The 112,880-nt window shown below is 58.7% G+C and carries 118 protein-coding genes (2 of these 118 running past the window's edge); 58 read left to right on the plus strand and 60 right to left on the minus strand.

Annotated elements, in window-relative coordinates:
* From miaB to sppA, 20 genes are all read right to left on the minus strand, one after another.
* Positions 1–406, minus strand: the 5' end (the start) of a protein-coding gene (gene miaB / locus FHW77_RS10215) for a tRNA (N6-isopentenyl adenosine(37)-C2)-methylthiotransferase MiaB (protein ID WP_004439608.1). It extends 1,034 nt beyond the left edge of the window; 406 of the gene's 1,440 nt are visible here — the first part of the coding sequence; its start codon is at positions 404–406; the stop codon falls past the left edge of the window.
* A 62-nt stretch (positions 407–468) separates the two neighbouring features.
* Positions 469–1,266: a lyso-ornithine lipid O-acyltransferase gene (olsA, locus tag FHW77_RS10220; protein ID WP_004439605.1), complete on the minus strand. Its 798-nt coding sequence runs from the start codon at positions 1,264–1,266 to the stop codon at positions 469–471.
* A gap of 30 nt (positions 1,267–1,296) precedes the next feature.
* The gene (locus FHW77_RS10225; protein ID WP_004439602.1) at positions 1,297–1,725 is read right to left on the minus strand and encodes a Fur family transcriptional regulator; all 429 of its coding nucleotides are present in this window, start codon (positions 1,723–1,725) and stop codon (positions 1,297–1,299) included.
* A gap of 64 nt (positions 1,726–1,789) precedes the next feature.
* On the minus strand, positions 1,790–2,284 hold the full coding sequence (locus FHW77_RS10230) for a GNAT family N-acetyltransferase (RefSeq protein ID WP_004439599.1): 495 nt from the start codon (positions 2,282–2,284) through the stop codon (positions 1,790–1,792).
* A gap of 43 nt (positions 2,285–2,327) precedes the next feature.
* Positions 2,328–2,996, minus strand: coding sequence for a tRNA (adenosine(37)-N6)-threonylcarbamoyltransferase complex dimerization subunit type 1 TsaB (gene tsaB / locus FHW77_RS10235; RefSeq protein ID WP_006698904.1), 669 nt, complete (start codon positions 2,994–2,996; stop codon positions 2,328–2,330).
* 17 nt (positions 2,997–3,013) lie between these two features.
* On the minus strand, positions 3,014–3,577 hold the full coding sequence (locus FHW77_RS10240; RefSeq protein WP_004439594.1) for a NifU family protein: 564 nt from the start codon (positions 3,575–3,577) through the stop codon (positions 3,014–3,016).
* A 144-nt stretch (positions 3,578–3,721) separates the two neighbouring features.
* On the minus strand, positions 3,722–4,213 hold the full coding sequence (locus FHW77_RS10245; protein WP_003503758.1) for a universal stress protein: 492 nt from the start codon (positions 4,211–4,213) through the stop codon (positions 3,722–3,724).
* A 113-nt stretch (positions 4,214–4,326) separates the two neighbouring features.
* A complete protein-coding gene (gene trpS / locus FHW77_RS10250) occupies positions 4,327–5,391 on the minus strand; it encodes a tryptophan--tRNA ligase (protein ID WP_004439588.1) in 1,065 nt (354 codons plus the stop codon).
* Between the two features lie 103 nt (positions 5,392–5,494).
* Positions 5,495–5,899 carry a VOC family protein gene (locus FHW77_RS10255; protein WP_004439584.1) on the minus strand — a complete coding sequence of 135 codons (405 nt, stop codon included), beginning with the start codon at positions 5,897–5,899 and terminating at the stop codon, positions 5,495–5,497.
* On the minus strand, positions 5,899–7,488 hold the full coding sequence (gene murJ / locus FHW77_RS10260) for a murein biosynthesis integral membrane protein MurJ (RefSeq protein WP_004439581.1): 1,590 nt from the start codon (positions 7,486–7,488) through the stop codon (positions 5,899–5,901). The genes FHW77_RS10255 and murJ overlap by 1 nt, the downstream gene beginning before the upstream one ends.
* A gap of 7 nt (positions 7,489–7,495) precedes the next feature.
* Positions 7,496–10,324 carry a [protein-PII] uridylyltransferase gene (locus FHW77_RS10265; RefSeq protein ID WP_004439578.1) on the minus strand — a complete coding sequence of 943 codons (2,829 nt, stop codon included), beginning with the start codon at positions 10,322–10,324 and terminating at the stop codon, positions 7,496–7,498.
* Between the two features lie 96 nt (positions 10,325–10,420).
* Entirely contained in the window at positions 10,421–13,072 is a 2,652-nt protein-coding gene (gene mutS, locus FHW77_RS10270) for a DNA mismatch repair protein MutS (protein ID WP_081859365.1), read from the minus strand.
* Positions 13,073–13,261: 189 nt separating this feature from the next.
* On the minus strand, positions 13,262–14,143 hold the full coding sequence (olsB, locus tag FHW77_RS10275; protein ID WP_004439575.1) for a l-ornithine N(alpha)-acyltransferase: 882 nt from the start codon (positions 14,141–14,143) through the stop codon (positions 13,262–13,264).
* A gap of 94 nt (positions 14,144–14,237) precedes the next feature.
* Positions 14,238–16,484 carry a hybrid sensor histidine kinase/response regulator gene (locus FHW77_RS10280; RefSeq protein WP_182590485.1) on the minus strand — a complete coding sequence of 749 codons (2,247 nt, stop codon included), beginning with the start codon at positions 16,482–16,484 and terminating at the stop codon, positions 14,238–14,240.
* Positions 16,485–16,539: 55 nt separating this feature from the next.
* Entirely contained in the window at positions 16,540–17,028 is a 489-nt protein-coding gene (lspA, locus tag FHW77_RS10285) for a signal peptidase II (RefSeq protein WP_004439571.1), read from the minus strand.
* Positions 17,028–17,885 (minus strand): TrmH family RNA methyltransferase, encoded by an 858-nt coding sequence (locus FHW77_RS10290; RefSeq protein ID WP_004439569.1) that lies wholly within the window; start codon positions 17,883–17,885, stop codon positions 17,028–17,030. Before FHW77_RS10290 ends, lspA begins: the two co-directional genes overlap by 1 nt.
* Positions 17,882–19,015, minus strand: coding sequence for an RsmD family RNA methyltransferase (locus tag FHW77_RS10295; RefSeq protein ID WP_044459969.1), 1,134 nt, complete (start codon positions 19,013–19,015; stop codon positions 17,882–17,884). The genes FHW77_RS10290 and FHW77_RS10295 overlap by 4 nt, the downstream gene beginning before the upstream one ends.
* A 93-nt stretch (positions 19,016–19,108) precedes the next feature.
* Positions 19,109–19,450: a LapA family protein gene (locus FHW77_RS10300; RefSeq protein WP_004439562.1), complete on the minus strand. Its 342-nt coding sequence runs from the start codon at positions 19,448–19,450 to the stop codon at positions 19,109–19,111.
* Positions 19,451–19,513: 63 nt separating this feature from the next.
* Positions 19,514–19,840 (minus strand): integration host factor subunit beta, encoded by a 327-nt coding sequence (locus FHW77_RS10305; protein ID WP_219256707.1) that lies wholly within the window; start codon positions 19,838–19,840, stop codon positions 19,514–19,516.
* 2 nt (positions 19,841–19,842) lie between these two features.
* Positions 19,843–20,796, minus strand: coding sequence for a signal peptide peptidase SppA (gene sppA, locus FHW77_RS10310; protein WP_044459981.1), 954 nt, complete (start codon positions 20,794–20,796; stop codon positions 19,843–19,845).
* Positions 20,797–21,029: 233 nt separating this feature from the next.
* Between sppA and lptC the strand changes: the two genes are divergently transcribed.
* The 6 genes from lptC to ptsN all read left to right on the plus strand — a co-directional run bounded on the left by lptC (position 21,030) and on the right by ptsN (position 26,146).
* Positions 21,030–21,695, plus strand: coding sequence for an LPS export ABC transporter periplasmic protein LptC (lptC, locus tag FHW77_RS10315; RefSeq protein ID WP_006698894.1), 666 nt, complete (start codon positions 21,030–21,032; stop codon positions 21,693–21,695).
* Positions 21,696–21,708: 13 nt separating this feature from the next.
* Positions 21,709–22,272, plus strand: a complete 564-nt coding sequence (locus FHW77_RS10320; RefSeq protein WP_004439544.1) for an LptA/OstA family protein — start codon at positions 21,709–21,711, stop codon at positions 22,270–22,272.
* Between the two features lie 9 nt (positions 22,273–22,281).
* The gene (lptB, locus tag FHW77_RS10325) at positions 22,282–23,091 is read left to right on the plus strand and encodes an LPS export ABC transporter ATP-binding protein (protein ID WP_004439542.1); all 810 of its coding nucleotides are present in this window, start codon (positions 22,282–22,284) and stop codon (positions 23,089–23,091) included.
* Positions 23,092–23,244: 153 nt separating this feature from the next.
* Positions 23,245–24,795 carry an RNA polymerase factor sigma-54 gene (gene rpoN / locus FHW77_RS10330; RefSeq protein ID WP_004439539.1) on the plus strand — a complete coding sequence of 517 codons (1,551 nt, stop codon included), beginning with the start codon at positions 23,245–23,247 and terminating at the stop codon, positions 24,793–24,795.
* Between the two features lie 234 nt (positions 24,796–25,029).
* Complete coding sequence (gene hpf / locus FHW77_RS10335) at positions 25,030–25,602, plus strand: ribosome hibernation-promoting factor, HPF/YfiA family (protein WP_003520085.1); 573 nt, start codon at positions 25,030–25,032, stop codon at positions 25,600–25,602.
* An 82-nt stretch (positions 25,603–25,684) separates the two neighbouring features.
* Positions 25,685–26,146: a PTS IIA-like nitrogen regulatory protein PtsN gene (ptsN, locus tag FHW77_RS10340; RefSeq protein ID WP_004439537.1), complete on the plus strand. Its 462-nt coding sequence runs from the start codon at positions 25,685–25,687 to the stop codon at positions 26,144–26,146.
* Between the two features lie 82 nt (positions 26,147–26,228).
* Here ptsN and grpE read toward each other — a convergent pair whose 3' ends face one another.
* Both grpE and hrcA read right to left on the minus strand, forming a co-directional pair.
* Entirely contained in the window at positions 26,229–26,864 is a 636-nt protein-coding gene (grpE, locus tag FHW77_RS10345; RefSeq protein WP_004439535.1) for a nucleotide exchange factor GrpE, read from the minus strand.
* Between the two features lie 112 nt (positions 26,865–26,976).
* Complete coding sequence (gene hrcA, locus FHW77_RS10350) at positions 26,977–28,068, minus strand: heat-inducible transcriptional repressor HrcA (protein WP_004439533.1); 1,092 nt, start codon at positions 28,066–28,068, stop codon at positions 26,977–26,979.
* Between the two features lie 136 nt (positions 28,069–28,204).
* Here hrcA and rph point away from each other — a divergent pair, with 136 nt between their 5' ends.
* From rph to hemW, 3 genes are read left to right on the plus strand one after another with little or no spacing between them, the layout of a single operon-like run.
* Positions 28,205–28,921: a ribonuclease PH gene (gene rph, locus FHW77_RS10355; RefSeq protein ID WP_003503798.1), complete on the plus strand. Its 717-nt coding sequence runs from the start codon at positions 28,205–28,207 to the stop codon at positions 28,919–28,921.
* 17 nt (positions 28,922–28,938) lie between these two features.
* Positions 28,939–29,583, plus strand: coding sequence for an RdgB/HAM1 family non-canonical purine NTP pyrophosphatase (gene rdgB, locus FHW77_RS10360; protein WP_004439530.1), 645 nt, complete (start codon positions 28,939–28,941; stop codon positions 29,581–29,583).
* A gap of 5 nt (positions 29,584–29,588) precedes the next feature.
* Positions 29,589–30,788 (plus strand): radical SAM family heme chaperone HemW, encoded by a 1,200-nt coding sequence (gene hemW / locus FHW77_RS10365; RefSeq protein WP_004439528.1) that lies wholly within the window; start codon positions 29,589–29,591, stop codon positions 30,786–30,788.
* A gap of 68 nt (positions 30,789–30,856) precedes the next feature.
* Here the strand turns inward: hemW and dnaA are convergent, their stop codons facing one another.
* The 4 genes from dnaA to mutM form a co-directional block, all read right to left on the minus strand.
* On the minus strand, positions 30,857–32,320 hold the full coding sequence (dnaA, locus tag FHW77_RS10370; RefSeq protein WP_234899146.1) for a chromosomal replication initiator protein DnaA: 1,464 nt from the start codon (positions 32,318–32,320) through the stop codon (positions 30,857–30,859).
* 865 nt (positions 32,321–33,185) lie between these two features.
* A complete protein-coding gene (gene rpsT, locus FHW77_RS10375; RefSeq protein ID WP_004439523.1) occupies positions 33,186–33,452 on the minus strand; it encodes a 30S ribosomal protein S20 in 267 nt (88 codons plus the stop codon).
* Positions 33,453–33,647: 195 nt separating this feature from the next.
* On the minus strand, positions 33,648–34,421 hold the full coding sequence (locus FHW77_RS10380) for an enoyl-CoA hydratase (RefSeq protein ID WP_004439522.1): 774 nt from the start codon (positions 34,419–34,421) through the stop codon (positions 33,648–33,650).
* A gap of 27 nt (positions 34,422–34,448) precedes the next feature.
* Positions 34,449–35,345: a bifunctional DNA-formamidopyrimidine glycosylase/DNA-(apurinic or apyrimidinic site) lyase gene (mutM, locus tag FHW77_RS10385; RefSeq protein ID WP_004439521.1), complete on the minus strand. Its 897-nt coding sequence runs from the start codon at positions 35,343–35,345 to the stop codon at positions 34,449–34,451.
* A 143-nt stretch (positions 35,346–35,488) separates the two neighbouring features.
* Between mutM and ubiE the strand changes: the two genes are divergently transcribed.
* The 3 genes from ubiE to olsE all read left to right on the plus strand — a co-directional run bounded on the left by ubiE (position 35,489) and on the right by olsE (position 38,952).
* Positions 35,489–36,265, plus strand: a complete 777-nt coding sequence (gene ubiE, locus FHW77_RS10390; protein WP_004439519.1) for a bifunctional demethylmenaquinone methyltransferase/2-methoxy-6-polyprenyl-1,4-benzoquinol methylase UbiE — start codon at positions 35,489–35,491, stop codon at positions 36,263–36,265.
* Positions 36,266–36,301: 36 nt separating this feature from the next.
* Positions 36,302–37,876 (plus strand): 2-polyprenylphenol 6-hydroxylase, encoded by a 1,575-nt coding sequence (gene ubiB / locus FHW77_RS10395; RefSeq protein ID WP_004439518.1) that lies wholly within the window; start codon positions 36,302–36,304, stop codon positions 37,874–37,876.
* A gap of 161 nt (positions 37,877–38,037) precedes the next feature.
* Entirely contained in the window at positions 38,038–38,952 is a 915-nt protein-coding gene (gene olsE / locus FHW77_RS10400; protein WP_111813247.1) for an ornithine lipid hydroxylase OlsE, read from the plus strand.
* An 8-nt stretch (positions 38,953–38,960) separates the two neighbouring features.
* Here olsE and FHW77_RS10405 read toward each other — a convergent pair whose 3' ends face one another.
* The 3 genes from FHW77_RS10405 to FHW77_RS10415 all read right to left on the minus strand — a co-directional run bounded on the left by FHW77_RS10405 (position 38,961) and on the right by FHW77_RS10415 (position 42,292).
* Positions 38,961–39,335, minus strand: coding sequence for an MmcQ/YjbR family DNA-binding protein (locus FHW77_RS10405; protein WP_004439515.1), 375 nt, complete (start codon positions 39,333–39,335; stop codon positions 38,961–38,963).
* Positions 39,332–40,537 (minus strand): bifunctional phosphopantothenoylcysteine decarboxylase/phosphopantothenate--cysteine ligase CoaBC, encoded by a 1,206-nt coding sequence (gene coaBC / locus FHW77_RS10410; RefSeq protein ID WP_004439513.1) that lies wholly within the window; start codon positions 40,535–40,537, stop codon positions 39,332–39,334. Before coaBC ends, FHW77_RS10405 begins: the two co-directional genes overlap by 4 nt.
* Positions 40,538–40,708: 171 nt before the next feature.
* Positions 40,709–42,292, minus strand: a complete 1,584-nt coding sequence (locus FHW77_RS10415; RefSeq protein ID WP_004439511.1) for a peptide chain release factor 3 — start codon at positions 42,290–42,292, stop codon at positions 40,709–40,711.
* 90 nt (positions 42,293–42,382) lie between these two features.
* Between FHW77_RS10415 and dut the strand changes: the two genes are divergently transcribed.
* The 3 genes from dut (at position 42,383) to cysK (ending at position 44,668) form a co-directional block, all read left to right on the plus strand.
* Complete coding sequence (gene dut, locus FHW77_RS10420; protein WP_004439510.1) at positions 42,383–42,853, plus strand: dUTP diphosphatase; 471 nt, start codon at positions 42,383–42,385, stop codon at positions 42,851–42,853.
* Positions 42,854–42,940: 87 nt separating this feature from the next.
* Positions 42,941–43,558 (plus strand): LysE family translocator, encoded by a 618-nt coding sequence (locus tag FHW77_RS10425; protein ID WP_006699689.1) that lies wholly within the window; start codon positions 42,941–42,943, stop codon positions 43,556–43,558.
* A 141-nt stretch (positions 43,559–43,699) separates the two neighbouring features.
* Positions 43,700–44,668, plus strand: a complete 969-nt coding sequence (cysK, locus tag FHW77_RS10430; RefSeq protein ID WP_004439505.1) for a cysteine synthase A — start codon at positions 43,700–43,702, stop codon at positions 44,666–44,668.
* A gap of 202 nt (positions 44,669–44,870) precedes the next feature.
* On the opposite strand, the gene FHW77_RS10435 is transcribed toward cysK, so the two are convergent.
* The 10 genes from FHW77_RS10435 to rsmI form a co-directional block, all read right to left on the minus strand.
* Positions 44,871–46,403 carry a YifB family Mg chelatase-like AAA ATPase gene (locus FHW77_RS10435; protein ID WP_004439504.1) on the minus strand — a complete coding sequence of 511 codons (1,533 nt, stop codon included), beginning with the start codon at positions 46,401–46,403 and terminating at the stop codon, positions 44,871–44,873.
* A 183-nt stretch (positions 46,404–46,586) separates the two neighbouring features.
* Positions 46,587–47,546 (minus strand): glutathione synthase, encoded by a 960-nt coding sequence (gene gshB / locus FHW77_RS10440; RefSeq protein ID WP_004439503.1) that lies wholly within the window; start codon positions 47,544–47,546, stop codon positions 46,587–46,589.
* A 237-nt stretch (positions 47,547–47,783) separates the two neighbouring features.
* The gene (locus FHW77_RS10445; protein WP_004439501.1) at positions 47,784–48,296 is read right to left on the minus strand and encodes a cupin domain-containing protein; all 513 of its coding nucleotides are present in this window, start codon (positions 48,294–48,296) and stop codon (positions 47,784–47,786) included.
* Between the two features lie 110 nt (positions 48,297–48,406).
* Complete coding sequence (locus FHW77_RS10450; protein WP_004439498.1) at positions 48,407–49,507, minus strand: sn-glycerol-3-phosphate import ATP-binding protein UgpC; 1,101 nt, start codon at positions 49,505–49,507, stop codon at positions 48,407–48,409.
* Between the two features lie 10 nt (positions 49,508–49,517).
* Entirely contained in the window at positions 49,518–50,360 is an 843-nt protein-coding gene (gene ugpE / locus FHW77_RS10455; protein WP_004439496.1) for a sn-glycerol-3-phosphate ABC transporter permease UgpE, read from the minus strand.
* A gap of 11 nt (positions 50,361–50,371) precedes the next feature.
* A complete protein-coding gene (locus FHW77_RS10460; protein WP_020011090.1) occupies positions 50,372–51,340 on the minus strand; it encodes an ABC transporter permease subunit in 969 nt (322 codons plus the stop codon).
* 82 nt (positions 51,341–51,422) lie between these two features.
* Positions 51,423–52,721, minus strand: coding sequence for an extracellular solute-binding protein (locus tag FHW77_RS10465; RefSeq protein ID WP_004439491.1), 1,299 nt, complete (start codon positions 52,719–52,721; stop codon positions 51,423–51,425).
* A 107-nt stretch (positions 52,722–52,828) separates the two neighbouring features.
* The gene (locus tag FHW77_RS10470) at positions 52,829–53,389 is read right to left on the minus strand and encodes a sugar O-acetyltransferase (RefSeq protein ID WP_004439487.1); all 561 of its coding nucleotides are present in this window, start codon (positions 53,387–53,389) and stop codon (positions 52,829–52,831) included.
* A gap of 10 nt (positions 53,390–53,399) precedes the next feature.
* On the minus strand, positions 53,400–53,768 hold the full coding sequence (locus tag FHW77_RS10475) for a YraN family protein (RefSeq protein WP_004439484.1): 369 nt from the start codon (positions 53,766–53,768) through the stop codon (positions 53,400–53,402).
* Positions 53,758–54,699 (minus strand): 16S rRNA (cytidine(1402)-2'-O)-methyltransferase, encoded by a 942-nt coding sequence (gene rsmI, locus FHW77_RS10480; RefSeq protein ID WP_004439482.1) that lies wholly within the window; start codon positions 54,697–54,699, stop codon positions 53,758–53,760. The genes FHW77_RS10475 and rsmI overlap by 11 nt, the downstream gene beginning before the upstream one ends.
* Before the next feature lie 265 nt (positions 54,700–54,964).
* Here rsmI and dnaN point away from each other — a divergent pair, with 265 nt between their 5' ends.
* The 6 genes from dnaN to FHW77_RS10510 all read left to right on the plus strand — a co-directional run bounded on the left by dnaN (position 54,965) and on the right by FHW77_RS10510 (position 59,682).
* Positions 54,965–56,083: a DNA polymerase III subunit beta gene (gene dnaN / locus FHW77_RS10485; RefSeq protein WP_006699698.1), complete on the plus strand. Its 1,119-nt coding sequence runs from the start codon at positions 54,965–54,967 to the stop codon at positions 56,081–56,083.
* A gap of 193 nt (positions 56,084–56,276) precedes the next feature.
* Positions 56,277–56,870: a phospholipid N-methyltransferase PmtA gene (gene pmtA, locus FHW77_RS10490; RefSeq protein ID WP_004439477.1), complete on the plus strand. Its 594-nt coding sequence runs from the start codon at positions 56,277–56,279 to the stop codon at positions 56,868–56,870.
* A gap of 94 nt (positions 56,871–56,964) precedes the next feature.
* A complete protein-coding gene (locus FHW77_RS10495) occupies positions 56,965–57,561 on the plus strand; it encodes a histidine phosphatase family protein (RefSeq protein WP_044459980.1) in 597 nt (198 codons plus the stop codon).
* A gap of 4 nt (positions 57,562–57,565) precedes the next feature.
* Entirely contained in the window at positions 57,566–58,273 is a 708-nt protein-coding gene (gene pyrF / locus FHW77_RS10500; protein ID WP_004439469.1) for an orotidine-5'-phosphate decarboxylase, read from the plus strand.
* 20 nt (positions 58,274–58,293) lie between these two features.
* The gene (locus FHW77_RS10505; RefSeq protein WP_004439466.1) at positions 58,294–58,581 is read left to right on the plus strand and encodes a DUF1330 domain-containing protein; all 288 of its coding nucleotides are present in this window, start codon (positions 58,294–58,296) and stop codon (positions 58,579–58,581) included.
* 120 nt (positions 58,582–58,701) lie between these two features.
* Complete coding sequence (locus FHW77_RS10510) at positions 58,702–59,682, plus strand: complex I NDUFA9 subunit family protein (RefSeq protein WP_004439463.1); 981 nt, start codon at positions 58,702–58,704, stop codon at positions 59,680–59,682.
* 578 nt (positions 59,683–60,260) lie between these two features.
* Here FHW77_RS10510 and FHW77_RS10515 read toward each other — a convergent pair.
* Positions 60,261–61,067 carry an undecaprenyl-diphosphate phosphatase gene (locus tag FHW77_RS10515; protein ID WP_004439460.1) on the minus strand — a complete coding sequence of 269 codons (807 nt, stop codon included), beginning with the start codon at positions 61,065–61,067 and terminating at the stop codon, positions 60,261–60,263.
* Between the two features lie 158 nt (positions 61,068–61,225).
* Between FHW77_RS10515 and FHW77_RS10520 the strand changes: the two genes are divergently transcribed.
* From FHW77_RS10520 to guaA, 13 genes are all read left to right on the plus strand, one after another.
* Positions 61,226–61,918, plus strand: coding sequence for a glutathione S-transferase family protein (locus FHW77_RS10520; protein WP_006699702.1), 693 nt, complete (start codon positions 61,226–61,228; stop codon positions 61,916–61,918).
* 78 nt (positions 61,919–61,996) lie between these two features.
* Positions 61,997–63,148, plus strand: a complete 1,152-nt coding sequence (gene queG / locus FHW77_RS10525) for a tRNA epoxyqueuosine(34) reductase QueG (protein WP_034496335.1) — start codon at positions 61,997–61,999, stop codon at positions 63,146–63,148.
* 3 nt (positions 63,149–63,151) lie between these two features.
* Complete coding sequence (locus FHW77_RS10530) at positions 63,152–64,024, plus strand: SDR family oxidoreductase (protein ID WP_004439456.1); 873 nt, start codon at positions 63,152–63,154, stop codon at positions 64,022–64,024.
* 428 nt (positions 64,025–64,452) lie between these two features.
* Positions 64,453–64,818 carry a septal ring lytic transglycosylase RlpA family protein gene (locus FHW77_RS10535; RefSeq protein WP_004439454.1) on the plus strand — a complete coding sequence of 122 codons (366 nt, stop codon included), beginning with the start codon at positions 64,453–64,455 and terminating at the stop codon, positions 64,816–64,818.
* A gap of 61 nt (positions 64,819–64,879) precedes the next feature.
* Positions 64,880–66,169 carry an RsmB/NOP family class I SAM-dependent RNA methyltransferase gene (locus tag FHW77_RS10540; protein WP_004439451.1) on the plus strand — a complete coding sequence of 430 codons (1,290 nt, stop codon included), beginning with the start codon at positions 64,880–64,882 and terminating at the stop codon, positions 66,167–66,169.
* 154 nt (positions 66,170–66,323) lie between these two features.
* Positions 66,324–67,601, plus strand: coding sequence for an imelysin family protein (locus tag FHW77_RS10545; protein ID WP_004439448.1), 1,278 nt, complete (start codon positions 66,324–66,326; stop codon positions 67,599–67,601).
* Between the two features lie 61 nt (positions 67,602–67,662).
* A complete protein-coding gene (locus tag FHW77_RS10550; RefSeq protein ID WP_044459979.1) occupies positions 67,663–69,186 on the plus strand; it encodes a di-heme oxidoreductase family protein in 1,524 nt (507 codons plus the stop codon).
* Entirely contained in the window at positions 69,186–70,307 is a 1,122-nt protein-coding gene (locus FHW77_RS10555) for an imelysin family protein (RefSeq protein WP_004439443.1), read from the plus strand. The genes FHW77_RS10550 and FHW77_RS10555 overlap by 1 nt, the downstream gene beginning before the upstream one ends.
* A 4-nt stretch (positions 70,308–70,311) precedes the next feature.
* On the plus strand, positions 70,312–71,406 hold the full coding sequence (locus FHW77_RS10560) for a DUF1513 domain-containing protein (RefSeq protein ID WP_004439440.1): 1,095 nt from the start codon (positions 70,312–70,314) through the stop codon (positions 71,404–71,406).
* A gap of 51 nt (positions 71,407–71,457) precedes the next feature.
* Entirely contained in the window at positions 71,458–71,910 is a 453-nt protein-coding gene (locus FHW77_RS10565) for a TspO/MBR family protein (protein WP_004439437.1), read from the plus strand.
* 133 nt (positions 71,911–72,043) lie between these two features.
* Positions 72,044–72,493: a PaaI family thioesterase gene (locus FHW77_RS10570; protein WP_003520131.1), complete on the plus strand. Its 450-nt coding sequence runs from the start codon at positions 72,044–72,046 to the stop codon at positions 72,491–72,493.
* A complete protein-coding gene (locus FHW77_RS10575; protein ID WP_004439434.1) occupies positions 72,490–73,128 on the plus strand; it encodes a 5'-methylthioadenosine/S-adenosylhomocysteine nucleosidase in 639 nt (212 codons plus the stop codon). The genes FHW77_RS10570 and FHW77_RS10575 overlap by 4 nt, the downstream gene beginning before the upstream one ends.
* An 82-nt stretch (positions 73,129–73,210) precedes the next feature.
* The gene (gene guaA, locus FHW77_RS10580; RefSeq protein WP_004439432.1) at positions 73,211–74,788 is read left to right on the plus strand and encodes a glutamine-hydrolyzing GMP synthase; all 1,578 of its coding nucleotides are present in this window, start codon (positions 73,211–73,213) and stop codon (positions 74,786–74,788) included.
* A 70-nt stretch (positions 74,789–74,858) separates the two neighbouring features.
* Here the strand turns inward: guaA and FHW77_RS10585 are convergent, their stop codons facing one another.
* A complete protein-coding gene (locus tag FHW77_RS10585) occupies positions 74,859–75,347 on the minus strand; it encodes a hypothetical protein (protein ID WP_004439429.1) in 489 nt (162 codons plus the stop codon).
* A gap of 139 nt (positions 75,348–75,486) precedes the next feature.
* Complete coding sequence (locus FHW77_RS10590; protein ID WP_004439427.1) at positions 75,487–76,065, minus strand: TetR/AcrR family transcriptional regulator; 579 nt, start codon at positions 76,063–76,065, stop codon at positions 75,487–75,489.
* A 417-nt stretch (positions 76,066–76,482) separates the two neighbouring features.
* Here FHW77_RS10590 and FHW77_RS10595 point away from each other — a divergent pair, with 417 nt between their 5' ends.
* On the plus strand, positions 76,483–77,199 hold the full coding sequence (locus tag FHW77_RS10595; protein ID WP_004439423.1) for a 2'-5' RNA ligase family protein: 717 nt from the start codon (positions 76,483–76,485) through the stop codon (positions 77,197–77,199).
* Between the two features lie 169 nt (positions 77,200–77,368).
* On the opposite strand, the gene FHW77_RS10600 is transcribed toward FHW77_RS10595, so the two are convergent.
* On the minus strand, positions 77,369–77,536 hold the full coding sequence (locus tag FHW77_RS10600) for a hypothetical protein (protein WP_003503889.1): 168 nt from the start codon (positions 77,534–77,536) through the stop codon (positions 77,369–77,371).
* Between the two features lie 234 nt (positions 77,537–77,770).
* On the opposite strand from FHW77_RS10600, the gene FHW77_RS10605 reads away from it, so the two are divergent.
* The 3 genes from FHW77_RS10605 (at position 77,771) to FHW77_RS10615 (ending at position 79,933) form a co-directional block, all read left to right on the plus strand.
* A complete protein-coding gene (locus FHW77_RS10605) occupies positions 77,771–78,118 on the plus strand; it encodes an ArsC family reductase (protein WP_004439419.1) in 348 nt (115 codons plus the stop codon).
* Positions 78,119–78,130: 12 nt separating this feature from the next.
* Positions 78,131–78,607: a Cys-tRNA(Pro) deacylase gene (gene ybaK / locus FHW77_RS10610; RefSeq protein ID WP_004439416.1), complete on the plus strand. Its 477-nt coding sequence runs from the start codon at positions 78,131–78,133 to the stop codon at positions 78,605–78,607.
* Between the two features lie 87 nt (positions 78,608–78,694).
* A complete protein-coding gene (locus FHW77_RS10615; protein ID WP_004439414.1) occupies positions 78,695–79,933 on the plus strand; it encodes an aminopeptidase in 1,239 nt (412 codons plus the stop codon).
* A gap of 6 nt (positions 79,934–79,939) precedes the next feature.
* On the opposite strand, the gene pecM is transcribed toward FHW77_RS10615, so the two are convergent.
* Positions 79,940–80,803 carry a 4-hydroxybenzaldehyde efflux transporter PecM gene (gene pecM / locus FHW77_RS10620; RefSeq protein ID WP_004439411.1) on the minus strand — a complete coding sequence of 288 codons (864 nt, stop codon included), beginning with the start codon at positions 80,801–80,803 and terminating at the stop codon, positions 79,940–79,942.
* An 81-nt stretch (positions 80,804–80,884) separates the two neighbouring features.
* Here pecM and FHW77_RS10625 point away from each other — a divergent pair, with 81 nt between their 5' ends.
* The 3 genes from FHW77_RS10625 to FHW77_RS10635 all read left to right on the plus strand — a co-directional run bounded on the left by FHW77_RS10625 (position 80,885) and on the right by FHW77_RS10635 (position 83,454).
* Complete coding sequence (locus FHW77_RS10625; protein WP_006699719.1) at positions 80,885–81,385, plus strand: MarR family winged helix-turn-helix transcriptional regulator; 501 nt, start codon at positions 80,885–80,887, stop codon at positions 81,383–81,385.
* A 104-nt stretch (positions 81,386–81,489) separates the two neighbouring features.
* The gene (locus FHW77_RS10630) at positions 81,490–82,197 is read left to right on the plus strand and encodes a FadR/GntR family transcriptional regulator (RefSeq protein ID WP_004439405.1); all 708 of its coding nucleotides are present in this window, start codon (positions 81,490–81,492) and stop codon (positions 82,195–82,197) included.
* A 54-nt stretch (positions 82,198–82,251) separates the two neighbouring features.
* A complete protein-coding gene (locus FHW77_RS10635; RefSeq protein ID WP_004439403.1) occupies positions 82,252–83,454 on the plus strand; it encodes a mandelate racemase/muconate lactonizing enzyme family protein in 1,203 nt (400 codons plus the stop codon).
* Here the strand turns inward: FHW77_RS10635 and xseA are convergent, their stop codons facing one another.
* The gene (gene xseA, locus FHW77_RS10640; protein WP_004439401.1) at positions 83,455–85,053 is read right to left on the minus strand and encodes an exodeoxyribonuclease VII large subunit; all 1,599 of its coding nucleotides are present in this window, start codon (positions 85,051–85,053) and stop codon (positions 83,455–83,457) included.
* Positions 85,054–85,241: 188 nt separating this feature from the next.
* On the opposite strand from xseA, the gene FHW77_RS10645 reads away from it, so the two are divergent.
* Both FHW77_RS10645 and FHW77_RS10650 read left to right on the plus strand, forming a co-directional pair.
* Positions 85,242–85,484 (plus strand): hypothetical protein, encoded by a 243-nt coding sequence (locus tag FHW77_RS10645; RefSeq protein WP_004439396.1) that lies wholly within the window; start codon positions 85,242–85,244, stop codon positions 85,482–85,484.
* A gap of 13 nt (positions 85,485–85,497) precedes the next feature.
* Positions 85,498–85,869 (plus strand): hypothetical protein, encoded by a 372-nt coding sequence (locus FHW77_RS10650; RefSeq protein ID WP_004439392.1) that lies wholly within the window; start codon positions 85,498–85,500, stop codon positions 85,867–85,869.
* On the opposite strand, the gene FHW77_RS10655 is transcribed toward FHW77_RS10650, so the two are convergent.
* Positions 85,866–86,849 carry a Gfo/Idh/MocA family protein gene (locus FHW77_RS10655; RefSeq protein WP_004439390.1) on the minus strand — a complete coding sequence of 328 codons (984 nt, stop codon included), beginning with the start codon at positions 86,847–86,849 and terminating at the stop codon, positions 85,866–85,868. The two genes, FHW77_RS10650 and FHW77_RS10655, sit on opposite strands and share 4 nt — an antisense overlap.
* Before the next feature lie 178 nt (positions 86,850–87,027).
* On the opposite strand from FHW77_RS10655, the gene FHW77_RS10660 reads away from it, so the two are divergent.
* The 4 genes from FHW77_RS10660 to FHW77_RS10675 all read left to right on the plus strand — a co-directional run bounded on the left by FHW77_RS10660 (position 87,028) and on the right by FHW77_RS10675 (position 90,073).
* Complete coding sequence (locus FHW77_RS10660; RefSeq protein ID WP_004439387.1) at positions 87,028–87,588, plus strand: isochorismatase family protein; 561 nt, start codon at positions 87,028–87,030, stop codon at positions 87,586–87,588.
* Positions 87,588–88,571 carry a GlxA family transcriptional regulator gene (locus FHW77_RS10665; protein ID WP_004439384.1) on the plus strand — a complete coding sequence of 328 codons (984 nt, stop codon included), beginning with the start codon at positions 87,588–87,590 and terminating at the stop codon, positions 88,569–88,571. The genes FHW77_RS10660 and FHW77_RS10665 overlap by 1 nt, the downstream gene beginning before the upstream one ends.
* 107 nt (positions 88,572–88,678) lie before the next feature.
* Positions 88,679–89,629 (plus strand): aldo/keto reductase, encoded by a 951-nt coding sequence (locus FHW77_RS10670; protein ID WP_004439382.1) that lies wholly within the window; start codon positions 88,679–88,681, stop codon positions 89,627–89,629.
* Positions 89,630–90,073: a GNAT family N-acetyltransferase gene (locus tag FHW77_RS10675; RefSeq protein WP_004439379.1), complete on the plus strand. Its 444-nt coding sequence runs from the start codon at positions 89,630–89,632 to the stop codon at positions 90,071–90,073.
* Here FHW77_RS10675 and FHW77_RS10680 read toward each other — a convergent pair whose 3' ends face one another.
* Positions 90,074–90,964: a LysR family transcriptional regulator gene (locus tag FHW77_RS10680; protein WP_004439376.1), complete on the minus strand. Its 891-nt coding sequence runs from the start codon at positions 90,962–90,964 to the stop codon at positions 90,074–90,076. It lies immediately after the preceding gene.
* A 116-nt stretch (positions 90,965–91,080) separates the two neighbouring features.
* Between FHW77_RS10680 and FHW77_RS10685 the strand changes: the two genes are divergently transcribed.
* The gene (locus FHW77_RS10685; protein ID WP_044459966.1) at positions 91,081–92,082 is read left to right on the plus strand and encodes an aldo/keto reductase; all 1,002 of its coding nucleotides are present in this window, start codon (positions 91,081–91,083) and stop codon (positions 92,080–92,082) included.
* Between the two features lie 53 nt (positions 92,083–92,135).
* Here the strand turns inward: FHW77_RS10685 and pheT are convergent, their stop codons facing one another.
* The 6 genes from pheT to infC all read right to left on the minus strand — a co-directional run bounded on the left by pheT (position 92,136) and on the right by infC (position 98,069).
* A complete protein-coding gene (pheT, locus tag FHW77_RS10690; RefSeq protein ID WP_004439370.1) occupies positions 92,136–94,559 on the minus strand; it encodes a phenylalanine--tRNA ligase subunit beta in 2,424 nt (807 codons plus the stop codon).
* Between the two features lie 24 nt (positions 94,560–94,583).
* Complete coding sequence (gene pheS / locus FHW77_RS10695) at positions 94,584–95,666, minus strand: phenylalanine--tRNA ligase subunit alpha (protein WP_004439367.1); 1,083 nt, start codon at positions 95,664–95,666, stop codon at positions 94,584–94,586.
* Positions 95,659–96,537, minus strand: coding sequence for a lipopolysaccharide kinase InaA family protein (locus FHW77_RS10700; RefSeq protein ID WP_004439364.1), 879 nt, complete (start codon positions 96,535–96,537; stop codon positions 95,659–95,661). The genes pheS and FHW77_RS10700 overlap by 8 nt, the downstream gene beginning before the upstream one ends.
* A 162-nt stretch (positions 96,538–96,699) precedes the next feature.
* The gene (rplT, locus tag FHW77_RS10705; protein ID WP_003493358.1) at positions 96,700–97,104 is read right to left on the minus strand and encodes a 50S ribosomal protein L20; all 405 of its coding nucleotides are present in this window, start codon (positions 97,102–97,104) and stop codon (positions 96,700–96,702) included.
* A 40-nt stretch (positions 97,105–97,144) separates the two neighbouring features.
* On the minus strand, positions 97,145–97,348 hold the full coding sequence (rpmI, locus tag FHW77_RS10710; protein WP_003493355.1) for a 50S ribosomal protein L35: 204 nt from the start codon (positions 97,346–97,348) through the stop codon (positions 97,145–97,147).
* A 184-nt stretch (positions 97,349–97,532) separates the two neighbouring features.
* A complete protein-coding gene (gene infC / locus FHW77_RS10715) occupies positions 97,533–98,069 on the minus strand; it encodes a translation initiation factor IF-3 (protein ID WP_004439353.1) in 537 nt (178 codons plus the stop codon).
* A 187-nt stretch (positions 98,070–98,256) separates the two neighbouring features.
* Between infC and FHW77_RS10720 the strand changes: the two genes are divergently transcribed.
* Entirely contained in the window at positions 98,257–99,045 is a 789-nt protein-coding gene (locus FHW77_RS10720; protein ID WP_004439351.1) for an alpha/beta hydrolase, read from the plus strand.
* Positions 99,046–99,163: 118 nt separating this feature from the next.
* The gene (locus FHW77_RS10725) at positions 99,164–99,778 is read left to right on the plus strand and encodes a transglutaminase-like cysteine peptidase (RefSeq protein ID WP_004439350.1); all 615 of its coding nucleotides are present in this window, start codon (positions 99,164–99,166) and stop codon (positions 99,776–99,778) included.
* Positions 99,779–99,836: 58 nt separating this feature from the next.
* Here FHW77_RS10725 and mbfA read toward each other — a convergent pair whose 3' ends face one another.
* Entirely contained in the window at positions 99,837–100,820 is a 984-nt protein-coding gene (mbfA, locus tag FHW77_RS10730) for an iron exporter MbfA (RefSeq protein WP_006699734.1), read from the minus strand.
* Between the two features lie 140 nt (positions 100,821–100,960).
* Here mbfA and FHW77_RS10735 point away from each other — a divergent pair, with 140 nt between their 5' ends.
* Positions 100,961–101,434, plus strand: coding sequence for a group III truncated hemoglobin (locus tag FHW77_RS10735; protein ID WP_044459978.1), 474 nt, complete (start codon positions 100,961–100,963; stop codon positions 101,432–101,434).
* A 184-nt stretch (positions 101,435–101,618) separates the two neighbouring features.
* Positions 101,619–102,722: a TRAP transporter substrate-binding protein gene (locus FHW77_RS10740; RefSeq protein WP_004439343.1), complete on the plus strand. Its 1,104-nt coding sequence runs from the start codon at positions 101,619–101,621 to the stop codon at positions 102,720–102,722.
* A 7-nt stretch (positions 102,723–102,729) separates the two neighbouring features.
* On the opposite strand, the gene FHW77_RS10745 is transcribed toward FHW77_RS10740, so the two are convergent.
* The gene (locus FHW77_RS10745; protein WP_044459977.1) at positions 102,730–103,824 is read right to left on the minus strand and encodes a helix-turn-helix domain-containing protein; all 1,095 of its coding nucleotides are present in this window, start codon (positions 103,822–103,824) and stop codon (positions 102,730–102,732) included.
* Positions 103,825–103,964: 140 nt separating this feature from the next.
* Between FHW77_RS10745 and FHW77_RS10750 the strand changes: the two genes are divergently transcribed.
* Complete coding sequence (locus tag FHW77_RS10750) at positions 103,965–105,038, plus strand: alpha/beta hydrolase family protein (protein WP_044459976.1); 1,074 nt, start codon at positions 103,965–103,967, stop codon at positions 105,036–105,038.
* A gap of 18 nt (positions 105,039–105,056) precedes the next feature.
* Here the strand turns inward: FHW77_RS10750 and FHW77_RS10755 are convergent, their stop codons facing one another.
* The 3 genes from FHW77_RS10755 to FHW77_RS10765 form a co-directional block, all read right to left on the minus strand.
* Positions 105,057–105,575: a GNAT family N-acetyltransferase gene (locus FHW77_RS10755; RefSeq protein ID WP_022555450.1), complete on the minus strand. Its 519-nt coding sequence runs from the start codon at positions 105,573–105,575 to the stop codon at positions 105,057–105,059.
* A 19-nt stretch (positions 105,576–105,594) separates the two neighbouring features.
* Positions 105,595–106,176 (minus strand): helix-turn-helix domain-containing protein, encoded by a 582-nt coding sequence (locus tag FHW77_RS10760; protein ID WP_004439336.1) that lies wholly within the window; start codon positions 106,174–106,176, stop codon positions 105,595–105,597.
* Between the two features lie 88 nt (positions 106,177–106,264).
* Complete coding sequence (locus tag FHW77_RS10765; protein ID WP_022555449.1) at positions 106,265–106,666, minus strand: ketosteroid isomerase-related protein; 402 nt, start codon at positions 106,664–106,666, stop codon at positions 106,265–106,267.
* Between the two features lie 72 nt (positions 106,667–106,738).
* Between FHW77_RS10765 and FHW77_RS10770 the strand changes: the two genes are divergently transcribed.
* The 3 genes from FHW77_RS10770 to lepA all read left to right on the plus strand — a co-directional run bounded on the left by FHW77_RS10770 (position 106,739) and on the right by lepA (position 110,112).
* Positions 106,739–107,347 (plus strand): GNAT family N-acetyltransferase, encoded by a 609-nt coding sequence (locus tag FHW77_RS10770; RefSeq protein ID WP_048902643.1) that lies wholly within the window; start codon positions 106,739–106,741, stop codon positions 107,345–107,347.
* Positions 107,344–108,213, plus strand: a complete 870-nt coding sequence (locus FHW77_RS10775) for a carbon-nitrogen hydrolase family protein (RefSeq protein WP_044459964.1) — start codon at positions 107,344–107,346, stop codon at positions 108,211–108,213. Before FHW77_RS10770 ends, FHW77_RS10775 begins: the two co-directional genes overlap by 4 nt.
* A 72-nt stretch (positions 108,214–108,285) precedes the next feature.
* Positions 108,286–110,112 (plus strand): translation elongation factor 4, encoded by a 1,827-nt coding sequence (lepA, locus tag FHW77_RS10780; protein WP_004439328.1) that lies wholly within the window; start codon positions 108,286–108,288, stop codon positions 110,110–110,112.
* A gap of 71 nt (positions 110,113–110,183) precedes the next feature.
* On the opposite strand, the gene FHW77_RS10785 is transcribed toward lepA, so the two are convergent.
* Entirely contained in the window at positions 110,184–110,591 is a 408-nt protein-coding gene (locus tag FHW77_RS10785; RefSeq protein ID WP_004439326.1) for a DUF2000 family protein, read from the minus strand.
* A 94-nt stretch (positions 110,592–110,685) separates the two neighbouring features.
* On the opposite strand from FHW77_RS10785, the gene FHW77_RS10790 reads away from it, so the two are divergent.
* A complete protein-coding gene (locus FHW77_RS10790) occupies positions 110,686–111,462 on the plus strand; it encodes an AraC family transcriptional regulator (RefSeq protein WP_034496341.1) in 777 nt (258 codons plus the stop codon).
* Here FHW77_RS10790 and FHW77_RS10795 read toward each other — a convergent pair whose 3' ends face one another.
* A complete protein-coding gene (locus FHW77_RS10795) occupies positions 111,463–112,350 on the minus strand; it encodes an NAD(P)/FAD-dependent oxidoreductase (protein ID WP_004439323.1) in 888 nt (295 codons plus the stop codon).
* 152 nt (positions 112,351–112,502) lie between these two features.
* Between FHW77_RS10795 and FHW77_RS10800 the strand changes: the two genes are divergently transcribed.
* Positions 112,503–112,880: the 5' portion of an Rrf2 family transcriptional regulator gene (locus FHW77_RS10800; protein ID WP_004439321.1), read on the plus strand. Its footprint extends 81 nt past the window's final position; 378 of the gene's 459 nt are visible here — the first part of the coding sequence; the start codon lies at positions 112,503–112,505; its stop codon lies beyond the right edge, outside the window.

Genomic DNA, 112,880 nt, shown 5'->3' on the forward strand with positions numbered 1-112,880 from the left:
CGACATCCACGGCGGGCGCCCGGCGAAGGATTTCCTCGCCTTCCGCCTGCGCCACGCAGCCGGCAACGCCGATCATGAATTCCCGACCCTGCTCTTCGCGCGACTTTTTCATGTCCCGCAGGCGGCCAAGCGCGGAGTAGACCTTTTCCGCCGCCTTTTCGCGAATGTGACAGGTATTCAGCAGAACCAGGTCCGCCTCGCCCATATCCTCCGTCTGAACATAACCGTCCTTCGCCAGCGCATCGCTCATGCGGACGGAATCGTAGACGTTCATCTGACAGCCATAAGTCTTGATGAAGACCTTTCTGCTGTTTGCCCCATCGCGCGCGATGGGTGCGGGCTGGCTGTTCGAACCCTCGCGGGCGATCATGGGTGGGGCGTCAAGGCCAAGCGTTTCCTGGGTCATGGCGGCTATCTAGTGTTTTTCACGGCCAGATTAAACAGAAAAATGCCGGAAAAGCTACGATCTCACGAATTCCGCCAGCCGCCGCGCAGGCTGAAGGCCAGCATTGAGCGGATGGAGGCGGCGATATCGGTCGCCAGTCGCTTGCGGTTGTCGGTGCTGTGGAACGGGACGCTGTCCCCAAATGTCACGTCGACATCGATGGCGCCCGCTTTGATGATGCCGAGCAGATGCGGCACGAGCGTGATGCTGCCCGGCCAGGCGGCGATGACGCGATGGTAGCGCCCCATCGCCATGCCATGCAGCCGCGTATAGGCGATGGCGACCGGCTGGACATAAACAAGCTTGCCCTGTACCTGTTCTGCGGCGGTGGACGCCGCACCGAAGAGGGAGGATTTGACGGCCAGCATGCGGTTTCCGTCCGAGGTGGTTCCTTCGGGAAAGAGGACAACGATCTCGCCATCGGCCATGCGGCTGGCGATCTCGCTCACCTGCATGCCGGTGCTGCGTTTCTGCTCGCGTTGAACGAAGATGCTTTTCTGCAGCCGCGCGAGCCAGCCGAAAACCGGCCAGTCGCGCACCTCGGTCTTGGCGATGAACACCACGTCGGCAATGCTGCCCAAAACGAGGATGTCTTTCCATGAGGCGTGATTGACCGCGAGCATTAACGGCTTTGCCCGCTCCACTTCCCCGTGGACATGCACGCGTATACCGAGAACATGGCAGGCGATACGATGCCAGACGCGTGGAATGCGGCGGCGGAGCCGCCAGTCGAAGGCAAGGCCCAGCAGTTGAAGCGGCAGCAAAACAAGCGTGACGATCAGGAGTACGACCGCAATATAGGCTGTCCGCAGCCACATCATGATGGGAACGCCCGCTTGTTCACCGGCGTCTCAGTGTTCGCCAGGCTTCAATGGCACGCCGTAAAGTTCCAGCCGGTGATCCACGAGCCTGAAGCCGTGTTCGCGGGCGATCTTCTCCTGCAGAGCTTCGATCTCAGCCGAGTGAAATTCAATGACGACGCCATTCTTCAGGTCGATCAGGTGATCGTGATGCTCTTCGGGCACGGTCTCGTAGCGTGAACGGCCGTCGCGAAAATCGTGACGCTCGATGATGCCGGCATCCTCGAACAGCTTCACCGTTCTATAGACGGTGGAAATCGAGATGCGCGGGTCCACGGCGGAGGAACGGCGGTAAAGCTCCTCGACATCTGGATGGTCGGCCGATTCCTGAAGGACGCGGGCGATGACACGGCGTTGGTCGGTCATCCGCATACCGCGTTCGGCACAAAGCTCCTCCAGCGTTTTCGAAAGGTCTGTCACGTCTTATGGCCTTTTGAGAATTCCGGTTTGCGGCTTTCGCCGAAAAAATGCCTGTCGCAGGGAACTAGCGAAGATCGCGGCGCATGACAAGCGCCGTCGACTTCGTTCCATCCTTGGCGGTGTAATAGGCCTTGCGTTCCGCGACGGTTTTGAACCCGAGCTTCCTGTAAAGACCCAGAGCGGACGCGTTGTTATTATCAACTTCAAGGAACATGGTTTCTGCGCCGCGCATCATCGCCTCGCGGATGGCCGACTGCATCAAACGCCAGCCGAGCCCCGCACGTGCGAACTTTTCGGCAACGGCCACGGTCAGGATTTCAGCTTCGCCCGCCACTTCCCTCGCCAGCACGAATCCACCGAGCGGCTTGCTGAAAAAGGCGTTTGTCTGTCGGGCAACGGCACCGAAAACCGATCCCTGCGTCAGCAGTCCCGAAAACTCCCCGTCGTTCCACGGGCGCGGAAAGCGCAGCGCATGCAGTTCCGCAACCGCGGCGCAATCCTCATGCTGCATCGGCACGATCTCGAAATAGGGCTTCCAGCTTAGATATTCGTCAAACATAACAGGAATCGGGAATCAGAAACATGCACTCATGCATGCCGTATCAGGCAACGTCCTGACGTGCCAGCGCAAAACCGGTTTGTGGCCGGGCATCCGGCCCACGCAGATAAAGCGGTGCCGGTTTCGGCTGCCCTTCCGGCTTGCACGCGCCAGCACGGGCAACGGAGGCAATCGGAAAGTGGTCCGGCCCGGACCCGCTTTCCTCTCCTGCAAACAGCGGCGCGGCGGAGCCGATGACGGAACCATTAAAACCGGAAAGAACACTCTTGGCGTCATCCAGAGACAGAAGCGCCGCCTCGTTGAGTGGTAATCCGTCCATGCCGAATGTCTGGAGATAGGTTTCGCCACGTTTGGCATCCAGACCGACCGCCACTGGCCGGTCGGGGTTTTGCAGCAGATGATGCAGGGCAAGCGTTTCTAGCGTGGTGACGCCGACGGCCTCGACGCCGAGCGACAGGGCAAAACCGCGCGCCGCGGCAACACCGACCCGGATGCCCGTGAAGGACCCGGGGCCGATGGTCACAGCAATACGCCCGACATTCCGCAGCGACAGTTGCGCCTGCTCCAGAGCCCCATCGATCACGGCCATCAGCCTTTCGGCATGGCCCTTGCCAATTGTTTCGCAGACTTCTCCAAGCACCCTGTCCGAGGTGCTGTCATAGATACAGGCGGAACAATCCACACCTGCGGTGTCGAGTGCGAGAACAATCATGATCTGGCTTTACAGCATTATACCGCTTCGACTTCGCGCACTTCCGGCACGAAATGGCGAAGCAGATTCTGAACACCATGCTTCAGCGTGGCGGTGGAGGATGGGCAGCCCGAGCACGCGCCCTTCATGTTCAGGAACACCGTGCCGTCGCGGAAGCCGCGGAAGGTGATGTCGCCGCCGTCCTGCGCCACGGCGGGACGGACGCGGGTTTCCAGCAGTTCCTTGATGGTGGCGACGATGGTTTCATCACCCTCTTCGAAGAACTCGCCTTCCTCATCCGATACTTCGGCCGCAATGGCAGTGCCCATGATCGGGCGGCCGGACATGAAGTGTTCCATGATCGCGCCCAGAATGGCGGGCTTCAGGTGCTGCCATTCCGCGCCGTCCTTGGTGACGGTGATGAAATCGAAACCGAAATAAACGCCGGTCACACCCGGTATCAAGAAGAGGCGCTCTGCCAGCGGCGAAGCCTGGGCCTGCGACGGGTTGAGGAACTCCACCGTTCCGCTTTCGAGCACGACCTTGCCCGGCAAGAACTTCAGCGTTGTCGGGTTCGGCGTGGCTTCCGTCTGAATGAACATCGTCTGTCTCCTTCGAGGTCGCCGTTCACGCCCCGCAATTTAGAATTCTTCCAAAAAATACGCCCGGCGAAGCTACACTTCAAGCCCTGACATGATAATTACATTCAAGAAATCGTCAGGCCCTGAATCTCGCCCGAAACCGGATCAGCAGAGAGCGTCGATTTCCTCATCGGACAAAGTATCCGGCAACACGGTGACGGGGATCGGGAAGGCTGCCCCTCGCCCGGCGATGGAGGAAACGAGCGGTCCCGGACCTTCCTTCGTCGATCCCGCCGCCAGAACGAGAATGGCGATATCGCGGTCTTCCTCGATCAGCCCGTGGATCTGCTCGGTGGCGCTGCCTTCGCGGATCACCGCTTCCGGCTCGATGCCGATCGTCTCGCGCACCTTCTGGGCGATCTTGGCAAGCGTGGCTTCCGCCTCCTCGCGCGCCTCGGCCCGCATGATCTGCTCGACGCCAAGCCATTGCTGGAAATCGCCTTCCGGGATCATGTAAAGCAGCACCAGTCCGCCATTGGAGTTCTTGGCGCGACGACCGGCATAGTGCACGGCCCTCTCGCATTCCGGCGTGTCATCGATAACTGCAAGAAACTTGCGACGATGCCCTTCCAGACGCGACAGCCGTTTTGAAACCATTCTGCACTCCCTAGGTCCGCCGTGATCCGTAAACCGCCCGACGGTTCGGGCGGAGATTATATCAAATCACGACAGGCGCAAACCGCCCGACGCATTCGAGCAGAAGCGACCTGTCAGCGCAGGAAGCCGATGATGTCGCGCACCTCGTTCATGGTCTTTTCGGCAATGGCGCCCGCCCGTTCGCCGCCCTGCTTGAGGATGGCGTCGATATGGGTCGGATCATCGAGAAGGCGGCGCATCTCATTGTTGACGGGAGCCAGCACATTCACCGCGAGCTCGACCAGGGCCGGCTTGAAAGCCGAGAACTGTTGTCCGCCAAACTCGGAAAGAACGTCGGCCTTCGTCTTGTCGGAAAGCGCGGCATAGATGCCAACGAGGTTGTCGGCCTCGGGGCGACCTTTGAGGCCTTCCACTTCGCTCGGCAGCGCATCAGGATCGGTCTTTGCCTTCTTGATCTTCTTCGAGATGGCATCGACATCATCCATCAGGTTGATGCGCGACAGATCGGACGGGTCGGACTTCGACATCTTCTTGGTGCCGTCCTTCAACGACATCACGCGCGGGGCCGGACCGCCGATCAACGGCTCCACCATCGGGAAATAGGCGTGTACCGGCTCATCGCCGACCGTTATATCGAGCCCGAGGCCCGCCTTGCGGATATGGTCGCTGAAATCGATGTTGAATTTCTGGGCGATGTCGCGGGCGAGTTCCAGATGCTGTTTCTGGTCGTCACCAACAGGAACATGGGTGGCACGATAAACGAGAATGTCGGCAGCCATCAGGCTCGGATACGCAAGGAGGCCGAGCGACACCTGTTCGGCATTCTTGCCGGACTTGTCCTTGAACTGCGTCATCCGCTCCATCCAGCCAATGCGCGCCACGCAGTTGAACACCCAGGCCAGTTCCGCATGCTGCGGCACGGCCGACTGGTTGAAGACGATATGCTTCACCGGATCGATGCCCGAGGCGATGAAGGCGGCCGCGATAGAGCGGGTCTGCGCCTTCAGGTCCGAGTGAACGAGCTGGGCGGTGATGGCGTGCATGTCGACGACGCAATAGATGCAATCATTATCTTCCTGCAGCGCCACGAATTTGCGGATCGCGCCGAGATAATTGCCGAGATGCAGATTGCCGGTCGGCTGGACGCCCGAGAAAACCAGCGGCTTGAATGCGTTCATTGTCGTCCTCGAAAAGGCTTGTGGAGGGCCCCGCCCCGTGATTGGAATTGCACGCGCGCTTATGCACCCGCAGCCCCTCGCAATCAAGCGCTTTCAGGGCCTGTCAGCCGCGCGGCTCCAGAAGATCCCAACGATTTCCATAGGGATCGACAAAGACCGCAACGGAACCGTAAACCTCATGGCGAGGCTGTTCCAGAAAGCGCACGCCGCGGGCAAGCATCGTCTCATAATCGCGTTGGAAATTGTCGGTATGCAGGAAAAATCCGACACGGCCGCCGGTCTGGTTGCCGATGGCAAGGCGCTGCTCTTCACCATCGGCCTCGGCGAGCAGAAGGGCGCCACCGTCAGCGCCCCGCGGCTTGACCACCAGCCACCTCTTGCCGTCGTCCAGTGGCTGATCGGAGAGGCACTCGAAGCCTAGAACATCACAATAAAACGCCTTCGCCCGATCGTAATCATCAACCACGAGGGTAACGAGGGCGATGCGGCGGTTTTCAGCAAAGGACATCAGCCAGCCTCCGTCTCGACGTTCTTTTTTCCGCGCTTACGGACGGCCCGCTTCACCATGCCGATGTCGGCACCTCCAGACACGAAAGCCAGGACGAAATAAACCAGCATGGCGGCAAAGACGAGGCCCATGATCGTGCCGGCCCGCACGAAAATGGACGAGGCGGAAGACAGCTCGAAGGTCAGCCACGTCAGCGCATAATGCACAAATACGGCCATCAGTGCCGCGGCCAGGAGCAGGCGCGGGATACGGGTGAGTAGCGGAATATCCAGGTGCCAGTGACCGCGCCACAAAAGCATGCCGAACAGCAGGGCGGCATTCACCCAGCCGGCGGTGATTTCGGCAATGGCAATGCCCGGGCCGCCAAGACGCGGGAAAAGCGTCAGTGCCAGCGAGACGTTCACGACAACCGAAATCGCCGCGAAAATCATTGGCGTACGAGTATCCTCGCGCGCGAAGAAGCCCGGAATAAAGGCCTTGATGAGCACGAAAGCCGGCAGGCCCAGACCGTAGATGCCAAGAATTTGCGCAACGGTGAAGGTGGCCGAGGGCGAGAAATTGCCGCGCTCGTACAGGAAACGAACGATGGGTTCGGCCATGACGAGAAGAGCGGCCGCGGCGGGCAGGGTCAGGAACAGCACGAACTCGACCGAGCGGTTCTGCAGGCTTCCGGCCTCCACCATATGGCCGCCGCGCAGCGCCCGCGCCAGTTCCGGCAGGAGCACCGTGGCAACGGCAATGCCAACGACGCCGAGCGGCAGTTGATAGATTCGGTCCGCATAGGCAAGCGAGGATATGACGCCTTCGCCGCCGGAAGCGATGTTGGTGTTGATGAGCAGATTGATCTGGGTAATGCCGCCGGTGATGGCTGCCGGCAGGGCAAGGACCAGAAGACGCTGCACGTTCTTGGTCAGCCGGGGCCTGCGGAAACCAATGCGCATGCCGGCATTGCGCACCGCAATCCAGACGATGGCGAGCTGCACAAGACCTGCCACCATAACGCCCCATGAGAGCGCGTAACCGACCTGAAGCGGATCGTAATTTTTCCACCATGCCAGCGCGAGCACGCCGATGAGAATGATGTTGAGGAAAACGGGAGCAATCGCAGCCGCAAAATAACGGTGCAGAGAGTTCAGCATGCCGCCCATCATCGCCGCCAGCGACATGCAGGCAAGATAGGGGAACATGATGGTGGCAAGGTGGATGGTGTTTTCGAACTTCACCGGGTCATCGACGAAGCCGGGAGCAATCACCGTGCGCACGATGAAAGGCATCGACAGTTCCATCAGGATCGTCAAGGCCAGCAGCACCGTGAACAGGACGCCGAAGACCTCTTCCGAAAAGCGCCTTGCACCTTCCATGCCATTCGCTTCGATTTCCTTGGCAAAAAGCGGCACGAAGGCAGAGTTGAATGCACCCTCGGCGAAAAGCCGCCGGAAGGTATTGGGAAAGCGGAAAGCGGCGTTGAAAGCATCCGCCACCGGCCCGGTGCCGACGGCGGCTGCCATCAGCGTTTCGCGCAGGAAGCCGAAGATGCGGCTGCCGAGCGTGGCTGTGCCGACTGTGGCGAACTTGCCGATGAGACTCATGGGACTTTCAAGCCTTTGCCGTGCGCGCGGCCGGCAGCGCCGCCACGTCTGGATGGGCGATGATGCCGTTTGGCATGCGGTCGCGCAATTCGTCTTCCTGCTCGCTCATGACCGCCTTCAAACGTTGCGCGATGCTGGCCTGCCGGTTGTCGTTCGTCACCTTCTGACCGAAGAGATCAGTGACGTAGAAGGTATCGATGACTTTTTCACCAAATGTCGTGATGCGGGCGGAGTGAATGTCGAGTGACAGGTCGGCGATGACAGCCGTCATGTCGGCCAGAAGCCCCGGCCGGTCGAGGCACTCGACCTCGATCACGGTGAACTTGTTGGACAAGCCATTCGAGATCGTCACCGAAGGCGGAATGGTGAAGGCGCTCTTTTTCTTCCGGCTCTTGGTGCGGGTGGCGATCATTTCCGGCAGGCGCTGCTTGCCGGAGAGTACTTCCTCGATCAGTTTGCCGACATTGTTGCCGCGCCGCGTCTCGTCCTCGTCTATCGGAAATTCGCGGTTGATGAGGATCGTATCGAGCGCCCGCCCATCGGAGGTGGTGAAAATCTGCGCATCGGCAATGTTGGCGCCGGCCGCGGCGCAGGCGCCGGTTATGATCGAAAGCAGGCGCGGATGGTCGGGCGCCAGAACGGTGATTTCCGTGATGGCGTGGAAGGAATGGGTGCGCACCATGGTCGAGAGCGCCTTTTCCTGCTTGTCCGCCTCGCGGATGAAGCGGGTGTGTCGCACCTGATCTTCCAGCGCCACCGTCAGGAGATAAGGCTCGTAATGCAGCTTGGTGTATTTGCGCCGCGCCTTCTGGCCCCAGTCATCAAGGGCGTCGTAGAGCGCCTGCCGGGCAATCTGCGCGCGCTCCTTGCGCGAAACTTCCGAGAAACCGCCGGAGAGAAGCAGTTCCGTCTCATAATAGAGCGAGCGCAGCAGCTGTCCCTTCCAGCCGTTCCACACACCCGGACCGACAGCCCTGATATCGCAGACGGTCAGGATGAGCAGCATCTTCAGCCGCTCCATGGATTGCACCTTGTCGGCAAAATCGGTGATGGTCTTGCGGTCGTGCAGGTCGCGCGTCTGGGCAACCATGGACATCAGAAGATGCTGCTCGATAAGCCAAACGACGGTTTCGGTCTGCTTGCCGGTGAGACGGAAGCGCTGGCAGAGCTTGCGGGCGACGCGGGCACCGGCGATCGAATGATCTTCCTGCCGGCCCTTGGCGACATCGTGCAGCAGTACCGCCACATAAAGCGCCTCGCGTTCCTCGACGCCGGGCATCAACTGATTGGCGAGCGGATGGGCATCGACAGCCGTTCCCTTATCCACTTCCGACAGCACGCCGACAGAACGAATGAGATGCTCGTCTACCGTGTAATGATGATACATGTTGAACTGCATCATCGCGACGATCTTGCCGAATTCGGGAATGAATTTGCCGAGCACGCCGGCCTCATTCATGCGCCGTAACGTCAGCGCCGGATCGCGCCGCGAGGTCAGGATCGACAGGAAAAGCCGGTTTGCTTCCTCGTTTTCCCGAAGCTCGTCATTGATGAGCGAAAGCGAACGGGTGACCACGCGCAAGGCATCGGGGTGCAGTTCGAGATTGTTGATATCGGCGATATGGAAGAGCCGGATGAGATTGACCGGATCGTTCTTGAACACATCGGGTTTTGCGAGCGCGATGCGGCCCCGGTCCTCGACGAATTCCACGGAACCCGGAATCTTGCGAACGCGATGGGCGAAGCGGCTGAGCACGCCGGAAAGGCCCGGCACGTCCTTCGCCTGCCTGTCTTCCAGCCCGGCACAGACAATGCGGGTCAGATCACCGACATCCTTCGCCACGAGGAAATAATGCTTCATGAAGCGCTCGACGGCGGAAAGGCCGGGGCGCGGCTGATAGTTCAGCGCATCGGCAATCTCACGCTGAATATCGAAGGAAAGGCGCTCTTCCGCTTTATTGGTAATGAAATGCATCTGGCAGCGCACCGCCCAGAGAAAATCATCGGCCTTTTCGAACAGCTTCAGTTCGGATCTCGACAGGACACCGAGCTTCACCAGATCGGCCGTGTCGCGAACGTGATAATAATATTTGGCAATCCAGAACAGCGTGTGCAGGTCACGCAAGCCGCCCTTGCCTTCCTTGACGTTCGGCTCCACCAGATAACGCGTATCGCCGGCCTTGCGGTGGCGCTGGTCACGCTCAGCGAGCTTGGCGGCGATGAATTCCGGGCCTGTGCCGGTCACGACCTCAGACTCGAAACGTTTTTCGAGATCGTCGGTCAGGGATTTCTTGCCGCAGATCGCCCGCACTTCCAAAATAGCGGTGCGGATCGTCATGTCGGATTTGGAAAGCCGAATGCATTCATCCACGGTGCGGGTGGCGTGGCCGACCTTGAAGCCGAGATCCCAGAGGAGATAGAGCACGAACTCCACGGCCTTGTGCATGTCAGGCGTGTTCTTGGTGGGAAGCAGGAACAGGAGGTCGATATCCGATCCCGGCGCCAGCGTGCCGCGTCCATAACCGCCAACCGCGGCGACAGCGATCTGCGGCGCATCTTTCGGATAGACGTATTGGCAGGAGAGATCATAGAGCGTTTCGATCAGTCGATCCTGGAGCCAGGAGATGCGGCGGGCGCAATCAATACCGCTGCCATCGGCCTTGAGCAGTTCCCTGGCCTTTTCCCGGCCTTCCGTACTGGCCTTGCGGAAGATCGGCAGTAGATCGGACTTGATATCGGCGATGCGTTTGCCGTCTTCCCTGAAGATGACGTCGCAGTCTCGCTTCAGCGCCGATACATCGAGAATGTCGGAAAAATCCAGGTCCTTGATGGCCATCTCTGCCGTTATCCATGTCCTGTGGGAAACCCCACCGCTTGCGATGGGAGTGTCCTATAAAGAGTTTCAGAGGCTATGGACAGGCACTCTATGCCTTCAAGCCTTGCCAAGTTCTTTCTTCAACGCATAGAGCGCGTCCAATGCCTCACGCGGTGTCATTTCGTCCGGATTGAAGCTTTTCAGGGCTTCCTCCACCTTTGATGATCCTGCCTTGCGCGTTTCCTCGCGGCGAACCGCGATCTGAAACAGCGGCAGATCATCGATCAGCTGGCTTGCCGGGTTCTTGCGGTCGGCATCTTCGAGCTTCGTCAGCACCTCGCGGGCGCGTTCCACCACCGAAGCCGGCAAGCCCGCAAGCCGTGCGACCTGAATGCCGTAGGAACGATCCGCAGCGCCCGGTCCGACTTCGTGCAGGAAGATGACGTGACCTTCCCACTCCTTCACCCGCATCGTGGCATTGGAAAGGCGGCCAAGTTTTTCCGACAACACCGTCAGCTCATGAAAATGCGTCGCGAAGAGGCCACGGCAGCGATTGACCTCATGCAGGTGCTCCACCGACGCCCAGGCGATGGAAAGTCCGTCGAAGGTCGCCGTGCCTCTGCCGATCTCGTCCAGAATGACCAGCGAGCGATCCGTCGCCTGATTGAGGATGGCAGCGGTTTCCACCATCTCCACCATGAAGGTCGAGCGGCCACGCGCCAGATCGTCAGACGCGCCGACACGCGAAAACAACCGGTCCACAACGCCGATATGGGCAGCTTCCGCCGGCACGAAGGAACCTATCTGCGCAAGGATGGCGATCAGCGCATTCTGGCGCAGGAAGGTCGATTTACCGCCCATGTTGGGACCGGTGAGCAGCCAGATCGCGCCGTTCTTGCCGCCATTGACCGCCGACAGATCGCAATTGTTGGCGATGAAGGGCCCAGCTGACTGCCGCCTGAGCGCCTGCTCCACAACCGGGTGCCGCCCACCCTTGATCGAGAACGTCATGGAGGCATCGACGATCGGACGGCAATAGGCCTGTTCGGTGGCGAGATAGGCGAGGCTCGAGGCGACATCAATGACCGCTAGCGCCAGCGCGCCGGCCTTGATCGCGTCGGCCTGCTGCACCACCGCCTTGACCATCCGTTCGAAGGCTTCCAGCTCCATGGTCAGGGCTTCGGCAGCAGCATTGGCGATGCGGCTTTCGAGATCGGCAAGCTCGGTGGTGGTGAAACGCATGGCACCGGCCATCGTCTGGCGGTGGATGAAGCGGGTCTTCGCCTCGTCGGTCGCCGTCATCACATCGGCATTGCCCGCCGTCACCTCGATGAAATAGCCAAGCACATTGTTATGCTTGATCTTGAGCGACTTGATGCCGGTCTCCTCGGCATATTGCAGCTGCAGCCCGGCGATCACCCGACGCGACTGATCGCGCAGCGCCCGCACCTCATCGAGTTCGGGATTGGCGCCCTCACGCAGGAAGCCGCCATCGCGCTTCAGAAGCGGCAGATCGTCGGCCAGCATCGAGCCGAGCATCGCTTCCAGCCCGCTCGGCAAGGCTTTCAGATCCGCAAGGGCTGAGGCAAGCTCCTCCGGCAACAGCCCCTGATCGAGAATGGCGGCAATTCTCTCGGCCGACGCCAAGCCCTGCCGGATCGCGCCGAGATCGCGCGGGCCGCCGCGCTCCAGCGCAAGGCGGGAAAGCGCGCGCGGCATATCGGCCACCTGCTTCAGCGCATCGCGCAGACCGTCGCAGAGGGAGACATCGTCAATCAAATAAGCAACCGCGTCGAGACGGGCGTTGATCCTCTCCGGATCGGTCAAGGGTGACATCAGCCGCTCGGCGAGAAGCCGCGCACCGCCGCCAGTGACCGTGCGGTTCAGCGCATGCAGCAACGAGCCGTCCCTCTCACCCGAGAGCGTCTTCACCAGCTCCAGATTGGCACGGGTCGCGGGATCGATGAAGAGCGTGGAGGCAGCACTTTCGCGTTCCGGCGCGCCGAGCGGCGGGCGCTCGGCGATCTGCGTTTTTTCGACATAGGCAACGGCGGCAGCGGCAGCGGCCATTTCCACGCGCGAAAACGTGCCGAAACCATCGAGCGTCGAGACGTTGAAGTAACGCGCGATCCGCCCTTCAGCCGTAGCGCTGTCGAACAGAATGGCCGGCTGCGGCACCGCCACGCGGCCCAGCATATCGAACACCGGCCGCAATTCCTCGTCGTGGAACAGGCTGTCGGCAACGATCAGCTCGCGCGGGTCGATACGCCAGATATCGGCAAGAAGCCGCGTCAGCGTCGTTTCCGCCAGACGGAAGACGCCGGTGGAAATATCAATCCAGGCAAGCGCGAACTGTGCCTCCGCACTGCCGCGAATACGAGCAAGCGCCATCAGATAGTTGGATTCCGTTGGCGAAAGCAGCTTTTCTTCGGTGAGCGTGCCAGGCGTGACAAGCCGCACCACATCGCGTTTTACCACGGATTTCGATCCGCGCTTCTTCGCCTCGGCCGGGTCTTCGACCTGCTCGCAGACGGCAACGCGATAGCCGCGCAGGATGAGCTTCTGGAGATAATCATCCGCAGCATGGACGGGAACGCCGCACATGGGAATATCATGACCCATGTGTTGGCCACGTTTCGTCAGCGTGATACCGAGAGCGCGGGAAGCTTCCACCGCATCGTCAAAGAACAATTCGTAAAAATCGCCCATGCGGTAGAACAGCAGCGAACCGGTATTGTTCGCCTTGATTTCGATATATTGCTCCATCATCGGAGTGGCCGTCGCACGGCTCTCTTCCGAGATCAGGGAAGCGGTTGTCAGAACGTCCGTCAATGGCCTGCCGATGTCATATCGTGTTGCGGAAAAGGAGCGCTGACACTAACGGGAATGGCTACCCCAAGACAACACGCACGGCACCGCTGCCCACAGGAACATCCCCTCCGGCTACGCAGAACCCGCTCAGCCGTTGATACGTTCGGTCTCGCCGCCATAATAGCTGATGTATCGGCCGGCGATCGACGAAACCGGCAGGACCACCAGCACGTCGGTCGTGTTGAAGGCGTGGTCTACCACCGCGCCGGAGCCGAACATGGCGCCGAGGCGCATATAACCCTTGATGAGCGGCGGCATGGCGTTCAGCGCCTTGCGGGCGTTCAGGGCTTCTGCCGGAACGAGGTCCATTTCATGGTAGAGCTCAGGAAGAGCAACCGCCTCCCACTCCCCCTTAGCAAGGCAGTTATGGTGCAGGAAAGACAAGGCGAGCGCATGTGCTTCCGGCTGCACACCCGGGAAGGAGGCGCAGCCGATCATGGCGTCCATCCGGTGTTTAACGGCGTAGGACCAGTTGCCCTGCCACAGAAGCTCGACGGTGCGCTTGGTACGATATTCCGGCAGCACGCAGGAGCGGCCAAGCTCCATGAAGCGCTTGCCTGGGTGGCGCGCAACGAGACCGGCGATGTCGAATTCGCTGGCGGAATAAAAGCCATTATTGGCGAGCGCGACTTCCTGACGCAGCAGGCGATAGGTGCCGACGATCTGATCTTCGCTGTCACCCTCGATCGACTTATCGAGCACGAGCAGATGGTCACACACACTGTCCCAGGCGTCGAAGTCGCGCTGGCGCCGCATCGCTTCTGCCGGAAGCCTTGCCTTCATCTCCTCGACGAACACCCGGTACCGTACGGACTGCGCAGCATCAATCTCGCGTTCATTTCTGGCAAGCCGGGTTTCCAGCGTGCCGATGCGACCGAAAAGGCCCTCATTGTCCTGAGCTGTCTCCGGACGAGGAGTAATGACAACATTGTTTTCACAAATGTCGTGATTGAGGATTTCGGCAACCATGGGGAATCGCTCCGCCACCAAAGAATTTTCCTGTCATAAATCACTATTTAACGACAGAATAGTGACAAAATGCAGCCAGAGCGAGTCTGTCAATTTACGATAGCGACAGGCGTTTCGCCTCCAGCAGACGACGGATTTCCTCAACCAGCCGTCGCGGGTCGGCAGGTTTCGTCAAAATCGCGCCAACACCAGCCTTCAGCAGGATTTCGGCGGTCGCGTCACTGGTATCGCCGCTGAGCACGATGACAGGAATATTTCTTTCGCCCTGCAGCATATGGAGGAGGTCAGGGAGCGCTTGGAGCCCGTCGCCGCCCGGCATGTTGAGGTCGGAGACTATGAGATCAGGCAAACGGGATACGCCATGCTCCAGAGATTGCCGCAACGCCGCAAAATCCCCGACGGCGCGGACGATATAGCCGCTTTTTTCCAGAACGGCGCGGATGATGCGCTGATTAACAGCATCGTCTTCCGCCACGAGTATCTCGATACCGCTCGCCCCCTCCACCACCCGCGAGGAAAATCCCACATCCGGGTGGTTGTCGTTGATGGCGTCCCGTCGCTCTATGCCGCGCAGACGACCGCACAACACGTCGATCAGGGATTTTTCCCGCAGCGGCCGGATCAACCACGCGTCGAAGGCCACATGCATTGTCGACGGCCGCTCTTCGGGGCTGACGAGCAGCGTGCGGCGGACATTGCCGTCCGGCCAATCCTTCAGTGCATCTTTGAACAACGGCGAAATGCGCCGGTCGACGATGACATCGGTAAGGGGGGCGGTCGCGATGGTGGAACTCTTCCTCAGCTTTTCCAGATCTTCAGGCTGATGGATAAGTGTGCATTGCCCGCCGAAGGCCTCGATCGCCTCCATCGTGACCGCTGCCGCCACACCCCTTGGTGCGACGAGCAGGACATTTGTATGTCGCAGGCAATGGCGCCGCGCCGGATCCGCCATTTCGGCAGGCGCGCCTCCCGGGCGAAACGCCAGCTTGAAAGTGCTACCCTTGCCCTTGCGGCTGGAAACCGTGAGACGGCCGCCGAATTCCCGCACGATACGGGCGGAGATCGCAAGTCCAAGGCCCGTGCCTGCGCTTCGCTGCGACAACGGGCCAGCCTGTTCGAATTCCCCAAAAATACGGGCCTGTTCCGCCCGTCTCATGCCCGGGCCGGTGTCTTCGACGGCGATGTGCAATTCGTCACCGATCATGCGCGCCCGGATGACGACGCCGCCTTCCCGCGTGAATTTGACGGCATTGCCGAGGAGATTGAAGAGGACCTGACGAAGCCTCGCCGGATCGAAATCGAGATGATCGGGTACTTCAGGCGCAACGAAGGATGTAATCTCTATACCTTTTTCATGGGCGCGATGGGCGAGCATCTCAACGATGCTCTCAATCAGCCGCCGCAGGTTCTCCGCGCGCGGATTGAGCCTGAAGCGGCCAGCCTCCATGGTCGAATAATCCAGCAGATCCTCGACCAGCTGTACCAGCGACTGGCCGGATTGCCGCATGCCGTCGAGATAGTTGCGCTGCTCGTCGCTGAGTTTCGTCTGCGACAGAAGATGGTTCATGCCGAGCATGCCGGAAAGCGGCAGGCGGATTTCATGGCTTACTGTGGCAAGCAGCCTCGCCTTTTCCGCCTCGGCCTTTTCGGCGCGCAGGCGGGCATCTTCCCTTTCGGCAAGTGCAAGCCGCTCCTCAGTCACATCTCGGGCGATGCTGCTGATGTGAAGACGGCTGCTTGCCAGATCGCGGGTCACGACATCATGCCAGGAGAAGATGCGCTGGCCGAACGGGGTCGCGATCTCCACATCATAAGCGTGGACCTTTTCGCCCGGGCGGAAAGCGATGCCGATTTCCTCGCAGCTCAACCCTTCCGGGGCCGTGCAGCCGGTCATTTCGCGAAACACTCTATTCGCCTCGACAATACGCCGGTTCATGTCGCGGATCACGACTATATCGCCCATGAACTCCTGCATTTCGGCAATCAGAGACCGGTTTTGCGTCTGGCGCAGCCGGAAATCTGCTTCTGCAGCCAGGGCATCGGGCCGATGCAAAGACTCATCAAAGAGCGCATAGAAAAGGACACCGACGAGCACTGCGCCGAAGAAGATCGCCATCGCAACAGTGACAGCATAAGGCACTGCAAGCGCGATAAGGGCAGCGGAAAAAGCCCCGACCGATAACGACACGGCGACATAGAGCGCAATCGACCCGGTACCGGTCGCATGTTCTTCATCTGCAGGGCGTGCCGTCGTATCGAGACGATCCGCAGGCTGCACCGCCGTGGCAGCCGGGCCAAGGCCATCCGAGACTTTTTGCCGAAGTTTTGCCAGTTCGCTCATAGGCAACCGCTACCACGGCAGCGGTTTTGATATGTTTGGCCGAAACGGTAAAATTTTACTTTTTAGCCGCCCGGGCGTGCAAAAACTCGTCGAGAATGACGCAGCCTGCACCGATGGTTATGAAACTGTCAGCAAGGTTGAAAACAGCGAAGGACCATGTCTGTGTGTGGAACAGGATATAGTCGATGACGTGCCCGTAAAAGAAGCGGTCTAGAAGATTACCCGCTGCTCCGGCGATGATGAAGGCAAAACCGAGATGGGCGAAGGTGCGATCGGCAGCCGTCTTGCGCCATAGCCACAGAACGAAGACAACGATGACGAGCCGCATGCTGACGATGAACCACCCGTGCATGTCTTCGAGCATGGAAAAGGCGACACCAAGATTGTAGGTGCGGTAAAGCGCCAGAAACGGCGCGACAGGCACCATCTCCTGCAGCGGCAGATAGGCTTCGACCAGCTGCTTGACGATTTGATCCAGCACCAGCGCGGCGACGATCAGGGCAAAGGCCGGGCCGAATTTCGAGAACAATGCCGCCTTGGCCATTACGTCACCGGTGCGAGTTCGAGGAGATGTCGCCGTGCTTCGAACAGCATGACGGCGGTTGCGATGGCGAGATTAAGGCTGTCTGCGCGACCCTGCTGGGGAATGCGCGCCAGCTGGTCGGCCTTGCCGGCAAGCTCCGGCGGAAGGCCGGATTGTTCATTGCCCATCAGGATCACGACCGGCTTGCCGGCATAATCGATCTTTCGATAATCCACAGAACCGGCAAGATGGGTGGCGACGACGCTGACATGTGCCGATTTTTTCCAGGACAGGAATTCCTCGACCGAGGCGCGCGCAACGGGCGTGGCGAAGACCGAACCCATGGTGGCGCGTACCGTTTCCAGCGAAAATGGGTCCGTGCAATCCCCGACCAGAATGACCCCCGAGGCACCAGCCGCGTCCGCTGTGCGGATGATGGTGCCGAGATTGCCGGGATCACGAACCCGGTCGAGTGCGATATAGGTCTCGCCCTTTTCCGGCCGGATATCCTTCAACGGCTTCCATTTCTGCTCGAAAATGCCGACGACCATTTGCGGATTGTCGCGGCGGGTGATCGAGGCGATGACCTTTTCGCTGACTTCGAGCACCAGCCCGCCGGATGCGACCGTCTTCACCGCCGCCTGCTCCACCAGCGGCTTGCCCTTGGCGGCCTTGGCGTAAACCAGCGTCTTTATCGTCCAGCCGAGTTCGAGGGCATCGATGACCAGCTTCAGGCCTTCCGCCATGAAAGTGCCGGTCTCCTCCCTGCCCTTTTTCTGGGTGAGCGCCTTAATGTCCTTGATGATGGGATTGGCGAGGCTGGTCACTTCCTTGACCTGACCAACCCGGCGCGTTGTATTTTCGCGCATATCCTTCATTTCGGCTCCCAGCGGCTGAACAGCGATGTGGAAAGCACGCGGCCCGGCGTCTTGCCGTCCAGCCCGGCTTCACGGATGACAAGTTCGCCGGACGTGACGACGCCACCGGCGCCGCGCATGGTTTCACGCATCAGCTCATGCATTGAATAGAAGCTCGCCCTGATCGAATAGGCTGTCAGCACCAGGCCGAGCGCCTTGGGCGACAGGATTTCACGGCAGATGTCCAGCATCAGAGGCAGATGGTCGAACAATTGCCAGACCTCGCCGTGGGTCCCGCGGCCGAACTTCGGCGGGTCGGTGAGGATGATATCGTAGCTGTTGCCGCGGCGTTCCTCACGCTGGATGAACTTCATGGCGTCTTCGCAGATCCAGCGGATCGGCGCGTGCTCGAGCCGGGCAAGGGCCTGATTTTCCTTGGCCCAGCCGATCGCCTTCTTGGAGGCATCGACGTGGGTGACTTCAGCGCCCGCAGCCGCCGCAACCAGCGAGGCGACGCCTGTATAACCGAACAGATTAAGCACCTTCAGCGGCCGGTCAGCCGTCTCGATGGAATGTTTCAGCCACTCCCAATGAACGATCTGCTCGGGAAAGACGCCAACATGCCGGAAAGCCGTGAAGCGACCGAGAAAATCGACGCCCAAGAGCGACAGGGGCCAGGTTTCTCCGAGCGCTTCCTTGGGAAACCGCCAGCGGCCCATGCCGTCCTCGTCCGTATCGCCGGTAAAGACGGCATCGGCATTCTGCCATACGCGGTCGGGGATCGACGGCCTCCAGAGCGCCTGCGCCTCGGGACGGACGATGCGATAATCGCCATATTGCTCGAGCTTCAGGCCGTTGCCGCTATCGATGAGGTGAAAATCACCGGCGCCGCTCGATTCCAGAATGACGGGAACCTGTTCCGCAGGCAGTGCGCCGGTGCGCTGCATCAGTGCGCGCGCAGGAACCTGTTCGATGGCGGCGGCTACAACGGTTTTCTCCTTCGGTGCGGCCTTCTGCACGCCGCGCACCGCATCCGGCTCGCGCTTTTTCGGCGCGGGATCCGCGCGGCGCGCCGGCTTTACGGCATGAGCCTGTTTTTTCTCGTTTCCGGCTCGCGCGCGATTGCCCGGCCGGCTGTCTTTTTTCTTCAATGGAAATCTTTCCGCTTTTGCCCGCGTCTTATCGCGCCAGCAAATAACATTCCGTAGGCCGCTCGACTAGAGCCGGGACCAATACTGGCGCCATCACTTTGCCGGGAGTTGTCCCGCCTGTGGAAGCTGGCCGGCCGCGGCAGCCTTTTGACGGTTGGCCTCGTCGTGCCAGCGAACGGCTTCCTTCGCCTCGATACGGGCGCGTTTGCGATGTTTGCCCTGAGCGAACCAGGTGGCCGCAGACCCCAGCAGTACACCAAAAATGACCGCCAGAAACAGGAAAACGAAAAATGGCGCGGTGAAGGACAGAACGCCGTCTTCCGGTCGGAAGGGGTTGAGCGCCAACGTCACGGACTGACGATTGGCGACACACAGGATGACGAGGATGATCGCCAGCGGAAGCAGGATGATGAGGTTGATGATTTTTTTTGACATCCGAAAATACTCCATCGCCGCGAGGAAGGCCGGCTCCGTTTCAGTCGCCGGCGTCAAGAACGATCAATCGTCCTCTTCGTCACCCATTCCGGGGTTCAGGCGTTCACGCAGTTCCTTACCCGTCTTGAAGAAGGGCACCCATTTTTCCTCGACGAAAACCGATTCACCCGTGCGCGGGTTCCGGCCCGAGCGCGACGGACGGTTTTTCACCGAAAACGCGCCAAAACCGCGGAGCTCAACACGATTTCCTGCCGCCAGAGCGTCGGTGATTTCATCCAGCACCGCATTGACGATGTTTTCCACGTCACGGTGATAAAGGTGCGGGTTACGCGCAGCAACGATCTGCACCAGTTCAGATTTGATCACGGTTGCCCCCTGAAAGAATTGGATTTTTAACGCGGCTCAACCTGCCAAACGGAAACAAGACCGTCAAGAAACAACTTGTCCGTACCGAGCTGGCCAGGCCCTGCGAAGGGAATTAAATCGTCATATCCCAGAAACTTCGCTATTTGCGCAACACTGAAAAGCGCGAAAGGCGAATTGGAGGACGGCGCACGCCATTCGACAATCGGCAAATCCTTTGCCACACCGCGGGTTTCGAAATAGGTGCGAATTTCCTTTTCGCCGCCGAGCGTGTCGACCAGCCTGTTGGCAAGAGCCTGACGGCCGGTATAGATCGATCCATCAGCCAGTTTCAGCACATCCTCGCGTGGCAGTTTGCGGCGATCTGCCACAAGGTCCACAAACCAGCCATAGCTGTCCATCACCATGGCGCGGATCATCGTCTTTGCTTCTTCCGGCGCCTCGTGGAACGGTGAAGGCTCCGCCTTCATCGGCGACGACTTGATTTCCTGCAACGAGACGCCGAGCTTGTCCATCAACTGGCCAAGTTGGGGATATTGGAAGATCACGCCGATCGAACCGGTGATCGAGGTTTCGCCAGCAACGATGACATCGCCCGCCGATGCGATCATGTAACCTGCGGAGGCAGCGAGCGTGCGCACATCCGAAACGACCGGCTTCTTTTCTGCGACCCCTCGAATGGCCTTAAAGATGCGCTCACCGCCATAGGTGGTGCCGCCTGGCGAAGAAATCGACACGATCAGCCCTTTGACATTGTCGCTCTTGGCGATCCTGTCGAGCCGCTCGAGAAGTTCGGTATTGTCGGTGATCAGGCCAGAGACCTCGACGCGGGCAATATGGGGCTTCGCACTCTGCTGCGGTCCATCCCAGAAAAAACGGTAGAGGCCGAAGAAACCGGCAACGAGCAGAAGAACGGCGGCAATCCGCCAGAAAGTCAGCTTGCGGCGCAACCGCCTGCGATCCGCTATCGCCATATTGTCCATAAAAACCTCTGTCATCCGCTCTTGCGCTTCAGGCCATATGGTTCTTCTAACGCGAAGCCGCAAGGAAACAATAAGGAAACCAGAATTACGATAAAATTCGCATTTCCCTTGCACCTTTCCAGACAAAAACCATATTGGCAGGACAAAGCACTCGTGCCAAAGACATTTAGATAGAGACACAAGCTTCAATTGTGCGCCTGAAAGGCGCCGAGAAGCATTCCGGACCCGCTCTTATGCTCGAAAGACTCCGCGAACCCGCGCCAGCATTTCCGCTGCCCAATGACCAGAACGGCGCTTACGGGCGTGCGCTCCGGCATTCAGCGCGTGTGAAACGGCTGAAAATCATTCTGCCGCTCGGGGCGGCAATCGTTTCGCTTGCCTTCATCGCTGTCTCGGTTATCCGAACCTGGGCACCTGAAGAGGTCTCCCTCGAAAGCGCGAGGATAGAAGACGGCAAGATCGTGATGGAAAAACCTGCCGTTGCGGGCCGCAATGAGAAGGGAATCGATTACTCCATGAACGCCGACCGCGCGTTGCAGGACATCGCCAACCCCAATCTGATGACGCTCGAAAAGGTTCTGGCGGCGGTTCCGGTAAACGACAGTGTCGCGCAGGTGATCGCCCAGGAAGGCATTTTCGACCGCGCCACGAACAAACTAAAGATGACCGCCCCTTTTGACATCAATCTCAGCAATGGCATACAAGCGAAATTCCAGTCTGCGGAAGTCGATCTGAAGGCCGGGAAAATGAGCAGCCAGCAGCCGGTTTCAATCAAAACAAACGACGGCTCGATTGTTGCGCAATCGATTGACATCGCCGATAATGGCAAGACAATTACATTTTCGGGGCAGGTACGGGCACGTATCGCTGCATCCAATATCAAAAATGAAGGCAAGTGAGAGCCCGGTCCAGATGATGCAAATTTCCCGTCCCGTTTTCCTTGGCAAATCCGCAGGCTTAACAGCCGCAGGTCTTGTTTTTTCGTGTCTTGCAACTGTGGCTTTCGCCCAGAACACCACCAGCAACATGCAGGGTGTCAAGCTTTCCGGCGATCAGCCGATTGCGATTGAAAGTGACCAGCTCGAGATTCGCGATCAGGAGCGCAAGGCATATTTTACCGGCAACGTGAAGGTTGTGCAGGGAACGACCACCCTGCAGGCCGGCAAGATGACGGTGAATTACAAGGGCGAGGGTTCCTCGCTCACCAGTGGCGACGCCAACATCGAAAAAATCTTCGTGGACAATAATGTCTATCTGACGTCCGAGACCCAGAAGGCGACGGCCGATCACGGCGAATTCGACATGGCGGCGCAGACCTTCATTCTGACGGGCAAGCAGGTCGTGCTGTCCGAAGGCACCAATGTCTTCACCGGCTGCAAGCTCACTGTTCTGATGAATACGGGACAGGCCAAGCTCGAAAGCTGCGGCGGTCCTGTCCGGATCATGCTCGATCCGAAATCGCAGAAGAAACAGTAGTCTTTCCTCGTGAAGATACCCTCGATCTCAAAAATATTCGGCGGCGGGCGCCACCGATCCGCGGACGCCGCCTCACCGGCGGACAAGACCCCCTATCAGGGCACGCTGATCGCGCATGGTTTGACCAAGACCTATAATACGCGTCGCGTGGTCAACGGTGTTTCGCTGGTCGTTCGTCGCGGCGAGGCTGTGGGCCTGCTCGGGCCGAACGGCGCCGGCAAAACCACCTGTTTTTATATGATCACGGGCCTGGTTCCGGTCGATACCGGCAAGATCGCCATCAACGGCAATGATGTGACCACCATGCCGATGTATCGGCGCGCGCGTCTCGGCGTCGGTTATCTGCCGCAGGAAGCCTCGATCTTCCGCGGGTTGACCGTGGAGGAGAACATCCGCGCCGTGCTGGAAGTGCACGAGCCGGACGCAGCCAAGCGCAACCGCAAGCTCGATGAGCTGCTGGAAGAATTCCATATCGCGCAGCTGCGCAAGTCGCCCGCCGTGGCGCTTTCGGGTGGCGAGCGCCGCCGTCTGGAAATCGCACGCGCGCTTGCGACAGATCCGACCTTCATGCTGCTCGACGAGCCTTTCGCGGGCGTCGATCCGATTTCGGTCAGCGACATCCAGAATCTGGTAAGGCATCTGACAGCGCGCGGCATCGGCGTTCTCGTCACTGATCATAATGTCCGCGAAACGCTTGGCCTCATCGACCGCGCTTACATCATCCATGCAGGCGAGGTGCTGACGCATGGACGTCCCGACGATATCGTCAACAATCCGGATGTGCGTCGCCTCTATCTCGGTAATAATTTCAGCCTTTAAGCTGTAGGGCGCGAAAGATTCTTCATCGCGCCCTGCCCTGACGCTTGACCAAACAAAATAAAAAAGCAATTTTTGGGCCAAGTTCTGTCGTCTCGGTAAAATTTCTGGAAAATCTGGCGACGGAGAAGCTGTAAAGGGAGTTTCGCGTTCGCCATGGCATTGTCTGCCAGCCTTTTGCTGCGTCAAAACCAGTCTCTCGTGATGACACCGCAACTGATGCAGTCCATCCAGCTGCTTCAGATGACGCATTTCGAGTTGACGCAGTTTATCGCGCAGGAGGTGGAACGTAATCCGCTGCTGGAAATTGCGGCAAACGATGGCGATTTGAGCAATGACATGCCGGCGGAAGCCGACAATTTCGGCGACAGCGATGGTGACGGCGCGGGAAAATCCCCCAGCGTGACCGCGGATAGTGAAGACTGGTACGGGGATCGCGCCGCCAATCTTGGCGAGCAACTCGACACGAGCTTCGAAAACGTCTTTCCCGACGATGGCGAGCCGAGAAAGGCCGATGCGCCCGAACTGGCGAGCCAGTGGAAATCGATGCCGGGCCAGGAATCCGGCGAAAGTTACGATCTCGATGACTTCGTCGCTGCAAAACAGAGCCTGGGCGACCATCTCAGTCAGCAATTGCCGCTCTCCATCTCTTCCCCCGAAGACAGGATGATCGCCGATGTGCTTATCGGCCAACTCGATGAGACCGGCTATATCGCCGCAGACGCTGTCAACGAGGTCGCCGAGCGGCTGGGAGCGGCTCCTTCGACTGTCGAGCGGGTTCTGAAGACACTCCAGGGCTTCGATCCTCCGGGCGTATTTTCACGTTCACTGAGCGAGTGTCTGGCGATCCAGCTCGCGCAGAAGGACCGGCTCGACCCGGCCATGCGGGCTTTCATCGACAATCTCGAGCTTCTGGCGAAACGGGATTTCGCCTCCTTAAAGAAACTCTGCGGGGTCGATGAAGAAGATCTGCTCGACATGCTGGCGGAAATCCGCACGCTCAATCCACGCCCCGGTGCAGGCTACGATTCAGCGGTTTCGGAGACCATCGTTCCCGATATCATCGTTCGTCCCTCCTCTTCCGGCGGCTGGCTGGTGGAAATCAATCCCGAGACCCTGCCACGCGTGCTCATCAACCAGAGCTATTTCGCCGAAGTCTCGAAACACAAGGCTCGCGCGGGAGAGGACCAGGACTTTCTGGCTGAATGCATGCAGACCGCCCATTGGCTGACCCGCAGCCTCGACCAGCGCGCCCGGACGATCATGAAGGTTGCGACGGAGATCGTGCGTCAGCAGGATGCCTTTCTCCTCAGTGGCGTGGATCACCTGCGGCCGCTGAACCTGAAGACGGTTGCGGACGCCATCAAGATGCACGAATCCACCGTCAGCCGCGTGACATCAAAGAAATACATGCTGACGCCACGCGGGCTGTTCGAGCTGAAATATTTCTTCAGCGTATCAATCAGCGCTGTGGAAGGCGGTGACAGCCATTCAGCGGAAGCAGTCCGTCACCGCATCAAGGCCATGATTGCGCAGGAAGCAGCTGATGCGGTGCTTTCCGACGACGATATCGTAGACAATCTAAAGAAGAACGGTATCGATCTCGCCCGCCGCACCGTCGCCAAATATCGGGAGGCGATGAACATCCCCTCCTCCGTGCAGAGACGCCGGGAAAAGAAGGCTCTTGCCAGGTTGTCCGCCTTCTGAGCGATGAACCCGATCACGTTTATGGCGGTTTTTTGCCGCACCATTGACTCTTGTCGCGGCAAGGGCTAGAAGCCCGCCGCACACGTAAGCAAGGTCATTTGTAACGGATTCATCTCCACCGTCCATGGGCGTAAAATTCGAATGAGGGCTTTTTAAGGTCTTCGAAACGCTTGGATGCGCGCGCGGCTTGACGTAAGCTGGTACTCGCAAATCACTACAAAAAGGAAAATTTCCATGAGTGTGCGTGTATCTGGTAAACATATGGAGATCGGTGAATCTTTCCGTCAGCGGATTGAGGACAATATAGGTCTGGCGGTTACCAAATACTTCGATGGGGGGTATTCAGGCCAAGTGACCGTAGAGAAGTCCGGATCGCGTTTTGCGGCCGATTGCAAGCTGCATCTCGATACGGGCGTTGTATTGCATGCGGCGGGTCAGGCGAATGATCCGCAAGCGAGCTTCGATGCCGCCGCCGAGCGGATCGAAAAGCGCCTGCGTCGCTACAAGCGCAAGCTCAAGGACCATCACAATGGTGCGAACGGCGTGTCGCAGGAAATCGCCTATACGGTGATGGATGCTATTCCCGATGAGGACCACGAGGTCCCCGAAGATTACGCACCCACCATTGTGGCCGAGAGTTCGAAACAGATTAAGACCATGTCTGTTGCCAGTGCCGTGATGGCGCTCGACATGACCGACGAACCGGTTCTGCTGTTCCGCAGCCCGGGCAAGGAATATCTCAACATCGTCTACCGGCGTCACGATGGCAATATTGGCTGGATCGACGCGGAAACGATCAAGAGCTGAACAGTCTGACAAGACGTGGAAGGCAGAACGCGAAAGTGCATCTGCCTTCCGCCTCGTCTCGATGGCATGAAGGAAAAAGAGAATGGCGTTGGCAGATTTGCTGCAACAAGATGCGATTATTCCCGCCCTCAAGGTGAATTCCAAAAAGCAGCTGCTTCAGGAGCTGGCCGCAAAGGCAGCCAGAATTACCGGAGTCTCGGAACGGGAAGTGTTCGACGTCATCCTCCAGCGTGAAAAGCTCGGCTCCACCGGTGTGGGCCACGGCATTGCCATTCCCCATGGCAAGCTCAACAGCATCCAGCAGATCACCGGTGTTTTCGCACGTCTTGAAACGCCGGTCGATTTCGAAGCGCTGGACGATCAGCCTGTTGATCTGGTTTTCCTGCTGCTGGCGCCAGAAGGTGCCGGCGCCGACCATCTGAAGGCACTTTCACGCATTGCGCGTGCCCTGCGCGACCCTGAACTGGTGGCCAAGCTGCGTGCTACAGATTCCGATACGGCGATCTACGCCTTCCTTAATCAGGAACAGGCAACGGCTGCCTGACGGCAGGCCTTCCTTTCCCAGTTAATGGCAATAAAAAACGCGCCCTGAAGGCGCGTTTTTCGTTAAATCGGCACAGATGGCCTCAAGCGTCTTTTTCATTGACCGACGCAGTGCCCGGTTCAGCCGAGGCAGCGGTTTCCGCCTTCGGGCCGCCCTTGGAGACACCGACCATGGCGGGGCGCAGAACGCGGTCGCCAATGGTGAAACCGGCCTGAATTACCTGCAATACGGTATTGTTGGGAACCGTCGTGTTGGGAATTTCAAACATGGCCTGATGGAAATTCGGGTCGAACTTCTGGCCTTCGGCATCGATCTTCTTCACGCCATGGCGTTCCAGCGTCGACAGCATCGAGCGCTCGGTCATTTCGACACCTTCAATCAAGCCATTCAGACCGGCTTCGCCATTGGTCTTGAGCTCAGCGGGAATGGCCTCGAGAGCGCGGCGAAGATTGTCTGAAACCGCCAGCATGTCGCGGGCAAAAGCGGCCATGGAATAGGTCTTGGCATCTTTTACGTCGCGTTCTGTGCGACGACGAAGATTGTCCATTTCCGCGGCAAGGCGCAGGAACTTGTCGCGCAGGTCGGCATTTTCCGCCTTGAGCACTTCGACCGGATCAGGCTCCGCCGTTTCAGCCTGTTCTTCACCTGCCTGAGCAGGATCGACAAACTCTTCCGCGACGTCCGCGTCAGGTCCGGGCTTTTTTGTATCGTCGGTCATGACGTTCTCCAGATTTGAATATTGTTGGTTGCGCCCGATATCGAGCTTTGGCGGGCAAAAATCAAGGCTTGCGGCGAAAAGCTTGCCGCATTCTCGTTCCTTGCCGGCTTGTCTATCTCTGTTTGCGGGAAAGGCGGGCCATGATCTGCGCGGTGTAATCCACCATGGGCACGATACGGGCATAATTCAGCCTGGTGGGCCCGATGACGCCGACCGCACCAACGACACGATTGTCCTCGTCACGATACGGCGCGACGATGAGCGAGGAACCCGACAGCGAAAAGAGCTTGTTTTCCGAACCGATAAAAATCCTCACTCCCGACCCACTTTCCGCGAGGTTGAGGATTTCAATGAGGTTTTCCTTACGCTCCAGATCGTCAAAGAGCAGGCGAACACGATCGATGTCTTCCTCGCCGGCCAGTCCCTCCAGCAGATTGGACCGCCCGCGAACGATGAGACGACCAAGCTTGCCGTCCTCGCTATCGCCCGCCCAGACAGCCAGACCGCGTTCGATGAGATCCTGTGCCAGCTTGCCGAGTTCGGACTGCAGCTCCGCCTGCTGCTTCTGGAACTGGCCACGCAATTCCTGCAGCGTCTGGCCGGACAGATGGGCATTGATGAAATTCGCAGCCTCGGTCAATTGTGACGAAGAAATGCCAGTCGGTAACTCTATGATGCGATTTTCGACCTGATTATGATCACCCACCAGCACGGCGAGCGCCTTGGTCGGTTCGAGCCTGATGAATTCGACATGCTTGAGCACCACATCGTTCTTGGCCGTCAGCACCAAGCCTGCGCCGCGCGACATCCCGGACAACATGCGGCTCGCTTCTGTCAGCAGCCCTTCCAGCGATTGCTCGTGACCGGCGACCGGCCCGATCTGGCGATCGATGCTTGCGCGTTCCTCCGCCGGCAGATCGCCTACCTGCATGAAGGCATCGACGAAAAAGCGCAACCCGGTCTGGGTGGGAAGGCGCCCCGCGCTGATGTGAGGGGAATAGATGAGGCCCAGTTCCTCCAGATCGCTCATGACGTTCCGGACGGAGGCCGGTGAAAGCGACATCGGCAGCAGCCGCGACAGGCTGCGTGAGCCCAACGGTTCGCCGGTATCGAGATAACCTTCGACGATGCGCCGGAAAATTTCCCGCGACCGTTCATCGAGAAGCGATGCCTGATCTTTTGAAAGCGGTGCAGAAAAGCCCATTCGTCCGTTCTTTGTCGTCCATATCCTGTCTGCCATCAATATAATGCGTCGCGCGGCCGCGGCAAAATGGAAATTGGCTTTGCAAAAGCCAGGACCTCGCCTTAGAAGGCAGGGACCAAAATGGAGAGTGGATCATATGCGGCCTTCAGGCAGAAAAACCGACCAGATGCGCAAGGTTTCCTTCGAGCGCAATTTCTCGAAACATGCCGAAGGCTCCTGTCTCGTGAAATTCGGCGACACGCATGTGCTCGTCACCGCAAGCCTCGAAGAAAAGACGCCGCCGTGGCTGCGCAACAGCGGCAAGGGCTGGGTTACCGCAGAATATGGCATGCTGCCGCGCTCCACCCATGAACGCATGAAGCGCGAAGCTGCTTCCGGCAAGCAGGGCGGCCGTACGCAGGAAATCCAGCGCCTCATCGGCCGCTCGCTGCGCGCCGTCGTTGACCTGCAGGCGCTCGGCGAACGCCAGATCAGCATCGATTGCGACGTCATCCAGGCCGATGGCGGTACCCGCACCGCCTCCATTACCGGCGCGTGGATCGCGCTGCACGATTGCTTGAAGTGGATGGAAACCCGCAACATGATCAAGGTCGAGAAAGTCCTGAAGGATCATATCGCGGCGATCTCCTGCGGTATATTCGCCAACCAGCCGGTTATCGATCTCGACTATCTCGAAGATTCCTCCGCCGAGACCGACGCGAATTTCGTCATCACCGGCTCGGGCGGCATCGTCGAGGTTCAGGGTACTGCTGAAGGCGCGCCCTTCTCCGAAGAAGAATTCCTGACGCTGCTCGGCCTGGCCAAAGCCGGCTGCAGCGAATTGGTCGCCCTCCAGAAACAGGCCATCGCCTGAGCCGACAGGAAAGCGTGATGCGCAAGCTCGATACCAGAACCATCGTCGTCGCCAGCCACAACAAAGGCAAGATTGCCGAAATTGCCGATCTGATCGGCCCTTTCGGCTTTTCCGCCAAGTCGGCGGCTGAGCTCAACTTCGAAGAGCCGGACGAGACAGGTACGACCTTCGAAGAAAATGCCGCCATCAAGGCGCTTGCCTCTGCTAAGGCATCCGGTCTTCCGGCTTTGTCCGACGATTCCGGTCTGGTTATCGACGCGCTTGACGGTGCGCCCGGTGTCTACACCGCCAATTGGGCGGAGACGGCCGACGGCACACGCGACTTCGCCATGGCGATGCGGAAAGTTGAAGATGCGCTGGCCGAGCACGGCGCATCGAAACCGGAAGATCGCACGGCCCGCTTTGTCAGCGTGCTGTGCCTGGCCTGGCCCGACGGTCACGTCGAGTATTTCCGTGGCGAGGTGGAAGGCACTGTCGTCTGGCCACCGCGCGGCACGAGCGGATTTGGCTATGATCCGATCTTCAAACCCGAGGGTTACGACACCACATTCGGTGAGATGACCGCGGACGAAAAACACGGCTGGAAACATGGCGACAGCTTTGCGCTGTCGCACCGTGCCCGTGCGTTTAAAAAATTCGTAGAAACCTGCCTGGAGGCATGAACCCGATGGTCGGGGAGCATCAACTTTCTGCCCCCGGCGCATCGCTTCTGCCGGATACGGGCGATCCCGGTTTCGGGATCTATCTGCATTGGCCCTTCTGCGCGGCCAAATGCCCCTATTGCGATTTCAACAGCCATGTCCGCCACCGGCCGGTGGATCAGGAGCGGTTTACGGCTGCCTTCCTGCGTGAAATGGAACATATGCGGTCGCTGAGCGGCCCGCGCGTCGTCACCAGCATCTTCATGGGCGGCGGCACGCCATCGCTGATGGACCCGCAGACAGTCACAGCACTTCTTGATGGCGTCTCGCGCTTCTGGCATGTGCCGGATGGTATCGAGATCACCATGGAAGCCAATCCTTCGAGCGTCGAGGCAGAGCGGTTTCGCGGTTACCGGGCGGCGGGCGTCAACCGCGTCTCTCTCGGTGTGCAGGCGCTGAATGACCGCGACCTGAAATTCCTCGGACGGCTGCATGATGTCGCTGACGCCCTGAAAGCCATCAGGCTGGCGCGTGAGATTTTCCCGCGTATGTCCTTCGACCTCATCTATGCCCGCCCGAACCAGACGGTGGCGGAATGGGACGCCGAGCTGAAGGAGGCCGTCTCCTATGCCGTTGACCATCTGTCGCTCTATCAGCTGACAATCGAAGAGGGCACGCCCTTCTACGGCCTGCACAAGGCCGGCAAACTCATCGTGCCAGATGGCGAGCATTCGGCCGTGCTTTATGAAGCCACTCAGGAAATCACCGAGCGTTACGGCATGCCGGCCTACGAGGTTTCCAACCATGCCCGGCCCGGTGCTGAAAGTCGCCACAACCTCACCTACTGGCGTTATGGCGATTACGCGGGCATCGGTCCTGGCGCGCATGGGCGCCTGACGCGCGGCTCCTCCAAGCTCGCAACGGCGACCGAACGCCACCCTGAGACCTGGCTGGAAACCGTTGAGCGGGAAGGCCACGGCATGATCGATCAGGAACTGCTCGGCGTCGATGAACAGGCCGACGAATTGCTGCTGATGGGCCTTCGCCTGCGGGAAGGCATCGATCTCGCCCGCTGGAGCGATCTTTCCGGACGCGACCTCGACCCGGAAAAGGAAGAGTTTCTTCTCCAGCACGGCTTTGTGGAGCGGCTCGGAAACTCCCGGCTGCGCTGCACCCCATCGGGCATGCTCATTCTGGACGCCGTCGTCGCCGACCTCGCCTGCTGACACCCGCGCATCCGGCTTTAGTCCTCAAACAAGAAGACAATAAAAAAGCGGCCCGGAGGCCGCTTTTTTCATGCGTTGTTTTCGTTGATCAGGCGCTTCAGCAGCTCGACCTCATGACCGAGCTTGGTATCGCCGGAGATCAGCTCCTCGATCTTGCGCACCGCATGCAGAACCGTGGTATGGTCACGTCCGCCAAAACGGCGGCCGATCTCCGGGAAAGACCGCGGCGTCAGCATCTTCGCCAGATACATGGCGATCTGGCGTGGCTTGACGATGACTCGGGTGCGGCGGTTGGACACCAGTTCCTGCCGCGACACGTTGTAATGCTTGGCGACGATCCGCTGAATATCCTCAATACGCACGCGCTTGGCCTCGCCCGTGCCGACGAGATGCGACAGTAGTTCATCGACCCGATCGACCGACAGATTCGGTTCGAAAGAGCGCCGGAACATCAGCTGGTTGAACGCACCCTCAAGTTCGCGACCGCTCGCCGTAACGCTTTTGGCGACATGGGTCAGGATTTCGTCCGAAATATCAAAGGAAGGATCTTCCTGACGGGCCGAACCGAGGCGGCGGTTGAGCATTTCATAACGCATGTCGTAATCGGGCCCTTCGATCTCGATGGCCATGCCGCCCTGAAGGCGGGAGCGCACGCGCGGATCGAGCGATTCCAGTTCCCATGGAGCGCGGTCAGCCGCAACCACGACCTGCTTGGCGCTGTCGAGCAGCATGTTCAGCAGGTGGCAGAATTCGTGCTGGATCATCTTGCCCTGCAGAAACTGCATGTCATCGATGACGAGCAGATCGATATTGCGCAGCGTATCCTTCAGCGTCAGAGCGTCATTGTCACGGATCGCGGTTGCGAAACGCCACATGAAATATTCGGCCGTCAGATAAACCACGCGCGGATTGCGCGGGCTGTCGATGGCCGCATTCGCGATGGCCTGCAGAAGATGTGTCTTGCCGAGGCCCACACCCGCATGGATGAACAGCGGATTAAAACGCACGGCGCCAGCGCCGGCTTCTGCGATCGTCTTTGCGGCTGCAAGCGCAACACGGTTGGAGGAACCTTCTACAAACGTCTCGAAGGTGAAACGGGTATCCAGCGGTGACCCGAACAGCGGACCGGAGCCTCCCTGACGCAGGGTTGCCTGCGCGGCCACGGGCTGCGCAGAAGGCGCCGCCGCGGGCTGTTGCGGGACAAAAGGCTTGTTGCGCTGAACCGCCCCGATTTCCTGAGCGGGCTGTGCCCGTTCCTCAGCCTGGGCCGGGCGCACCGGGCGGCTGGCCGAGCGGACCAGAATCTCCACCTTCAGCACATCCGGATCCTCGCTCTGCACGAGGCTGGTGATCAGGTCCATATAACGGTTATTGATCCAGGACTTCAGAAAGGTCGTCGGAACGGTAAAACGAACGACGCTTTTTGAAACGGAATGGAGTTTCAGCCGTGCAAACCAGCTCGCATAGACTTCCGGACCAACCTGTGCCTTGAGCCGCGCGCTAAAACGTTCAAACAGCGCATCATGCTTCATTGCCGATTTGTCCCCTGCCGCCTCTGAGCAAGCTGCATCACATGCCTTTGGTGCGCGGTCCCCATCAGCCACCGCACCCATCGCCAAATTCAATTGCATATTGCCGCCTTTCAAATTGCCAATCATAGCCTGACGACCAAAATAGATCGCCAGAGATCCCCCTCGTTTATTCCCGCCCTCAGCGTTCCCCTCGAAAGAACGTCAAAGACTATTCTCGTTTGCGAGCCGGTTTCCCATTTCCCTCTCCCTCATGGAGAGGCCTGCGACACGCTCAAAACGCTCCTTTCGCCACAACCTTAAGGCGCATTTTTGAGGACAAAAAGCTCCCGCCCGTTCCGAGACCGAAACGGTACAAAAAGCTCCATGACCTGAAAAAACGGACCTCGAAAGACCCGTCAGCAAGAAGGTGAATATCGTCGATACGAACATCGAGATAATCTGTGGACTGAGATCCGCACCCCTTGTTGGAATGCATTTAGGCAGGATCGTGGGGAGAGATCAATGGCGTTTTTTCTGCAAAAACGTAGATCGGCCATTGACTCGCAATGGCCGTTTTGCATCACCGTCAAGGTTCAAAGCAGAATCGCTTATGAATCAATGAGATTCAATTTTGGCGTTTTTTGAGAGCCTGTTTTGGCAAAAAAATAAAAATCTTCTTGACTCAAAACTTGCCCCGACTTCCGTAGAGCAAGCTTCCCATTTTGGAGAAGACCTCCAGCAAGTATTTGTTTTTGCTTAGTTTTTCCTGTCGTTCAGTTGACACGCATTTGTCACGTTACGGGAGGAATGATTAACAGGCGGTTAGAATCAGAAAAAGCCCGGTCAAAGACCAGGCTTTTTGAATAATTATTTGTAATTAGCCGGATTAGGCGGAAAGAGCCTTCACGCGCTGTGCAAGACGCGACACCTTACGGGATGCCGTGTTGCCATGCAGAACGCCCTTCGTGGCGGCGCGCTGAATCTCGGGCTGAGCTGCCTTCAGAGCTTCGGTAGCGACAGCGAGATCACCGGTAGCGATTGCTTCCTCGACCTTGCGGATGAAGCCGCGAACGCGCGAACGGCGAGCCTTGTTGACTGCGGTACGGCGAGCGATCTTGCGGGTCGCCTTTTTCGCCGAAGTTGTATTGGCCATGTATGCCTCTCTTCGAATTCAAACCAAATTCCGCAACCAGAGGATCGGGTCTTTCGAAGACCTCACGTAACCCAAGAATGCGGGAGTAATTTCGGACAAGCCGGATGGCTTTCCTTAACCGTGGGCGGGCATATACCGCTAAAGCTTACGCCCGTCAACGCGCAAAACGCTTAAAAGCGCCGATATTCCGAATCCTTACCGATTCCGGAAAGCAGGTTTGCGCTTTTCGACGAAGGCCGCCATGCCCTCCTTCTGATCCGCCGTGGCGAAAAGCGACTGAAAGGACCGTCTTTCATATCTCAGACCTTCCGAAAGCGGCACTTCGAAGGAACGATTGACACTTTCCTTGGCCATGAGCACGGAGGCACGCGACAGCGACGCGATGCGGGTGGCGGCCTCCACCGCCTCGTCCATCAGGTTCGCGGCCGGTACGATTCTCGATACGAGACCGGCGCGCTCGGCTTCCGCCGCATCCATCATGCGGCCAGTCAGAACGAGGTCCATCGCCTTTGCCTTACCCACCGCACGCGTCAGCCGCTGGGAGCCGCCCATGCCTGGAATGACACCCAGCGTGATCTCCGGCTGGCCGAACTTTGCCGTATCGGATGCTATGATGAAGTCGCACATCATGGCGAGTTCGCACCCGCCCCCGAGGGCAAAACCGGAAACGGCGGCGATGACGGGTTTGCGGGTGGCCGCAACCTCGTCCCAGCCGCCAAGAAAATCGCCGACATAGGCATCGACGAAATCCAGCCCCTGCATTTCCTTGATATCGGCACCAGCCGCAAATGCCTTCTCAGAGCCGGTGATAACGACCGCACCGATGGAATCGTCCACGGAAAATGAAGACAGGATGTGTCGCAGCTCTTTCAGAAGCACGGAATTGAGAGCGTTTAGCGCCTTTGGACGATTGAGCGTGATGACCCCTACCTCGTCGCGCTTTTCGACCAATATCGTTTCATAATCCACGGCAGTCTCCCCTTCTCCGTCGTTCGTTCATTTCTGGCAGGCGGCGCAATAAAAGGTGGAGCGGCCAGCCTGCACCACCCTTTCAACCGTACCCCTGCAGCCGGGGGTACGGCAAGGCTGCCCCTCCTGATCGTAGACCGAAAAGGAATGCTGGAAATAACCAAGCGTTCCGTCCGTCTGTATATGGTCGCGCAATGATGAGCCCCCGGCGGCGATGGCATCGGCGATGACATCGCGGATTTTCTCCGTGAGATCGACAAGCTTCGCTGTGGGCTTGCCGCCTTTCGTTACCAGCGTTCCGGCGGCACGCAGGGGGGAAAGATGGGCGCGCCACAGCGCCTCGCAGACATAGATATTGCCGAGGCCGGCAATAACCTTCTGGTCCAGCAGCGTGCTTTTCAGCGGTTGGCTTTTACCGTCGAACCGGCTCGCGAGATAATCCGCGCTCAGCGTATTGCCTGTTGGCTCCGGGCCAAGTTCCGCAAAGGCGGGATAAAGATCGAGCTTGCTGCGCTCCACCAGATGCATGAAGCCGAAGCGACGCGGATCATTATAGATAATGCAGACGCGCTCTTCGCCTTTATCCAGATGAAAGACAACGTGGTCGTGCTTGCCGTCCTTCGAGCGGGGATGGTGGAACACGCCGGGTATGCTGCCTTCTGCATCGGCTTCCGCTTCCACGCGGAAAGAGCCGGACATGCCGAGATGGGACACGATTGTCAGCCCGTCCTCCAGCTCGATCAGAAGATATTTTGCCCGCCTTCCGAGCGAGATGATTGTCTTCCCCTCGATAAGCTCCGCGAAATCCTCTGGAAACGGAAACCGCAGGTCGGGGCGGCCGAGATGGAGCTTGCGAACCCTTGCCCCTTCCATGGCGGGAGCAAGGCCGCGTCTGACGGTTTCGACTTCTGGCAATTCTGGCATCTGGCTTATCCGGCAGTTTTTCGTTAGGACCATGTGGTCTATAAAGTGCACGCGAAATGTCGCGCCCAGGCGATGCGGCAACAGATAGCGTCGCCATGGCGTTTCCGCTATGGTCCGCCACGCAATAAATATGGAGACAGACGATGACCGACGCCCGTACCACCGCCCAAGGCGGCATGGAAACGTCCTATGGCTTCCACAAGGTGGACGAAGGCCAGAAGCAGGGGATGGTCAACGAGGTCTTCCACAAGGTGGCCAAGCGCTACGATATCATGAACGACGTGATGTCGGCCGGCCTGCACCGGCTGTGGAAGGACGCCATGGTGTCCTCGCTTGCGCCGCGCAAGGATCCCTCCTACAAGGTTCTGGACGTGGCTGGTGGTACCGGGGATATTGCCTTCCGGATCATCGAAGCTTCCAACCGTCTGGCGCATGCCACCGTTCTCGATATCAACGGCTCGATGCTTGCCGTCGGTGAAGAGCGCGCGGCGAAAAAGAAGCTTTCGGACAATTTGACCTTCGTGGAAGCCAATGCCGAGGAACTACCTTTTGAGGCGAACAGCTTCGACGCCTATACGATCGCCTTTGGCATTCGCAATGTTCCGCGCATCGACGTTGCGCTGAAGGAAGCGCACCGTGTGCTGAAGCGCGGCGGGCGGCTTCTGGTGCTGGAGTTTTCCGAAGTTGAGATGCCGCTGCTTGATCGCGTCTACGACGCGTGGTCGTTCAATGCCATTCCGCAATTCGGCAAGATGATCACCGGCGACGCCGAACCCTATCAGTATCTGGTCGAATCGATCCGTAAATTCCCCAATCAGGAGGATTTTGCGACGATGATCCGCACCGCCGGCTTCTCCCGCGTGACCTATACCAATTACACCGGCGGCATCGCCGCCCTGCATTCCGGCTGGAAGCTCTAAGACCATGGCCGGCACAGGCAGGAGACAAGCATAAGCATGAGCACTTTGGGCGCATATTTCCGCCTCGCAAGGGTTGGCTGGGTTCTCGTGCGCGAAGGCGTCGTGCTGGCCCTGCCGTCCGATGACCTGCCCGCTCCCGCGCAGGTGTTAAAAGCCCTGCTGAAGCCATTCGCCCGTAGCAAGGCGAAAAGAGCGCAGCGTAGTGATCGGCTGGCGGTGGCTGTCGAGCGGCTTGGACCGTCCTATGTGAAGATGGGTCAGTTTCTGGCCACCCGTCCGGATGTGGTGGGCGCGGAGTTCGCGGACGATCTCGCAAGCCTTCAGGACCGCATGGCCTTTTTCCCAGCCGCAGCCGCCAAAGCGAATATCGAGGGATCGCTCGGACGGCCGGTTTCGGAACTCTACAGGGAATTTGGCGACCCGATCGCCGCCGCCTCCATCGCCCAGGTCCATCCGGCGATTGTGGATACGCCAAAGGGGCCACGCAAGGTTGCCGTGAAGGTGATCCGTCCCGGCGTGCGACAACGCTTCCAGAACGATCTCGAGGCGATGTATCTGATCGCCGACCTGCAACAGCGCTTTGTCCGCTCGGCCCGTCGTCTGCGCCCGGTCGAAGTGACGCGCACGCTGGAGCAGACCACCAAGATCGAGATGGATCTGCGGCTTGAGGCCGCCGCCCTTTCCGAGCTTGCGGAAAACACCAGGCAAGATCCCGGTTTTCGTGTTCCCGAAGTCGACTGGGAACGCACCGGTCGTGACGTCGTCACCATGGAGTGGATCGACGGCGTCAAGATGTCGGACATTGAAGGCCTGAAGGCCGCCGGTCACGACCTGAACAAGCTCGCCGACACACTGATTCAGTCCTTCCTGCGGCACACCCTGCGCGACGGTTTTTTCCATGCCGACATGCATCCCGGCAATCTTTTCGTCGATCCGCAGGGCATGATAGTCGCGGTCGATATGGGCATCGCCGGACGGCTCGGGAAAAAGGAGCGGCGGTTTCTCGCCGAAATCCTCTACGGCTTCATCACGCGCGATTACATGCGGGTGGCGGAAGTACATTTCGAGGCCGGTTACGTGCCGGGCCATCACGACATTGCGAGTTTCGCGCAGGCGATCCGCGCCATCGGCGAGCCAATTCACGGCCAGCCGGCCGAGACGATCTCCATGGGCAAGCTCCTGACCCTTCTCTTTGAAGTCACGGAGCTTTTCGACATGGAAACCCGGCCGGAACTCGTGATGCTGCAAAAGACCATGGTGGTGGTGGAAGGCGTGTCGCGTATGCTCAATCCGCGCTTCAACATGTGGAAGGCGGCTGACCCTGTTGTCAGTGGCTGGATAAGGGACAATCTCGGCCCGAAACGTATCGTGACCGATTTGAAAGACGGCGTGAAGGCCGCCCTGAAGCTCGCCGAGGCAGCGCCGGAGATCGCCGCCAAGACGGAGAAGCTGCATTCGGAACTGATGTATATGAGCGAGCATGGCTTGCGCTTCGACGCGCAGACCGCAGAAGCCATCGGCAGGGCAGAAGCGCGCCATACCAGATGGGGGCGGATAGCGCTGTGGGTTATTGCGCTGACGCTTGTCTTTATTGCCATCAAGGTAAGCTGAACATCTCGGCACGTTTTCGTGCCATGTTTGTGTAACGTCTCGAGGTAATAAAGACCTGGCCTGTCCTCGGGTCAGGCAGTTGTGCGGGTAAAGGGCTGCTTTGAAGCCGCGATAGTGCGCGGGTGTTAGAGACGGATGATGCCGGTCAGGGTTTGATTGTGATGGCTAAAGCGCAGATACTGAAACAAACCCTCTCCTATTCCTCCTGGCCACTCGTCTTTGTTGGCGGCCTCGTGGGGTCATATTTCGCCTTCTCGAGCAGCCATCCGATCGCGGCGTTTCTCAGTGTTTATGCCTGCGCGGTTATCACTCTCTTTCTTCTCGAACGCTATATTCCCTATGAAGTCGAATGGCTCGAAGGGGATGGCGAGACAATGACGAGCATCGGCCACACGCTTTTGACCAAGGGGCTGGTGCAACTTGCCGCCGCAGCATCGGCCATCTTCCCGATGCTGGCCGCGAACGTGCTCCAGCCGCTCGCGGCAATGCGCTTTGACCTGTGGCCATCGCATCTGCCACTGGTGGTGCAGGTCTCGCTTGCGGTAACGATTGCCGAATTCGGTCTCTACTGGGCCCATCGCATCGCGCATGAAACCGTTTTTTTCTGGCGGTTCCATGCCCTGCATCACAGCGTCGTACGGCTATGGGTCGTCAATACCGGGCGGTTCCATGTGGCCGATTCCCTGTTCAAGATCGCGCTCAGCCAGCTTCCGCTTTATTTCATGGGGGCGCCGCTGCAGGTGTTCTGGTGGCTGGGTGCTGTGACTGCATTCATCGGTATCTTGACCCATTGCAATGTCGACATGAAAACGGGTGTGCTCGACTATGTCTTCAGCACGCCGCGCCTACATCGTTGGCACCATTCAAAACAGCTTCCGGAAGGCAATACCAATTACGGCGAAAACCTCGTCATCTTCGACATTCTCTTTGGCTCCTACCATAATCCTGACCGACCCTCATCAACCGATATCGGCATCAAGGGTGAGATCGCCAAGGGGTTTTTGCCACAGCTCGTGCAGCCCTTCACCAAAGAAGGCGTCCGCCAGATCATCGGCAAGGACAAAAAGGTCAATTGAAGCGGAAATTACAGGGCGGGTGCGGGATCGATCACGATGCCCAGCTCGCCCCGCAGTTTTTTTGTCAGGCCGGCTGCCACAAGCTCATAGGAGCGGCGCACATAGTGCTCCACTTCTTCCCGTTCGAGCGGAGAATGATCGGCAATCGATATCCATTTGCGTTTGGCAAAATACGGCGCCTGGGCGATACCTTCGAGCGCAGTGAGGATTTCAAAGCTCTCCTCCGAGCATTTCACCACCAGCCGCCAGTCTTCCCGTTCGCCCAGCACGGCAAAGACCTTGTCGCCCACCTTGGCAACATGCGAATCCCATTGATCGACGAAACGCACGCCCGGCCATTCGCCAAGCATCCTGTCGAATGTCTTGCGATCAAAGATGGTCATGTGAGTTTCTCCGCGACAAAGGCTGCCAGACGTTTTGCCACTTCGGCCTTATCGAGATCCGGCCATGCCTCAACACCCTCAGCCGAAATGATTTTCACGCTGTTGCGGTCTCCACCCATGATTCCGGTTTGCGCCGAGACGTCGTTGGCGACGATGTAATCCGCGCCCTTGCGTTCCAGTTTGGCGCGACCGTTTTTTTCCACGTCCTGCGTTTCGGCAGCGAAGCCCACCACTAGCTTCGGACGGTTTTCATGGTGGCCGACGGTTTTGAGAATATCGGGATTTTCTGTCAGCTGGAGCGCCGGCGGCGCATCACCTGGCTGTTTCTTGATCTTTTGTTCTGATGAACCCGCCACCCGCCAGTCGGCGACGGCGGCAACCATGACGGCGATATCCGACGGCAGCCTTGAGATCACCGCGTCCCGCATTTCTTCGGCGCGCTCGACATGGATTACCGTCACACCGGCGGGATCAGCAATGGTCACCGGCCCGGAAACCAGCGTTACGTCTGCACCGAGTTCCGCGAGAGCCGCTGCAATCGCATGGCCCTGCTTGCCCGATGAACGGTTGGCGATGTAGCGCACGGGATCGATCGGCTCATGCGTAGGGCCGGAGGTCACGATCGCCGTCTTGCCCTTCAGGGGCTTCGTCCCCCCATCCAGCAGCGCTTCAACGGCTTGGACGATCTGTAAAGGCTCCGCCATTCGGCCGAGACCAGCCTCCCCCTTCTCAGCCATCTCGCCGGCCATTGGTCCGACGAAAAACACACCGTCTTTCTTCAGCGTATCGACATTGCGCATTGTTGGCTTTGCCGACCACATTTTTGGGTTCATCGCCGGCGCAACCAGCACCTTGCGGTCGGTCGCAAGAAGGACCGCCGAAGCTAGATCATCGGCCAAACCATGTGCCATCTTCGCCATGAGATCGGCGGTGGCGGGCGCCACCAGCACGAGATCGCAATCGCGCGCCAGCCTGATATGACCGACATCCTGCTCGTCCTGCCGTGAAAAAAGCTCCGTGAAAACATGGGTGGCAGACAATGCACCAACGGCGAGCGGGGTGATAAATTCCTGCGCGCCTTTCGTCATGACAGGCGTAACCTTTGCGCCTCGCTCTTTCAGACGGCGGATGAGGTCGAGGCTCTTATAGGCCGCGATGCCGCCTGATATGATGAGGAGAATATGTTTGTCTGAAAGCGCCATGATGCCGGACCAGTTTCCCGTTTCACCGGGAAACTAGAGCATTTTCAGTGAAAACGTAATCACCTTCAATGCTCTAGCTCTTTGTTTTTCCACATTTCTGGACGGAAAGACGCTTGCGCATTTTTCCTGAAATGCTCGGCCCTTGGCATACAAAGTGCAACCCGGCCGATATCACGCCGCCTTGGCGACGTGATATTCCTTGATCGCAACCATCTTGATAGCGGGGAAACGCTCGGATTCATAACGCAGCGAAAAGGCATCCTGCGCCAGAAATACCGGATCGCCATCCAGGTCGCGGGCGATATCGCCACGCTTGACGTTGAGGAACTTGTCCATTTCTGCCGGCTGATCGGACGAAATCCAGCGGCAGACCGAGAAGCGCGACATTTCGAAGGAAACCGGCAGGCCATATTCGCCCATCAGCCGTTCCTTCAACACGTCAAGCTGCAGCGCACCAACGACGCCGACGATGGCTGGCGAGCCGTCTTCCGGCGAAAAGAGCTGCACGACGCCCTCTTCGGCCATTTGCTGCAGGGCTTCCTTCAGCTTCTTCGCCTTCATCGCATCTTCCAGACGCACACGGCGCAGGATTTCCGGCGAGAAGTTCGGCACACCCTGGAACACGAGGTTTTCACCCTCGGTCAGCGTATCGCCGATGCGGAGCGTGCCGTGGTTCGGAATGCCGACCACATCACCTGCAAAGGCTGTGTCGGCCAGCTGGCGTTGCGAGGCGAAGAAGAATTGCGGCGCGGTGAGCCCCATCTGCTTGCCGGTGCGTGACAGGCGCGCCTTCATGCCGCGCTCCAGCCTGCCGGAGCAGATGCGGGCAAAGGCGATACGGTCGCGGTGGTTCGGGTCCATATTGGCCTGAATCTTGAAGACGAAGGCAGTCATTTTGTCTTCGGCCGCATGCACGGTGCGGGTATCCGCCACCTGATCGCGCGGCGGCGGTGCGAAATCACCGAGCGCATTGATAAGGTCACGCACACCGAAATTGCGCAGCGCCGAACCGAAGAAGACCGGCGTCATATGGCCTTCGAGGAAAGCCTGCCGATCGAAGGGACGGCAGGCTTCCATCGCCAGTTCCGTTTCTTCGATGAAAGCATCGCGCTCATTTTCCGGCAATCGATCCGCCACCGCCTGCGGACCGTTAACCTTCATAGCCTCCACCTGCGTGTCGACGCCGCGGAACGTGCTGTCGGCAAGATGATAGGCGCCGCAGAAGGTTTTGGCGCGGCCCACCGGCCATGTGATCGGCGCCGTATCGAGCGCCAGCTTCTCCTCCACCTCGTCCAGTATCTCGAAGGGGTCGCGGCTTTCGCGGTCCATCTTGTTGATGAAGGTGATGATCGGAATATCGCGCATGCGGCAGACTTCGAACAGCTTCAGCGTGCGCGGCTCGATACCCTTGGCGGCGTCGATGACCATGATCGCCGCATCCACGGCCGTCAGCGTACGATAGGTATCGTCGGCGAAATCTTCGTGGCCGGGCGTATCGAGGATGTTGAAGACGCGGTCGTTATATTCGAAAGTCATGACCGAGGTGACGACCGAAATGCCGCGCTCGCGCTCGATCTTCATCCAGTCCGAACGGGTCTGGATGCGGTCCTTTTTCGCCTTCACCTCACCGGCAAGCTGGATCGCTCCGCCGAACAGCAGCAGCTTTTCGGTGAGCGTGGTTTTACCCGCGTCCGGGTGCGCGATAATAGCAAAGGTGCGGCGGCGGGAGACCGCCTCGGCAAGTGTTTCGGCCATCTGACAAATCCTGTGGAATTGCGGGGTATCTAGCGTTTCAGGCCCGGTTTTGCAATTGACCTTGCCGCGATCTCGGCAAACTAATGCCGCATGACCGTTCAAAACAACAATCTGCCTCCTCTTCGTCTCGCCCGCCTCGCCCACGGCGCGGGCCTTGAACTCCCCTCTTACGAGACCGGCGGCGCCGCCGGCATGGACCTGCGTGCAGCTGTGTCCGTGGGTGAGCCGTTGACCCTAAAACCCGGTGAACGGGCGCTGGTGCCGACCGGCTTCGTGTTCGAAGTTCCCGCCGGATATGAGGCGCAAATCCGCCCCCGCTCCGGCCTTGCCATCAAGAACGGCATCACCTGCCTCAATTCCCCGGGCACGGTGGACAGCGATTATCGCGGTGAGGTGAAAGTCATCCTCGCCAATCTCGGTCAGGACGATTTCGTCGTCGAGCGCGGCATGCGCATTGCGCAGATGGTCATCGCGCCCGTGACGCAGGTGACTGTTGTCGAAGTGATGGAAACTTCGCAGACGGCACGGGGCGTCGGCGGTTTCGGCTCTACCGGCGTTTAGCGACACCGCTGGTGCAGAGGAGCGGACTGATTGTCTTTGCCCGGCATTTTCGCTATGGATCTGGCGGATTTTCAGGGAAACACGATCATGACGCTGACCACCCTATTCGCTTATGCCACCGCCCTCTTCATCGCTGCCGCCATTCCCGGCCCCGGCATGACGGCAATCGTGGCGCGGGCGCTGGGTTCGGGCTTTCGGGAAACCTTTTTCATGGGTCTCGGGCTGGTGCTTGGCGACATGATCTATCTGACCGCTGTGATCCTGGGGCTGGCCTTCGTCGCGCAGACCTTTCAGGAGGCTTTCATGGTCCTGAAATTTGCAGGTGCGGCCTATCTTCTCTATATCGCCTGGAAGCTCTGGACCGCCGGTCTCTTGCCGCAGGACCTGAAGGCGAAGAAGAGCACCAGCATGTCCATGTCCTTCCTGTCCGGCCTGCTGATCACCCTCGGCAATCCCAAAACCATGCTTTTTTATGTGGCGCTGGTGCCGACGCTGATCGACATCCGCATGATCGGCCCTTCGGAATATGCAACGCTTCTTGCCATCACCTTTGTCGTGCTGATGGCGGTTCTCCTGCCTTACATCCTGCTTGCGGCCAAAGCGCGCAACCTCCTGAAAAGACCGAGCGCCCTGACAATTCTCAACCGCACCGCGGCGGGTATTCTGGCTGGAACAGCGACGATGATCGCCATCCGCAGCACGTAAAACAAATTCGTTCATTTCCGCGATCTGGCGTGAAATTATTCCCGCAATTCACGGATATTAGGACGAACGTTCGCTAGCTTGCGGAGGTTATTGCTCCTATTCTGCCGCTCAAATCTTGCGGTCTTTACACAGGAGAGCATCATGCCGGAAGCCAGAAAGCCCGGACGCGGACGCGTCTATTCCTCGATTACGGAAACAATCGGCGATACACCGATCGTGCGGCTCGACAAGCTGGCGAAGGAAAAAGGCGTGAAGGCCAACCTTCTTGCCAAGCTCGAATTTTTCAATCCCATCGCTTCGGTGAAGGACCGCATCGGCGTCGCCATGATTGAAGCTCTGGAAGCCCAGGGCAAGATTACGCCCGGAAAGACGACGCTGGTGGAACCGACCTCCGGTAATACGGGGATTGCGCTCGCCTTCGCTGCCGCCGCGAAAGGCTACAAGCTGATCCTGACCATGCCTGAAACCATGTCGGTCGAGCGTCGGAAAATGCTGGCTCTCCTGGGCGCGGAACTGGTGCTGACCGAAGGCCCGAAGGGCATGAAGGGCGCCATCGCCAAAGCGCAGGAACTGGCAGAAACCCTGCCTGACGCCATCATTCCGCAGCAGTTTGAAAACCCCGCCAATCCGGAGATTCACCGCAAGACGACGGCTGAAGAAATCTGGAACGACACGGAAGGCACGGTTGATATTCTGGTCTCGGGTATCGGCACCGGCGGCACGATCACCGGCACGGGTCAGGTTCTGAAATCCCGCAAGCCCGAGGTGAAGGTGATTGCGGTGGAGCCCGCCGACAGCCCCGTTCTTTCCGGTGGCAACCCCGGCCCCCACAAAATTCAGGGCATCGGCGCCGGTTTTGCCCCCGCCATTCTCGACACCGGCATTTATGACGAGATCGTCACCGTCACCAATGATGAGGCTTTCGAAACCGCACGTCTGGCGGCGAGGCTGGAAGGCGTGCCCGTTGGCATCTCCTCGGGTGCGGCGCTGGCGGCGGCAATCAAGATCGGTGCGCGTGAGGAAAATGCCGGCAAGAACATTGTCATCATCATTCCCTCCTTCGCGGAACGTTATCTTTCGACAGCACTTTTCGAAGGGCTTGGGCTCTAGCCCCTTCTCGGCACCCGGTTGCGGAAGAGCGAATATTTGACGTGCCGCCGGTTTGCCGGCGGCACTTCTGTTTCGAGGCCCCCTCATTCGGCCCATCACCTACCGAGCTGTCCAAACAGCATTTTTACCCGTCATTCCCGGAACCACCTGATTGACCGGCAGGCATAAGCGTCCTTCCCAGACAAAGTGCCCGTAGCTGGTTTTACGCCGCGGCGGTTAGCCTTTCGCCGGCGATACGATAGGACACTGCTTCGGCAATATGGATACGCCCAACCGTTTGTCTGCCATCCAGATCCGCCAGGGTGCGGGCCACCTTGAGAATGCGATGGTAACCGCGCGCGGAAAACTTCATGCGCTCCGCCGCATCACGGAGCAATTGCAGCCCGGACTGGTCCGGTTCGGCGTATTTTTCGATCATTGCTGTCGTGCAGCGGGCGTTGGTGCGGATGGCAGGGAAGCCCGCTGTCGCATAACGTTCCTGCTGGGCAAGGCGCGCTTCGGCGACGCGCGCCGCAACCACGGCGCTCGGTTCGGCCGTCACGGGCCGAATGAGATCGGCGGCGGAAACGGCGGGAACGTCGATACGAATGTCGATGCGATCGAGCAGCGGGCCGGAAATGCGAGCCTGATAGTCTGCCACACAACGTGGGCCTCTGGCACAGGTAAAACCCGGCTCTCCCGCCATACCGCAACGGCAGGGATTCATTGCCGCGACAAGCTGGATTTGCGCGGGATAGCTGACACGGTGATTGGCACGCGCAATAATGCATTCGCCGGTTTCGAGCGGCTGACGCAGGGCATCCAGCACCTGCGGCGAAAATTCCGGGAATTCATCCAGAAAAAGAACGCCATGGTGAGCAAGCGAAGCCTCGCCCGGTTTGGCCCGCAGCCCGCCGCCGATCAGGGCCGCCATGGTGGCGGAATGATGCGGCGTGCGGAAGGGCCTGCGATCCGAAAGCTTGCCACCCGACAATTGGCCGGCAATGGAATGGACCATGGACACTTCCAGCAGTTCTGCCGCCTCCAGCGGCGGCAGGATCGAAGGCAAGCGGGCGGCGAGCATGGATTTTCCCGAGCCGGGCGGGCCGACCATCAGCAGATTATGGCCGCCGGCGGCTGCCACCTCCAGCGCCCGCCGGGCGCTCTCCTGCCCCTTTATGTCAGCTAAATCAGGCAGATTGACCGGATTGGCGCGAATGGCGGGCGTCGGGCGCGAGAGAATCTGCGTGCCACGAAAATGATTAGCGAGCGCAATCAGGCTGCGCGGGGCGAGAATATCGATCCCGGCTCCGGCCCATGCCGCCTCCGGGCCGCTGTCAGCCGGGCAAATCAGTCCCTTTCCAAGCGCATTGGCCCCGATCGCTGCCGGAAGCGCGCCCGCAACCAAGCCGATAGTACCATCGAGATTGAGTTCGCCAAGGACCACGTAACGCCCCAGCGCGTCGGCCGGTATGGCTCCCAGGGCGGCCATGAGGCCAAGGGCAATGGGAAGATCGAAATGCGATCCTTCCTTTGGCAGATCGGCAGGGGCAAGATTGACCGTGACCTTCTTTGCCGGCAGCGCCAAGCCTGAGGCATGTAATGCCGCCTGCACGCGCTCCCGGCTTTCGGCGACGGCTTTATCCGGCAGACCGACAATCTGGATGCCGACCCTTCCCGGTGCCACCATGACCTGCACCTCAACAGGCACACCCTCTATGCCCTGAAATGCCACCGTATTGACCCGTGCCACCATGGCCTGCCCCCGCAAACCGCCGCGCTTTCAGAGCCTTATGCCCCATCCACGACCATTGCCAAGCAACGTGCCACAGCTCAAAGAATAAAACAAGAACATCCAGCGAACAATTTATCGCATCCGCTGTATTTTAGTTGTATCGAGTTGTATAGCCGGAACAAACCGAGAGCGATTTATGTCTCGTCAAAAATCCTGAGCTTCGCGCTTTTTCTCGATGGCGTCCCACAGCAGGCTCGCCACATCGGCGCCGCCGAATTTCCGCACCTCTCGAATGCCGGTCGGCGAGGTGACGTTGATTTCGGTGAGGTAATCGCCAATGACATCAATTCCAACGAACAGGAAACCACGCTCGCGCAGGGCGGGGCCGATACGGCGGCAGATTTCCTTTTCGCGCGCGGTCAGTTCCGTAGGCTCAGGGCGGCCGCCAGCGTGCATGTTGGAACGGGCATCGTTTTCCGCTGGAACGCGGTTGATCGCACCCACCGGCTCTCCATCCACCAGCAGGATGCGTTTATCGCCCTTGCGGACGTCGGGCAGATATTCCTGAGCAATGTAAGGTTCGCGGAACATCTGACCGAACATTTCCAGCAGCGAGGAGAAATTGCGGTCGTCCCGCGCTGAATGGAAGACGCCCGCACCGCCATTGCCATAAAGCGGCTTGAGAATGATATCGCCCATTTCGTTACGGAAGCGCGCGATTTCCGCGACATCCTTCGTGATCAGCGTCTTCGGCATGAGATCCGCGAATTCAGTGACGAAGATCTTCTCCGGCGAATTGCGCACCCAGGCGGGATCATTGACCACCAGGGTCTTCGGATGAATGCGCTCCAGCAGATGGGTGGAGGTAATATAGGCCATGTCGAATGGTGGATCCTGACGCAGATGGATGACATCCATCGTGGAAAGATCAACGCGCTCCGGTTCGGAAAGCGAGAAATGGTCACCCTTGATGTCGCGCAGTTCCATCTGCTCGACGGTCACGTAAATCTTGCCGTCGCGCATGGAAAGGCGGTCGGGCGTGTAATGGAACAGCCGATATCCGCGCGCCTGCGCTTCAAGGCTCATGGCGAAGGTGGAATCACCGCCGATGTTGATGCCGGAGACATGATCCATCTGGATCGCGACGTTCTTGATCTTCGCCATGCGCATGTTCCTCTCGCAGCATACGGACGCCTGCGATCCGCCATGCCGTGTCTCATCTTTCAAGCGTTCCGGCAGGACCGGAAGAGACCCGGAAATGCTTCAGAAAACTTGAAAGATGTAGGGCAGCGACCATTCAAACGCAACTGCTGCGAGCCGTGGTTTCTGTGAGTTTTATTGAACCTTCATAATTCCCACGGCGAAGGCACACCCGCGCCCGCCAACGGCATGGGCGACGGCTCAGGCTGCCAGCTTGTAGGAGCGACCGGCGAACAGCTTGTTCTTGACGCGATAGGCAAATGCCAGCGCCGTGGGGAACGGACGACGCATGAAGGCAACCTTGCGCACATAATGATCAACACGCCAGGTGGCCCATGTTCCGGCCCTGAAATAAGCGACGTCACCGACCCGCAGGATGCTGACCGAGCCGTCCTCGGCCGTCACATGCACCTCGCCTTCCAGAATATAGACGGTCTCATCCCAGCCGAAGAACCAGCGGAATTCGCCTGCAGTGCAATCCCACATGGCAGTGCTTGAGGCACGGTCGCCGCTTCGGGAATGATCCGCAGCACGTGCCTGCGGGTTGCCGGCAATGATCCATTCAGGATTGATAGGCGCCGGCTGAAGCCGTAGATCGGTGCAGGATGCGCTGACCACGGCATCGTCTTTTTTCCGACGCAGATAGGCCGGCAATATCGGCACCGTACGGATAGCCATGGTTGCGGCCGCCGCGAACATCATTTTGAACGACATATGAGAAAACCCCCGTGAAATATTGGAGGCCTTTTATCATCGGGATCGTAACAAACCAGTTTTGACAATCGGCGCAATTTTAGCCATCGCGCCGATTTCAGGTGACGAACTCAGGCCGTCGCCAGTTGAGCATCCTGCGCCACCGTCTGTTCCGCTCTGCTGGCGATACGCTTGCCAGTTTCGCTGGAGAAGAAGTGCAGTTTTTCCGGAGCAATCGTCACCGAAAGCGCGGACGGAACCTCGACGTCAGGCGGAAAGGCCACGGTCAGGCTCTGATCGCCGATCATGCCGTGTATAAGACGTTGCGAACCCAGCTCCTCAATATAATCCACGCGAAGTGCGAAACTCTGGGCGTCAGCAGCAGCGAGACGAAAATCTTCCGCCCGCATTCCAACAGTCACCGGGCCGGACGTGGGGGCAAAGCCATTGAGCGCAAACAGCGACGGTCCGATGGCAAGGCTATCGCCGTGCAATTCGGCGCTGAGAAGATTCATGGCCGGAGAGCCGATGAAACTTGCGACGAAGGTTGAGGCAGGCGTGTGATAGACATCCAGCGGCGCACCGATCTGCTCGATACGGCCGCCATTCAGCACGACGAGACGGTCGGCCAGCGTCATGGCTTCCAACTGGTCATGGGTAACGTAGATCGATGTCGTGCCAAGACGTTTTTGCAGCCGCTTGATTTCGCCGCGCATGGAAACACGCAACTTGGCATCGAGATTGGACAGGGGTTCGTCGAACAGGAAGGCAGCAGGCTTGCGAACGATCGCACGCCCCATGGCGACGCGCTGACGCTGACCACCGGAAAGGGCGCGTGGCTTGCGGTCCAGATAGGGTTCGAGTTGCAGCATACGCGCCGCTTCAGCCACACGGGCGTCAATTTCCGCCTTGGGTGTCCTGCGGTTCTTCAGCCCGTACTCCAGGTTCTCGCGTACCGACATATGCGGGTAAAGCGCGTAGTTCTGGAAGACCATGGCGATATCGCGGTCGGCCGGATCGGTCTGGTTGACCACCCGGTCGCCGATCTTCACCGTGCCTTCTGAAATATCCTCAAGCCCGGCGACCATACGCAAAAGCGTGGACTTGCCGCAGCCGGAGGGACCGACGAGAACGATGAACTCGCCGTCCTTGATGTCGATATCGACATGATGCACGGCGCGCACGCCGCCATGATAATCCTTGCAGACCTGACTGATTTCTATCGCGGCCATTTCGGTCTCCTTATTTATCGCTCTCGGTCAGGCCCTTGATGAACCAGCGCTGGAAAATAACGACGATCAGCACGGGTGGCAGCATGGCCAGCACGGCGAGCGCGAAAGCTTCGTTGTAATCGGGGATTTGCGAACCGACCCAGACCTGCAGGATCGACTTGATGCCACGCATCAGGGTGAAGAAACTCTCATCCGTCGTCATCAGCATGGGCCAGAGATACTGATTCCAGCCATAAACGAACATGATGATGAAGATTGCCGCCATCATCGTGCGCGACAGCGGAATGAGAACGTCGACGAAAAATTTCACTGGCCCCGCACCATCGATACGGGCAGCCTCCAGCAGCTCCTCAGGCACGGATTTGAAGAACTGCCGGAAATAGAAGGTGCCCGTCGCCGAAGCGAGAAGCGGCACGATCAGACCGGTATAGGAGTTCAACAGTCCGAGTTTGCTCATTACCTCGTAGGACGGCATGATGCGCACTTCGAGCGGCAGAAGCAGCGTGGTGAAAATGATCCAGAAGGCGAGCGTCGCAAAACGGAAGCGGAAATAGACGATCGCATAGGCCGCCGTCATCGACAGGACGATTTTGCCGACGGCAAAGCCGATGCCGAGGATCAGCGAATTCAACACCATGTTCAGGCCTGTAACCTGTCCGGTGAAACCACCCTTCTGGGTAAGGACCTTCTCATAGGTTTCGATGAAATTGTCGCCGGGAATGATCGCAAGGCCGCTGCGGTGAATTTCAGCCGCCGTGTGAGTGGACGTCATGAAGGCCACGACAACAGGCAGGATCAGAAACAATGCGCCAATGATCAGCACCAGATGATCGAGGGGTTTGGTCTTGTACATCGTCTTTTCCCTCAATTGTAATGGATGCGCTTCTCGATGAAGCGGAACTGGATGATGGTGAGGACGAAAACGACCAGCATGAGGATGACGGACTGCGCCGAGGAACCGCCGATGTCATTGCCGCGGAAACCGTCGAGGAACACCTTGTAGACCAGCGTAATCGGGTTGTTGGCGGCCTTATCCTTCACCATCACGTCAATGACGCCGAAGGTGTCGAAGAGCGCATAGGTGATGTTGATGATCAGCAGAAAGAAGGCCGTGGGCGCCAGGAGCGGCATGATGACGGTCCAGAACCGGCGAAAGCCCGAACGGCAATCGATGGACGCGGCTTCCCGCACGGAGACCGGAACGCCCTGGAGACCGGAGAGGAAGAAGATGAAGTTGTAAGGAATCTGCTTCCAGACCGCGACAACGATCATGGCAAAGGCCGTATCAAAATAATTGAGGCCGACCTTCATGTCCCAACCGAGAAACGCGGCCATCTTCACGAAGGGGCCGATATGCTGGTCGAAAAACATCATGCCGATAAGGCCGGCGACCGGCGGCGCGATGGCGTAGACGGAAATCAGCAGCGTCTTGTATGTCGAACTGCCGCGAATGACCGCATCCGCCTTGACGGCGAGCAGCAGGCCGAGCGCCAGCGAAAAGAAGGTGACGAGCACGGTGAAGACTACCGTGAATTTCGCGATGCTGAGATATTCGGGGCTGAAGATCGCATCCGAATAATTGGCGAGTCCAACGAAGGAAGCGCCGAACCCGAACGGGTCTTCGATATAGAAAGACGAATGGATGGCCTGAACGGATGGCCAATAGAAGAAAATGAAAATCACCGCAAGCTGCGGTGCCAGAAACAGATAGGGCACAAAGGACGAAGAGAACTGCACGCGCTTCATGCCGGCTTCTGCGGGCTTGGCGGGTTTTCCAGCCTTTGCGGACCGACCGGAGAAAAACCGGCGCGGTTGAGACGATGTATAGGCCACGCTTGCGCCTCCTTATCCAGAAGTGAGCCTCCCTTCCGTCAGAAAGGAGGCTCGACAAGATCAACGGTTTCGAAGAGATCGATCAGCCGGCCGTCTTGGCGAAGCGGGCCAGAAGGTCGTTGCCTTCCTTCTCGATAATTTCGAAAGCAGCCTTCGGCGTGACTTCGCCGGAGAAGATGCGGTTATATTCGCGTTCCATCACGGCGCGGATCTGCGGGTAGAAGCCGAGGCGATAACCCTTGGACCAGTCGCCACCCTGCAGTGACAGCTGTTGGATGCCGACTTCGGCGACCGGCTTTTCCTTGTAGTAGCCTTCAGCCCTGGCCTTTTCATAAGCGGCCTTGGTGATGGCGACGTAACCGGTTGCCTTGTGATAGAAGACCTGGATTTCCGGCGAGGTCAGGAACTGGAAGAAGTCGGCCACGCATTTGTTTTCGGCTTCGGACTTGCCCGACATTGCAAAGAGGGCAGCGCCGCCGATGAAGGAGTTGGTACCCGCGCCCTTGATGGAGCCCCAGTAAGGGAGGAAAGTTGCCGAGAATGGCATTGTGGCCGTCTTCTGAAGGCCGCCGAAGGAACCCGACGAACCGATCCAGAGTGCTACCTTACCTTCTTCGAAGGGCTTCTGGTTGTCGTTCCAGCCGGCGCCGTAATAGGCAAACAGGCCCTTGTCCTTCCAGTCCTTCAGCTTCTCGAACATCATGACGAGGTTCGGGTCGGTGACCTTGAGCTTGGTGTCGGTGACGCTGTCGTAACCATTGTTGTTCGTGGCGAACTGGATGTTGTTACGCGAGAAGAAGTTCTCCGTGAACTGCCAGGTCAGCTGCGACTGGACGAGCGGAATATAGCCGGCTTCCTTCAGCTTCGGGGCGACCTTTTCAAAGTCTTCCCAAGTCTTCGGAGCTTCGACGCCAGCCTTCTTCAGGGCCTCGTCGTTGATGTACATGATGGGAGCGGAGGAATTGAACGGCATGCCGACAAACTTGCCGTCAGCGGCAGCGTAGAAGTAGCGCACGCCGTTGATAAAGGCGTCGCGATCGAACTTGTAACCGGCCTTGGTGATCAGGTCTTCGGCAGGAATGACCGCGCCCTTGGCGTTGATGATGGTGGCAGCACCTGCATCGAAAACCTGAAGAATGTTCGGCTGTTCGCCCGAACGGAAAGCTGCGATGCCGCTGGCGAGAGCTTCTTCATAGGAGCCCTTGGAAACCGGCGTCAGCGCGCATTCTTTCTGGGCTTCGTTGAATTTCTGGGCGACTTCGTTGATGACTTCGCCGTTACGGCCGCCCATGCCATGCCACCAGGTGATGTTGGTCGCAGCCATGGAAGAGGTCGCGGAGATGCTGACAGCCACAGCGGCCATGGAAATCTTCTTGAACATATCAAATCCTCTCCACCATTTATTGGGGTGAGGATGCGAATAGAGAGGTTCAATGACGCCTCTTTGACAGTTCCATGTCAGATTTATTACAGCGGCGGATGAAAATCTCAGTCGGATATGCGTTTCAGGGGCCGCGCCGGGTTCCCGACCACCGTCACGCCTGCAGCGACGTCGCGTGTGACGACCGAACCGGCACCGACAATCGCACCGTCAGCCACTGTCACACCCGCAAGCAGAATCGCTCCGCCGCCGATCCAGACGTCGCGACCGATGGCCACGGGTTTTGCGATTTCAATTCCTTGCGCACGCGGCACCGGGTCGAGATGGTGTTCCGCACAGTAAATCTGCACCGCAGGCCCCAGCATCGCGCCATCGCCTATCGTTACCTTAGCGGAATCGAGAATGGTGCAGCCCGCGTTGAGATATACATTCTTTCCCAGCGCGATATTAAAGCCGTAAGCGCAATGAAACGGCACTTCGAGAAACGCGCCTTCCCCGACAGAATTAAACAGCGCTCGCAGCAGCGGTGCAATTGCCCCGCGCTCATCCGGCGGCATCGTATTGTGCTGGTGGACGGCCCCTCGTGCGCGCCGGCGCAATATATCCAGCTCGCCATCCATGCAGCTGTACCATTCGCCCGCGGCCATTTTTTCACGCTCGGTGGACATCGTCTCCCCTTCAAAAGGCATCGATAAAATGCTGCGGCAGACCTCGCGGCAGAATGGCGACGATATCGAAGCGCAGTGAAAGCCGCCCGGCATCGCCGTGGCGGGCCAGCCACAGGTCCGCAGCCGCCCGGATGCGTTGCTGCGAATGAAAGCCGACGGCATCGATCGCGCTGATGCCGGACGGCCGGGCCTTGACCTCCACAAACGCGACGACGTCCGCCTTGCGGGCGACAAGGTCAATCTCCCCCAGCCGGGTGCGATAACGAATGGCGAGAATGCGATATCCCTTCAGCAGCAGAAAAAGTGCCGCCCAATATTCCGCAGCATGACCACGCCGCTCGGCTTTTCGCCTTTTATCGTTTCGCCAGTTAGCGGCCATCCGCTTCCTTCATGTCCAGTAGCCTTTGATAAAGCTCCTTGCGCGGCAGGCCCGTCAGCTTCGCCGCTTCGCCTGCAGCCCTTGCAGCGGGCATGGTGGCGACCAGATCCTTCAGCAGTTTCTCGACATCCTCGATATCGGGAATCTCGTCATAGGAAGGCGGCTCCACCAGAAGCACGATCTCGCCCTTTACCACACGGTCACCGTCATAGTAATCCGCAAGCTCACCGAGCGTGCCGCGGCGGAATTCCTCGAACGTCTTGGTCAGCTCGCGGCAGACCACGGCACGGCGCTCACTGCCAAGCACTTCCGATGCGACCTTGATGGAAGCGCTGATGCGATGCGGTGATTCAAAAAAAATGAGGGTCGCGGGGATTTTCGCCAGTTCGGCAAAACGGTCGCGCTTGCCGCGGTCCTTTACAGGCAGGAAACCAGCAAACAGGAAGGCGTCGCTTGGCATGCCCGAACCGACCAGCGCGGCTAACGGCGCCGAGGCGCCCGGCACCGGCACGACGCGATGCCCGGCCTCGAGTGCAAGCTGGCCGAGCCGGTAACCGGGATCGGAAACAAGCGGCGTTCCCGCATCCGACACCAGCGCCACGGATTTTCCTGCTTCCAGCGCCGCGATGAGCTTTGGCCCCACTTCGTTCGAATTGTGCTCGTGATACGCAAACGGACGGGTACGGATACCGTAACGCTCGAGCAGGATGCGCGTGACGCGGGTATCCTCGCAGGCGAGAACATCAGCAGAAGCCAGCGTCTCCAGCGCGCGAATGGTGATGTCGCCCAGATTGCCGATGGGGGTGGCGACGAGATAAAGCGCGCACTCCAGCGGACGCGCGGGAATTGTGGCCGCCCCGATCCTGAATTCCTTCACCGCCTGCCTGGCGCCAATCTTCGATGTTTCTTCCGTCACACGGCTTCCAATCATTCTTGCCGATCATTTCCGGCCGGTCGCTCCAGTTATTCCTCTTTATGGGCAATTGAAAACCGGCGAACAAGGGCAACGGGCGGCGCCAGCCTGTGGATCATGTTGTATAGCAGCAAAATGACCCGCGGCAGACGAACTCGGCTCTTGCATTCTCCGCAATAACTCTGCCATTTTGCCCGTCCACATTATCCGGCATTTGCCGGTGAAGACTCTTCTTGCCGATCCGGCGGTGGCCGGTTCGCAACGGTTGAAAGCGGTAGTGTCCATGCGTATTACTCTTGAGCGGTCGAACCTTCTGAAATCGCTGAACCACGTCCACCGGGTCGTCGAGCGTCGCAACACGATCCCGATCCTGTCGAACGTTCTGCTGCGCGCTTCCGGCGCCAATCTTGACATGAAGGCGACCGACCTCGATCTCGAAATCACCGAAGCGACCCCGGCCATGGTGGAGCAGGCGGGCGCCACCACCGTGCCGGCACACCTGCTTTATGAAATCGTGCGCAAGCTGCCGGATGGTTCCGAGGTGCTTTTGGCGACCAATCCGGACGGTTCCTCCATGACCGTCGCCTCTGGCCGCTCGAAGTTCTCGCTGCAATGCCTGCCCGAGGCGGATTTCCCTGACCTGACAGCCGGCACCTTCAGCCACACCTTCAAGCTGAAGGCGACCGATCTGAAGATGTTGATCGACCGCACGCAATTCGCGATTTCAACGGAAGAGACACGTTATTACCTGAACGGCATTTTCTTCCACACCATCGAAAGCAATGGCGAGCTGAAGCTGCGCGCTGTCGCAACCGATGGTCACCGTCTGGCACGCGCCGATGTGGACGCGCCGTCCGGTTCCGAAGGCATGCCTGGCATCATCATTCCGCGCAAGACTGTCGGTGAATTGCAGAAGCTGATGGACAACCCTGAGCTTGAAGTCACCGTCGAAGTCTCGGATGCGAAAATCCGCCTGACCATCGGCTCGGTCGTTCTGACCTCGAAGCTGATCGATGGGACTTTCCCGGATTACCAGCGCGTGATCCCCACGGGCAACGACAAGGAAATGCGGGTCGACTGCCAGTCTTTCGCCCAGGCCGTCGATCGCGTTTCGACCATTTCGTCCGAACGTGGCCGCGCCGTGAAACTCGCCCTCACCAATGGACAGCTCACTCTTACCGTCAACAATCCCGATTCGGGCAGCGCGACGGAAGAAGTTGCCGTCGGCTATGACAATGATTCGATGGAAATCGGCTTCAACGCGAAATATCTGCTCGACATCACCTCACAGCTTTCCGGTGACGACGCGATTTTCCTTCTGGCAGATGCAGGGTCGCCGACGCTGGTTCGTGACACCGCCGGCGACGATGCCCTGTATGTTTTAATGCCGATGCGCGTGTGAGTACGCTGATTTCTTTCCATTTTAGCCAAAACGCCGGTGGATCGCTCCGCCGGCGTTTTTGATTCGATTATCGCCGCCTTGGACCCGGAGGCGAATTTTCCCAGTTACGACATTTTGCCTTGTTTTTGCGCCAAATGGGATCAACATTGCGTAACTGTTTTTTGACAATGACCAAATGCATCTGAGGGGAATTATGGCACTTAACCTGAAGCAACGCCTTGAACAGAAATTCGAGGAAGAAATCCGCTTTTTCAAGGGCATGGTCAGCCAGCCGAAAAAAGTCGGCGCCATCGTACCGACATCGGCCATCACAGCGAAAAAGATGGCGAGTGTCATCAATCCCCATTCCGGCCTGCCGGTTCTTGAACTCGGCCCAGGCACGGGTGTCATCACCAAGGCCATCTTGGCGCGCGGCATCAAGCCGGAGAATTTGACCGCCATCGAATATTCGACCGATTTCTATAATCAGCTGCTCAAAAGCTACCCCGGCGTCAACTTCGTCAATGGGGATGCCTTCGATCTCGATGCGACGCTCGGCGAACACGCGGATCAGATGTTCGACAGTGTCATTTCAGCCGTGCCGATGCTGAATTTTCCGATGGCCGCCCGCATCAAGCTTCTCGACGAATTGCTGAAGCGCGTGCCGCATGGCCGCCCCGTGGTGCAGATATCCTATGGCCCGATCTCGCCGATCGTCGCACAGCCGCATCTTTACCACATTCGTCATTTCGATTTCATCGTGCGCAATATTCCGCCGGCGCAACTGTGGACCTATACTCGGGCCTGACGTCCGGCAGATCGAGAAAATCCGTCATTTCCCGGTCGTAGCGCATGGTTAGGATGTCGATGCCCTTTCCATGGCCTTTTGGGGACCGATTGCCGTGCATGCTCTCTACATTACCCACCCCCAGGTCAGAATAGATCCGGCTGTTCCCGTTCCTCAATGGGGGCTTTCGGAAAGAGGTGCCGAGCGGGCGCGAGAGGCAGGCCGCCTGCCTTGGGCACTGGCATTGCGCCATATCGTTTGCAGCGCCGAGACGAAGGCGATTGAAACCGCCCGTATCCTTGCCGAGACATCCGGAGCGGACATACAAATCGTCGAGGAGATGCATGAAAACGACCGGTCCTCCACCGGTTTCCTGACGCCACCGGAATTCGAGAAGGCGGCGGACTGGTTCTTCGCTCACCCGCAGGAAAGTTTTCGCGGCTGGGAGCGGGCAATCGATGCGCAGGCGCGGATTGTCAATGCCGTCAGAGCTATTCTTGACCGGCACGATACACAGCGGCCTATCGCCTTTGTCGGCCATGGCGGTGTGGGCACACTTCTGAAATGCCATATAGAAGGCCGCCGCATCAGCCGCAGCGAGGACCAGCCACCCGGCGGCGGCAATCTCTTTCGCTTCTCCATCGCCGACTTTTCACTTGCAGCCGCCTCCCCCGCATGCGACTGGACGGCAATGGAAACATGGCAGGGATAAGACAATGACCGCGCGCGAAAAACTCATCGTCGGGCTCGATGTTCCGACTGTGCAGCAGGCCGAAGACATCGTTTCAAAAATCGGCGACGAGGTTCTTTTCTACAAGATCGGTTATCAGCTCGTCTTCGCCGGCGGTCTGGAATTCGCGCGCGACCTTGTCCAAAGCGGCAAGAAGGTCTTCCTCGACATGAAGCTGCTCGATATCGACAACACCGTCGCCTCCGGTGTCGAAAACATCGCCCGGATGGGCATGTCGATGCTGACGCTTCATGCATATCCCAAAGCCATGCGTGCTGCCGTCAAGGCAGCGGAAGGTTCCGGCCTCTGCCTGCTCGGTGTCACGGTGCTGACGTCGATGGATGACAGCGATCTGGCCGAAGCCGGTTACGCCGCGGATGCCCGTTCGCTGGTGCTGCGCCGCGCGGAACAGGCGCGCGAGGCGGGCATGGGCGGCATCGTCTGCTCGGCGGAAGAATCGACCGCCGTGCGCGAAATCCTCGGCCCCGATCTTGCCGTCGTTACCCCCGGCATTCGCCCCGCAGGCGCCGATCTCGGCGATCAGAAACGGGTGATGACGCCTTACGACGCCATCAAGGCGGGTTCGAGCCATCTGGTCGTCGCCCGACCGATCGTCAGGGCGGAAGATCCCAAAGCGGCGGCCCGCGCCATTCTCGATGACATGCTGCGCGCCAGCTTTCCAGCCAATCAATAATGACGACGGGAGGAGATGAAATGGCAAAGGGATATTGGATCGCCCGCGTCGATGTTCGCGACAGCGAGCGTTACAAGGACTACGTCTCAACGGCAAAACCCGCCTTCGAGCGGTTCGGTGCGAATTTCCTCGCTCGTGGCGGTGCTTTGACCGAGCTTGAGGGCAAGGCACGGGCGCGCAACGTCGTCATCGAGTTTCCTTCGGTGCAACACGCCATCGATTGCTACAATTCCCCCGAATACCAGGCAGCCGCCAAAATTCGCCAGGAAGTCGCGGATGCGGAAATGGTTATCGTCGAGGGAATTTGACCGTCGTCAACCCTATGTCCCAAACCCGCCTCTTCCCGGCGAGAACATCTCTTCCCGTGCGCGCGGCTTTGGGCTAAGAGACTGAAAAACGCTTTATCGACAGCTTCTGAGGAGCCTCCCATGACCTTGGCCAACCTTCCACCCCTCGTCACCGTATTCGGCGGTTCGGGTTTTGTCGGGCGGCATGTGGTGAGACTGCTCGCCAAGCGCGGTTATCGCATTCGTGTCGCCGTGCGCCGACCCGATCTCGCCGGCTTTTTGCAGCCGCTTGGCAATGTCGGCCAGATTTCCTTTGCGCAGGCCAACCTGCGTTACCGCGATTCCATCGTCAAAGCCGTGGAAGATGCGGATCATGTGGTCAATTGCGTCGGCATCCTGACCGAAAGTGGCCGCAACACCTTTGACGCCGTGCAGGAATTCGGCGCGAAAGCCATCGCCGAGGCCGCCCGCGATGCCGGCGCCACGCTGACGCATATTTCCGCCATCGGCGCGGAAGCCAGTTCGTCCACGGGTTACGGCCGCACCAAGGGCCGCGCCGAAGCTGCTATCCATTCCGTTCTGCCCGCCGCCGTTATCCTGCGTCCTTCGATCATCTTCGGACCGGAAGATGATTTCTTCAACAAGTTCGCGAAGATGGCCCGCGGCATGCCCTTCCTGCCGTTGATCGGTGGCGGAAAAACCAGGTTCCAGCCGGTTTATGTCGAGGATGTCGCGGAGGCCGTCGCCCGTAGCGTTGACGGCAAGCTGAAACCCGGCGCCATCTATGAGCTCGGCGGCCAGGATGTGATGACGTTCCGCGACTGTCTTGAGGCCGTTCTTGCCGCCACCTATCGCGAACGTCCGTTCGTCAATCTGCCTTTCGGCGTTGCCTCGATGATCGGCAAGGTTGCTTCGATGGTGCCGCTGATCGCGCCACCGCTGACATCCGATCAGGTGACCATGCTGAAAAAGGACAACGTCGTTTCCGCCGAGGCGGAAAAGAACGGCCTGACGCTGGAAGGCATCGGCATTACGCCCGTTCGTGTTGCGTCTGTTCTGCCGTCCTACATGGTGCAATATCGCCCGCACGGCCAGTTCTCGAATGCGGGCAAGGCGGCCTGAGCTCTGCCGCCATGCGGCACCTACTAGAAAGGCGGGACTTGTTCCCGCTTTTTTTGTGCATTCTTCATCGCAACCAAACCGCTTTCGGTGCATTTCTCCTTAGATAACGGGGAGGAGACGACATCAATATCGGAGCGGGCGAGCCGCTGGAAAAGGTTAACGGCGGAAAGGTCTCCGCAGGCAAGCGTGGCACAAGCGCAACTGTGGAAAAGACTTCGCATTAACCCGGTATTCAACAAGCTGCTTTATTGATATTCGCCACATTCCAAACATATCCCGAACCCTCAATTCACACACGGCGGCACGATCCGCGCGAACGAACGTCTGAAAGGCAATCATAAAATGGGCAGATCTATCGCACTCTTTTTTGCGTGTGCGGCTTTGGTGGTTCTGGCGGGTTCATTCATGGCACCGGGCACGGTTGCAGCGGGCAAGAGCGGTTGTGCTCCGGCTTATGGCGTGGACCCCTGTGCGACGGCTTCGATCAGCACCAACTGACCAGCCTTTAGAAGTTTAAAAAAAAGCGCCGCCGGTTTTCCGGGGCGCTTTTTCTTTTTCAGACCATATAAATTAAAGCCTCAGTCCAGGACCAGAAGCGCGATAAGTCCCAGCGACCCGATGGCGATGCGCCACCAGGCGAAGGGCGCGAAGCCCCGTCGCGAGACGAAATCCAGGAGCGAGCGAACGACAAAAAGACCCGAGACGAAAGCGGCGATGAATCCGACGGCGATCAGAGCGCCGTCATCGAAACTCAGGGCATCGCGGTTCTTGTAAAGATCGAGCGTAAACGCGCCGAGCATGGTCGGCATCGCCAGGAAGAACGAAAATTCGGCGGCGGAGCGCTTGTCCGTGCCCATCAGCAACGAGCCGACGATCGTGGCACCGGAACGCGATGTGCCGGGAATCATCGCGAGGCACTGGAAGAGGCCGATCTTGAATGCAAGCGACGGCGGATAATCCATGATGTCGGTATATTTCGGGTTCAGCGGCATGCGGTCGACGGCAAGCAAAATGACCCCGCCGATGATCAGCACCACGCAGATGAGCATGGGCGTTTCAAACAGGACGGTCTTGATGAAGTCATGCGCCAAGGCGCCGATGATGGCCGCCGGCAGGAAGGCGAGAGCGACGGCCAGCACGAAGCGGCGCGCTTTCGCGCTTGTCGGCAGAGCGAGCGCTATCGATACAAGCTTTTGGAAATAAACAAGAAGTATCGCAAGGATCGCACCGAGCTGGATGAGAACCGCAAAGGTGTTGCCGGGTGATTTGAAGCCGAGGAAGTGCCCGGCCAGCAGCACATGCGCCGTTGACGAAACGGGAATGAACTCCGTCAGACCCTCGATGATACCCAGCAGAAGCGCGCTGATGATCGATTGGTCACCCATGAGGAATCCTTCTTTTCAGGGGGAAGTGGCAATGGACGGCAATTGCGTTAAACTTGTTTTAAAGTCGCCAAGCTCTTATAGCGTCTTGATGAAGCGAAACTGAAAAAGTTTTCCGGCAGATGCCGATCATGACAACCAATCGTAAAAATTGAGTACCGATGCCAACTCTCTATCACTCTCCGATGTCGACCGCATCCCGGTTCGTTCGTCTGATCCTTGCGGAATACGGGTTCCAGACCGATCTCGTGGAGGAGCAACCGTGGGAAAGACGGCGGGAGTTTCTGGCGCTCAATCCGGCCGGCACCCTGCCGGTCTATCTCGACGACAATATGCGCTCCCTCAGCGGGCCTTACGTGCTTGCGGAATTTCTCGATGAAACCCATGGGGTTTTGAAGCGTGACAGGCGTCTTCTGGCGGAAGACCCGTTTCAGCGGGCGGAAATTCGCCGCCTGACGGAATGGTTTCTGCAGAAGATGGAAAATGACGTGACCCGGCCGCTGGTGCGGGAGCGTGTTTACAAATTGCAGATGACGACCGCGCAAGGCGGCGGCCCGCCGGATTCCAAATTGCTGCGCACAGCCCGCAACAATATCCGCCAGCACATAAAGTATCTGGAATGGCTGGCCGGTTCGCGCACATGGCTGGCGGGTGATCGGCTGAGCTATGCCGATCTTGCTGCTGCTGCCGCGGTTTCGGTTCTGGATTATCTCGGCGAGATCAACTGGCTCGAGGCACCCATCGCCAAGGAATGGTACCAGCGGGTGAAATCCCGTCCGTCCTTCCGGCCGTTCCTGAGCGAGCGTATTCCACGCCTCGCCCCCTCCTCCCATTATGCCGATCTGGACTTTTAAGTTCAGCCTTTCGGTTGTTTGCTGCGGCCCGGGACTGCGCCTATATATGACGCGCAACAACCCGCAGGAGAGACTACCATCGACGTTGCCGACGAGAAGCAGCGGATACGCGCGCGCAAACTGACGGATTTCATTCGTCACGAAGCCCTTTCGCTTGGCTTCGATCTATGTCGCGTTACAGCGCCGGACAGCATTCCGCTCGCACCGGAACGGCTGAGAGAATTTCTCGGCAAAGGTTATCACGGCACGATGGCGTGGATGGAAGAAACCGAGGCCCGGCGGGCGGAGCCGAAAACGCTGTGGAGCGATGTACGCTCCATCGTCATGTTCGGCCTCAATTATGGTCCCGACGAAGACCCGCGCAATCTGCTCTCGAGACCGGACAAGGCGGCCATTTCGGTCTATGCCCGCAATCGCGATTACCACGACGTCATCAAGGGGCGGCTGAAGGAAATCGCCACGCGCTTTGCCGCACGCGCCGGCGAGGATGTGAAGGTCTTCGTCGACACCGCCCCTGTGATGGAAAAACCGCTCGCCGCCGCCGCCGGTCTCGGCTGGCAGGGCAAACACACGAACCTCGTCAGCCGCAGCCATGGTTCCTGGCTGTTCCTCGGCAGCATGTTCACCACCGCTGATCTTTGTCTCGATGAGGCCGAGAAGGATCATTGCGGCTCCTGCCGGGCCTGTCTTGATGCCTGTCCAACGGCGGCCTTTCCCGCCCCCTATCAACTCGACGCCCGTCGCTGCATCTCCTATCTCACCATCGAACACAAGGGGCCAATTCCGCATGAGTTCCGGCCGATGATGGGCAATCGCATCTACGGCTGTGACGATTGCCTCGCCGCCTGCCCATGGAACAAGTTCGCGGCCAGCGCCTCGGAAATGAAATTGCAGGCGCGCGAGGATCTGAAAGAACCGTCCATCGATTTCCTCCTGACATTGGATGATGCTGCCTTCCGCAGCTTTTTCAGTGGCTCTCCCGTCAAACGCATCGGCCGTAGCCGATTTATCCGCAATGTGCTGATTGCGGCCGGCAACTCCGGAAACCGGCAGTTCGTGGAACGATGCAAGGCTCTTGCCGAAATGGACCCTTCGCCGGAGGTACGCGGCATGGCCGCGTGGGCTTTATCGCGGCTTATGGACAGGCAGGAATTCCGTACATACTCTGCCACGCGCGCACCGGAGACTGATCCGGAGGCGGAAATGGAATGGCAATTGGCAGAGGCGTGAACCATGCATGTGATGATTTTTGGCGCGGGTTATTCGGGGAAAGCCATTGCCTACGCGCTGAAATCCCAAGCAGCAGGGATCTCCGGCACCACGCGCAGTCAGGACAAATTCTCTGGCCTCGCCAGCGCACAGATGACGCCCTTGCTCTTTGACGGCGTCCAGCTCAATGATGAGCTCGTCGCTGCAATGGACAATGTCACGCATCTCATACAATCCGTCGCGCCGGGCAAGGATGGCGATCCTCTCCTTCCGCTTCTGGGCGGCGACTTGAAAAAGCTCCTGCCCAATCTGGCATGGATCGCTTATCTTTCTACCGTGGGTGTTTATGGCGACCACGGCGGCGCTTGGGTGGACGAGACAACACCCTGCCGCCCCGTTTCCCCACGTTCTGTGGAGCGGGTAGCGGCTGAGGCCGCATGGACTGAAGCGGCCCGCGACGCCGACGCGCCGCTTTCCATCCTGCGTCTATCCGGAATTTATGGCCCGGGGCGCAATGCCTTCATGAATTTCGAGAAGGGAACGGCGCGGCGGCTGGTGAAGAAGGACCAGGTATTCAATCGCATCCGCGTGGAGGATATCGGCGCGGCGGTTGCCTTCCTGGCACAGAAACACGAAGGCGGCATCTTCAACGTGACCGATGATGAACCCTGCCCCCCGCAGGATGTGGTAAGCTTCGCGGCAGCGCTGATGGGAGTGGAACCACCACCCGAACAGGCCTTTGAAACTGCCGATCTAACACCGATGGCGCGCTCTTTTTATGGCGAGAACAAGCGCGTTTCCAACGCCAGAATTCGCGATCTGGGCTTCGATTTTCGCTTCCCGGAGTACAGGGCCTCGCTTCGACAATTATGGGAAAACGGCCTCTGGCGAGGCTGAAAAATGCCATCTCCAAAAGCGATGAAAAATCCTTCCAATCCCGCTTTTGCGGATGGTTTTCGTCTTATTTCAGCCAATTAGGATTTTATTAACCAAGCCGAAATCACTAAAATCGTAGTCATTAGAAAAATATTTCACTCACATTTCGTGAAGTGGATTCACGAAGCCGTGACTTGCAACAACATTCCCATTGAGCATTGATTCTTCGTTATTTTTTCCGCTTCTTCAAACGGGCGCGGCAATGGCAGCTTCCGGCCGATGATCACGAATGTTACGGTCTGTAACAGTTCGTGATTTGAGATCAGCTTTTTTTCGCCATTTTTCCCTCGCCCTACAATCTCGCATCAAAAGGCGTTCAGGCCAGTTCATGGCCGTTTAGCAAGGGCACAATCAATCGGCGCGGGGCCGATTTTCAGGGAAGCACTGTTTTGAATATCCGTCGTATAACTTTCACCGCTGCAACTATCGCCGCCTGTTCCATCATCGCGCCTCTTCAGGCGAATGCGGCAAATGGTTGTGGAGGCGCATCGTGGTATGCGTTGACCTCCAAGACTGCTTCTGGCGAGCGTATGAACGCCGCCAACCTGACCGCCGCCCACCGCTCCCTGCGGTTCGGCACCAAGGTCAAGGTTACCAACGCGCGCAACGGCAAGGCCGTCGTCGTTCGCATCAATGATCGCGGGCCATTTATCAAGGGTCGCGTTCTCGATCTTTCCAAGGCTGCGGCCAAAAACATCGGCATGATCAACTCCGGCACTGCCAAGGTCTGCTACGAGGTCGTCAAAGCCGATTGAGCCTTGCCCTCGCCGCCATTCGCGTCTACCAACCGGACTTGTCAGGAAAACGAGGTAGACAATGCGATTAGGCGGGCGTTTGGCCGGAGCAATCGAAGTATTGGCGGATATTGAGGGACGCAGGCGTCCCGTCGCCGATGCTCTGAAGGACTGGGGCCTTGCCCATCGTTTCGCCGGGTCGGGCGACAGGGCCGCGATCGGCAACATTGTCTATGATGCGTTGCGCATGAAACTGTCGCACGCCTGGCTGATGGATGACGACAGCGCCACCTCACTCGGCTACGCTGTTCTGCTGCGTCAATGGGGCAAGAGCTTCACGGAACTGGCAGCGGAATTCGATGGTGACAAATTCGCGCCTGCCGCACCGGACGCTGAAAGACAGCAGGCATTTCTCTCCCGTTCCCTCGCCGAGGCGCCGGCCCATGTTCAGGGCGACATTCCCGATTGGGTGCAATCTTCCTTCGAGACCGCATTCGGGGAGCGCTGGCTGACTGAGGCTCAGGCGCTCAATGAGCGCCCTACTCTCGATCTGCGTGCCAACACCTTGAAGGCGACCCGTGAAAAGGTTTTGAAGGTTCTTGAGGAAAGCGGCGCGGAGGCCACGCACATCGCCCGTCAGGGTGTTCGCATTGCCGCAGGCGAAGGCCCATCCCGCCTGCCGAACGTCACCGCCGAACTCTCCTTTCAGAAGGGCTGGTTCGAAGTGCAGGACGAGGGGTCGCAGATCGTCGCCGATCTCGCCGGCGCGCATGAGGGTGATCAGATCCTCGATTATTGCGCAGGCGGCGGCGGCAAGACGCTGGCCATGGCTGCCAGCATGAACAACAAGGGTCAGGTCCACGCCTTCGACGCCGACCGCAAGCGCCTTGCGCCGATCATCGAACGGCTGAAGCGGGCCGGCACGCGTAATGTGCAGGTTCATGACCGCGCATCGGGCCTCACGCCGTTTCAGGAAAAATTCGACCGCGTTCTCGTCGATGCCCCCTGCACCGGAACCGGAACATGGCGGCGGCGCCCCGACACCAAATGGCGGCTGACCGCGCGCAATCTGGAAGAGCGCGTGCAACAGCAGGGCGAGGCACTTTCGCAGGCCAAGGGATTCGTGCGCCCGGGCGGAGAGCTGCTCTATGTAACCTGTTCGGTGCTTCCCGAAGAAAACGAACAGCAGGTCCGTCGCTTCTGTGAGCAAAATCCAGATTTTGCCATTGGTTCGGCGTTGGAGCGGTGGCAAACGACTTTCGGCAGCAATGCCAGCAAACCACATTCTTCCGACGGCAAGACAGTGACGCTCACGCCTGCAACCACAGATACGGACGGTTTCTTCTTCTGCCTGATGAAACGCAGAGCATAAAAGCATTTTGCATCCAGGGATTTTACCTGGGAAATACAGCACGGGCTTGTTTCAAAGCATTCTAAACTAGAATGTTTGACACAAGTTTGTGATTGGGTCAGAACTCGCTTGCCGCAGCGTGAAGTTATTTCATGCCTGCTCAAGGAGAGGGATCATGATCCGCAAAACCATTCTCAGCGCTTCTTTCGCGCTTCTTGCCGCATCGGCGGCTTTCATCGCGGTTCCTGCAAAGGCTGCCACCGACGCGGCCGCTGTTGTCAAGCACTATGCTGATGTCGCACATGCGAAATACGAGGATTCGCTGATCACAGCGAAGGCGCTGGATAAGGCCGTCGACGCATTGATCGCCACACCGAGCGAAGAATCGCTAAAGGCCGCGCGGGAAGCCTGGATCAAGGCACGTGTTCCCTATCAACAGTCGGAAGTCTATCGTTTCGGCAACCCGATCGTTGACGATTGGGAAGGCAAGGTGAACGCCTGGCCGCTGGACGAAGGCCTGATCGACTACGTCGACGGTGCCTATGGTACGGAAAGCGACGAAAACGAGCTTTATGTTGCGAATATCATCGCCAACCCGAAGATCAAGATCAGTGGTGAAGAGGTCGACGCCTCCAAGATCACCCCGGAACTCATCGAAAGCCTGCACGAGGCGGGCGATGTCGAAGCCAATGTGACGACCGGTTACCACGCCATCGAATTCCTGCTCTGGGGCCAGGATCTGAACGGCACCGGGCCGGGCGCAGGCAACCGCCCTTACACCGATTACGACAAGGCGAAATGCACGAACGGCAATTGCGATCGCCGTGCCGATTATCTGAAATCCGCCTCCACCCTGCTGATCAAGGATCTGCAGGAGATGGTCGACGCCTGGGCGCCGGAAGGCGAAGCAACCAAAACGCTGGAAGGCGATCCGAAGGCAGGCCTCACCGCCATTCTCACCGGCATGGGCTCGCTCTCCTATGGTGAATTGGCCGGCGAACGCATGAAACTTGGCCTTTTGCTGCACGATCCGGAAGAGGAGCATGATTGCTTCTCCGACAATACCTATAATTCGCATCTCAACGACGCGATCGGCATCGCCTCGGCCTATACCGGCGACTATACCCGTGTGGACGGAACGAAGATGACTGGCGCGTCGCTCTCGGAACTGGTCGGCGCCAAAGACAAGGCGTTGAACGACGAGATGCTGGCGAAGCTGGACAAGACGCTCAATGCCATGCACGCGATGGAAAAGCGCGCTCAGACGGTTGAGGCCTACGATCAGATGATTGGCGAGGGCAACAAGGAAGGCAACGCCGTGGTTCAGGCCGCCATCGATGGCCTCCTCGACCAGACGAAGTCGGTCGAACGCGTCATTGCAGCGCTCGATCTCGGCAAGATCGACCTCGAAGGATCCGACAGCCTCGATAATCCGAACGCCGTTTTCAAATAAACGGCAAGAACGGGCCGCAGGGAGACTGCGGCCTGTTGCTCCCCGCACGCGTTTGACTTTCATGGAAATGTCTCTGTCGCCGATCCGTAGGCCGTTCTTATTCGCCGGGGCAGCCTGTCTTTTGGCGACGGCGACGCTTGCCGCATCCTTGCGTGACGATCTGACGGAAAATGACAGAAACCGCGTTCTTGCCGTAACCGCTCCGGCGATCGATTTTACCGACCCGGAGCCTTTCGAGGCCATGTCTGGCGGGGCGTCGACCAATACCAACAGAACTGACAGCAACGCGTTTTCCCATCCGTCAGCCACCATGCCCCCGAAGCGGAGGCAGGATTTTAAGCTCGGCAACGCGCTGTTTCAGAAATTGTGGGTCTCTTCTCCTTCTTCCACGCAGGCTTCAGACGGTTTGGGGCCGCTCTTCAACGCCCGATCCTGCCAGACGTGCCATGTGAAGGATGGCAGGGGCCGTCCGCCTCTTGCCGGCGAAGACGCCGTCTCCCTGTTTCTACGGCTGGCAAGGCCGGCTCGAGACGAGGCGGAACGGACGGCGATCGCGCGCCATGAAGTGTTGAACTTTCCTGACGACACTTATGGACGTCAGCTTCAGAATCTTGCCATTCCCGGCCTTGAGGCCGAGGGCAAGGCTGTCATCACCTATACGGAAAAGCGGGTGTCCCTGGCGGATGGCGAGATGGTGACGTTGCGACAGCCTGATTATGCCGTGGCAGAGTTGAAATATGGCCCGCTCGGCGCCGATACTTCGCTGTCAGCACGCATTGCCATGCCGACCCTTGGGCTTGGCTTGATAGAAGCTATCAGCGACACCGATATTCTGGCCAACGCCGATCCGGACGACAAGAATGGGGACGGCATTCAAGGGCGTCCCACTTGGGTCAAGGATCATCGCACCGGCGAAACGAAAATCGGGAGGTTTGGTTGGAAAGCTCAGAACGCGAGCGTACGCGACCAGAGCGCAAGCGCTTTCTCCCACGATATCGGCATCTCCACACCGGATGCGCCGAATGCCTATGGCGACTGTACCGACAGGCAGAAAAAATGTCTCGCCATGCCAACGGGCGTGCAACCGCGGCTCGGGCCAGTGGAGGCGCCGGATCAGGTTCTCGATCTCGTGACCTTCTACACTGAAAACCTCGCCGTGCCGCAACGGCGTGATGTCGGTGAGCCGATGGTGCTGCGGGGCAAGCAACTCTTTTACGCCTCGGGCTGCACGGCCTGCCACACCCCAAAATTCGTCACCCGACGCGATGCCGCCGATCCGATGCATGCGTTTCAGCTTATCTGGCCCTATTCCGATTTTCTGCTGCATGACATGGGAGAGGAGCTTGCCGATGGCCAACAGGTGGGCGAAGCAAGCGGACGACACTGGCGGACCCAGCCTCTCTGGGGCATAGGTCTGACAGAACGCGTGAATGGCAATGGTTTTTACCTACATGACGGGCGCGCACGCAGCGTGACGGAAGCGATATTATGGCATGGCGGCGAAGGGCAGAAAGCGCGCGACGCCTTTGCCGTCTTGAAAAAATCCGACCGGCAGGCTTTGCTGGCCTTTCTGGAGTCTCTTTAATGAAAAAAGCCATGCGAAAAATCTCCGGCCTCATATCCATGCTGATGCTTTTGACCACACAGCCGGCCATGGCCCAGGATGTGGAACTGATGCCGCCGCCACCGCTCAACCCCGCACAGGTGCGCGGCGTCATGGAAAAGGCAGTGACCGGCTTCATCCGACCCGGCTACGACCACTTCCGACGCTCCGCAGAGACGCTGGAGGACAGCATGAAGGCTTTCTGCGCGGCGCCTTCTGCTACGACGGAGAAGACGGCGAAGGACGCCTTTGCCGATACCGTCTCAAGCTGGTCGACCATCGAGATCGTGCGTGTCGGCCCTGTCATCGAACAGAACCGTTTCGAGCGCGTCCTTTATTATCCCGACAAGAAGGGGCTCGGGCTGAAACAGGTTCAGCGTTACCTTTCCGACAAGGATGAAAGCGTTACAACCGCTGAAGGCCTGAGTGGCAAGAGCGTTGCCGCACAGGGGCTTGGTGCTCTGGAATTCATTCTCTACGGCACCGGCGCGGACGAACTTCTTGATAAGAAGGGCGATTTCCGCTGCCGTTTCGGAGCCGCCATTGCCGGCAATATCGCCGATGTCGCGGCAGAGCTTTCCGATAGCTGGAACGCGGCCGATGGCGCACAGAAAAACTGGACGCAGCCGGGGCCTGATAACCCCGTCTTCCGCGACGAACGAGAGGCGCTGGTTGCCCTGCTCGGCATTCTGGTGCACGGCGCCGAGGCGATCCGCGACCAGCGGATCGAGACCTTTTACAAGGGGCCGGACAAGGCGACGTTTCCCCGCACCGCCATTTACTGGCGGTCTGGCCTGACATGGAGAAGCATCTCCACAAACATCAAGGCCATTCAGACACTGCTGCATACCGCCGATATGGCCGAACTCGTCCCCCCCGACCAACGCTCCATCGTAAATTCCATCGACTTCATCGCCAAATCGATGATCCGCGTGGCCGGGACAATCGATACAGATGTGCAAAAGGCGCTGGATCAGGACGATCAGCGCGCGAAGGTGGATTATCTTCTGCTGAACGGCAAAGACCTTATCTACAGATTAAACGATCAATATGGCGGCGCGATTGGCCTCAGTTCCGGCTTCTCTTTCGCCGATGGGGATTGAGCCGATGATCTCCGGCACCAGGCGGACACTGATAGATCGGCGCAGCTTCATCAAAGCGGCGGGAGTTTCCTTCCTCACCGCCTTGGCTCCCCGTTCACTTTATGCGCTTGAGCGGACAGACGCGGTCTTTGCTTCTGCCTTCCGCGCCCGTGACGGGTCCTACGGCATTGCGACGGTGAGCGAGGGCGGCGAGATCATCGACCGCGTCACGCTTCCTGCCCGCGCCCATGGAATGGCGACGAGCCGCGCGACCGGCATGACCGTGGCCTTTGCCCGCCGGCCGGGGACATTCTTTATGGCCTTCGACCCCGGGGGGCATCGCGAACCGATCGTGATGCACACGCCGGAAAACCGCCATTTCTACGGTCATGGACAGTTTTCGCCAGATGGGTCGATCCTCTATGCCAGCGAAAACGACTTCGACGGCAATCGTGGCGTCATCGGGCTCTATGACGCCAGAAACGGCTTCATACGCATCGGCGAATACGACGCGCATGGCGTCGGCACGCATGACATGACAATGAGCGACGACGGGCGAACGATCATCATCGCAAATGGTGGTATCGAAACCCATCCGGATTTCGGCCGCACCAAGCTCAACGTCGACAGGATGCAACCTTCTCTCGTGCTGCTGGACGCAGCAACCGGCCATTTGATTCAGAAACACGCGATGCCGAACGGACTGCGGCAGCTATCCACACGTCATGTCGATATCGGGGATGACGGGCGCATCTGGTTCGCCTGCCAGTATGAAGGACCGCGCAACGATCTTCCGCCACTTGTCGGCCATTTCTCTAGGGGTGAGGATGTAACATTTGTGGATCTACCGGAAGAAACAACGGTCCGCCTTGCCAATTATGTGGGTGCCATCGCCGTCAACCGACGCGATCAGCTGGTTGGCCTGACCTCGCCCAACGGCAACGCCGCCGTGACGCTGGATGCAAAAACCGGGCGTGTGGTTTCCGAGACGACAGTGCGGGACGCGGCAGGTGTTGCGCCCGCCTTAAGAGGCATCGCGGTTTCGTCCTATCAGGGGTTTTTCGGAACCCGGCGCAGCGATGTGGCATGGGACCAGCACATCGTGCGGCTATCCAGCTAAAATATTGAAAAAACAGGGGAACAAAAGCCCAGCCGGCGCATTGGACCGATCATGAGAAATCTTGCGATCTATATTGTCTTTGTGGTTGTCGTTGTTGCCGTAGGGGCGTTGATCGGCGTCAACAATGTACCCGGCGAATGGTATCAATCGCTGCAGAAGCCTTTCTTCAATCCGCCCAACTGGATTTTCGGGCCTGTCTGGACCGCGCTTTACGTGCTGATCGGCGTTGCTGGCGCGCGGACATGGATTCGCAGGCCGATGGGAACGCGCATGCGGCTCTGGTTCACCCAGATGGTACTGAACTTTCTGTGGTCGCCGATCTTTTTCGGCATGCAAAGTCCGGCTGGCGCATTGATTGTCATCATCCCGATGCTGATCAGCATCGTCGCCTTTATAGCGCTTTCCTATCGTCGTGACCGCATATCAATGTGGCTTTTCGTACCCTATGCCGTATGGGTCGCCTTTGCGACGGTGCTCAACGCAAGCATCGGCATGCTTAACTAAAGTGCTTGCGCATTTCCAAAGGAAAAGCGCGCTGGATTTTTCCTAATTTCTCTAATTTGCCGCATCGCCCTTGTCTTGCCTGCCGCCCCGCGCCATGTCAGTTTGCGATGAGGCAGAAGCAGGCAGGCAGGCCATGGAGATCACTGATCCCGGCGATTTTCGTCAGCGGATAGAAAGAAGCTTTGCGCGGCAGGGCGTGGTTCAGGCGATTAACGCCGAAATCAGCCGTATCGAACACCGGCTGGTGGAAATCGAACTCCCTTTTCATGAAAAGCTGACGCAGCAGCACGGCATACTGCATGCGGGTGTCATCGCCGCCGGTCTGGATACCGCCTGCACCTATGCCGCCTATACGATCATTGAGCCGGAAGCCTCGCTGCTGACCATCGAGTTCAAGGTGAACCTCATGTCGCCGGGACGCGGCGAGCGGTTTCTGTTTCGCGGCGAGATCATCAAGCCAGGCAATAATCTTATCGTCGCCGATGGCCGCGCCTATGCCCTGTCTGATGGGCCGGCAAAGCTGATCGCCTCAATGACGGGCACGATGATGGTGGTGAAAGGACGCGAGGATATTACCGGATGAGCTACCGGCCTATGCATGTCGCGGATAAATCAATCCTCTTCGTCATGGCGGCTTCCGCCGAATACGGTCCCCACCTGCAGGCACGCATCACACCGCTGATGACCGGTGTTGGACCGGTCGAAGCGGCTATTGCGGTCACGACCGCTCTTGCCGGTCTCGATACGGCGGGCCATCTGCCAGACCTCGTTGTGTCGCTCGGCTCCGCCGGTTCCCGCACGCTCGAACAGACCGCAATCTACCAGGCGGTGTCTGTTTCTTATCGTGACATGGATGCCTCTCCCTTCGGTTTTGCGAAGGGTTGCACACCGTTTCTCGACCTGCCGGCGGAGGTGGCCTTGCCATTGCGGATACCCGATGTTGCCGGGGCGCGGCTTTCCACCGGCGCCAACGTCGTTTCAGGCGAGGCCTATGGGCTGATCGACGCCGATATGGTGGAAATGGAGACATATGCAGTTTTAAGAGCATGCCAGCGTTTCGGTTTACCGCTGATTGGCCTGCGCGGTATTTCCGACGGCAAGGCCGATGTGAAACACGTGAATGACTGGACCGAGTATCTGCACATCATCGACGAAAAACTGGCGGATGCCGTTGACCGGCTCTGTCGCGCTATCGAAGACGGCGCGATAGCCCTCTGAACCTTGCGATTTTCGCGATTTTCTACCGTTTGCCACCCGCTTCCGGGTTGCCTAAAGCCGCCATTTTCTTTAAAGGCTCGCCATGACCCAGATAGCCCATCCCGACAGCATTCTCATCATCGATTTCGGCAGCCAGGTGACGCAGCTGATTGCGCGCCGCATCCGCGAAGCCGGGGTCTATTGCGAAATCCACCCGTTCCAGAATGCCGCAGAGGCGTTTGAGAAACTTCAGCCCAAGGGCGTGATCTTCTCCGGCGGCCCCGCATCTGTCACGGCGGAAGGAAGCCCGCGCGCGCCGCAGGCAGTGTTCGACAGCAAGGTACCGATCCTCGGCATCTGCTATGGCCAGCAGACACTGTGCACACAGCTCGGCGGCGTTGTCGAGGGCGGCCATGCGGCGGAATTCGGCCGCGCCGATATCGACATCAAGAAGGCTAGCCCGCTGTTCGAAGGCTTCTGGGAGCAGGGCAAAAGCTACCCGGTGTGGATGAGCCATGGCGACCGCGTGACGAAGCTGCCGGAAGGCTTTGAGGTCATCGCAACCTCCGAAAACGCACCGTTCGCCATCGCAGCGGACGAGAAGCGCCACTATTACTCCACCATGTTCCATCCGGAAGTGGTGCATACGCCCGATGGCGGCAAGCTGCTGTCAAACTTCGTGCACAAGATCGTTGGTCTGAAATCCGACTGGACGATGGCGGCCTATCGCGCCGAGATGATCCGCAAGATCCGCGAGCAGGTCGGCACCGGCCGGGTGCTCTGTGCACTTTCAGGCGGCGTCGATTCTTCGGTTGCAGCTATTCTCATTCATGAGGCTATCGGCGACCAGCTGACCTGCGTTTACGTCGATCATGGGCTGATGCGGCTTGGGGAAAGCGAACAGGTCGTCGGCATGTTCCGCGACCACTACAATATTCCGCTTGTTCATGTGAACGCATCCGACCTGTTCCTCGGCGAACTCTCCGGCGTTTCCGATCCGGAAGTGAAGCGCAAGACCATCGGCCGTCTGTTCATCGAGGTTTTCGAGGCCGAAGCGGCCAAGATTGCCGCCGATGGCAAGGGTGCTCCGAACTTCCTCGCGCAGGGCACGCTCTACCCCGACGTCATCGAAAGTGTCTCCTTCTCCGGCGGCCCTTCGGTGACCATCAAGAGCCACCACAATGTCGGCGGTCTTCCCGAGCGCATGAACATGCAGCTCGTCGAGCCGCTGCGTGAACTCTTCAAGGATGAAGTGCGCGCTCTTGGCCGCGAACTCGGCCTGCCGGAAAGCTTCATCGGCCGCCATCCCTTCCCCGGTCCGGGTCTTGCGATCCGATGCCCCGGTGCGATTACCCGTGAAAAGCTCGATATTCTGCGTAAAGCGGATGCGATCTACCTCGACGAGATCCGCAAGGCCGGTCTTTACAACACCATCTGGCAGGCTTTCGCCGTGCTGCTGCCGGTCCAGACCGTTGGCGTCATGGGCGACTACCGAACTTATGACTTCGTCTGCGCGCTGCGCGCGGTGACCTCGGTGGACGGCATGACTGCGGATTTCTATCCCTACGACATGAACTTCCTCGGCCGTGCGGCAACCCGCATCATCAACGAAGTGCGCGGCATCAACCGTGTCGTCTACGATGTCACGAGCAAGCCGCCCGGCACGATCGAATGGGAATAGGACCATACTCGATACGGTGAGGTTGCTGCCGCAACGCCACCGTATCTAAGGAAGAAAGACGACGCCGCGACTAGTTCGCGGCGTTTTTGTTTTGTCGGATGAGATAGATCATCTGGGCAGTCAGGCCGACCACGAGGATCGCCAGCAATCCTGCCTGGGCGCCGAGAAGCAGCGGCGATTTCAGGTCTGTCACTATCGGATGACCGTCGGGAACACGGCGCAGAATTTCACTCACCGTCGGGACCATCAACAGAAACGCGGTAATGCTGAGACAGATGGTTTCAATATATCTGGCGATACGCGTTGAACCCAGAACGCGTTCGATACCGTAGCCTGCAAGCAGGAACAGGATGGTCAGGACGCCAACGACGTAGCTGATTGGCTGATGCGACACAAGAAAGACAGTTGCAGCGCCAATCAGCATGGACACAAAGTAGATTGCCCCGGGCGTGGATCGGGGGACGATGCGACCGTAACGGGTAAACATGAAAATGGCCGCGGGAATGGCGGGCAGGCTGCCGAGCGTGTGGATCCAGCCAAGCGAAGAAATACCGAACATGCGAAATTGCCTTTCTCTTCCTGAAAGATGGGGTGGTCCGGAACGCAGATTGTCACCGGCATGTCTGCCAGAGCAGCGTCATTAGTTGATCGGTCGGTCTCGTTTGGGTCATGCGTCGACGCCCCTCGCAAGATGCAGTTCAAGCGGTGATGCGCTCCAGCATCGGGCGGGTTATGGCGCCAAAGCTTGCGGCATCGCCATGTGCGCGCGCTGAGAGCATTGCGCCGTGCATGGTGGCCATGAACATCTCAGCATTGACCCGCGCTGTGCCGGTTAGTGCAAGGCGCCCCTGGGAAGCGCCGCGCTCCAGCACGGCTGTAAGCCAGTCCGAGAGACTCCGAAAATGCGCACGCACCTCGAGAACGACCGCTTCGGGAAGAATCGGTATTTCGCCGGCAAGCAGCGCACAGACGCAGAAGGGGTGGGTTGCATCGGCGATGCAGCGCTCCCAATAGCCGATATAGGCGCGAAGCTGCTCCAGCGGATCTGGAATGTGCTGCTCCAGCGCGGCGATACCGGCTTCGGCCTCGTGCCTGTACTGTGACACCAGTTTCGCGACCAAGTCCGCCTTGCTGGGAAAATGGTGATGGATACTCGCGTTGCGAATGCCGACTACATGGGAAATATCGGCATAGCTAAAACTATTATAGCCCCCTCTCACAATCAGGGTCCGGGCGCACTGGAGAATGTCATCGGCTTTGGTTTTAGAGCTTTTCATGCCTTTACCTACCAACTAGTAGGTAGAATGTCAAACACGTTCTTCGCAGTGAATAAGCCCCGGCGATGGGATCCGGACGAGGATCGACCCCGACGATCACAGGCGGAGAACCATAAAAGAAAGGCATGCCCTCAGCCGTTGCCCCGTCATTGCCTGGCCCCATCGACATATCACTCGCATTGGCTTGTTGGTTGGCCCTGCTTCCCGCCACCTTGGCTAGCGGATTGCTGGTCCTGCGGACCAGCTGGGAAGATCGTCTGCCCTAGACCGAGTTGCCGGGTTATACGGATTGCGTTAGCGAAAGTCCGTATCGGATATTGCCCGGCATATGGTGAAGTTTTGTTCGCTTTTTGTTCTTCCAATTTTCCTCGGCGATGATAATATTGCGGCCTTGAGCAAAGGCCGTGGAGCATCGTCGTGAGTTTCGAGTTGACGGATAATGGAGGGTCAGGGCAGCTTTTCCTCGAAGGCTTCGATCTGGAGAAGCAGCGACGGGTCAATCCGCGATTTGGCAACAAGGTCTTGATCGTGCTGAAGCCGCCGGTGGCCTTGGCGGAAAGAATTTTCACCGATGCATCGTGCCATGCCGCCGGGCGGACGAAGCGGGCGGCCCATCCAGCCGAGCTTCTTCATATCACCCTCCTTTGCGTCGGGTGTTTCGACACCGTGCCTCGCAGTTTCGCAAACCGGCTGAAGGCGGCACTGGGGGAAATAAGGGCGCGTCCCGTTCCGATTACATTCGATGGCAGCTCGCTTTTCGGCAATCGCAGCTGTCTGGCGCTAAGCAGCCGCCGCGAGATGCTGGAGCTCAGAGCATTGGCGAAGATGGTGCAGCGCGCGCTTTGGCGGGCCAATCTGCCCTTTGTTGCCGCATCGTCGTTCACGCCGCATCTCACCGTGGTCTATGGCTGCGGGAAAATCGATATCATGCCTGTTGAAAAACCATATAGCTGGCTGGCGGGCAGCTTCGAACTCATCTTCAGCCATAATGGAGAGACGCGGCACGAATCTCTCGGGCGCTTCCCGCTTTCGGCGAAAGCGGACCGCTATGAGCAGCCGGAAAGTCAATTATATCTGCCGGAAAAAATATTCAGGCCGCAGAAGCGGTCGGCGCACAAGATGGCGGCACGATAACGCTTACGTGAAAAAGCACGGCATACATGCCTAGCATTAGCTGCCAAACTGCTGTTAGACGCAGAGGATGCGCCAACAAAAGCGCAGTTTGTAGCGCCCGCCGAGAACCAGGTGTTCCGGTATCCGGCGCGAGCGAGGCGGTGCCGCCTCGCCGGGAACGATAACCAGCTTAGAGCTGAACCTTGTCGAAAGCCTTGCCATCGATGCCGAGGGCTTCGAGATCGGCACGGGCGGGCTTGCGATGCGCGCGAACAGCGGCCGAAACCGAGAGCGCTGCACCGAGAACGGCGAAAGTTTCACCGAAGAAGTTACGCGATGTCTTTGCAACCTGCCGCATTTTTCTCTCCATCTTTGATGCCCAGATAATGGGCATTTCCGCACCGTTCTACAACTCATGATGTAGCAGGGAAGCCATGCAGCTTTGCTCGCGCTCGTTCGGATATCAGCCATTGCGATTTCGCATGGCTCAGGCTTGGCGTCTTCAAAAGGACGCAGGGCGCCTCAGCCGGCGGGTTGAATAAGGCGGATATTTTGTTATGCCGGAAAGCTTGAACACAAAGAGGCTGGCAGCATGACGATCATCATTTACGGCATCAAGAACTGCGACACGATGAAGAAGGCCAGAAGCTGGCTGGAAACCCATGGCGTCGACTATTCTTTCCATGACTACAAGGCCTCGGGCATTGACCGCGCCCATCTGGAGACATGGTGCGATGCCGCGGGCTGGGAAATGGTTCTCAACCGCGCCGGTACGACCTTCAAAAAACTCGATGACGGCCAGAAGGCTGGCCTGAGCCGCGAGAAGGCCATTGCACTGATGCTGGAGCAGCCCTCTATGATCAAGCGTCCGGTGCTGGAGGCGAAGGGCAAGATAACCGTCGGTTTCAAGCCTGAAACCTACCAGACTCTTTTTGCGTGACTGCAATCTGCCATGTCCAAAACAACCCGCGCCACCCAGATGCTGAACAAGGCGGGCGTCGCCTTCACCACCGTTACCTATGATTACGACCCGAATGCAGACCGCATTGGCCTGCAGGCGGCCGAGGCGATCGGCGAGCCACCGCATCTGGTGCTGAAAACGCTGATGGCGGAGCTGGACGGCAAGCCGGTCTGTGTCGTCGTCCCTTCGGATCGTGAGGTCAGCATGAAGAGGCTTGCGGCCGCTTTCGGAGGCAAATCCGCCAGCATGATGAAACCTGCCGATGCCGAGCGTGCCACCGGTTACCATGTCGGCGGCATCAGCCCTTTCGGGCAGAAGAAGCAGGTGCCTACGGCCATCGAGGCCGAAGCGATGACGCATGATTATGTCTACATGAATGGTGGGCAGCGCGGCTTGCAGGTGAGGCTTTCTCCCCGAGATGCCCAAACGGCACTGAAGGCCATTGCCGCACCGCTGGTCGCCGATTGAGGCGCAGGGGCGCGCCTGAAAGCGTTTGGCTTTCAGGAGGAATGGGCTATGGTCGGCGCCTCCGATTGAAATAGACGAAGGCAGATCATGACTGTTTCCCCCATCGATCCCGTCAAACTCGAAAAACTGGCCGAAGTCGCCATCAAGGTCGGTCTGCAATTGCAGAAGGATCAGGATCTGGTGATTACCGCGCCGCTGGCAGCGCTGCCGCTGGTGCGATTGCTGACAAAACATGCCTATATGGCGGGCGGCGGACTGGTTACCACCTTTTACTCCGACGAAGAAACCACGCTTGCCCGCTATCGCCATGCGAGCGACGCCAATTTCGACCGGGCTTCCGGCTGGCTTTATGATGGCATGGCAGAGGCCTATTCGAACGGCGCGGCGCGGCTGGCAATTGCCGGCGATAACCCCATGCTGCTGGCCGAACAGGACCCCGCCAAGGTTGCCCGCGCCAATAAAGCAAACTCCACCGCCTATAAGCCGGCGCTGGAGAAGATTTCCAACTTCGACATCAACTGGAACATCATCTCCTATCCGAACCCCTCCTGGGCAAAGCAGGTGTTTCCCGACGTGACGGAAGACGAAGCCGTCCGCAGGCTAGCCGAGGCCATCTTCGCTGCCTCGCGGGTGGATCTGGCTGATCCGGTCGCCGCATGGGCTGAGCACAATGCCAACCTTGCCAAGCGCTCGGCGTGGCTGAATGGCGAACGTTTCGCTTCACTGCATTTCACCGGCCCTGGCACGGATGTGAAGATCGGCCTGGCGGACGGCCACGAATGGCATGGCGGCGCCTCCACCGCCAAGAATGGGGTCACCTGCAACCCCAATATCCCGACCGAAGAAGTGTTCACGACACCGCACGCGTTGCGGGTCGACGGTTACGTCTCCAGCACCAAGCCCCTGTCGCATCAGGGAACGCTGATCGACGATATCCAGGTAAAGTTCGAGGGTGGACGTATCGTCGAAGCCAAGGCTTCGAAGGGCGAAGCCGTATTGAACAAGGTCCTCGACACTGACGAAGGCGCGCGGCGTCTCGGTGAAGTGGCGCTGGTGCCGCATTCCTCGCCGATTTCGGCAAGCGGCATCCTGTTCTACAACACGCTGTTCGATGAAAATGCCTCGTGCCACATCGCGCTCGGTCAGTGCTATTCGAAGTGCTTCCTCGACGGCGCGTCGCTGTCGCAGGATCAGATCAAGGCGCAGGGCGGCAATTCCAGCCTGATCCACATCGACTGGATGATCGGCTCCGACAAGGTGGATATTGACGGCGTGAGGCCGGATGGCTCCACGGTTCCTGTCATGCGCAAGGGCGAATGGGCCTGACGACACCTATCTCGGCAACTGGCTGCGCTGACTGAGCCAGATGCTGAAGAGCACCGCAACGAAACCTGCGATCTGCGCTGGCGTGAGGCTTTGGCCGAGCGCCAGCCAGCCGAGCAGGGTTGCAACGACCGGGCTTAGAAAACCAAGCGATGCGGCGGCGGAAGGTTCGATGCGGGCAAGGCCGCGAAACCACAGAAAATAGGTCAAGGCAGCGCCAATAAGACCCAGATAGGCCATGCCGAGAATATTGGCGGCTGTCGGCGTCGGCAGTGCGGGTTCAAAAAAATACGCGACCGGCAGCAGCAGGATACCACCGGCTGTCAGTTGCCAGGCGGTAAACGTCAGGTTCGACACCGGCGGACGCCATTTGCGGGTCAGCACTGTTCCAAAAGCCATGGACACGGCACCGGCAAGGCCTGCCGCCACGCCGATACCATCCATCGCAGCCCCCGGCGCCAGAACCAGAAGCGCCACACCGACAATACCCAGAAAACCGGCCGCGATAGCCAGCGGCCGGACCGGTGTCGCGAGAAACAGCCGGGAAAGGCCAATCACGATCAGGGGCTGGACCGCGCCCACCGTTGCCGCCACGCCGCCGGGCAGCCGATAGGCCGAAACGAAAAGCAACGCCCAGAAGAACGAGAAATTCAGTGCCCCCAGAATGAGGCTGCGCGGCCACCAGACACCGTTTGGCAGTTTTCTCACGAAAAGCAGCAGCAACACGCCAGCCGGCAATGCGCGCAGCATGGCGACATGCAGAGGGTATCCATGAGGCAAAAGCTCGGTCGTGACGAAATAGGTCGTGCCCCAAATAGCGGGAGCAAGGGCAGTCGTCAGCACATCGGCGGCATAGCCTGTGTTTTTCTTCATTTCAAGAATCTCTATATCAAGACAAATGCATCCTAAGTGATTTTATCTTGACGTCAAGATACTAATTGTTATGCCTTGATGATGAGCAAAGAACCACTTGACCGTGTCGATCACATTCTGGCGCAATGGCGCAGGGAGCGGCCCGATCTCGATGTCGAACCCATGGCGCTGCTGGGGCGCCTGAACCGTCTCACCACCCATCTAGCGCGAGAGGTGGAGACCGTGCTGCTGAAGCACGGACTTTCCTCCTCCGCTTTCGATGTTCTCGCGACATTACGGCGTTCCGGATCACCCTACCGGCTTTCCCCCGGCGATCTGCTGGCGATGACAATGGTAAGCTCCGGCACCATGACCAACCGCATCGACCAGCTCGAAAAAGCTGGGTTTGTGAAGCGCATACATAATCCCGACGACCGGCGCAGCGTCTTGATATCGTTAACACAACCGGGATTTTCCATTGTCGAGGAAGCGGTCGGTGCACATGTCGAGAACCAGCAGCGCCTGGTCTCCAGTCTGAGCGAGGAAGAGCGCACGACGCTGAACCAGCTGTTGAAACGGTTCTTGCGGGATTTCGAAGCGTAGGCATTTCCGCCTGGCAAACATAATGCTCCGTGATGCCGCTTGTTTCGCGCCGAAAAATCCTGTAAGCAATTTTCCCTAAACCTGTACTACAGGTTGGAGGAAAAATGTTAAGTGCCATTTCGCATGAATCCGGTCTCGTCAGCAGCACGATTGGCGCGATCACGCGTCATATCCGCGAAAACGAACTTGCGCCCGGCGCCAAGCTCCCGAGCGAACTTTCGCTCTCGCAGCAGCTCGGCGTTTCCCGCACCGTCGTCCGTGAGGCCTTCCGGTCCCTATCGGCCATGCGGCTGATCGATGTCAGCGCCGGCAAACGCGCTACGGTAGCGACGCTGGATCATGGTGCGATGTCGCTGATGTTCGAACATGGCATTCACACTGAGCAGATCAACATTCAGCAGATCTACGATGTGCGCCGCACGATCGAGGTCAGAACCGTGACGCTCGCGGCGCTCAGAAGAACGGATGCGGAAGCGCTCACCATTCTCGACCATGCCAACAACATGGAGCGGGACTTTGGCGACAATGACAAGGTCATGGAACATGATCTGGCTTTTCACCTTGCTGTTGCAAGAGCCTCCAAGAACCCGGTTTTTGAACTCATTCTCGGCGCCTTTCAGAATGTAACGCGCCAGACGTGGCCGATCGGCTGGAAAAGCCGCACATCCGATGCACAGCGACATGCTGCAGGCGAACTTCACATCGCCATCGGACAGGCCATTGCCGCCGGTGACCCGCAAACCGCTTCAACGCTGATGGCGCGTCATTTCGATGAAAGCGTTCACGCGCTTCTGGCGGCCGGCATCGCCTGATTTTTTTCAACGCCGTCCCAGACGGAAACTGACTGCCTCTGGAGGAGACACTTCATGAAAATCACCAAACTCGAGACCGTCCGCGTGGCGGAACGGGCAAACCTGCTCTGGGTTCTGGTCCATACGGATGAAGGCATTACCGGGCTTGGCGAAACCTTTTATGGCGCCGAGACGGTGGAGACCTATGTGCATGAATATATTGCACCCAGGGTCATCGGCCGCGATCCGCTGCAGATCGACCTTCTGGCGCAGGATCTCGTCGGTTATCTCGGCTTCCGCTCATCCGGTGCGGAAGTGCGCGGCAATTCGGCATTCGATATTGCGCTTTGGGATATTTTCGGCAAGGCCACCAACCAGCCGATAGCCCAGCTGCTCGGTGGTTTCAGCCGCAAGGAAATCCGCACCTACAATACCTGCGCGGGCACGGAATATATCAAGAAAGCCACCGGCCAGCAGACGGCCAATTACGGCCTCTCCGGTGGCAAGGATTATGACGATTTGAACGGCTTCCTGCATCGCGCGGACGAGCTTGCCCATTCGCTGCTGGAAGACGGCATCACGGCCATGAAGATCTGGCCTTTCGATGCAGCGGCGGAGAAGACGCGCGGGCAATATATCTCGATGCCGGACCTGAAGACTGCGCTTGAGCCGTTTGAAAAAATCCGCAAAGCGGTGGGCGACAAGATGGATATCATGGTGGAGTTTCACTCCATGTGGCAGCTTCTGCCCGCCATGCAGATCGCCAAGGCGCTCACGCCATACCAGACCTTCTGGCATGAAGACCCGATCAAGATGGACAGCCTTTCCAGCCTGACGCGATATGCCGCTGTTTCGCCCGCACCGATTTCCGCGTCCGAAACGCTGGGCTCCCGCTGGGCCTTCCGCGACCTGCTCGAGACAGGTGCTGCCGGTGTGGTGATGCTTGATATCAGCTGGTGCGGCGGGATTTCCGAAGCGCGCAAGATTGCCTCGATGGCGGAAGCCTGGCATCTGCCGGTCGCCCCGCATGATTGCACCGGGCCGGTGGTGCTCTGCGCCTCCACACATCTGTCGCTCAATGCGCCGAATGCGCTGGTGCAGGAAAGCGTGCGTGCCTTCTACAAGACCTGGTATCGCGATCTCGTGACCGCATTGCCGGAAGTGAAGAACGGCATGATCACAGTGCCGCCAGGCGCTGGCCTCGGCATGGAGCTGCATCCCGATATCGAAAAGACCTTCACCGTCAGCCGCCGTTTTTCAGATGCGGCATCGATCTGATCAGAACAGGCTGCCCTGGTTGCCAGGGTCCGAAGAAGCCGGTTTGACCGGCTTCTTTTTCAACGCGACGGGCGTATCCGGGGACGGCGTCCCCTCTCCCGTTGTGATGGCGGAGACGCGACCGTCAGCAAATTCCATAGAGACAACAGCGCCTGACGCGATAGCCGCCGCGCGAGTCAGCGGCCGGTTCTCATCATCGCGGATCACCGCATAACCGCGATTCAGCACGTTCTTATAGGACAGCGATTGCAGGATACGATCATGGGCGGCGAGACCGGAACGGTTCTGCGCCATGCGATGCAACACGGCGGTATCGGCGCGACGAGACGCGGTGACGACGCGTTCCTTCTGCCGCTCCAGTTGGCCGAGAAGTCGGGCGGGGAGCGAACGCAACGCGGAATCGAAAGCATCAACGCGGCCCTGCCCCTGCAACAGGCGGCGTTCCACCAGGGTCTCGGCCCGGTGCATGCGTTCGGTGATCCGCTGCCTGTGGTGTTTGAGACCGTTCAACAGGGTTTCCGGCCTGAGACCCGAGGCAGAACGTTCGAAGGCACGGCGCTTGTTGAGGGCTGTTATTTCCAATCCGCGACCGAGACCGCTCGCGGCTTCGTCGAACCGGCGGCGCGGCAAAGCAAGAAGCTGATCAAGCGAAGGCAGCGCGCGCACCAGCGCACGCACACCTTGACGGCGATTGTCCATCTGCCGCAAGACCGAACCGGAAAGGCGGGCAGCGAGGCCCGACAGCTGCGCTTCGAGTTCCGCCCGCACCGGCACCGCCATTTCGGCGGCTCCCGTCGGCGTCGGGGCGCGCACGTCGGCGGCATAATCGATCAATGTCGTATCGGTCTCGTGTCCGACGGCGGAAATCAGCGGGATTTCGCTCTCGGCAGCGGCGCGCACGACGATTTCGTCATTGAAGCTCCAGAGGTCTTCGAGGCTGCCGCCGCCGCGCGCAACGATCATTACATCGGGGCGGGCAATCTCGCCGCCGGGCTGAAGCGCGTTGAAGCCGCGAATGGCGTTCGCCACCTCCTCACCCGAGCCTTCGCCCTGCACTTTGACCGGCCAGACGACGACATGGACCGGGAAACGATCCGAAATGCGGTGGAGAATATCGCGGATGACCGCGCCCGTCGGCGAGGTCACAACCCCAATGACGCGCGGCATGAAAGGCAGGCGGCGCTTGCGGGCCGGATCGAACAGCCCTTCCGCCGCCAGCCGCCGGCGGCGATCCTCCAAAAGCGCCATCAGCGCGCCGGCGCCGGCGGGCTCAAGGTTTTCGATGACGATCTGGTATTTCGAGGAACCGGGAAAGGTGGTGATCTTGCCGGTGGCGATGACTTCCATGCCCTCTTCCGGGCGGAATTTCAGCCGCGAGAAGGTGCCCTTCCAGATCACCGCATCGATGCGGGCACGATCATCCTTCAGTGAGAAATAGGCGTGTCCTGACGAATGCGGCCCACGATAACCAGAAATTTCGCCCCGCACCCGCACCTGTTCGAACGCCGTCTCCACCGTGCGTTTGATGGAGCCCGACAGTTCGGAGACCGAGAATTCGGCAAGATTGCTCAATGCGGCGTGGGAGAAGATATCGCTCATGCCTGTTTGTAACCAAAAGCCGTCGATTCGGAAATGCCAGCGCCGGCCAGCGCTTTTTTAACCGCGATGAAACCATATCCTCAACTACCGAGTTAGGAAAATGGGGAATGGAGGAGAAAACAAGGGTTCGTTAGGGAAGACGGCGTTACGTCTGTCCCAGGCCCGGCAACCAAAGAGGAGGCGGCATCATGATTTTTCTTACCGCCACATTGCTTGGCGTAACCGCAGTTGCGTTACGTTCGGTTTTCAGCATCGTTTTCATCTGCATGATGATTATCGGTGCCTATGGCGTGGCGATTGCACTTTCTCCCACGGCCGTACCGCTGATGTCGCTGCTTCTGGCACTCGCCGGTTACAATTTCGGTGTCGTCGGTGTCGTTATCAGCCTTCTCGTGCTGCAGCGCCCGCGTTCCACTCAGCCAACCCTCTAAAAGTCCCCCGGCCTTGAGGCTTCCGCGCTTTGCCCTTACCGAGATTTGCGGGCTGGCCGCCGACATCATCGTTACCTGCCTGCTTATGCTCTATCTCGGCGTTGATCCGCTCGTCGCCCGCGTGCCCGGCGCGGCAACGGGTCTCGCAACAAGCTGGCGGCTGAACCGGGTCAATGCTGAGGCATCAGTTAGGCCGAACGGTTTTTTGATGAACGCCGTAACTTTCACCTCACGTAGTGTCAGCGTCGGGCTTTTTGCGCTGCTGCAATGGCGCAACCCCCTGGTGCAACCGCTTGTGACACTTGTCTTTTCAGCATTCGCGGCACTGGTGCTGGCGCTTTACGGCTATTGGCGGCTTCAAAGGCAACGGCAAGAGCGAGACTAAACCGTTTCCCAGCCGTCCTTTTCCGCCGCCCGGTAAATGGCGTCGATGAAAAGCTGGTTCTTCCTTGAGCTTTCCAACGTGACGACGTCGCCCTCACCTTTCGCCGCACGGGCAAAGGCCTCCGCTTCCAGCTTGTACTGACGGCTGTCCTGAAACCGGAAGATTTGCGAGGCGTTATGGGTCTGATTGGTTAACTCGATCTCTTCCGCACCCCACCGATTGGCGTTGAAAGGCGACTTTACCTCGATGTAACCGTCCGTGCCATGGAAGACCATGAGCTGGCGGGAGGCGAGTTGTGTCGCCAGATAGAAGCTCAGTTCAAAACCGCCAAAATCGGCCCTGACGCTAGCGTAGATATCCGTGCCGAATTCACTGTCGCGTTCGACGGTCGCTTGCACACGTTTTGGTTCCGCACCGGTGACAAAACGCGTCACGATCGTCGGGTAGACGCCGATATCCGGCAGGGCGCCGCCGCCCAGTTCGGGAATATTACGCATATTACCGGGATCGCGGTTGAAGTAGGTGAAAGCGCCCTGCACATGTTTCAGCGAACCAATTGCGCCCGAAGCCAGCAGTTCTTTCACTTTCGCCCAGACCGGAGCGTAGGCCACCATGAAGGCCTCGGATACGATAACGCCGTTACGGTCGCGCGCGGCGATAAGGGCGTCTATCTCCTCGGCCTTTAATGAAATCGGCTTTTCGCAAAGAACATGCTTGCCGGCATCAGCCGCCCTGACGGTCCATTCCACATGCTGCGAGGTGGGAAGCGGAATATAAACCGCATCGATGACATCAGAAGCCAGCATTTCTTCATAGGAGCCGAAAGCGTAGGGCACTGAAAAGCGATCGGCCACCGCGCGCGCTTTGGCAGGATCGCGGCTGGCGATGGCGCTGACCACACAGTTCTGTGCATCCTGTATTGCCGGAATAACGTGGTCCTGAGCGATTTTCGCCGTTGAGATTATTCCGAAGCGCAGCATTCCGTTCTCCCGTTCTGTCATTCCTGGAAACTTAGCACCGCCACACACTCTGGCAAGCCGCGGCAGCGCTACTGATAAAGAATGGCCGGATCTGTCCGGTCATTGTCGGTCTGGCTGCTTTTATACGTACATCAAAAGGGAAATGATGCTAGATATGAACCCAACGGAGAACCGTGAAATGTCCTCTTCCAACACCGCGCTGCTTGTCATCGACGTTCAGGAATCCTTTCGTCACGCCCCTTACTTTGATGAAAGCGGCCTCACGCTTTATCTTGAGAAACAGCAGGCGCTCATCGATGGCGCCAAAGCCGCTGGTATTCCCATTGTGCAGATCTTCCATGTCGATGGTGACAAGGCCTTCTCAAAAGACAGCGGTTACATCCGTGCACTTGAGGGCGTAAGAATTACCCCAGATGTCACCTTTCACAAGAACCGCCATTCGGCCTTTGCCGGCACCGGTCTTGAAATCTGGCTGACTGAGAAGGGCATCAACCGATTGATCGTCTCCGGCATCCGTACCGAGCAATGCTGCGAAACCACCACCCGGCACGCTTCCGATCTTGGTTACAAAGTCGACTACGTCAGCGAAGCGACGCTGACTTTCCCGATGACACATGCTTCCGGCACCGTTTTCAGTGCGGAAGATATCCGCAAGCGAACCGAACTGGTGCTGGCTGGCCGCTTCGCGCGCATCGCAACTGTCAGCGACGTGCTTGCAACCATCAAAGAGGCCGCCTGATGGATGAGGGCGGCACCCGCGTCATTCCCTTTTATACGCTTGTGCCGCCACATGCGCTGTTGCTCGATATAGCCGGCCCGCTTGAGGTGATCCGTTATGCCAACGGGGAACAGCGCGACATTCATTTTGACTGCCGGTACATTGCTGCGAGCGACGAACAACAAACTTCCATTGGCCTTGCGCTTGCCCGGCTTGAGAGCTTGCCGGCGAGGTTGCCGGAAAATGCTCTTCTACTGATCTCCGGGAGCACATCACGCTTTGACAGTGATCCGGAGACGCAGCGTGAGCGGCAGGCGCTGGCGACATGGCTGCGCCGTGCAGTGCGTCCCGACACCACGGTGATTTCCATTTGCTCCGGCGCGCTTCTGGCGGGCGAAGCGGGCCTTTTCGACGGCCGCAACTGCACGACCCATGCCGACTGTATAGAGGGGCTACGCCGCATTGCGCCATTGTCACAGGTGGCCGAAAACCGCCTTTTCGTCGAGGACGGCAACCGTTTCTCCAGCGCCGGTATTTCCACCGGCATCGACCTGATGCTGCATGTGGTCTCCCGGCTGACATCGCCTGCGGTTGCGGCACGCATCGCCAAAACCATGGTGGTTTATCTCAGGCGTAGCGGTAACGATCCGCAAATCTCCCCCTGGCTCACAGGCCGCAACCACATCCATCCCGCCATTCACCGGGTGCAGGACCGCGTAATGGCCGAACCGGCGCAGGACTGGTCGCTGGAGCGGCTAGCGGATATCGCCGCGCTCAGCGAAAGGCATCTCTCACGTCTGTTTCGCGAGCATGCCGGCATCAGCGTCATCGATTATGTCAACCTGATGCGGGTCAACCTCGCCCGTGATATTCTCGCAAACAGCCGCCTTGATATGGAGGCCATTGCCGAACGGGCGGGTTTTGCCTCCGCGCGGCATTTGCGGCGGGTCTGGCAGCAGCATAACCGGTATCCGCCCAGCCACTATCGCGGCTTTCACGCCTGATAATCTCGGACCTCCCGCAGCCTGATGATTGCCATCAAAGGAATTGAATGGTTATGCCGGCGGGCAGTTGCTAACCTTGCGATAAGACAGCAACAGGAGCATTCCCCGTGGAAAAACGAAGCCTCGGCCGCACCGGCCTCTCCATCGCCCCCATCGTCTTCGGCGGCAACGTGTTTGGCTGGACAGCGGATGAAAAGACGTCCTTTGCCCTGCTTGACGCCTTTTTTGATGCGGGGTTCAACGCCATCGACACCGCAGATGTCTATTCCGCTTGGGTGGATGGGCATGTGGGCGGTGAATCCGAGGCCATCATCGGCAAGTGGCTGAAGCAATCCGGCGTCAGGCGCGAGGACGCGGTGATCGTCACCAAGGTGGGTTTCGACAATCGCGGCCAGAAGACCGGTCTCAGTGCCAAGTGGATCGCCGAAGCGGTCGAAGCTTCGCTGAAGCGGCTTCAGACTGATTATATCGACCTTTACCTCGCGCATAAGCCGGATGCCGACGTGCCGCTGGAAGAAACACTTGCCGCTTTCGCAAAACTGAGGGAACAGGGAAAAATTCGCGCCATAGGCTGCTCCAACTATTCCGCGGGCCAGCTTCAGGATGCGCTGGACACGGCAGCAAAAAATAATCTTCCGCGTTACGACGTGCTGCAGCCGGAATACAATCTCTATAACCGCAAGGATTTCGAAGGCCCGCTTGCCGAGCTTTGCCAGAAGGAAGAGATTGGCGTCATCAATTATTACAGCCTAGCGGCCGGCTTTCTGACCGGGAAATATCGTGCCAAGGCCGATACAGAGGGCGTCGCCCGCAGCTATCGCGTGGGCGAATATGTCAATGCCCGTGGCCTTGCCGTTCTGGGGGCCATGGATGCGGTGGCAGTCGAAACGGGGGCCAAGCTTGCAGATATTGCGCTGGCCTGGCTGTTGAGAAAGAAGGCGATAACCGCGCCCATCGCCAGCGCCACCAGCCTGTCCCAGCTCGAAAGCTTCAAACGCGCCGTCGAGTTGAACCTGACGGATGAGATGATGACGCTTCTCGACAAGGCGGGTGCATAAATGGAGCTTGTAATTCGCGATGCGCAGCCGGCTGACCGGGCGGAATGGCTGCGCCTGTGGAACGACTATCTCGCCTTTTACGATGTCGATCTTGCCGACGAGGTAACCGACCATACATGGGAGCGCATTCTCGACCCCGCCTCCCGCGTTTCGATGCGGGTGGCAATGCTTGGCGACCGCATGGCCGGTTTCGCCATTCACCACTTCCATGATTCCACTTGGGTGAAAACGCCTGACTGCTATCTGGAAGACCTTTTTGTCGATGGCGAAATCCGCGGTAAGGGGACGGGCCGGGCGCTGATGGACGACCTTATCGCTATCTGCAAGGAAAAGGGCTGGTCCAGGCTTTACTGGAACACCGGCGAGGACAATCACCGCGCCCAGAAGCTCTACGACAGCTACGTGAAAAACGACGGCCATATCCGCTATCGCATCACCTTCTGATCACCCCCGGAAGCGGAAGAAATCCACGAAGGCCCTCAGCGCCGGACGCATCTGCCGGCGCGAGGGGTAATAGATGTAAAATCCATCAAACGGCGCGCACCAATCCTCGAGAACGCGGATCAGCCTGCCCTCCCTTATATCGTCTTCGACACGCTGTTCAAAAACGAAGGCAAGCCCTGCACCGTCTATCGCCGCCCGGCGAATGAGACTCTGGTCCGACAGGATCAGCGGCCCCTGAACGTCGACCACAAGCGCTTTGCCATTTTTCTCCAGCTCCCAGCGATAGATCAATCCACTCGCAAAACGCCGGCGGATGCAGCGATGCCGGATGAGGTCCCTCGGATCACGGGGAGGCGGATTTTCCGCAAAATAGGACGGTGCGCCGACAATCGCGCCACGCCAGGCCCCGCTCGCTTTCACGGCGATCATATCTGCATCGAGATGTTCCCCGAGACGAAGCCCGGCATCGAAACCTTTTGCGACAATATCTTCAAAGCGATCATCGGTCGAAATTTCGAGGGAGATTTCGGGATAGAGCCGCAGGAATTCCCCCAGCCGGGGCACAATAAGATCTTCAGCGGCAAGTCTGGGGAGAGTGATGCGCAAAGGACCTGCGGGTCGACCGCCCTGTTCGGCAAGGGTATCGATGACGGCGTCGATATCGGCAAGCGCCGGACCCAAGGTTTCGAGAAGCCGCTTTCCTTCCTCTGTCGGAGAAACGCTGCGGGTGGTACGGTGAAGTAGCCGCAGGCCCAGGCTCGCCTCCAGCGACGAGACCGCATGGCTGACGGCGGAAGGGGCAATGCCGAGTTCGGCAGCCGCCTTGCGAAAGCTCCGGCCTTCGGCAACGGCGGAGAGAACGGCCAGTTGGGAGAGTTGCACACGGTTCATTGTTCTAAATTATAGAACAACCCACGCGGATTTGCAGCGATTATTTTTCCTGCTCTCATTCGCTATGTTCCCATCACGCCCTGATGACGGGCGGTTCCTTATGGAAGGACGAACAGATGAAAAGCAGAACCCTTGGAGACAATCTGACCGTATCGGCGCTCGGCCTCGGTTGCATGGGAATGACCCATGCCTATAGCCCGACGGGCGATGAAAGCAGTGCGATCGCGACGCTGCATCGCGCTGTTGACCTCGGCGTTACATTTTTCGATACGGCGGAAGTTTATGGGCCCTACACGAACGAAATTCTCCTCGGCAAGGGCCTGAAGCCTTATCGTGACAGGGTGGTGATTGCCACCAAGTTCGGCTTCAAGATTGATGGCAGCAAACCCGCGGGCCAGATGATGGTGGGAACGGACGGTCGACCGGAAAATGTTCGTGCCGTCGCCGAAGCCTCCCTCAAGCGCCTCGACGTTGACGCCATCGACCTCTTTTACCAGCACCGTGTCGACCCCGATGTGCCAATCGAAGAAACTGTGGGGGCGATGGCGGAACTGGTGAAGCAGGGCAAGGTAAAACATCTCGGCCTTTCCGAAGCCAGTGCCGAAACGCTTCGAAAAGCCCACGCCACCCACCCGATTGCCGCCATTCAGAGCGAGTACTCGCTGTGGACCCGCGACCCGGAAGAAAATGGCGTGCTGGATACCTGCCGTGAGCTTGGCATCGGTTTCGTACCGTTCAGCCCGCTTGGGCGCGGTGCGCTGACCGGAGCGCTGAAATCGCTGGACGGACTTGCGGCCGATGATTTCCGGCGTGGCCTGCCGCGTTTCCAGGGTGAAAACTTCGACGCGAACCTGGCGCTGGTCAGACTTCTGGAAGACATGGCTGCCGAAAAGGGTGTGACTGCCGGGCAACTGGCATTGGCCTGGGTGTTGGCGCAGGGGGATTTCATCGTACCGATCCCGGGCACCACGAAGATTGCCAATCTGGAGAAAAACGTCGCGGCCGCTGATGTGTCCCTGACGCCGGAAGAAGTCGAAAGCCTTGGCGCGTTGCTGGCTCCGTCCAAGGTTGCGGGCGAACGTTATCCCGAACGCATGTCACAGATGGCCAATCGTTAAAAAACAAAAAGCCGCGGTGGTTGCCGCGGCTTTTTTCAATCTGTTATCCGACGTCAGGCGCGCAGAACGCCGCCTGTCGATTTCTCGACATTGCCGACGATCTTGGCCGTCAAGGCTTCGAAATCCTCATCGGTCAGAGTTTTGTCGACCGGTTGAATCTGCACTTCGATGGCGACCGACTTGCGGTTTTCTCCGAGCGATGCGCCTTCGAAAATATCGAAGACATTGACGCCTGTGATCAGTTTGCGATCAGCGCTCGTTGCCGCCTTGATGATCGCCCCCGCCTCTACGGCCTTGTCAACCACGAAGGCGAAGTCGCGCTTGACCGCCTGGAAGGGGGAGAGTTCGAGCGCAGGCTTGGTGCGGGTGGCTTTCTTCTTCGGCTCCTGCATGGCGTCGAGATAAATCTCGAAACCGCAATAGACACCCGACACATCCAGCTCGGACAGTGTTTTCGGATGGAATTCACCGAAGTAACCAAGCACGACCTTCGGGCCCATCTTGATGGTGCCGGAGCGGCCGGGATGATACCAGGCAGGCCCGCCGGCCTCGATCTGGACATTGGCCATGGGGAGGCCGCAGGCTTCCAGCACCGTCAGTGCATCCGCCTTTGCGTCGTAGACATCCACGGGCTTGCCGCCGCCCTTGGACGCATTGGACCACATGCGGCCGCTGCCAGCGAGCGAGGCCGTGCCACGGCGAACACCGCCAGCAACACGGCGCTGCGTATCAGGCGTGTCGCCTTCATAGGTGCCGGAGACCTCGAAGATTGCGACGTCACCATAGCCCTTGTCGGCATTGCGCTGTGCGGCGGTCAGCAGGCCCGGCAGCAGCGAGGGCCGCATATCTGACATATCGGCCGCAATCGGGTTGGCGAGCTTCAGCGCCGGCGAGCCGCCGCCGAATAGCTTCGCCTGCGCTTCCGGGATGAAGGACCAAGTGACGGCCTCCAGCATGCCGCGGCTTGCCAGCGCACGGCGCGCGGTGCGCGTGCGGACCTGCAGCGTGGTCAGGATGCGACCGTTGACGGCACCGAAGCTTTCCAGCGGCTCGGGTTTGATATTGTCAACGCCATGAATGCGCATGACCTCTTCAACCAGATCAGCCTTGCCGTCGACATCCGGGCGCCAGGACGGCACAGTGACGGATACGCGCTCGCCCGTTCCCTCGACCCCAAAACCCAGGCCCTTGAGGATGGCCAGGCTCTCTTCAGCCGAGACTTCGAGCCCCGTCAGCCGCTTCACTTCCGCAAGCGGGAAATCCACGACCTTGGGCTGATATCCCTTGTAACCAACGACCCTGGCTTCGCCGGCAACGCCGCCGCAGAGCTCCAGAACCAGTTCGGTGGTCCGCTCCAGGCCCGGAACCATGTATTCCGGATCGACACCGCGCTCGAAACGGTAGCGCGCATCGGTGATGATGCCGAGCGAACGGCCGGTCTTGGCAATGTTGATCGGGTCCCAGAGGGCGGATTCGATCAGCACGTCGACGGTGTTTTCGTCGCAGCCGGAATGTTCGCCACCCATCACGCCGCCGATAGACTCGAGGCCCTTTTCATCGGCGATGACGACATTGTTCGGGCCGAGCTTATATTCACGCTGATCGAGCGCGAGGATCGTCTCACCCTCCTTTGCGCGGCGAACGGTCAGATCACCCTTGACCTTGGCGGCGTCGAAGACGTGCATCGGCCGGCCCTGATCGAAGGTCATGTAGTTGGTGATATCAACAAGCGCATTGATCGGACGCAGGCCGATCGCCAGAAGACGCTGCCGCATCCATTTCGGGCTGGGGCCGTTCTTCACACCGCGCACGATGCGTAGCGAGAAGCCAGGGCAGAGGGCGGGATCGTCCAGTTCCAGCTTCACATCGACGGGCGTTGCGCCTTCCACCTTGAAGGAGGGTGCAGGCTTTGTCTTCAGCTTGCCGAGACCGGAGGCCGCGAGATCACGCGCAATGCCGTAGATCGAGGTGCAGTCCGGACGATTGGGCGTGAGATTGATCTCGATGACAGGATCATCGAGGCCGGCATATGATGCGAAGGAAGTACCGACGGGCGCATCCGCCGGCAGGTCAATGATGCCGTCGTGATCGTCGGAAATGTTGAGCTCCTTTTCGGAGCACATCATGCCATGGCTTTCCACACCGCGAATCTTCCCGATGGCGAGCGTGACATCGATGCCCGGGACATAGGTGCCGGGACGTGCGAGCGCACCGACGAGGCCAGCGCGCGCATTCGGTGCACCGCAGACGATCTGCACCGGCTTGCCGTCACCGGCATCGACCATCAGCACTTTCAGGCGGTCGGCCTCCGGGTGCTTTTCAGCGGAAACCACCTTGGCAATGACGAAGGGCTTGTAGGCCGCCTTGTCGTCAACATCCTCGACCTCAAGGCCAATCGCCGTCAACCGCTCGCAAATCTCGTCCAGCGTCGCATCGGTATCGAGATGCTCTTTCAGCCAGGAAAGAGTGAATTTCATGTCTTTGCTCCTTGGCTAACCGGATTAAACGCTCAGACCGCCGAACAGCGTCGGCATGTCGAGCGGGCGGAACCCGTAGTGGTTCATCCAGCGGACATCGGCGTTGAAGAAATCGCGCAGATCGGGCATGCCGTATTTAAGCATGGCGATGCGGTCGAGACCCATGCCCCAGGCAAAGCCCTGATATTCATCCGGATCCAGCCCGCCGGCGCGCAGCACGTTTGGGTGCACCATGCCGCAGCCGAGAATTTCCATCCAGTCCTTGCCCTCGCCGAACTTGACGATGGGGCCGGAACGGTCGCACTGGATATCCACCTCGAAGCTTGGCTCCGTGAACGGGAAGAAGGACGGGCGGAAGCGCATGACGACGCTGTCGACCTCGAAGAAGGCCTTGCAGAACTCCTCAAGAATCCAGCGCAGATTGCCGACATGCGCCTTCTTGTCGATGACAAGACCTTCGACCTGATGGAACATCGGCGAATGGGTGGCATCGGAATCCTGGCGATAAGTCTTGCCGGGGATGACGATGCGGATCGGCGGCTTCTGGCTCTCCATGGTGCGGATCTGCACCGGTGAGGTGTGGGTGCGCAGCACCTTACGCTCGCCTTTTTCGTCCGGCTGGAAGAAGAAGGTATCGTGCATCTCGCGGGCCGGATGGCCTTCCGGGAAGTTCAGCGCCGTGAAGTTGTAATAGTCAGTCTCGATGTCAGGACCTTCGGCGATGGAGAAACCCATATCCGCGAAGATGGCAGTGATTTCGTCGACGATCTGACTGATGGGATGAATGCGGCCGCGCTCTGCCGGAGACTGGCGGACGGGCAGGCTGACGTCCACCGTTTCGGCCTTGAGACGCGCGGCGATGGCGGCGTCTTTCAGCGCGTTCTTGCGCTCGCCGATAAGGTCGGTAATTTCGGTCTTGAGCTGATTAATGGCGGCGCCGCGGGTCTGGCGCTCCTCCGGGCTCATGCTGCCAAGCGTCTTCAGAAGCTCCGAAACCGAGCCCTTCTTGCCAAGCGCGGAGACGCGCACGGCTTCGATGGCCGGTTCATCGGCAGCGGCGGCGATCTCCGACATCAATTGCGATTTCAAGGTATCAAGTTCAGTCATCTTTTCCTGCCTTGCCGGATTTTTTAACAGCGGCGTCGGTGTTCACAGCATTCATCAGATAGTCGGTCGCCATGATAAAGCGTCGCAGATCACTACCCATCCGCACGCGCCCGATCAACCGGGCAAGCGGTAAAAAACGCCCGAGAGTGCGGGTCAAGCGGGTTAATTCTTCCAGTGCGCGGGGTGGAGCATTTTCGAGCCAGCGCGAAAAGGCGGCGTCGCGGGTTTTGGGGGCATCATTGGCGCGCGTGGCCACCTGCAGAAACAGCAGCCAGATATCACGAGCCTGCGCCGTTTCCAGCGGCATGACATCCTGAGGGCGCTCCTCGAAATCCATGAAACCGATACGGCCATCCTTCAAGAAGAAGTCTCGTACATGCGGGCGGCCGTGGCAGAGGCCTGCGGCATGCAGCTCGCCAAGTGCTTCTGCGGATTTAACAAGCAGGGCGTCATGCTCGATCGGATCGGAGGCCTTCAGGGCATCCATGCGCTCCATGAGCGTCGGGCCTACATCTCCCAGCACCACGGCCGTGCGGGATGAGTAGATCAGCGGCGGAACCGGGAAGCCGCGCTGCTGGAACTGCTGCAAGGTTTCGAGTTCCCGCTGCATGAGGCCCGCGCCATCACGCGGTTCGGAAGGGCGAAGAAAAGCGTAGGGCAGGAGTTTTGACAGCAGCTTCTGAATTTTCATCCACCACGTCACACGCTCCGTGCCCTGCCGTTTGATCCACACCGTCAGCTGCGAGAGTTCAACCTTCTGAATGCGACGGTCACTTTTCAGGAGGACACGCATCACGGTTGCGATGTCATCGTCGTCGAGATGAACGCGGAAACCTTCCGCTTCCACAACCTCACTTTTATTGACCTGCATTTCGTCCACCAAAGGTTTCGCTTCAAACGGCGTGAATACTCCAAGTCTTCTAAATTTCTAAATTAAAAAACGCCGATAGAAATGTATGGCAGCTGAAAAGAAAAAACCCGCGCCGGTTGCCCGACGCGGGTTCAAATGAACAACAGATTGTCCGCGCCGTAATTACTTTACAGCGGTTTCAAACTCGTTGGCCGTACCAGCATCCTTGAGGTACTCAAGCGCCTTCTTCGCTGCTTCGACGAGCGCGCCGAATGCTGCCGGCTCATGGATAGCCATGTCGGACAGAACCTTGCGGTCCACTTCGATGCCAGCCTTGTTCAGGCCGTCGATGAAGCGGCCATAGGTGAGGCCGAATTCGCGGACAGCAGCGTTGATACGCTGGATCCAAAGAGCGCGGAAGTTACGCTTGTTGACCTTGCGGTCGCGGTAAGCGTACTGCTTGGAACGATCCACGGCAGCCTTTGCTGCGCGGATGGTGTTCTTGCGGCGGCCGTAGAAACCCTTGGCTGCCTTGAGTGTCTTGGTGTGCTTGGCGCGGGAAGTTACGCCACGTTTTACGCGTGCCATGTCATGATCTCCTTAAAGTGTCCAAAAATGCGGAAAAGTCTCAGAGACCGTTCGGCAGGTAGTTCTTGACGACCTTCTTGCCGTCAGCTTCGGCGAGAACCATGGTTCCACGCGCGTCGCGAATGAACTTGTTGGTACGCTTGATCATGCCGTGGCGCTTACCGGCGGCGGCTGCAACAACCTTGCCGGTTGCAGTGATCTTGAACCGCTTCTTTGCAGCGGACTTCGTCTTCATCTTGGGCATTTTGCTACTCCGTTTTTGTATCGAAACAGGCAGACGAGGCCTATTTCAAGCTATTCAGGAACGGCCTCGGCATGCCCTGCCGGACCGTTCGGACGCGCGCTTATAACCGCAGTCGGTTAAAAGCGCAACGGGGAAAGCGAACTTCCCCGTGCGGCTCATTCCGCCAGTTCTGTGGCGGTATAAATTATTTCGGCGCGAGAACCATCATCATCTGACGGCCTTCAAGCTTCGGCTCGGCCTCCACCTTGGCAATCGCCTGAGTGTCCTCCTTCACCTGAAGAAGAAGCTTCATGCCCAGTTCCTGGTGGGCCATTTCACGGCCACGGAACTTCAGCGTCACCTTCACCTTGTCGCCATCTTCAAAGAAACGGCCCATCGCCTTCATCTTCACGTCATAATCATGCGTGTCGATGTTAGGGCGCATCTTGATTTCTTTGACTTCGACGATCTTCTGTTTCTTGCGCGCTTCAGCGGCCTTTTTCTGGGTCGCGTATTTCAGTTTGCCGAGATCGAGGATCTTGCACACCGGCGGTTCAGCGTTCGGCGAAATCTCAACGAGATCGAGACCGGCCTCCTCCGCCAGTTTCAATGCCTGATCCGTCGGCATGCTACCGAGGTTCTGGCCCTCTTCATCAATAAGCTGAACTCTGGGAACCCGAATTTCCCGGTTGGAGCGCGGCCCCTCCTTGACGGGGGCATCGGCTTTGAAAGGTCTGCGAATGGTCGTATTCTCCTGATCTGTTTCTGGATCACGTCGGCAAAAAACAGCTTGTTTGGTACAAGCGGCGGAAATGTCGTTATTGCCGTGGCGAAGTCAATAGCATATCTGCCCGAAAAGATCACCTGTTGTCACGGTTTTTGCAAATACGCCGCCGTTGTTGCACTAAAATCAGGAGAATTGCATATACATGAGCGAACAAGCCGCCGAATTCCTGCGCGTAGGTCCCGATAACGACAGCCGCGAGATTGCCATTCTCCATCGTCCGGCGATTTCCGGCAAAAGCGAACCCATGCTGGTGTGGCTCGGCGGCTATCGTTCAGACATGACCGGAACAAAGGCGGTCGAACTGGATCGCTTTGCAGCGGAAAACGGCCTTGCGTGCCTTCGGTTCGACTATTCCGGCCACGGCGCGTCCGGCGGAGATTTCAAAAAAGGCACGATCTCCCGATGGCTGGAAGAGGCACTCGCCGTAGTGCGTGCAAAGGCGCCGTCGAGCGTCATTCTCGTCGGCTCTTCGATGGGCGGATGGATCGCCTTGCGCATGGTTGAGGAACTACGCAAGACAGGTGGCACCCCAACCGTCGCAGGCCTGATCCTCATCGCGCCTGCGCCTGATTTCACGGCGGAACTGATAGAGCCCAGCCTGACGGAGGCAGAAAAGACATCGCTGCTGGAGAGGGGATATTTCGAGGAGCACTCGGAATACAGTCCTGAGCCCAACATCTTCACCCGCGCGCTCATGGAAGACGGCCGGCAGAACCGCGTGTTGCAGGGCATCATCACCACCGGTTGCCCCGTTCACATCCTGCAGGGCATGCGCGATCCCGACGTGCCCTATCAACACGCGCTGAAACTTCTGGAACACCTGCCAGCGGACGACGTGGTTCTGACGTTGATCCGCGACGGCGACCACCGGCTCTCCCGGCCACAGGACATTGAAAGGATGCTCACGGCGGTGAGAGCCCTTGCAACATAGGCATTTCCGCAACGCTCTTAACCATATTCAACGAGTCTTGCGCGCCATTGATTGCTAAAGATTGACTCCTGCCCCCCAACCCTCTTAACTTTTCATTAAGAATTAAGGGACGGGTTTCATGATGAACGCACCGCTGGCGCGTGCGCTGCTGTCTGCAGTTGCCGCCGGGCTAATGACTGCTGCCTCCGCCATGGCGGAAACCAAGGGAAGCCCTTCCATGGTGACGGGCGGGATCACCTCCCAGCCGATCGGCCATTACGAGTTCTGTCAGAAATATGCTGACGAGTGCAACATTCGCAGCAAGGCGACGCCGCCGCCACGCGTCACCGACTATGGCTGGGGCGTCATTCGCGAGGTCAACACCTCCGTCAACACGACCATCGTGGCGATGACCGACCAGGAAATCTATGGCAAGGACGAGGTCTGGGAATACCCGACAACCGCCGGCGATTGCGAAGATTTCGTACTGCTGAAGCGCAAGAAGCTGATCGAGCGCGGATTTTCCGTGGCCGACCTGCTGATAACAGTCGTTCGCAAGCCTGATGGTGAAGGTCATGCGGTGCTTACCCTTCGCACCACGGATGGCGACTATATTCTCGATAATCTCACCGACGACGTGAAGCTCTGGACCGACACAAACTACACCTATCTGAAGCGGCAGGCGTCCTTTAATACGGGCCGCTGGGTTTCCATCGAGGATGGTCGGGACGTTCTGGTCGGCGCGTTGCGCTGATCTGCATGAAATCGATTATATCGAAAAGCCCGCGGCACGCGCCGCGGGCTTTTGCCTATTAGCCATTGCCGATGATAATGCCGGCCGCCAGCACCAATGAGCCACCGAGGACCACCTGAAAGACGGCGCGCAGGAATGGCGTTTCCATGAAGCGGTTCTGAATGAAGGCGATAGCCCAGAGTTCCACGAAAACAACGATCGCGGCAATAGCCGTGGCTGTCCAGAAATGCGGGATGAGATAGGGCAGCGCGTGGCCGAGGCCGCCAATGGCCGTCATGATGCCCGATGCCAGGCCGCGCTTCAGTGGCGAGCCTCGACCGGAAAGCTTGCCGTCATCATGAGCGGCTTCCGTAAACCCCATGGAGATGCCCGCGCCGACGGAGGCGGAAAGACCGATGAGGAAGGTCTGCCAGGTATCCTGTGTGGCAAAGGCCGCTGCAAAGATTGGCGCCAGCGTCGACACGGAACCGTCCATAAGCCCGGCGAGACCCGGCTGCACATAGGTCAGGAGGAACTGACGCTTGGCGGTCTCCTCTTCTTCCGTTCTGCCGTTTTCATCGAGATGTTTTTCCTCGAGCATATGCGCGATATCCTCGTGGCCGCGCTCTGCCTCCGCCAGATCACCGAGCAACTTGCGCGTCGAGGCATCCGTGGTGCGCTTGACGGCTTCGTCATAAAAACGGATTGCCTGCGCTTCCATCAATTCCGCCTGGGCGCGAATTTTTTCCAGTGAGAGATTCTTCACCAGCCAGTCCGGTGTGCGTTCGTAGAAACCACGCACATGTTCCCGGCGTATCAACGGTATGGTTTCTCCGAAGCGGCGGCGATGCATGTCGATCAACACGTTTCGATGCTGCTGCTCGACCTCGGCCATGTCGTCAAAAACCTTCGCCGATTGAGGATATTGCGCGCGCAGGTGATCGGCATAGGAGCGGTAGATGCGAGAGTCATCTTCTTCCGACGAGATGGCGAGCGCCAGGATTTCCTGTTCGCTGAGGGAGGAAAAGGGACGTTTGGAAAGCGAGAAAAGACTGTGGAACATGGCTGAAACCTTTTTAGAATAATTCTAAATACATCCGCATCACCCCGCGATCAAGCCATCTTAGAATAATTCTAATCAGTCAAAGCGCCGCATTGCCGATGGCAGCGCAGCGGCGTAAATTCGTTGGGAAAGGATCGATGATGCAGAACCCAGCCGCGGCAAGAGCCGCCCACAGCGCAGAAATTCAGGACAGGGCAGAAAAAGCGATGGCGGCTATCGGTGTGGATGCCCGTTTCATCGATCTGCTGGTGGAAACATTTTACGGTCGCGTGCTGAAGCACCCCGCGCTCGGGCCCGTTTTCGATGCGCGGCTTGCAGGCCGCTGGCCGGAACATATGGCCAGGATGAAGCAGTTCTGGGCGGCCGTCGCGTTCAAGAATGGCGGCTATGGCGGCAAGCCGGTCCAAGCCCATCTTGGCGTAAAAGGCATGACCGCCGAGCTTTTCCCCCAATGGCTTGCGCTGTTTTCCGCCACACTCGATGACATTGCACCGGGCAGAGAGGCGCACGACTGGTTTATGGAAACCGCTGAACGCATCGCCAGAAGCCTGACGCTCTCGCTCTTTTACAATCCGGCGCTCGATGATCCCGCGTTGACGCGATCGTCGTCTTAGCCGCAAGGCGCGGGCCTGGGTACGGCACCTGATTGCAGATTTGGAACTATGACGAAGCGCCGCGCAGGAGCGCGCAGGTTTCGAACATTCCCTCTTGATGGCCGCAAGGATAAATGTTTAGTAGCCGGCGGGAGGCGTACCGTGCGGTTCGCCTGTAATATGAAGCATAGCAGGGCTTATCGACATGGATCGCAGATCATTTATCCGCAAGGCTGGCGCCGTGGGCGCCGGTGTTACCGCAACGGCTCTGGCCGCTCCGGCCATCGCACAAGAAAATCCCAAGATTACCTGGCGCATGACGTCGTCCTTCACCAAGGGCCTCGACATTCTGTTCGGCGCGGGCCAGATCGTCGCCGATCACGTCAAGGAAGCTTCCGGCGGCAATTTCGTCATTCAGCATTTCGCGGGCGGCGAGATCGTGCCGGCCCTGCAGGCCGCGGACGCGGTGACAGCCGGAACCGTCGAAATGGCGCATACATGCGCCTATTATTATGTTGGCAAGGACCCGACCTTCGCGCTCGGGACCTCGGTTCCCTTCGGCCTCAATGCGCGCCAGACGAATGCCTGGTTCAACCAGGCCGGCGGCAACGAGCTGCTCAATGAGTTCCTTGCCCAGCACAATATCTACTCGATCCTGCTCGGCAACACCGGTGCCCAGATGGGCGGCTGGTTCCGCAAGGAAATCAACACCATCGACGACCTCAAGGGTCTGAAGATGCGTATCGCCGGCCTTACCGGCCAGGTGATGCAGAAGGTTGGCGTGACGCCGCAGCAGATCGCCGGCGGCGATGTCTACGCCGCGCTCGAAAAGGGCACGATCGACGCCACCGAGTTCGTCGGCCCCTATGATGACCAGAAGCTCGGCTTCTACAAGGTCGCGAAATATTACTATTACCCCGCATGGTGGGAAGGCGGCCCGGCCGTTCATGCCTTCGTCAACCTGCAGAAGTTCAACGAACTGCCGGAAAACTACAAGCGCATCCTGAAAGACGCCTGCGCCGCGGGCAGCGCCAGCATGCTGGAACGCTACGATGCACGCAATCCGAAGGCGCTGAAGGAATTGGTAGCGCAGGGCGCGATCCTGCGCCCCTTCAGCCAGGAAATCCTCGATGTCTGCCACAAGGCGGCGCAGGAAACCTACGCGGAGATTTCGGCCAAGAACGAGAGCTTCAAGAAAATCTACGAGAGCCAGCAGGCCTTCAAGAAGGATGCCTATCTCTGGGCACAGATCGCCGAATACACCTATGACACCTACATGATGATCCAGCAGCGTAACGGCACGCTCTGATCGACAATCATTTCCCGACGATCTTCAGACGGTCATCCGGCATCTGCCGGGTGGCCGTTTTGTTGGGGGAGACCAGTTTCCAAACCTGCCGTTCCCGCCAGTCGACCGGGCTCATGCCGGTGACGCGGCGAAATTCCCGGTTGAAGTTGGACTTGGTCTGAAAGCCGGAAGAAAACATGATCGATGTCACCGATTGCTCCGTCTCCTCCAGCAACCGGCAGGCTTCGCGGATGCGCAGCTGGTTGACATATTGCGAGACGTTGACGCCAAGCGAACGATTGATCGCACCCGAAATCTGCCGGCTCGGCAGGCCGAGGCGTCTTGCTAGGCGCGACAGGTTGAGATTTTCGTCGCGGTAGAGCGCCTGCGACGTCATCAGGCGATCGAGGCCCGCAACAATCTCGCGGTCCTGTTGTGATGGTTCCGAAGGAGGCGGCACCTCTGCCGGCGGCTCCGCGGCCGCTTGCGACGCCTTGCTTTTCCCGGCCATGGCCGCCATCAGCCCGATCAGCAACAGGCCGAAAAGATTGGCGTTGCTGACGAGCGCCGCGACGTTCTCGCCATGTGCCCATTCGAAATCGAGAAACACCAGAAGATCGAACATCGCGGAAACGCACAGCGCCGCAGCAGCGATGATGAGCGCCTTGTGTGCCGAAGCGACGCTGGCGAATTGTGCCTCGTCCAGCCCGTCAGGCCCTTTTCTTCCGAGTAACAGCAGAGCGGTGGCATGGCCAACGAAGAGGGCAATCAGGCCAAGATCGATAGCGACCGGGAATGTGAATTCCAGAAGAATGATCAGCAGAGGGGACAGGGCGAGGCTTGCCAGCATGGCCCTTCTGCTTTCCGGCCCCAACTTCATCAGGCCGCGAAAGGCAATGTACACAAGTGGTGGCAAGCAGGCGGCCAAAACCGGCAGCACGTATCGCACCAGACTCACCCCATATCCCCAGCGCAGGCCGACGAGCACAGACTGCACGGCGCAAAGGGCGATAAGCGCCAAAAATACGCGGTTTGTCCGCACATCGTCTCCGCTTCGAAAGAAGACGATGAACATGACCAACAACAACAGCGCCACGACGAAAGGCAGGGGAATGAAAAGCACGATAACCATCCCGGAGCGAAACCTTGTCGCACTTCATGGACCAGATCGCGTTTCGGTACGACCTTTAACGCGATCAAGGACGCAAAAAATACGTGGCGGCGCAGATTGAGCACCGTTCTTCCCAAACACACGAGGTTTTCATGCGCCCTGTCACCACCATAGCGACCATGTTATTTTCCGCTTTCGTCACTCAACCGGTTTTTGCGTCGGACGCCGTCGGCATCAGCGAAACTACCGTCCATTCGCCAGCTCGCGGCAAAGACCTTGCTCTCACCGTCTGGTATCCATCTGACGGAAAGGGCACACAGGCGCCTTCCGGCGAGGACCGAATTTTTCAGGGCACGCCCGTGTTCAAGGATGGTGCGGTGAAAACGGGCCGTTTGCCGCTCGTGCTTCTGTCCCACGGCTCGGGTTCAAGAGTGTCCGGCATGGCATGGATCGCCGCGAAGCTTGCGAGCGAGGGTTTCATCGTCGCCGGCACCAACCATCCCGGGACCACCAGCGGCGATTCCACGCCCGCCGATACGCCGAAAATCTGGGAGCGAACGGACGATCTCTCAACGATCATTACTGTCATGACGGCAGAAGGCAAGTGGTCGAATGCGATCGACACGAAGAGGATCGGTGTTCTCGGCTTCTCGCTGGGCGGCAGCGCGGCGATGGAGATTGCGGGTGCGCGCGCCGATCTCGATGCCTATGCCCGCTATTGCGAGGACTATTCTTCGATGATGGATTGCCAGTGGTTCGCCGGCGGCCGGGGTTACCTCAATGGCGAGCCGGTCAGCGTTCCGAAGCTGGATATCAAAACCCTCGACAAGGCCCGTTTTGAGCAGCAGAACCGCGATCCCCGCATTCGCTCCGCCGTGCTGATCGATCCCGGCCTGGCGCTGGCTTTCAAACCGGAGAGCCTGAAAGCGATCGATATTCCGCTGACCTTCATCAATCTCGGCAGCAAAGGTAAAATTCCGCCGGCCGTGCTTGCGGATAAACTCGCAGACGACGTGCCCGGCGCGACCTATCTGCGGGTGGACGACGCCAACCATTTCAGCTTCCTGCCCCTCTGCAAACCGGATGCCGATGCATTTCTCAAATCCATCGGCGAGCGTGATCCGATCTGCGAACCGGCCGGACCACGAGACCGCGCGGATATTCACGCACAATTGGAGACGATGATCCTTACAGCTTTCAACCGCACGCTGAAGCCGGGCCAGTGAGGCTGCAGTCTCAAAGGCCTAGCCGATCCGCTTATAGAACAGGGTCGTGCTGCAAAAGCGTCCATCCGGAAACAGGGCGTAATCCGGAATGACGCCGACCCGTTCCCAGCCGAGACGGGGATAAATCGCCTCGGCATCGCTGCCAGTTGCCGTATCCAGAACCAGAAGGGTACGGCCACGTTTTGCCGCTTCCTCCTCCACCCTTTGCATGAGCTTGCGAGCGACGCCAAGGCCTCGGGCGGATGGGTGCACGAGAAGTTTCATCAGATCGCCGCGATGCGGCTGATTGGGCTTTGAGGCAAGGCCGACCTGCACGGTGCCGACCACCTTGCCATCCACTTCCGCTACCACATGAATAGTCGCACCCTGACCTGCCGCTTCAGCCACGGATCGCCAGAAGGGTTCGGCATCCTGCGGGGAAAAGGGCAACATGAAGCCGACGGAGGCGCCGCCGTTCACGCAGGCGGCGAGGACTTCGCAGAGTTCTGGCAGGGCATCGATGGTCTCTTGCCCGTTCAACATGCGGATGATGGTCATAAAAACTCCTGTGGGGAAATCAGCGCTGTCTTTGATCCAGCACAACGGCATAACGGGCAGGTTTTTCGGAAGGATTGTGGAAGACGTGCCCTTCTCCGACCGGCATGAAAAGGCAATCGCCCGGCTCCAGCCGGTGAACGTTTCCGCCGCTCGTCATTTCCAGCACGCCTTCGAAAAGCCAGACATATTGCGTCATGCCCCGGCTTGCCGCATGCGGCGGAAAACCGACGCGCGCGCCGGCTGGAAATTCGACTTCGACAATATCGACATCCGATCCCACACGCGGCGGGGAAATGGCGCGGCGGACATAGCCTGTCTCGGGATCTTTCCAGAGCTGCTGGTCGCGCTTTCTCACCAGCGGAGAAACGGTCTCTTCATTTTCGGCGAAGAAACCGGAGAGCGACAGGCCAAATGCCGCGCAGATGCGGGCGAGCAGCGACGCGGTGGGGCTCGCCTCTCCCCTTTCAATACGGGAAATCATGGCGCGGCTGACGCCCGATTCGGATGCAAGCCTGTCCAGCGTCAGGCCGCTTTCAGCCCGCAACGTTTTGATACGCTCGCCGATCGAGCGTTCGAGAATGTGATCTTCGTTTTCCATCATATGAGAATTTCACTCTCACATGATGGAGTCAATATCCTTCATAGTGGAAATTGTCATTTTTCCGCCGGGTGCTTACGGCAAATAGGCGTCAGGCGCCGACCTGGGAAATCCAGTCATTCAGATTATAGTAGTTCGTTACTCGACTAACCTTTCCATCTTTCAGGTCAAAAAAGGCGCCGGCCGGCAGCACATATGTCTGACCGTTCGCCTCGGGCAACCCCTCGTCAGTCTTGAGATATTCGCCATTGACAATGAATTCGGCAGACGCGCGCTTTCCATCCTCGCTCGCCATGATCACCATATCGGTAAGGTTTTCCTTATAGCAGCGGTTCATATGATCCATGAAGGAGGCAAAGGCGGCCTTGCCGGTCTGGCGCTCGCCCTGATTAATGTCATGCACCACCTCATCGTGAAGCAGCGCCAGGAAGGCAGCCATATCCTGACGGTTGAAGGCATCGTAATAGGCGCGGATGGTCTCGGCAGCGGTCATCGTCTTCTCCGTTCATGCTTGCGCGGGTGTTCCATGACGGTATAACCAGTGCAACCGAGAGTGAAAATGCCCATGACCGTCGAAATCAAGTCTCTTTCCGGCATTGACGCCACACCTTATTTCGATGACCTCGCGCGCCTGCGGATCGAGGTGTTTCGCGCCTTTCCGTATCTCTATGACGGCTCGCTGGAGTATGAGCGCAAATATCTTGCGACCTATGCCGATACGGACGGGGCGATCTTCGTGCTGGCGCTCGATGACGGCAGAGTGGTCGGCATGTCCACCGGCATGCCGATGGCCGCCGAAACCGACGAGGTGAAAACGCCATTCGTGGAAGCGGGCTACGATCCGGACCGGATATTCTACTTCGGTGAAAGCGTGCTGCTTCCCGGCTATCGCGGCCACGGCGTCGGCGTGCGCTTCTTCGAGGAGCGGGAGGCACATGCAAAGCGGCTCGGCTTCAACCAGTGCACCTTCTGCGCTGTCGAGCGGCCTGCCGACCATCCCCGCCGGCCGACGGATTACGTGCCGCTCAATGCCTTCTGGGAAAAGCGCGGTTATCGCCACCACCCCGAGCTGCATACAAGCTTCATCTGGCAGGACCTCGACGAAAGCACCGAGAGCCCCAAACCCCTGTCATTCTGGATGAAGACCATCCTTGCCGGAGATGGAGACACATGACACGCCTCGCCGCCAGCCAATATGCCATCGAGCTGATCGAGACATGGGAGGCCTATACCGCCCATCTGTCCGCCGTTGTCCGCGAGGCCAAGAGCGAGGGCGCAGAACTGCTGCTGCTGCCGGAATATTCGGCTATGACGCTGACCGGTCAGTTGCCACCCGACATCCGTTCTGATCTGCACCGTTCCATCGAAGAGATACAGCCGATGATCCCCTCCTGGGTAGAGCTATGCGAGGAGCTGGCGCGGCAACATCAAATTCTGTTCCAGCCCGGCAGCGCGCCTGTGAAGGACCCGGACGGCAAATTCCGCAATCGCGCGTGGCTTTTCGGTCCGGATGGCCTGATCGGTTATCAGGACAAGCAGATCATGACCCGCTTCGAACGGGAGCAATGGAACATCCATGCCGGCGTCGAGGGCCTTAAAGCGTTTAATACGCAGATCGGCAGGCTGGGCATTCTCATCTGTTACGACAACGAGTTCCCGATGCTTGGCCGCAGGCTGGCGGAACTCGGCGTCGAACTGGTCCTCGCGCCCAGTTGCACCGATACCCTCGCGGGTGCCTATCGGGTCCGCATCGGCGCGCAGGCGCGGGCGCTGGAAAACCAGTATGCCGTCCTGTCATCGCCCACCGCCGGGGAAGCGCCATGGTCCCCGGCCGTCGATGAAAATCGTGGTCGCGCTGCCCTTTACGTGCCGTCGGACTACGGCATGCCAGCATCCGGCATCGTCGCGGAAAGCGAAAGTGATGCGGTGACGCAAAGCAGCCTTTTGATCGCCGATATCGATCTTGCCGCAGTGGCAAGGCTGCGCACCGAAGGACAGGTGGCCACCCGCCGTGACTGGCCGGAGCAATTTGCGGTCTGAAAGCCCATTTTAAAGGGCTTTTAACCAAATTCCCGCTTTGCGGCATGACAAGCCCCTGCTATAGCGCGGAACATGAGCACAAATTCGACCCGTACGCCCCTGGACCATATCCGCAACTTTTCAATCGTTGCCCACATCGATCACGGCAAATCGACGCTGGCCGACCGGTTGATCCAGTCGACAGGCGGCCTCGCCGAACGCGACATGTCGGAACAGGTGCTCGATTCGATGGATATCGAGCGCGAGCGCGGCATCACGATCAAGGCTCAGACCGTGCGCCTGCATTACAAGGCGAATAACGGCGAGACCTATGTGCTTAATCTTATCGACACGCCCGGCCACGTCGACTTTGCCTATGAAGTCTCCCGCTCGCTTTCGGCATGCGAAGGTTCGCTGCTGGTGGTCGACGCTTCGCAGGGCGTGGAAGCCCAGACGCTCGCCAATGTCTATCAGGCAATCGACAATAATCATGAGCTGGTCACGGTTCTTAACAAGATCGACCTGCCGGCGGCCGAACCCGACCGCATCAAGGAACAGATCGAGGAAGTCATTGGCATCGACGCTTCCGACGCCGTGATGATTTCCGCCAAGACAGGTCTTGGCATTCCCGATGTTCTGGAAGCCATCGTCCACCGCCTGCCGCCGCCGAAGAGCGATGTCGGCGAAAACGGGCCGCTGAAAGCGCTGCTTGTTGACAGCTGGTACGACACCTATCTCGGCGTCATGGTTCTGGTGCGCGTCATTGACGGCGTGCTGAGCAAGGGCCAGCAGATCCGCATGATGGGTTCGGGCGCGAAATACGGCATCGAGCGCGTCGGTGTCCTGACCCCGAAGATGGTCAATGTCGATAGTCTCGGCCCCGGCGAGATCGGCTTCATCACCGCCTCGATCAAGGAGGTGGCCGATACACGCGTTGGCGATACCATCACCGACGACAAACGTCCGACGGCGCAGGCCCTGCCCGGCTTCAAGCCCGCGCAGCCCGTGGTGTTCTGCGGCCTCTTCCCGGTCGATGCGGCCGACTTCGAAGATTTGCGCGCGGCGGTGGGCAAGCTTCGCCTTAACGACGCCTCCTTCTCCTTCGAAATGGAATCGTCTGCCGCTCTCGGCTTCGGTTTCCGCTGCGGCTTCCTGGGCCTGCTCCATCTCGAAATCATTCAGGAACGCCTCGAGCGCGAATTCAATCTCGATCTCGTCGCGACAGCGCCTTCGGTCGTTTATGAAATGACGCTGACGGATGGCACGGAAAAGGAACTTCACAACCCGGCGGACATGCCCGACGTGGTGAAGATCAAGGAAATCCGCGAGCCCTGGATCAAGGCCACGATCATGACGCCGGATGAATATCTCGGCGGCATCCTGAAACTCTGTCAGGACCGGCGTGGACTGCAAACCGAGCTGACTTATGTCGGCAACCGCGCGATGATCACCTATGAATTGCCGCTCAACGAAGTGGTGTTCGATTTCTACGACCGTCTGAAATCGATCTCCAAGGGTTATGCCTCGTTCGACTACAACATCATCGACTATCGCGAAGGCGATCTCGTCAAGATGTCGATCCTCGTCAATGGCGATCCCGTCGATGCGCTTTCCATGCTGGTCCACCGCTCGGCGGCCGACCGGCGCGGGCGCGGCATGTGCGAAAAGCTGAAGGAACTCATTCCGCCGCACATGTTCCAGATCCCGATCCAGGCCGCCATCGGCGGCAAGGTCATCGCCCGCGAAACCGTGCGCGCGTTGCGCAAGGATGTAACGGCGAAGTGCTACGGCGGCGACGCCACACGCAAGCGCAAACTTCTGGACAAGCAGAAGGAAGGCAAAAAGCGCATGCGCCAGTTCGGCAAGGTGGAAATTCCGCAGGAAGCCTTTATCGCCGCGCTGAAGATGAACGACGAATAAGCGGCGAAGTACCGCGATTGCTTTTGAAAGGGAGGCTTGCGGCCTCCCTTTTCCTTTCAAAAACACCGTTCTCAGGCGTGCAGCTTCGCGCCTTTTGTAATCTTGTCGACAATTTTCTTATCGGCTCTAAGCGCCATTCCGACAACCTTTGCGGTTTCCGGAGAAAATTCCGAGAAGACCTGACGGTTCGCCGCGTCGTGTCCGGTGGAGAACATTTCCTCGATATAAAGCGATGTCGTGACATCACGTTCAAGAGAACGCTGATGGATTTTGCGCAATGCCTCCTGATCCGCGGCCATCACGACAATCGGCTGGACAGACAGAGGATTGTAGACGTTCCCCGCCCCGTCGCGGTATGGTTCCCCGATGATCTCTCCGGTCTGAGCTACGATCCCGGACATGAGAAATGCGGTGACGTTCAATTTTTGCCAAACGGCAAGGTCGTCACGAAGGACGACGGCGATCTTGGTATCAAACATGCGAACTCAATCTGGCTGTGGTTACGAAGGAGAAGCAATCCTACAACCTCTGCATGCCACCGATCTTGAACGTTCGTGCAAATTCGAGGGCATCGTGCAGGCCCCCGCGAGCGACGGTTTCGAGCGCATAGAAGCGCGCTTTCACGGTAATGCTTACGCGCCGCACCGGCATGATACCTATGCGCTGGGCGTTACGCTCTCAGGCGTTCAGACCTTTTCCTATCGTGGCGCATCGCATTTCAGCATGCCCGGAAATGTGATCGTGCTGCATCCCGACGAAGTTCACGATGGCGGCGCCGGCACGGATGAGGGCCTGCGCTACCGCATGCTTTACCTTCCGCCTGAAAAGATGATGCAGGCAGGACATAAGTCGCTGCCTTTTTCCAAACATCCCGTTATCGAGGACGAGGCCTTTCGCCTATGCCTGATCGAAGTGCTTGCCAACCTCGAAAGCGAGCCGGACAATCTACTTGTGACAGACTGGCAGGCGCGACTTGCGGATCTGCTCTGCAAACATTCGAATGAAAGAACTGGGAATATCAAGCGAGTTGACAGGGCGGCCGTCCTGCGGTGCAGGAATTACCTGCTGGAGAACAGCGCCGCAACCGTGGGGTCGGAAGAGCTGGAAGAGATAAGCGGGCTCGACCGCTTTACGCTTTTTCGGCATTTCCGTTTCCTGTTCGGAACGAGCCCGCACCGTTATCTCATCATGCGGCGGTTGGAAAAATGCAAGGAGATGATGCGGGCCGGTGGCAGCCTTGCGGAAACAGCCTTCGCCTGCGGGTTCGCGGATCAGGCACATTTCACGCGGCATTTCAAAAATGCCTTCGGCATGCCACCGGGGCGCTGGCTCAACCTCGTTTCACACTGATCATTGCGGAAACAGGATCGACCGATGCGCCGCCGCACCGGCCATTGCGCCGTCGCCAACCGAAAGGGCGACAGAGCCGGCAGCCCTTGCCACATCGCCGCAGGCAAATATGCCGGCAATGGTGGTCTGTTTCATCGGATCGGTAACGACGGTCGATCCCATCGGTCCTTCCTCGATGGCGCAGCCAAGTTTTTTTACCCAGTCTGAGGCGATACGCAATTTCGGCTGGGTGAAAAGGCCCGCCAGTGCAACATTACGCCCATCCACCAGAGCGATATCCGCATGTCCGGCGATTTCCCGGATATGCGTTTTTTCCACATGGACCCCGCGAGCAGACAGAAGCGCATCCTGATCAGCATCCGGCTCGAAGACGCCATTGGTAAAGAAGGTCGTCTCCCCCCAGTCCGGGAGCATCAGTGCATGATGTATGGCCAGAGGTGAAGCCGCGATAACGCCGATCTTTCCCTGATCCAGTTCGTAGCCATGGCAATAAGGGCAGTGGAAAACAGAGGACCCCCAGCGGTCCTTCAGCCCGGCTATATCCGGAAGTTCGTCGGTGACGCCCATGGCGAGAATGAGACGGGCGCCGCTTTCACGGCGACCGCCATCGATTTCAACCTCAAAGTCACCAAAAGTCCCTTCCGCATCCGTTACCCTCCCCCGCGCCCACTCGATCGTCGGGTAGCGCTCGATCTGGCTACGTGCCTCGCTCACGATCTCGCCGGGCGCCTTGCCGTCCTGCCCAAGAAAACCATGGGAGTGGCTGGCAAAGCGATTTCGTCTTTCGCCTGCGTCCACCACCAGAACCCGCTTCCTTGCGCGGCCCAGCTGCAGGGCGGCGGATAACCCGGCGTAACTGCCGCCTATTATGATCACGTCGAATTTCATGATGCACCCATAGTTTGAGACCGACCGTAACCGCGGTCCATATCATGCTACTTATACTGTTACATGAAAGATCGAGTCAATGGTCATGCAACTTATATTGTTACGTCAGCCGGAGGGTGGTAAGCGTGAATGCAAACAGGCGGGCTTCAACAATGAGACACGACACGCGACTTTCCCGGGTGCTGCATATTCTGATCCATATGGAAAAACACGAGGGCGCGGCGACTTCGGAAAGTATCGCAGCCATGTTGCAGACCAATCCGGTGGTGGTGCGCAGGACGATGGCGGGCCTGCGCGAGCAGGGATATGTTTCTTCGGAAAAAGGACATGGCGGAGGATGGGTTCTGGCGCGCCCACTCGATGAGATTACATTACTCGATATCTACAGAGCGCTTGGCGCACCCGGACTGTTCTCTATCGGGCTGGCAGGTGACAATCCGGATTGTGTTATTGAACAGGCAGTCAATGCTGCACTTTTCGAGGCCATGACCGAGGCGGAGAGCATTTTGTTATCCCGCTTCGGAAATATT

The sequence above is a fragment of the Agrobacterium sp. RC10-4-1 genome (assembly GCF_014138475.1).
Taxonomy (GTDB): Bacteria; Pseudomonadota; Alphaproteobacteria; order Rhizobiales; family Rhizobiaceae; genus Agrobacterium; species Agrobacterium pusense.

Bases quoted from the DNA above. Each gene is read 5' to 3' on its own strand.
- FHW77_RS10675 (WP_004439379.1), top strand. From the start codon at position 89,630: ATGGAGCTTGTAATTCGCGATGCGCAGCCGGCTGACCGGGCGGAATGG.
- FHW77_RS10550 (WP_044459979.1), top strand. From the start codon at position 67,663: ATGGAAATGTCTCTGTCGCCGATCCGTAGGCCGTTCTTATTCGCCGGG.
- pheT (WP_004439370.1), bottom strand. From the start codon at position 94,559: ATGAAATTCACTCTTTCCTGGCTGAAAGAGCATCTCGATACCGATGCG.
- guaA (WP_004439432.1), top strand. From the start codon at position 73,211: ATGACCCAGATAGCCCATCCCGACAGCATTCTCATCATCGATTTCGGC.
- pmtA (WP_004439477.1), top strand. From the start codon at position 56,277: ATGGCACTTAACCTGAAGCAACGCCTTGAACAGAAATTCGAGGAAGAA.
- rdgB (WP_004439530.1), top strand. From the start codon at position 28,939: ATGCGCAAGCTCGATACCAGAACCATCGTCGTCGCCAGCCACAACAAA.
- ptsN (WP_004439537.1), top strand. From the start codon at position 25,685: ATGGCGTTGGCAGATTTGCTGCAACAAGATGCGATTATTCCCGCCCTC.
- FHW77_RS10240 (WP_004439594.1), bottom strand. From the start codon at position 3,577: ATGTTCATTCAGACGGAAGCCACGCCGAACCCGACAACGCTGAAGTTC.
- FHW77_RS10615 (WP_004439414.1), top strand. From the start codon at position 78,695: ATGACTGTTTCCCCCATCGATCCCGTCAAACTCGAAAAACTGGCCGAA.
- FHW77_RS10575 (WP_004439434.1), top strand. From the start codon at position 72,490: ATGAGCTACCGGCCTATGCATGTCGCGGATAAATCAATCCTCTTCGTC.
- FHW77_RS10750 (WP_044459976.1), top strand. From the start codon at position 103,965: ATGCGCCCTGTCACCACCATAGCGACCATGTTATTTTCCGCTTTCGTC.
- FHW77_RS10530 (WP_004439456.1), top strand. From the start codon at position 63,152: ATGCATGTGATGATTTTTGGCGCGGGTTATTCGGGGAAAGCCATTGCC.
- FHW77_RS10680 (WP_004439376.1), bottom strand. From the start codon at position 90,964: ATGAACCGTGTGCAACTCTCCCAACTGGCCGTTCTCTCCGCCGTTGCC.
- FHW77_RS10510 (WP_004439463.1), top strand. From the start codon at position 58,702: ATGACCTTGGCCAACCTTCCACCCCTCGTCACCGTATTCGGCGGTTCG.
- lptC (WP_006698894.1), top strand. From the start codon at position 21,030: ATGCTCGAAAGACTCCGCGAACCCGCGCCAGCATTTCCGCTGCCCAAT.
- tsaB (WP_006698904.1), bottom strand. From the start codon at position 2,996: ATGATTGTTCTCGCACTCGACACCGCAGGTGTGGATTGTTCCGCCTGT.
- FHW77_RS10450 (WP_004439498.1), bottom strand. From the start codon at position 49,507: ATGGCCGCGATAGAAATCAGTCAGGTCTGCAAGGATTATCATGGCGGC.
- rpsT (WP_004439523.1), bottom strand. From the start codon at position 33,452: ATGGCCAATACAACTTCGGCGAAAAAGGCGACCCGCAAGATCGCTCGC.
- olsA (WP_004439605.1), bottom strand. From the start codon at position 1,266: ATGATGTGGCTGCGGACAGCCTATATTGCGGTCGTACTCCTGATCGTC.
- olsE (WP_111813247.1), top strand. From the start codon at position 38,038: ATGGCTAAAGCGCAGATACTGAAACAAACCCTCTCCTATTCCTCCTGG.
- FHW77_RS10520 (WP_006699702.1), top strand. From the start codon at position 61,226: ATGCCAACTCTCTATCACTCTCCGATGTCGACCGCATCCCGGTTCGTT.
- FHW77_RS10735 (WP_044459978.1), top strand. From the start codon at position 100,961: ATGCAGAACCCAGCCGCGGCAAGAGCCGCCCACAGCGCAGAAATTCAG.
- rplT (WP_003493358.1), bottom strand. From the start codon at position 97,104: ATGGCACGCGTAAAACGTGGCGTAACTTCCCGCGCCAAGCACACCAAG.
- dnaN (WP_006699698.1), top strand. From the start codon at position 54,965: ATGCGTATTACTCTTGAGCGGTCGAACCTTCTGAAATCGCTGAACCAC.
- FHW77_RS10655 (WP_004439390.1), bottom strand. From the start codon at position 86,849: ATGCTGCGCTTCGGAATAATCTCAACGGCGAAAATCGCTCAGGACCAC.
- FHW77_RS10555 (WP_004439443.1), top strand. From the start codon at position 69,186: ATGAAAAAAGCCATGCGAAAAATCTCCGGCCTCATATCCATGCTGATG.
- xseA (WP_004439401.1), bottom strand. From the start codon at position 85,053: ATGAGCGATATCTTCTCCCACGCCGCATTGAGCAATCTTGCCGAATTC.
- FHW77_RS10685 (WP_044459966.1), top strand. From the start codon at position 91,081: ATGAAAAGCAGAACCCTTGGAGACAATCTGACCGTATCGGCGCTCGGC.
- FHW77_RS10605 (WP_004439419.1), top strand. From the start codon at position 77,771: ATGACGATCATCATTTACGGCATCAAGAACTGCGACACGATGAAGAAG.
- FHW77_RS10770 (WP_048902643.1), top strand. From the start codon at position 106,739: ATGACCGTCGAAATCAAGTCTCTTTCCGGCATTGACGCCACACCTTAT.
- FHW77_RS10585 (WP_004439429.1), bottom strand. From the start codon at position 75,347: ATGTTCGGTATTTCTTCGCTTGGCTGGATCCACACGCTCGGCAGCCTG.
- grpE (WP_004439535.1), bottom strand. From the start codon at position 26,864: ATGACCGACGATACAAAAAAGCCCGGACCTGACGCGGACGTCGCGGAA.
- FHW77_RS10515 (WP_004439460.1), bottom strand. From the start codon at position 61,067: ATGGGTGACCAATCGATCATCAGCGCGCTTCTGCTGGGTATCATCGAG.
- olsB (WP_004439575.1), bottom strand. From the start codon at position 14,143: ATGGTTGCCGAAATCCTCAATCACGACATTTGTGAAAACAATGTTGTC.
- hemW (WP_004439528.1), top strand. From the start codon at position 29,589: ATGGTCGGGGAGCATCAACTTTCTGCCCCCGGCGCATCGCTTCTGCCG.
- FHW77_RS10740 (WP_004439343.1), top strand. From the start codon at position 101,619: ATGGATCGCAGATCATTTATCCGCAAGGCTGGCGCCGTGGGCGCCGGT.
- murJ (WP_004439581.1), bottom strand. From the start codon at position 7,488: ATGAGTCTCATCGGCAAGTTCGCCACAGTCGGCACAGCCACGCTCGGC.
- dut (WP_004439510.1), top strand. From the start codon at position 42,383: ATGACCGTTCAAAACAACAATCTGCCTCCTCTTCGTCTCGCCCGCCTC.
- pecM (WP_004439411.1), bottom strand. From the start codon at position 80,803: ATGAAGAAAAACACAGGCTATGCCGCCGATGTGCTGACGACTGCCCTT.
- FHW77_RS10590 (WP_004439427.1), bottom strand. From the start codon at position 76,065: ATGAAAAGCTCTAAAACCAAAGCCGATGACATTCTCCAGTGCGCCCGG.
- mbfA (WP_006699734.1), bottom strand. From the start codon at position 100,820: ATGTTCCACAGTCTTTTCTCGCTTTCCAAACGTCCCTTTTCCTCCCTC.
- FHW77_RS10630 (WP_004439405.1), top strand. From the start codon at position 81,490: ATGTTAAGTGCCATTTCGCATGAATCCGGTCTCGTCAGCAGCACGATT.
- FHW77_RS10660 (WP_004439387.1), top strand. From the start codon at position 87,028: ATGTCCTCTTCCAACACCGCGCTGCTTGTCATCGACGTTCAGGAATCC.
- sppA (WP_044459981.1), bottom strand. From the start codon at position 20,796: ATGGACAATATGGCGATAGCGGATCGCAGGCGGTTGCGCCGCAAGCTG.
- ybaK (WP_004439416.1), top strand. From the start codon at position 78,131: ATGTCCAAAACAACCCGCGCCACCCAGATGCTGAACAAGGCGGGCGTC.
- FHW77_RS10645 (WP_004439396.1), top strand. From the start codon at position 85,242: ATGATTTTTCTTACCGCCACATTGCTTGGCGTAACCGCAGTTGCGTTA.
- FHW77_RS10505 (WP_004439466.1), top strand. From the start codon at position 58,294: ATGGCAAAGGGATATTGGATCGCCCGCGTCGATGTTCGCGACAGCGAG.
- dnaA (WP_234899146.1), bottom strand. From the start codon at position 32,320: ATGAAGCATGATGCGCTGTTTGAACGTTTTAGCGCGCGGCTCAAGGCA.
- FHW77_RS10255 (WP_004439584.1), bottom strand. From the start codon at position 5,899: ATGTCCTTTGCTGAAAACCGCCGCATCGCCCTCGTTACCCTCGTGGTT.
- hpf (WP_003520085.1), top strand. From the start codon at position 25,030: ATGAGTGTGCGTGTATCTGGTAAACATATGGAGATCGGTGAATCTTTC.
- FHW77_RS10600 (WP_003503889.1), bottom strand. From the start codon at position 77,536: ATGCGGCAGGTTGCAAAGACATCGCGTAACTTCTTCGGTGAAACTTTC.
- pyrF (WP_004439469.1), top strand. From the start codon at position 57,566: ATGACCGCGCGCGAAAAACTCATCGTCGGGCTCGATGTTCCGACTGTG.
- FHW77_RS10230 (WP_004439599.1), bottom strand. From the start codon at position 2,284: ATGTTTGACGAATATCTAAGCTGGAAGCCCTATTTCGAGATCGTGCCG.
- FHW77_RS10245 (WP_003503758.1), bottom strand. From the start codon at position 4,213: ATGGTTTCAAAACGGCTGTCGCGTCTGGAAGGGCATCGTCGCAAGTTT.
- FHW77_RS10755 (WP_022555450.1), bottom strand. From the start codon at position 105,575: ATGACCATCATCCGCATGTTGAACGGGCAAGAGACCATCGATGCCCTG.
- mutM (WP_004439521.1), bottom strand. From the start codon at position 35,345: ATGCCAGAATTGCCAGAAGTCGAAACCGTCAGACGCGGCCTTGCTCCC.
- FHW77_RS10540 (WP_004439451.1), top strand. From the start codon at position 64,880: ATGCGATTAGGCGGGCGTTTGGCCGGAGCAATCGAAGTATTGGCGGAT.
- FHW77_RS10435 (WP_004439504.1), bottom strand. From the start codon at position 46,403: ATGGTGGCACGGGTCAATACGGTGGCATTTCAGGGCATAGAGGGTGTG.
- FHW77_RS10475 (WP_004439484.1), bottom strand. From the start codon at position 53,768: ATGGCCGCTAACTGGCGAAACGATAAAAGGCGAAAAGCCGAGCGGCGT.
- FHW77_RS10445 (WP_004439501.1), bottom strand. From the start codon at position 48,296: ATGTCGTTCAAAATGATGTTCGCGGCGGCCGCAACCATGGCTATCCGT.
- FHW77_RS10720 (WP_004439351.1), top strand. From the start codon at position 98,257: ATGAGCGAACAAGCCGCCGAATTCCTGCGCGTAGGTCCCGATAACGAC.
- FHW77_RS10405 (WP_004439515.1), bottom strand. From the start codon at position 39,335: ATGACCATCTTTGATCGCAAGACATTCGACAGGATGCTTGGCGAATGG.
- lepA (WP_004439328.1), top strand. From the start codon at position 108,286: ATGAGCACAAATTCGACCCGTACGCCCCTGGACCATATCCGCAACTTT.
- ubiE (WP_004439519.1), top strand. From the start codon at position 35,489: ATGACCGACGCCCGTACCACCGCCCAAGGCGGCATGGAAACGTCCTAT.
- pheS (WP_004439367.1), bottom strand. From the start codon at position 95,666: ATGACTGAACTTGATACCTTGAAATCGCAATTGATGTCGGAGATCGCC.
- ubiB (WP_004439518.1), top strand. From the start codon at position 36,302: ATGAGCACTTTGGGCGCATATTTCCGCCTCGCAAGGGTTGGCTGGGTT.
- FHW77_RS10700 (WP_004439364.1), bottom strand. From the start codon at position 96,537: ATGCAGGTCAATAAAAGTGAGGTTGTGGAAGCGGAAGGTTTCCGCGTT.
- FHW77_RS10300 (WP_004439562.1), bottom strand. From the start codon at position 19,450: ATGTCAAAAAAAATCATCAACCTCATCATCCTGCTTCCGCTGGCGATC.
- FHW77_RS10725 (WP_004439350.1), top strand. From the start codon at position 99,164: ATGATGAACGCACCGCTGGCGCGTGCGCTGCTGTCTGCAGTTGCCGCC.
- FHW77_RS10665 (WP_004439384.1), top strand. From the start codon at position 87,588: ATGGATGAGGGCGGCACCCGCGTCATTCCCTTTTATACGCTTGTGCCG.
- FHW77_RS10765 (WP_022555449.1), bottom strand. From the start codon at position 106,666: ATGACCGCTGCCGAGACCATCCGCGCCTATTACGATGCCTTCAACCGT.
- rpoN (WP_004439539.1), top strand. From the start codon at position 23,245: ATGGCATTGTCTGCCAGCCTTTTGCTGCGTCAAAACCAGTCTCTCGTG.
- FHW77_RS10470 (WP_004439487.1), bottom strand. From the start codon at position 53,389: ATGTCCACCGAGCGTGAAAAAATGGCCGCGGGCGAATGGTACAGCTGC.
- FHW77_RS10625 (WP_006699719.1), top strand. From the start codon at position 80,885: ATGAGCAAAGAACCACTTGACCGTGTCGATCACATTCTGGCGCAATGG.
- ugpE (WP_004439496.1), bottom strand. From the start codon at position 50,360: ATGTACAAGACCAAACCCCTCGATCATCTGGTGCTGATCATTGGCGCA.
- FHW77_RS10415 (WP_004439511.1), bottom strand. From the start codon at position 42,292: ATGGCCGAAACACTTGCCGAGGCGGTCTCCCGCCGCCGCACCTTTGCT.
- FHW77_RS10320 (WP_004439544.1), top strand. From the start codon at position 21,709: ATGATGCAAATTTCCCGTCCCGTTTTCCTTGGCAAATCCGCAGGCTTA.
- FHW77_RS10785 (WP_004439326.1), bottom strand. From the start codon at position 110,591: ATGTTTGATACCAAGATCGCCGTCGTCCTTCGTGACGACCTTGCCGTT.
- hrcA (WP_004439533.1), bottom strand. From the start codon at position 28,068: ATGGGCTTTTCTGCACCGCTTTCAAAAGATCAGGCATCGCTTCTCGAT.
- FHW77_RS10565 (WP_004439437.1), top strand. From the start codon at position 71,458: ATGAGAAATCTTGCGATCTATATTGTCTTTGTGGTTGTCGTTGTTGCC.
- FHW77_RS10425 (WP_006699689.1), top strand. From the start codon at position 42,941: ATGACGCTGACCACCCTATTCGCTTATGCCACCGCCCTCTTCATCGCT.
- FHW77_RS10290 (WP_004439569.1), bottom strand. From the start codon at position 17,885: ATGAAGGATATGCGCGAAAATACAACGCGCCGGGTTGGTCAGGTCAAG.
- rpmI (WP_003493355.1), bottom strand. From the start codon at position 97,348: ATGCCCAAGATGAAGACGAAGTCCGCTGCAAAGAAGCGGTTCAAGATC.
- FHW77_RS10560 (WP_004439440.1), top strand. From the start codon at position 70,312: ATGATCTCCGGCACCAGGCGGACACTGATAGATCGGCGCAGCTTCATC.
- FHW77_RS10545 (WP_004439448.1), top strand. From the start codon at position 66,324: ATGATCCGCAAAACCATTCTCAGCGCTTCTTTCGCGCTTCTTGCCGCA.
- FHW77_RS10795 (WP_004439323.1), bottom strand. From the start codon at position 112,350: ATGAAATTCGACGTGATCATAATAGGCGGCAGTTACGCCGGGTTATCC.
- cysK (WP_004439505.1), top strand. From the start codon at position 43,700: ATGCCGGAAGCCAGAAAGCCCGGACGCGGACGCGTCTATTCCTCGATT.
- FHW77_RS10465 (WP_004439491.1), bottom strand. From the start codon at position 52,721: ATGTTCAAGAAGATTTCCATGGCCGCTGTGGCTGTCAGCATCTCCGCG.
- rph (WP_003503798.1), top strand. From the start codon at position 28,205: ATGCGGCCTTCAGGCAGAAAAACCGACCAGATGCGCAAGGTTTCCTTC.
- coaBC (WP_004439513.1), bottom strand. From the start codon at position 40,537: ATGGCGCTTTCAGACAAACATATTCTCCTCATCATATCAGGCGGCATC.
- gshB (WP_004439503.1), bottom strand. From the start codon at position 47,546: ATGGCGAAGATCAAGAACGTCGCGATCCAGATGGATCATGTCTCCGGC.
- mutS (WP_081859365.1), bottom strand. From the start codon at position 13,072: ATGATGGAGCAATATATCGAAATCAAGGCGAACAATACCGGTTCGCTG.
- lspA (WP_004439571.1), bottom strand. From the start codon at position 17,028: ATGGCCAAGGCGGCATTGTTCTCGAAATTCGGCCCGGCCTTTGCCCTG.
- FHW77_RS10570 (WP_003520131.1), top strand. From the start codon at position 72,044: ATGGAGATCACTGATCCCGGCGATTTTCGTCAGCGGATAGAAAGAAGC.
- FHW77_RS10635 (WP_004439403.1), top strand. From the start codon at position 82,252: ATGAAAATCACCAAACTCGAGACCGTCCGCGTGGCGGAACGGGCAAAC.
- FHW77_RS10265 (WP_004439578.1), bottom strand. From the start codon at position 10,324: ATGGCCATCAAGGACCTGGATTTTTCCGACATTCTCGATGTATCGGCG.
- trpS (WP_004439588.1), bottom strand. From the start codon at position 5,391: ATGAACGCATTCAAGCCGCTGGTTTTCTCGGGCGTCCAGCCGACCGGC.
- rsmI (WP_004439482.1), bottom strand. From the start codon at position 54,699: ATGATTGGAAGCCGTGTGACGGAAGAAACATCGAAGATTGGCGCCAGG.
- FHW77_RS10775 (WP_044459964.1), top strand. From the start codon at position 107,344: ATGACACGCCTCGCCGCCAGCCAATATGCCATCGAGCTGATCGAGACA.
- FHW77_RS10280 (WP_182590485.1), bottom strand. From the start codon at position 16,484: ATGAGCGAACTGGCAAAACTTCGGCAAAAAGTCTCGGATGGCCTTGGC.
- FHW77_RS10760 (WP_004439336.1), bottom strand. From the start codon at position 106,176: ATGATGGAAAACGAAGATCACATTCTCGAACGCTCGATCGGCGAGCGT.